Source organism: Pseudoalteromonas sp. DY56-GL22, from assembly GCF_041414715.1.
Taxonomy (GTDB): Bacteria; Pseudomonadota; Gammaproteobacteria; order Enterobacterales; family Alteromonadaceae; genus Pseudoalteromonas; species Pseudoalteromonas simplex.
The window spans coordinates 288,358-403,700 of record NZ_JANHZR010000001.1 but is presented as its reverse complement, the minus strand read 5'-3'; the positions used below and the strand labels follow the sequence as shown (position 1 = coordinate 403,700).

Below are 115,343 nucleotides of genomic sequence, written 5' to 3'. Positions count from 1 at the left end.
ATGGGCACCTCGCGATGTTGTCGGTGTAACAGTGGATTATGCACTAACAGATGCAGTGGTGGTTGGTTTAAATGGCCGTTGGCAATCTAAAATCGAAAGTACTGATTACAATGTTAAGCAAGGTAGTTACGCGCTGCTAAACGCCTTCGCGCGTTGGAATATTAATGACCAAGTAGCAATACAAGCTAACGTTAATAATATTACTGATGAGCAGTACATCAATAGCTTGCAAACTGTAGGTTATTATGGCGCACCAACAAACGGTAGCCTCACCCTGACTTATAAGTTTTAAACCTTATTTAGAACAGTGTCGTCTTCGTAGGCGACACTTATCTATCTGTCAGTCAAACTATAGTTGTTAAAGCTATCAATACACGGGACTAACTCCACAAGATTATGCTTTTGATTATAGTTGTGCAGAAAGCCTATTACTTCACAGCCACTTGCTTGTGCTGCAATTACTCCAGACCTAGAATCTTCAAAAATAATGGCTTGTTTACTGGTTATAGCTAATTTTTTTAATGCGAGTTGATACGCTTCTGGGTGAGGCTTTAAATTTGTCACTTGTTCATTAGTAATTATCACATCAAAAACATCCTCTAAATTTATTAATGATAAAACAGTATCGACCATCCACTGCGACGCTGAGGTTACTAAGGCACATTTTTTTTCATTTTTCTTAACATCGTTTAAGAGCTTTTTAGCTCCATTATTTAATTTTAGCTCTGCTCTCAATAACGTTTTGTAGTTTTTTTCAAAGCACGGGTTGAAGCTTTCTGGTACTTTGCTAATTTTTGCGTGGCTAAAAATATATTCAAGTACAGCTTGCCAACTTTGCCCCATTACTTCTTTATATATTTCAGCTTTGATTTTTACGTTAAATTCTAAGCATGTCATTGCTAAAGCTTTTGCTTTAAGCGGCTCAGAATTAACCAATGTGCCATCCATATCAAAAAGATATCCTTCATAGTTTTGCATTGATTGCTCCGGTTTTATTATTGCCAATTACTAAAATTTAGAATCAGTTTGTGTATTGAAAAGTCCACTACCTATCAGCACTTTCAGTTATTTATAAAAGCAAATTGACAAGATTAGCTTAGGTATGTAATTTACCAATTATAATTATTGTTTTACCAGAAAACTTACCAATTAATAAGCGTTCTTCGCATTAGTTATCTAAGACTCAAAATCGTTTTTATAGATATGACTAATTTGAAGATCGGGAGAGATATAATGAAAAGACGGAGACGTTTTTGGACCGTTGTTGATAAATTAGAGTCTCAGATAGATCGTGGGATCTACCCTGTAGGGAGTCGCTTACCTGCAGAACGCGAATTAGCCGACACTCATCAAGTAAGCCGACCAACAATACGTGAAGCAATTATCGCGTTAGAAGTTCGTGGCCGTGTAGAAGTTAAAACTGGCTCTGGTGTATTTGTTACCGATAACTGCAAAGTAGAGACTGTAGATCAACCAATCAGTGCATTTGAGCTAACCCAAGCTCGTGCTTTGGTTGAAGCTGAAGCAGCAGCATTAGCAGCTGCGACAATTCAAGAACCAGAACTTGCTGCGCTAAAGCAAAGTTTAGAAGATATGAAAGTGCCCGATATGGCAATTGAAGCTGATCAGCGTTTTCATGAAATTATTGCTAAATCGACTCGAAATAATGCCATTGTGATGTCTATTCAGAACTTATGGAAATTAAGGCGTTCTGAGCCGCAAATAATCGCTGCCTATGAAGATGTTTGTTCGCAAAGTGATGAGCAACGCCTTCAAGAGCACACAAGTATTTACGAGGCAATTGCGAATAAGGATTCATCTGCGGCTCGTAAAGCAATGCACAACCACTTTAACCGTTTAATTAACTCACTATTTGCGGCAAGTGAAAAGAAAGCACTTGAAGAGATCAGAAGAAAAACGAATGAGACTCGTGGTTTGTATTCGATCTCACATTTAACTCAATAAAGATAAGCAGAACTTTAAGGCGGATTCTTTAGAAGTTTCAAGCACCCCTAATTAAATATAAAAAAAGCAAGCTACTCAGCTTGCTTTTTTTCTAAATAGAACTGTTAGAATTTATAACTTACCCCAAATGTAATACGACGGTCAGTTAAACCTTGATAACAAAGTAAAGCCCCTTCATTGACACATGACTGGCTAACTTCTGACTCAGTTAAATTCACCGCTTCAACAGCTAAATTAAGTTGTTCTGTCACATCATAGCTAACACTCGCATTTAATTGTCCACGATCTTCTTGAACAACCGGGAAACCCCATGGATAGCTTGATGTACTACCAAAGTCTTCTGAACGATAACCTTCACGCCACGTGTAGCGGGCACGAGCTGAAAACCCATATTTTTCATAATATAAAGTAAAATTATACGCGTTTTCAGAAAGGTCAATTAATGGCTGCTTAGCAGAAACGGTAATATCTTCAATACCCGTTGTTAATGCGAAAATGGCATTAGCTCTACTCGTAGCCGTATCTATAGCCTCTCCTCCAGAAGACTTTTGATAGGTATAGTTAGCCATGACGCCAAAGCCTGAAGCCCAACCTAAATCATTCTCAAACTCTGACAAGTCATATTGAAATGCCAGTTCTACACCTTGCTGAGTTCGCGTATCTGAATCATTAATCGTAGTTTGTGTTGGCACACAAAGCCCAACCCCTGGTTCCGGGCCAAATACATTAATATCGGCGATCGGATTAAAAGTACCACCTTCTTCACAAACAGGTCCTGTGGTATCACGGTAGCCTGTAGCTGGGTCTTCATAAGGGTCAACTTGTCGAGTTACATGTAAATCTTTTCGTTTTTTATGAAAGTAGCCAACACTCACTAATGCTGAAGGGGCAAAATACCACTCAGTAGAGATGTCAAACGAAGTTACTTCCTCTGGCTCAAGACCTGGGTTGCCAATTGACACCGCGCTGTTCGGACTTGTGCTATATGAAACTGAAGTCGATAGGTCATCGTAATCTGGACGACGAATATCCTTTGACCACCCTAAACGAACAATCACATCCTCAGAGACATTCGCGCTTAGGTTAAGACGCGGTAAAATAAAATCATAATCTGCTTCAGAAACAATTTGCGATACTACTTGGTTCCCTTCATCATCGACAGTGACAGAATTACCTACAGAGGTAATATCTGTCTGTAAATATCGAACACCGATATTACCTCTAAACATTTCATACTCAAAATTAGCTTGTGCATACAAAGCATGAGTAACTTCTTCAATATCAAAAAACGCACTTACTTGTGAAGTTGGCGAGCTGATTGGTGCGCGATCAGAACCGGTAATGGCATTATTAGCCGCAATTGCATCATTTAAAACGCTTAATACGTAGTCTGGATTTGAACCTGCTAATTCAGGGTTAATAAGTAAAAAATCTTTAATGTATAGCTTGCGGCCATCTGCAGCATTAAAATTATCTGGGCCAGCAACTAAAAGTTCTGCGAATAGGTCACCCGATGGGCTGTCAGCCATTTTACGAAGACCAACATTGTTGCGAATTTGGTCTGAAGTACTTGTAGATTTGTTGTAACGATAACCAAAATCAACTGATGTAACGATACCGTCGAGGTAATAAACAAAATCAGTGCGAAATGCATCTTCTTGATTTTCAGTTGTGTCACGACCTTGGTTTACATCGCGTAAGACGACATTTGCAGGGTCGAGTAACTGTGAGCTGGTTGGCGCATTTGCTTCACTTTGGGCAATACCAAAGGATAAAGCACCACCACTTAAGTCATACTCAAAGGGGGTTCCATTTTCATTAGAGTCATTTGTAGCAACATTCGGGTTAATAAAATTCAATGTTGTATTGAAACTTGGAGTCGTTGAATCTGAACGAGATGTAGATGCTTCAACGCTAACAAATAGATCATCTCCTTGCCACTGACCGCCTAAACGGAAAATCTGACTATCAGTTTGACGTGAGTTTGTATCACTTGAGAATCGAAGATTTGGATCTGCTCCGCCATCTTCTACTGGAATAACGCCCTTTAGAGCAGCCTCAATACTACCAAGGTCTTGACCGTCTAAGGTGCCAAAATGAATCGTTTCAAATTCCGTTGGAGCAGATACATTCCTAAGATCACTCACACCAGAGGCCTGAACACGAGAGCTTTCTTGACGGCGATCTTGATCATTTACAACAGCATCAAAGAAAAATTTTGTACTATCATTTGGCGCCCATTCGAGTGTACCTGCAAAGTTTACGGTTTCGGACTCGTAATTATCGTAATCTTGGATCAAGAACTGAATTGGTAGAAAGTCAAATGATTGAGCGCTTTGAGCTCCACTCTCGGCAGCTACAGAGTTATCTCTATCTGCACGAGGTCTAAAAGCCGTGACATCCTGCTCCGCATAACTTGCACTAAAAACAGCACCAAACTCACCACCAGAAGATAGTTCCCAATTATCGCCCCATGATGCTGAGACTCTAGGCTTCATACCATCGGTAGATAAACTACTATCTTCACCTTGAACACGAATTGCAGCAAGTGTTTCATTGAGTTGTAGAGGGCGAATTGTACGTAGATTAATTGTTCCACCTACCGAGCCTTCGATGGTCTTCGCCTCCGGTGACTTAATAACTTCAACAGCAGAAATCATTGAGGCAGACACATCTTCAAAGCTAATGCCCGTGCGACCTGAACCTGAGCCAACAGTAGAGACACCATTTATCTCTGTTCTATTAGCATTAGTTCCCCTAATTTGAACACCTGTACCAACACCTGCTTGGCGAGTAATTTGAACACCAGTAACATTTTCTAGTACTTCAGCTAAGTTCTGATCTGGTAATTTACCTATGTCTACGGCTTGAATAACTTCAACTAAACTGTCCGCTGAGCGCTTTTCCGCTAGTGCGTTAGTAAGTGACTGTCTAATACCTGAGACTTCAATCACTTCAAATTCTTCTTCCGTTTTTGTTTGACTTGGTTCTTGCTGCGCAAATGCAACATTGAGTGTACTTGCTGAGAGTATCGCTAACGTAATACTAGAGAGTGTGTGTTTCATAGTGTTTCCTGTGTATTCAAACGCATGATGTAAATAATTGTTGTTGTAAAATTGCTAACTACCCCACAAAAGGTTAACCAAATAATTACACTCACCACAAAAAAGATCAACCTTTTGGTAATAACTTTATTTAAAAAATATTCAATAAAAATTATTACCAATATTTTTTACAACTAACAAAAACAAACAAGCAGATAAAAAACATAAACTTAAATGGTTTAGGTGTACGTAAAAACACATATCAATAACAATTCACATGTGATCTTCGTGTAAAAACACCTAAAAATTGGTTAACCAATAAGTTAAAACAAAAAAAGAGCGAATATACGCTCTTTTTATACCTATGCGGTCGTAAATAGTATTTTTAACGCAAGAAGCGACTAGTTTTATACCTCAAAATAACATGTCTTAGTGTAGGCTGGTATTATCCTTAAATAATAGGTTAATACTTAAATGTCACTCCAGTAAATAAGTGAGGACCATATTTATTTACGACACCATGGTTGCCTTAGTTAATTGTGTCTCCATTCTCATCGGTATTATAAGTATAAATACAAGTGCTACCTTCAAACTCAATGTTTGCATCAGCGTAAAAGTAGCCTAAGTTAATTCCACTTCAGTTATCCCAACGATAAATAATGAATGTTTCCAAAAAATACAAAGCGCTTTTATCATTTGGTGGTTTAGTCAGTTCGAATAGACTAACAAGCCCCTAATGCTAATCCGCGAATGAGTCCTAACATAACCTACTCTCTAAATTAGTTTATTCAAAAACAGTCTGATTAAACCCTTTTACTTGCTCAGGTGAGCCAATAATTACGGGTACTCGTTGATGTAAATTAGTTGGCATTATCGACATAATTCTCTGCCCTTGAGTAGTGGCTTGTCCCTGTGCATTTTCAATTAACATTGCCAATGGGTTTGCCTCATAAAGTAACCGTATTTTACCATTCTCATTACCCACTCGGCGATCTGCTGGGTACATAAAAACGCCACCTCGCGTTAAAATCCGGTGTACATCTCCTACCATGGCTGCATTCCAACGCATAGCGCTTTTGTCAAATTGCTCATCAGCGTATAGAAGCTGGTCAAAGTAATGCTGTACCGTAGCATGCCAATAGCGATAATTAGCCATGTTTACAGCAAACTCATTACGTGTATTTGCAACCTGCATCTGCTGTTTTGTTAGCAAAAAGCCTCCATGGGTTAAATCCAAGGTATAGCAGCGAGTTGGTCCGCCCGTACTCATAACCAATAACGTCGATGCTCCATATAAAACATAACCTGCGCATACCTGACTTTCACCAGCCTGTAAGAATTGTTCATCGCTATCAAAGGGAACATCATCACGTTTGCGATAAATAGTAAAAATAGTGCCAATTTGGCCATTAACATCAATATTTGAAGAGCCATCAAGGGGGTCAAAAGCAACGATATATTGGCCTTTAGCGTTACCAGCTACGGCATGATCTTCTTCTTCAGATGCAATAGCCGCAACCGATGCTTCTTCAAGTAACATGTCTTTAAGTAATTGGTTTGCGATTACATCGAGCTTCTTTTGCACCTCACCTTGGATATTTTCATCCAAGGTGGAGCCAAGTACCCCTGCCAACTCTCCCTGACTCACGCGAAAAGCAATTTCTTTACATGCCGCTAAAATAGTTCTGATCAGCATGATCAGCTCAGTCTCGACAGCATCTTCTTTTAATACAGGGATCAATCGTTGCATGGTAAGTACCTATTGATACAATTTAAATCACTAAAACACTGCAATAACCGCGTTGTCATTGCTTGCTCGCCTTGGTACAACCAAACTCTTGGATCATAATACTTTTTGTTTGGTTTATCGTCGCCGTCTGGATTGCCAATTTGACCTTGCAGATAGGCACTATGTTGGCGGTAATAATTTAACACCCCATCCCAACATGCCCATTGTGTATCAGTATCGATATTCATCTTTACCACACCATAGCCTAGCGACTCAGTAATTTTTGCTGGTTCTGAACCGCTACCGCCATGAAAAACAAAGTTCAAACTGTTATGTGGCAAATTAAATTTCTTGGCTACAAACTGCTGAGATTGTTTTAAAATAAGCGGGGTCAATACTACATTACCCGGTTTATACACGCCGTGCACATTGCCAAACGAGGCGGCAATTATAAAATTAGGACTAATTTTACTGAGTCTTTCATAGGCATAAGCAACATCTTCTGGTTGGGTGTAAAGCGCTGAACTATCAAGGTGACTATTATCAACCCCATCTTCTTCGCCCCCAGTACAGCCCAGCTCGATTTCAAGTGTCATTCCTATTTTTGCCATACGAACTAAGTAACGTTCACATGTTTCGATATTTTCCTCTAAGGACTGTTCAGATAAATCAATCATATGAGAGCTAAACAAAGGTTTGCCCGTTTTTGCAAAGTAACGTTCTCCCTCATCTAGTAAGCCATCTATCCAAGGTAGTAATGATTTTGCGGCATGATCTGTGTGCAACATAACTGGCACACCATAATGCGCTGCAACACCATGCACATAGTGCGCGGCACTGACAGCACCTACAACCGCAGCATGTTGCGGTTCCAAGCCACAGTCTTTACCACAGAAAAATTGTGCGCCCCCATTTGATAACTGAATAATAACCGGAGACTGCACCTTTTTTGCAGCTGCCAGTGTTGCATTGATTGATGATGTCCCCACCACATTCACTGCCGGTAAGGCATAGTGGTTCTCTCTAGCATCATCGTATAGTTTTGCAACATCCCTACCAACAACCACCCCTGCTTTAACAGCTGTATCTAACAACGACATTTCAGCCTCCGTTATGCTTTATTCGCTGCAATACATGCATCGGTAATCGCTTGCCAGTTTTGTTGCTCAACCCATTGTTGTTTAGCGACCCACGTGCCTCCTACTGCAATTACATTATCTAATGCTAAATATTCATCTTTATTATGCTCATTCACGCCACCTGTTGGGCAAAAGCGAACATCTTGGAACACACTCGACACAGCTTTTAAAAACGCCGGCCCTCCTGATAAAGAAGCTGGAAATAGCTTTTGCTCAGTAAAGCCGGCCTCTAATGCCAGTAAAATGTCTGCAGTATTAGACACACCGGGAACAACCGGTAAACCACAGTTTTTTAGCGCTTGAAGTAAGTTTGCTGACACAGCAGGTGTAACAATAAAATCTGCACCTGCTTTAATTGCTTGCTGTAGGATACCTTCGTTGATAACCGTCCCTGCACCAACCGTGAGTTGGGGCAATTGTTGTTTTATCGCTGAAATAGTCGCTAATGAAGCCTTCGTTCTAAGTACAACTTCAACCAGCCCTAGCCCTGCATCAGCCATTGCTTTGGCTATTTTTACCCCTTGTTCAGGTGTCTCAGCTTGAATAAGAGGCAGCAGTGTTTGCCCTGACATCAGTTCAGAAAAGCGGATCATGTTCGTTCTCTCTTTAAATTAATTGGTAAAGATCAAGTTGCTGCTAACGAGCAGTTAAAAGGTAGTTTTGAAATTAAGTACTCTGCATGGCTTTCACAAAGTGTTCTTTTGGTGTAATTGCTCCTGGCTGCTGGATCACCACAGCAGCGGCTTTTGCAGCAAGCTGTACAGCTTTATGTTCATCCATACCTGCCATTCTGGCACCTAGGTAAGCACCATTAAATGCATCGCCTGCTGATGTGGTGTCGACAACATGTGTAACTGGTGTAATTTGATGCTCAAACAATTGACCATTTATTTTTGTAAAGACAGAGCTTGGGCCATTTTTAACAACGACTTCTGAGATATTAAATTGCGCTAAATAGTCCATAACGGCTTGTGCGCTATGAAGCTCATAAAGTGTCGTTAAATCTTCAATACCTGGTAGACAAATATCAGCTAGTTCGAATGCAATAGTGTATTGCCCTTTAGTTTCTTGCTCACTCTGCCACAACCGGGCTCGATAATTGGGATCAAAAACGATTTTAACGCCCGCTTTTTTTATCCGCTGCACGATTTGCCAAAATAAATCTCGGCTTGCTGGTTCAATGACAGCCAATGAAATACCCGAGATAAACAGCATATCTGCACTGGCTAATTCTTCTTCAACACTTGGGTTAAAAAAATCCACCACTTTACGGGCTGCTGAGTCATGTCGCCAGTAGGTAAAACTGCGCTCCCCTTGCTCATCAGTTTCAATGTAGTAAATACCGGGTACTTTATTAGCATGTGTGAAGACAAGCTGTGTCGCTAGGCCTTCTTCGACAAATCGCTGCCGCATTTTAATACTGAGCGCATCCGTACCGATAGCACTTACAACCCCACATTCAAGTGAGCTAAAACAACGCTTTAAATACACCGCTGAATTATAAACATCGCCAGCAAATGATTGATTTAGCGTGCTATCTGAAATAGCTTTTAACTCAACCATGCATTCACCCAGAAAGAAGATTTTTTTCATTATTTTATCCTGTAATTAAAAAGGCTTTTTAGAGAATCTAAAAAGCCTTTATTTGGGTTACTTTTTACTGCTTAGTGGTTCAATTTTTGGGATCAATAGCCAAACAGCCAACATCGCAATAATCGCAAGCGATGCGCCAATCACAAATGCAGGTGTGTAATTACCGCCGGCAGTTAAGTAAGGCACCAATGACGTTAGACCTACAGCACCTAGTTTTGCAGCCATACCAGAAATACCCGATAAGGTGCCGACTGCTTTTTTCCCTAATAAGTCACTCGGTAGCGTTTGCACATTACCAATCGCTGTTTGAAAACCGAATAAAATCACAGCCATAATCAATACAGCTACTACGGGCGCGCCTGGGTTTGCCATGGCAATTAAGGCTGGCAACATAATTAAGCAGCCTAATGTAATGGTGAGCTTACGTGTTTTATCCGTGCTCCATCCGGCTTTTAAACGGTTTTGCGCAAGTAAACCACCAAACCATGCACCAAACATAGCGCCTACATAAGGCACCCAACCATAAATTCCAATTGACTTAACATCCATGCCATAGACTTCATTGAGGTAAATTGGGATCCAAAAAACAAACAACCACCAAATAGGGTCAATTGCTGCTGATGCAATGATAACGCCCCAGCTTTGTTTACGACTTAAAAGCTCAGTCGTGCTTGGGTTGTATTCTTCATCATTGGTGTTATCGGCTGTAGACTGACGTTGGCCGGTTAAGATGTATTGCTTTTCTTCTTCGCTGATCCATGGATGAGAGCCTGGTGGAGCTTTCACTAGAATAAGCCAAGGCACTAGCCATAAGAAGCCCATAACACCTACCACAACAAACACCATTTGCCAGCTAAAGTAGACAGTTAAATAAGCAATAAGAGGGATTGCAATAATGCCGCCAATTGCAGCACCAGAGTTAAAAATTCCTTGTGCTAAGGCACGCTCTTTAGTTGGAAACCATTCAGCATTGCCTTTTGCAGCTCCCGGCCAATTCCCAGCTTCTGCAACGCCTAAAATAGCGCGAAAAAGACTTAAGCTCATTACTCCTTGGGCAAATGCATGAGCCACGGTTGCTAGCGACCACACACCTATTGATAAAACAAAACCAAAGCGCGTACCAACCCAATCAAAAATTTTGCCAAAAATTGCTTGCCCAAATGCATAAGCAAATACAAAAACAATCGAAATATTGGCATAAATTTGCTTTCGCTCTAAAGCTGATTCATCAGGAAACAGTTCTTCAACAATATCAGGCCATAGCACACTAAGCGCTTGTCTATCGATATAATTGATAATAGTTGCCAGTGCTATTAGAGCAATTACCCACCAGCGTAAACCTTGAAGTTTCATATTATTCATCCTCTAAAAAGTCTTCACGAGCTGGGCTAAAGGTATCAATTAAAATACCGCCCGTTGGGCAAGTTGCACCGTGATCTGCAAAAGGAGGAATAAAACAGCTATCACCTGCTTTTAATACTTTGGTAACACCATCAATATTAAAATGAAATTCACCTTCAACAACATAAGTAACTTGTGAATGACGGTGAGCATGGTTATAGCCAATAGCACCTTGTGCAAACCAAATTTTAACGGCCATTAGTTCTTCGTTATAACCAAGCATTTGACGTTTTAGGCCATTCCCTAGGTCTTCAACTTCAGCGTCGCTTGCAAATGTAAAATGTTCACTTTGTTTAGTCATGGCAACTATTCCTAAATGTTGGTCATCAAATAAACGCCTAAGTGGCCGTCCAATGAATATGATTGATTTTTATATTTAAATGATCTTTTACTAGCGCCTTTGTTGTTATTAATGGCAATTAAATAAGGCTTATCTGCCACAGTTAACTCAATAAGCGTAAGCTCCCCCAGTTGTGTGTGTGACAAGGCAGATAATCGGCTTTGTGCAACGAGGGTATATTCTTTGCTCGGGTTATATTCACCATGAGGCTCTAGTATTGAAATAAATTGATGCCTATTTACACCTTTCACTCGGCGGATAAAACCATGTTCATTGCGTAGATTGAAATTAGGATCGTTTGCACCAACTTGCGTGAATAAAAACGACTCTTCGCCATTCACTAAGCTTGATAAAGTATAAAAGCGGCCATTTTCATTTAACCATGTGACCTTAGCTAACCCCTTCTCAGGACGAGCTTGGGCTCTTAACCAAAGATGTTGATAACCATTCTTTTTACCCAGCGCCGTCATCTGTTGACTCTGCGTATTTAAATCAAAATTACTATCGATAAATTGCCCTTTATAATGCAAAGGCAAATCTAGTTGGTGAGGTTGTGATGCGTTGACACTGTATAAATCAATAGCAATAGTACTACCTAGTTCTTTAAGTTCGACCAAAGCAAGCGTTCTCTCAAGCTCAACCCCTTCGTAAGCTGTATTTATTTGACCACTCGATACACTGCCGTATTCCGAGGTTTCAAAGAAATTTAGCGTTGGAGCATGTTTGTTTCCTTGCTTTACATCTGAATTAAAATGACTGATTTCGTCCACAACGACTGTATTATGCGCTACGGTTTGTTTTGCATAGGTGTTATTTTCCGGTAAGTAACGACCCCCAAATTTGGCTTCAACATTTAAAAAACGCGCAGCACCATAATCAGAAACAATTTCTTGTCCCTTGTCGTAAAACTGCCAGGTTAACTTATCGAAGTGGCCATGCCCTAATCCCTGAGAAGCAGGTTTAAAGAGTAATGCCTGTTCGCCATTGGGTTTGCTGCGCATGATCACAAGCGCCCCTTCATCTCCTTGGCTGCCATCTCCAAATGCGACGGACCTGAACTGATAGGGTGTTGCTAATCCTTCATCTAACGCATTTGCAACCTCTAAACCATCTCCCGAAAGAATAATTTGCCCTTGTTGTTGAGCAATATCTAAGTAGCCTGTATCACCCGTTAAACCGTAAGCAACCGTCACACCATGCACAAGTTCAATGGTGTCGATCCCTTTACTCTTAATTGCATCATTAATCGGAAAAAACAAACCGTTATAGCTTAGTTGAATTGTAGTATCTATGGCTTTTAGCAAAATGCCATCACGATAGTGTGCAATTTTTCGCTCAGGTTCGTTATGTGCAATAGCTTGGGCAAACGTAACAAAAGGGAGTAACGCAAAGCGCTGGTAATAGGGGCCTTCGTTGTAATACCCCTGAGGTGAAAAAAGCATATCAAGCTGCTTTAAGAAGCCACCTTTACCAGATTTATCTAAATCATACAGCGCCTTTTCAACCCACTGTGGCTCATCTAACACGTAGCCTGCCATGCCAACTCCAGCTGTAGCCCAAGTGCCGTGATTATGTACTTTATTAAAAGTAGAAGGCTGTCCTTGTGATAAAAAGAGTGCCACAGGTCTTAATAGCTTATGCTCAATGTCATTAATGTCTTGATCTGTTAGTGTCTCAATGATCAAATCATAAGCTTGAATTGTGTATACCAACCACATAGCTTCATTTAAGCTTTGCCAAAATAATTTTCCTGGGTTTTGCGACTTAACTTTACGTTTGGGGTGCACATCTAACGTTGGATAGAGTGCGGCATATTCAAGTAACATATCGCGCACAAAATCGGCATATTTTTGCTCTTGGCTTAACTGGTAAATTATGCCAGCGCCATACATCAGCTGATAATTCTTTTTATGACGCTCATGGCTATAACCACCGCCACCATCTTTAGGTAACGGCACAACAACCCCAAAAGCAAGTTGCTGATCTACTTGGTGCTTTAGCTCAAGATACCGATCATTAAAGCGACCCGATTGGTTAAGCGCACTGCGCATCTTCTCAACATCAGATTGGGTGATTACTAAATTTGGGTGCGTCGCAAAAGCACTGCATGTGGTAATAGCCAGAGCAGTTACCACTATTTTTAAGCCTGTGTAAAATTTAAATATTTTCATGCTTGCTCCCTACTTCTGAATCACTTGGTTATTTTTTAAAATAGCCGTATGCGAGCCTGCAATATTTAGCTCTTTAATGTGTGGTTTTGCTGTATTAGTGAACGTGTTTGAGATAATACGCGTTTGCGGTTCACCAACGGTATGTTCAACGACAATCGGCGCAGAATTGGTAAACGCGTTCTCGGCGATTTCGGTAACTTGCACACCATGTAAGTAAACACTGGCATTAGTTTGATTTCGCTTCCCTAAACCCACTGAGTTCAGTGTATTATTATTTAACAAAAAGTGTGGACCAAACGTACTTTCATCAGTGCCGCCACGATAAAGCTTAACTAGCGCACCGCTAACATTATCAAAATGGTTATTTGTTAAGGTGACATACTCTGCGTTATACACACCTAAGTTTTCAATCTCGCTGTCAAGGCGCAAGATATCACCAGTAACCTGACTAAACTGGTTATTAATTAAAGTGATTTCATCCGCTAGTGCACCTTTACCCGTTTTAAAAAAATCAAAGGTATGATTAATATCTAAATTAATTAATTGGCAACGCTCCATAATCAAACGGTAGTTTTCAACCATGCCCCATTTTTTAGTACGAATAACCGAATTACCCGCTGAGTCTGGGCTGTTTTTACCAGATATAACTAACCCTTCTAATTTTAAACTGCCGCCATCATGAATTTCGAACAAACTAGAGCGCTCAAAGGTCAAATTCACAGCGCCATCTTGAGCCGCCTTAAAAGAAAGGGTTTTATCAATCACGACCAGTTTTGCGAGGTCATAGTCTCCTGCTGATAGTTCAAGTACATCACCAGAGTGCGCTTGTTCAATTTTAAGCAGGAGATCCTTCTCAGAATTTTCCACTCGATGGGTTTTTCCCGAATCAAAAGCCACAATTGCAGGGCTTTTAGGGTACCAGCTCACTCCTGTGTCTGCTTTTTTCAGTACAGTTAAATCAGCCTTAGCCCCCGCAAAAACTGACTCTGAAACAGGGTAAAGTAAGCCCGCTTTATTACGCTTTAACTTAACTTGCTGTTGCTTAACTCCCTTGCTAAGCGATGGTAATACGGCTGTATTGGCAATGTTGTTACTAAACTTAATGCCACTAATATCATCAAAAGCTGTGAACGGTTGCTGCGAGTCGTTAATGATCAAGTTATTGTTCATCACACTATCAATTGGTACAGCACTGCGCTCAGCATCACTGCCAGCAGCAAGCTGAATATGTTCAACATTTATAAAGGTATTGTTTTCAATTTGCGCATTTTCAACTTGGTGATAGCGGTTAATGGGCGAATTAGGCACACCATTCATCACCGTAAAGCCACTGCCAAAACGAAATCCCGTTAATCGCTCGAGATAATTATTACGAATAATGTGATCTTTGTTGATAACGCGAATGCCGCCAGTATGCTCTACACCATTACCGAAAAAAATATTTTCTTCGATGATATTTCCATTCCCATGACGCAGTGTAAGTGTGCCGCGAGCTTCATAAAAAACGTTATTTCGAATATGGTTCTTCCCTGATTTAATCGAAATGATTTCGACCTCACCATTGGTTTGTTCAAAATAGTTGTTCTCAACTAATGTGTGCGAATCGGACAACGAGTAGTGGCTCGTCCCGATACGTAACGTTTCTCCACCGTTAGAGCCAAATACAGGACGATAGCCAAAATAGTTATGGTCAATTTGATGGTAATTCTGCTGACTTTGTTCAGAGTTCAACCGAACCGCAACTGTTACTCCTTTATTTCGTTTACCTTCCAAGTGGTTGTGATCAAAACGGTTATGCTGACCATAAAGCGCTACCCAATAATCAGATTCGCGCTTATCTGGGTTGTTATAATTATCGATTACCATTTCAGAGACACGCGAATTAAATGCGAGTTCTTTACCATTACGAAACTCAATAACCGCGGATGTCGGGGTATAACCATTTTTAAAAACAAGGCCGCTGGCATGCAAATACTGCCCTGCTAAACGAAGGTTTGACTGCCCAGATAAAATAACCTTACCTTTAGTTTGCGGCTTTAATCTAATCGGTAATTGTTTAGAGCCTTGACCAGATAAAACAATTTCGAAGTCATGCCACACCCCATTTTGTAAAATTACGGTATCACCTGCTTGTAACGTGTTGGCTATTTTTGCGTAAGCTTGTTTGTTGTCTATTAAGTAGTCTTTGGCTGCAATCGTTGTCGAAAAACAACCAAGAATAACTAGGCTAAGCTTTATTATATTTAGTTTAATCAATCGCATAGTTAACTCATTTTTACTGATATTTCGACGAAAAACGCCATCAGCTTTATTATGTGTGTTCAGACGCTTCACGATGTGAAGCGCTTTGGCAAATGGCTTTACTTAACTAAGCTTTTGAAATAATCAAAAATCTCAGGCACATTGCCTTGACCCATTCCCGCATCAAATGCAGCTTGCAAGTTCGCCGATGAGCCTTCAGCAATTTTTGACACAGTGCCAAGATCCTCTACCATCTGTAAAAAGTAACCTAAGTCCTTATTTGCATTTGCAATTGAAAACCCAAGATCACTCACTCCATCCACCGCATAGTTTTTACAAAAATGCATAAAAGGTGAATTTGATGGTCCCGTAGACATAATGTCGAAAAGTTGTTGGCGATTTACGCCGGCATGATCAGCAACAGCAAATGCTTGAGACATCGCACATACCGTTGTCATACCCATAAAGTTATTAATTAACTTTGTTGTATGACCTGCGCCAAGCTCCCCTAAATGGAACACATTTTCACCTTGATCATCTAATACAGGCTTCACTTTATTAAACGTCTCTAAGTCACCTGCAGCCATAATATTTAATAAGCCATCTTTTGCATGCGCTGGAGTACGCCCTAAAGGTGCATCAATCATACCTACGCCTTTTGCAGCAAGGTCTTTACCAATTTTCTTAGTTGAGGCAGGAATTGATGTACCAAAATCGATTAAAACAGACCCTTCTTTTAGTCCATCCAATAAACCTTCATCTGAATAAACTACTTTTTCCACGATATCTGATGTTGTTAAGCAAAGCATAACAATGTCTGAAGCAGCGGCTAACTCTTTACCTGTCGATACTGTTTGAGCACCTCGCTCTACACATTTTGTAACGGCTTCTTTATTAAGATCCATCACAATCAACTGATAGCCTTTGTTTTGTAGATTCTCGACCATATTGCCACCCATTAGGCCAAGGCCGATAAAACCGATCGTTGGTTTTGACATGTAGAACTCCTAAATAAATTGACACTTTTGAATGAAGTTAACCATTTCGAAAAGTGCGCCTAGTTAAATTTTTTAAATCTCACAGCACTACATCTTAATAGCAGCACTTACACAAACTGGCACAACAAGGTTACCAATAACAACATAAGTTATTACCAATAAATTACATTGTCAACCAATTGGCGTTACAAAAAAAAGAAAAGAATATTGACCAATATTCAAAAAAGTCTGTCGCGATAAAAATAAAAGCTATCAAGTAAAATTATTTACTAACTTAATTAGTTAATTTTATTAGATTATTTGATTATTTACGGGAATTGATAAGTTTGAGAAAATTTTGAGATGAGGGTGCAACATAAAAACATAAAATTGGTAAGAACACTAAAATCATCTTTATGACCAATCATGCCAACCAGCTTAAATTAGTAAACAAATTTGAAGCATTTAAATATTGTTGAAAACAGCAAAAAGCGTCGTGACTAGTTGTTTCAACAATTCCACTAGTAATCCTGTAATCATTTTTAACGTAGGCGGTAATGGTTTAAATATAAGAGTAACTAAAGCTATGTCGCCCGTTTGGGCGACACACATTTATTAATTAGGGCAATTACCTAATTCATAATATCCAGCACTAGTTTGCGCTAAGGTACTGGTATAAAAAGTGTTATAAAGACCTAGGTTATCACCTGAGCCTACCGCATAGGCGTAAGAGCCATTCGTGGTTGCGCGATTTGCTTGCACATGTGCATAGTTGCTAGAGGTGGTTTCAGTGCATTGGTAATCACCATTCGGGGTTGAGTCACACGCATCACCCACACCATCTGCATCACTATCCAGTTGATCACTATTGGCCACCAGCGGGCAGTTATCTAGGCTATCACTAACACCATCGCTGTCAGAGTCACTCGTTTCACCATCAGGAGTGCTGTCACACACATTACCAATCCCGTCATTATCGTTATCAGCTTGATCAGCATTCGCTACATTCGGGCAATTATCTGCGCCGTCGAGCACACCGTCGTTGTCTGCGTCATTAGTCGGTTCGGTGGTGGTTTTGCATGCCTGTAATGGCCCTGCACAACTTGAATCATCATCAGCGATCCACTGACATTGATTGGTACCCGCTGAATACTCGCGCATAGTAAAGGCAGCGGTTCCAAACGCTAAATAACAGGCAGAGTAACCTTCGCCCCAGCTAATATGGCCTTCGTTGATATGAAGATTGTAATCGCCTGTCACGCCAGCATCGATGACAAAACTAATGCTATCTGTTGATGTCAGCGCAGTATCATCTGTTGCGGTGATCACTACGGTATTATTGCCACCAGCCAGATTGCATTGCTCAGCAAAGTACGCAAGCCCATTCACTGTAGCTGTCACATCACCATTGCTAAAACTGACCACGACAGTACTTAAGTTTTGATTATCATCAATCACCGTTCCCGTCACTGTAGCGCACTGCCCGTTTACACTTGCCGCAGTATCACTCAGTAGTGGTGCTGTAGCCGCAGGCTCTGGCCCGACACGTACCGTAAGATTAGCTTCATCCCCCTGTTTCGCTTCGTTATCTGTGGCACTGACACGCACTTCATAAAGTCCATCGCTGAGTACGCTTGTCACCCCGCTAAAGCTATTATTCGCATCGACTTGTACGTTCAGTGATTCAATTAAGCTTGCCGCGCCACCTGCTAGGCTATACACATTAATATCAACATTGGTTACAGTGCCTTCAGGGTCGACTGCACTGCCTGTAATGGTGAGCTGATTATTACTGTCTGTGGCAGTTAAATTACTAATTTCAGGGCCTGCATTACGATCAACTCGTTTATTATTAGCCGCAAAATACTCACCGAGATAGGTTGCAAAATTAATACTGTTTGCTGCGACATAATCGCCAGACGCACCTTGTCCGCCCGACCACGAGTGATTCAAATTATTAAACCACAGCATAGCAACCCGATTGTCTTGCCAAAGTGACTGCTCAGCAGTGCGTGTTGCATCATCACTTATGGTCGTTGTGCCTGAAAGTTGATTAACCTCATAAAGGGCAGCAAAGCCATCTGCGTTTTGCTGGTTATAACAAGTATTCACTGTGGTATCGGCAGTGCCGTGACCAATCACCGCGATTTGTGTGGCAAAATGATCTTTATAACTGCCAGCATAGCTTTCACAGCGGGATACAAAGGTGTTTTCAGACACTGTTTCACAGGTCGAAATTGCCCCACTTGAACTTGTGCCGATGGTCGGCCCAGCGCTTGGTGCAACCCCAGCAAATACATCAGGCGCTACACAAGCCGTTTGTGCAGCCATTGCAGCCCCAGATGATAAACCTGCAATATACACTTGTTTAGGGTCAATATTACGCGTTGCATCAGCGCTCAATGCATTGGCTAAATTAATTAAATTTTTATAATCACCAGAACTTCTATTGATTGCTCCTTGCCAATATGACCAGCAGCTATAGCCTGCTTTATTCATCGCATCAGGAACGGCTATTACCATGCCATGGGCTTCGGCTGCATCTTCAAGATTCGCAGTTAAGTAGTTATTAATGGGTTGCACGCAGCCATGCAGTACTAGCATCAAAGAATGGCCATTGCCTATGCTTGATTGCGTATCAGGAGTGTAAATGTGAACATTATTAAAACCGCCAATGCTGACATTTTGCTGCCAACTCCCTGCAAAACTTGGCTGTGAGAAAATAGCAGCACAGAGCACTGCGAGCGGAGTAAACGACGCTGATTTTCGTTTACATAATTGTGTTACTTTTTGCATATATCGCCTTTATAGTCGTTATCATTGTTGTCTGTCAGTTGATGACTAACCCAATGTAGTAGAACTATTTAAAAAGCGAACTATAACTATAGTGCTATACAGGCATTAAAAAAACAACCCAAAGGTAGCATCATCGGGTTTGTTGTTATTTTCAAAACTAAAACCAATTTCATTAACAAAGCCAACGTAACTCGTTGGCTTTGCTTTTGCTAAGGTATGGGCTTAAAAATTAAACCCGACTGATAGCCAATAACGGCGACCATCTTCAACATATCCGTATTCAGCTTCGGTGATTTCTTTATCAAATAAATTATAAACACCAAACCCTAACTTAATGCTGCGGCTTAAATCATAGTTACCACCAATATCAGCCAAGGTGTAATCTGGCGCAATTAAGCTGTCTTGTGACGGACCTGTTGTCGGCTGACTTTCTTCACCACGGTAATGTACACGCAGCCACGTACCTAGCTTATCAACCGGGCGCCAATTAACTGAAGTTTGTAAAATATGCTTTGGTAATTGGTTAAGTGGGCTGCCTTTGTATTCACCGGTTTTTTGCTCAGAATCGGTGTAGGTGTAGTTGGCACTAACATCAAGCTCACTGGTAATGTCGTAAGATACTGATAACTCAAAACCTTGTGTAACGGCCTCATCCACATTGACATAGGTCGTTGGCATCGAACCAAACTGGTTTGGTCCATCAGTACACTGGGTGAGTGGGCACGAAATACGGGTAATTTTGTCTTCAAATTCGTTGTAAAATACGGTGCTTGAAAGCGATAAATCACGGTTTGCATCGTAATAGATACCCATTTCGTAGTTTACAGATTTTTCAGGGCTTAAATCTGGGTTACCGTAAATATTACCACCTCGGCTCACTTGCCCCCAGGCCTCGGTAGATTGACGAATATTCGGCGCTCTAAAGCCTGTAGAGATACCGCCTTTTACCGTCAACGATTTAGTTGCTGTATACACACCATACAAACGTGGGCTGAAATGGCCTGAAAAATTGCCATCATGGTCATAACGAAGACCTGTTGTGAGTTTAAACTGCTTGGTTGCTGCCCACTCATCTTCGGCAAACACCGACCACTGCTCGTTTTCAACATGCGTTAGATCACTAATTTTGTTACTTGTGTAATCATCAAGCTCTTCTTTTAAATAAGCTGCACCAAGTGTTGCGTTGTGATCAGTAAATGGCAGCGTCCAGCTGGTTTGCGCATCGGTATTCTCGACGTACATTTCGCGCGAAGTATTATCAAATTTATCGTACTTTAGGTAACTGCGTGATGAACCAAAATCATAAAAACCGTTATGGCTTAGTGAATACGTTTCTTGGTCGTACTCTGTGGTTGATGACTCTGGGCAACCATTTCGGCCACAGCTTTCACCTTCAGCTAAAGGAGCAACTGTTTTGCCTAATGTTTCGTCAAGTTTTTGGTTTGCAGAGCCTACTTCAAGCATGATTTCGTGGTTATCAGAAGGCGTTAAGATGAACTTAGCTTTGATATTACTTTGCTCTTTGCCACGAAAACCTGCTTCAAAATCGTCTTCGTCACGCTTTGAGAATTGACCAGATAACTGCATACCTAATAACTCAGGAATTAAGCCACCCGCTGTGAAAAAGCTACCTTGATTGATATTGCCCGATTCACTTGATTCTTGAATGGTGCTATCTAGGCGCAATTCGCCATACCATTTTTCTGGTGTTTTACGGGTAATAATATTGATAACCCCACCGATTGCATCTGAGCCATATAATGACGACATAGGACCACGGATAACCTCGATGCGTTCAATCGCTGAGATAGGCGGAGTCCATGCTCCTTCAACACCAGGGCCATCACTATTTGGGCGGGTTTCACGAGAGGTTTGACGCTGGCCATCAATTAAAATCAAAGTATATTGACTTGCCATACCACGAAGACTGATATCTTTTCTGTCGCCACCACCTGTGACAACCACACCAGGAACATCTGTCATTGCATCGGTTAGATCACGATAAAAACGCTTTTCGAGTTGCTCACGATCAATAACACTGATGCTGGCTGGTGCCTCTTTAAGCATCTGCTCATAACCTGAAGCAGAAACTACAATCACTTCCATGTCTTGCTTTTTATCATCTGCATTTGCAGAATAAGACAAACTAGCTAGTATAGCTGCCGTTAATGGTAAAATGTTCGTAACAACCCTCGTCATAATAATACTCCGTGACATTTTGTTTATTAATGATAATAATTAGCGTTTGCATACTAATGAGAAGTCCCGATTTTCACAATTTACGATTTCTTAAAACTGAATTAAGAAGGCCTGAACTATGAATTCCAAGCTGATAAAAACACTACGCGTTTTTTCTCGTACTGTAGAGACAGGCAATATGAGCGGTGCAGCTGCAGAGTTATCGATGACCACATCGGCTGTGAGTCAACACATTAAGCAATTAGAACAAGAAATCGGATTAAGCCTATTTAACCGCAGCCCACGCGAACTTACCTTAACCGAAGCCGGCCACCTGTATTATCAAAGCTGTTTAAAAATGCTGGCACTAGCTGATCAAGCCAGTACGCAATTACAACATTTGCAAAATAAGCCCAGTGGCGAGCTTAAATTAGTGGCGCCAGTGGGTTTTGGTGGAGGATTATTAAGCGAGCCGTTGGAGCGCTTAATTAACGAATTTGATGATTTACGTATTCAGTTAATTTTGACTGACGAGCCAATTGATATGATTAAATGCGGCGCTGACTTAGCAATCGCTATTGGCCCATTAACAGATTCCAACCTAGTAGCAAGGCAATTAGCAACGTGGCCACTAAAGTTATGCGCCCATAAAGATCATCCAATTAGTCAAATAAAACAGGCTCGCTGGCAAGATCTCAACCAGTTTGCCAGAATTGGACACAGTAATGCTGACAGCAACGCATTTAACCCTTCTACATTAGAAAGCAAGCCACTGCCAAAGGCTAAAATTACAGTGAACAACATGCAAAGTTTAATCAAACTTGTGATTGATGGTGTTGGCTATGGCGTGTTACCCGAACCAGAAGTTAGGCATTTACTAAAATCGAAAGAACTGGTTGAAATAGCACCTGAATGGGCAATGCCAAACTATACTGTTTATGCTGTAACACCAGCCCGAGACAGTTTAGCGGCAAAAACAAGGACTGCCATTGACACTTTAAAACTATGCTTTAACCATGTGTCTAAGCAAGTTGAATTAGTTGATTAAGACTCATAAAGGATAATAGCCATTTGCAATATGCAGATGGGTATTATCCAACTTAGCGTTAACCTAGCGCCAGCCAAACGCCTACACCCATCATAAGCCCGCCAGCAATACGGTTTAACCACTTCACATTATCGCCTTTATCTAAAAACAGCCTTAAGCTTTTACCGCCTGTTGCGTAAATCAACATACAGATAAATTCGCTCAGCATAATAATGCTCACTAATACCGCAAGCTGAGGAGCAACCGCTAAATCAACATTAATAAACGGAGGGAGTAAAGAAATCATAAATGCCCACCCTTTTGGGTTTGCAATGGCAGTGATATAACCCTGCGAAAATAATTGCCCACGACCAATTTGTTGCTGTGTAGCATCGTTAGGTTTAAAGCTGGTTTTAGCGCGCCACATATTAACACCTAAGTATATTAAGTACGCGCCACCTAGGTATTTTAAAAAGACAAATAAGTCAGGGTAATTAAGCATAATACTAGCAACCCCAATCACCGCAGCAATGGCTACCGTGGCAACCCCTAACACCTCACCGACCATCATCCACAGCGTACGTCTAACGCCTACACTCATGCCTAACGTCATGGCGAGCGTCATACACATACCAGGTGTAATAGAAACAAAGAAAAAGGTCGGAATAAAAACCGCGAGTACTGCTAAATCGAGCATAAATGCAATCACATGTTTATTGCTTAAAAAGAGAAAGCGATTAAATCACATTCACTTAAATAAGCAAACAAACACGCGATTGCTAACAGGCTTATAAAAACATACCGCCTGATGCTTCAATGCGTTGTCCGGTCACCCAACGGTTTTCATCACCGAGTAGCTGCGCAATCATAGGACCAATATCATCAGCTTGGCCAACGCGTCCCATGGCTGTAAATGAACTCACTAATTGCGCAACATGCTCATTATCACGGACAGCACCGCCACCAAAATCAGTGGCAATTGCGCCAGGCGCGACGACATTCACGGCAATATTGCGACCAGCAAGTTCCTTTGCCATGTATTTGGTTAATACTTCAACGGCTCCTTTCACGGTGGCGTAGGCCGCTTTTCCTGGTAATGCAAAGCGTGTCAGCCCTGAAGATAAGTTAATAATACGCCCGCCATCATTGATCATCTCATGCAGTGTTTGTGTTAAGAAAAACACCCCTTTTACATGTACATTCATCAAATTATCAAACATAGCTTCGCTGGTATCAGCAAATGCACTATCACTGCCATGGCCTGCGTTATTAATTAAATAATCAAATCGAGATGTTTGCCATTGTGTTGCCAAGGTACTCTCAAGTGTTTGTTTAAATTCAGCAAAACCTAAAGTATCGCTCACATCAAGTTGAATGTCGACGGCTTTTGCCCCTAGCGCTGCAACTTCTTCTACAACGTGCTGCGCTTCATTTTTATGGCTTCTGTAAGTAAATACGCAATCAATGTTCTTACGTGCCAAACTTAAAATTGTATTTTTACCTAAACCGCGATTACCACCTGTGATCACTGCAATTTTGTTGCTCATCGTGCTTACCCTTTTGCTTTGAAGTAATTGTGAGCAACCAGTATATTTACACTGCAAAACCAGATAAACCATGTAAAATTGAATTAACTGTTCGCAAATAACAAACAATCATGAATGAACTAAATGCCATGAAAACCTTTGTTCAGGTTGCAGAGCTAAAAAGCTTTTCGGCTACAGCACTTGCACTGAGCATGCCTAAATCATCTGTCTCGCAGTTGGTCAAACAACTCGAAGATACGTTAGGTGCTCGGCTTCTAAACCGCACAACAAGACGGGTTACGCTGACCAACGAAGGTACGGTTTTTTATCAGCGCTGCAAAGATATGCTTGCTGATATAGACGAACTACAAACCCTATTTCATAAAAAAGACGAAGCGTTATCAGGGCGTCTTAGAGTAGATATGCCACAGCCAATTAGCAGACGTTTAGTGCTGCCGAATCTAGACAGCTTTTTATCTGCACACCCGCAATTAGAGATTGAACTGAGTAGTTCTGACAGACGAGTTAACCTAATTGAAGAAGGCTTTGATTGTGTAGTGCGAGTCGGTAATTTAGAAGACTCATCGCTGATTGCGAAAAAAATTGGCCACTGCCCTACGATTAACTGTGTAAGCCCAGGTTATATTAAAAACTATGGCAACATCACTGAACTTAGCGATTTAGCCGAGCATTACATTGTTCGCTATAGCCAAACGCTCGGCCAACTTGACCCTGGCTTTGAATACCAAGATACGCAAGGCGATTGGCAAACCCTGACCATGAAATCACAGCTCACAGTCAACAATACGGATGCCTATAAAGCAGCGTGTTTAGCTGGGCTTGGCCTTATTCAAGTGCCTCGTCATGGAGTTCTTGACGAGCTTAGTTGTGGTGAACTTATCCAAGTTTTGCCTGACTATAATTTGCCGCCCATGCCTATGAATATCGTCTACCCAAATCGACGCCATTTACCAAGGCGTACCCGAGTGTTTATTGATTGGTTAAGCGAGCAATTAAAACCGATTACCCATAGCTAAGATACTTGCTATGTGCGCTTCAGTTTAACTACCTTTAATTACAGACAGCAGGAGTTGATCAATTTCATTATTCACTCCACCAACGCTACTATTGTTTAATATTACATAACCAATATTTTTATCTGTCACAGAGCGAGTTAAGGATGTCCAGCCTCTATTAAACCCTGCAAAACCTAGACTGTTATTCTCAGAGTCTACGACATAACTCATACTCCATCGCCCTCCTGTGTGAGGCTGAGCTTGAATCATATTTGCAATAAGCTGATTTGATAAAATATTTGAACCAATGTAATTACCTTGCTCATTTTTTAGCACTGCCTGATTAAACTTAGCTAAATCATCTGCCGTTGTTATAAAGCCAGCGGCAGCTGTTTCTGTAAAGTACACCATAGCTGTTTTGTTGCCATTCTCATCGTAAGGACTAGCCAGCTTTGCTGGAGAAATACGGTTGATATCAAACGAAGAATTTGTCATTCCGAGGGGTAAAAGAACGTTTTTAGTCATAAAATTACTGAAAGATTGATTAGTCAGGTCTTCAATTAACAGCTGAACTATCGTGTAACCACCACCTGAGTATGACCATTTAGTGTCAGGTTCATGAATAATTTTAACGGCTCCATCACCCGTATTATTGCCTTCTAATGACTCTACAAGAGTAGGTAATGGATCTTCAGCACTCCATCCATTGTAGCCACTTAATGAAAGCCCTGCAGTATGAGAGAGAATATTACGTAAAGTTACTTTGTTAGCATCAAACTGAGAATTCGGTATTTTCCAGCTTTTTAAGTAATCATTAATTGGTTTATCAAGTTCAACTTTACCTTGTTCAACTAGTATCATTGCGCCCCAAGCTGTAATCACTTTAGAAATGGAGCCAACATTGAATAAAGTTTTGTGTGTGATTGGGGTTCTATTTTCAGCGTCAGCATGGCCATAAGAATATGAACCAAGCACCTCATTCCCTTGAACAATCGATATAGCAATACCACGCGCTTTGCTTTTTTCAAGAATTAACGGGATCTCCTTATCTAGCACTTTAGAAAATTCTAAACTTTTGGTTTGTTTTGCATGTAATGAGCAAGACGATATTAAAAATAATATAAGAATTATAAACTTATTCATGAGCATCCTTGTTTTATAACGACCGCATCAAAGGCCTAATTTAATTGACTAAAATAGCATTCAAAGCAGAAACCAAGCACTTAGGACTTTCCCTTAAGCTATTGCCTGCTAAACTTTTAGAGCTGATAGTAACTTCTCAGCTTCATCAGATAGCTTAACGCGTTCATCCATTTCTGAAACATGCTTTAAGCGCGTGTAGATTTCAATATAACGTGTTCTTGCTTTTACAAAAGCCCCTGAATGATAGCAGCTGTAAATCCACTCCAGCTCTTGCTCTGATATGCTTTCGAGAACTCTGTGTGGTACTTCCTCACAATACTCTAACAGTGAGAAGTTTGTTAGATGGCGCATATCAATAGGTTCTACTTTTTCATCAAGTAGCCATGGCAATAAATATACATTCGAAAACATAGTTTCAGCTAGTTCGTAAGACGCCTTATTAATATCACCAATACGAAACGTTAGTATCGAACGACACAACATTTGCACTGGCTCACCCATATCATCAGGAAAGTGTGAATCATGCCACTGTATATGTTGCTCAGCTTTTTTCATATCATTGAGTACGAGCAACAAAGGAAATATTAAATATCGCTTACCATAACCATCTGAGATACAGCCATAATCTCTAATCTCTCGGTTAAAAGCAGATTTATAGCTAGATATCTTTGCTCGAATTTTCTTGTCGGTATCTGGAATTATAAACATGAACAACATTTCCTCTTATTTGCTAACCGCTTATCTACGAATAAGAATATGCAAATAGGCAATACAAAAATCCCCGCTTTATGGGCGGGGATTCCTAATATAACCATTTAACTAACTACTGAGTGACACCGTCAGCGGCAACTGGCTCTGCGGGTTTTTCGTCACTTAATAAGTATTTTTCTAACCACTGCTCTTGCTCCCAAAGTACATGCAGCAAGCTCTTACGAGCGCGATAGCCATGCGCCTCATAAGGTAACATCACTAAGCGGGCTTCTTTACCTAGGCCTTTTAATGCAGCGTACATACGCTCACTTTGCATTGGGAAGGTACCCGAGTTTGGATCTTCTTGACCGTGGATCATCAGCATAGGCTCATTGATTTTCTCAGCATGGAAAAACGGTGACATCGCCGCGTACACATCTTGCGCTTGCCAAAAGTCACGCTCTTCACCTTGGAAACCAAATGGCGTTAGGGTGCGGTTGTAAGCACCACTGCGGGCAATACCGGTTTTAAATAAATCGCTGTGCGCTAATAAATTCGCCACCATAAAGGCACCATAAGAGTGACCAGCAATGGCAATGTTATCTTTATCTGCCACACCTTTTTCAACAAGCACATCTACCGCAGCCTTAGCACTTGCCACCAGCTGCTTACGGAATAAGTCGTTTGGCTCTTTACCATCAACACCCACAATTGGCATTTTCGGGTCGTCAAATACGGCAATACCTTTTGCAAGATAAGGCATTGGTCCCCAATAACCGATATAAGTAAACTCATAAGGCGACTCGCGCATTTGTGACGCAACGGCTTTATCTTTATATTCAAGCGGATAAGCCCACATTAGAACCGGTAACGGGCCTTGAGTTGAATCATAACCAGGCGGTAAATAAAGCGTACCACTAAGCTCAACGCCATCATCACGCTTGTATCGAATTAGCTCTTTAGTCACCCCTTTAAATTCTGGGTAAGGGTGCTCAAAAGTCGTAAGTTGAGTCAGGGTTTTATCGTCTAGGTCGCGAATAAAAAAGTTAGGTTGCTCAGTTTTAGATTCGCGAATCGTAATTAAACGCTCGCCTTCATCATCAAGCATTGCACGCACACGCTCATAGTATGGCGCTTCTGATTGCCAAACACGTGTTGTGGAATTGGTTTTTACATCATATCGGTCTAAAAACGGAATATTACCTTGTTCAGAGGCACCGTTACCGCGTAAGAAAAGATAACGCCCACCAACAACTTTTAATACGTCAGCGCCTAAATCATTCTTTTCATAAATTGGGTAACCTGGATCTTTATACGCATCGTTATAGCTGCGCTCAGAAAATAGCACGCGGTTTTTATCTGCATTACGAGGTTGAATAACAAATGTGCGAACTTGTCGGTCGCTAAAGCGCCATTCAGATAACAGAGCAATATTACCGTTGCCCCAAGTAATTGAGTCAAAACGGCGTTCAACTTTCGCAAATAACTTCGCATCACGTTTAAATGGTGCTCTTAGGCTATAAAGGTGATCGTGATAAGGCACGTCGGTTTTCATATCACCGCCGTCTTGTGCTTCTGCCCAAATGACTTCAGCGCCTTGATCTGCACGCCATTGAAATTCGCGGCGACCAGTACGCACACTGTCATAACCTTGTGGAATGTTATCTGCTAAAGGCTGCTTCGCAAGCTCTGCTAACGTATAGCCACGCATGCCCCAAATTTGCCAAGTCGCAGCAAATCGGCTGTAAGGTACTTGATACGAAAAAGGCTCATCAATCATGCCAACCAAAATATTGGTTGAATCAGGCGAGACCGAAAACGATTTAATTAAGCCCGGTTGACCAATCGGTTGGCCTTGACCACTGAGCGGAATATAAGTCAGCTGGCTTTGGGCAAAGAACTTAAATTGTGCTTCATCGTATGGGCTAGTTAGCAGGTTTTGATAAGTACGCGCAGGCGCTTTTTCACCACTACTTTGCTGAATAACAGGCACAACCTGCGAGCTGTCATTGCTGATACGTGCTTTACCAATATTGACCGCTGCATTTGCGACAATAGCGCTGCTATCTGGCAACCACGTATAAGGCGTGCGCGTTAGCACAGAATTAAGAGGCGTATCACTTAACTGGCGGGCTTGCTTAGTACTTACATTATAGACCCATAGGTTAGCACTCGATGCTTGCTCTACCACAAATGCCAAATATTGACTGTCGCTTGACCAACTTGGTGAGCGTAAAATTCCATTTGGCAAACCAGATACAACAATTTCAGAGCCTGTTTCAACATGCTTAAGCACTAAAGATGTAAATTTATTACGCACTCGTGAGCGCGAAAAATTAGCAGGATTAAGCTTAATACCCGCAAGTTTCAACTCTTCTTTGGCTAAGTCTTGTAAGGTATCGATGCGTTTTCTATCAAATAACGCCAGCCACTGGCCATCATTCGATAAATAACTACTCGGTGCAAGCTTAGCGTCAACCACAGCAGCCAGTGCCGGCGATGGAGTTTGATAACCTTGATTAGCAAAACTGGGTGTGCAAACAGCTGCGCCAATGACTAGCGCAAAAAGCAGTTTAAATGCTTTCATGTTCGTTCCTTTTTCGTTTTTATTTTCGATTCTGTAAACAAGTAGAACATGTTTGCAGCATTTCATAAAGAGTTTCGACCCTTTTGGCAGCCAATCAGTGACTTAAACAGCTAAATTACGCTAAAATAAGAGCACTCTATTCGCCACTTTTTGCTAATAAAAATGAAAAAATCGACAGGCAAAGTCACAATTTGGGATGTGGCTGAACAAGCACAGGTTTCAAAGTCAACCGTGTCTTTGGTCCTTACCAACAGTGATAAGGTCAGTAAAAAAAGTAAAGAAAAAGTACTGGCTGCCATTGATAAGCTTGGCTATGTGTATAACCGCGATGCTGCAGCCCTACGCAGCAAGCGATCAAACCTAGTCGCGTTGGTTATAAATGACTTAACCAACCCGTATTCAGCTCAGCTTGCTGTTGGTCTCGAAAAACACATCTTTGAGCTTGGCATGCTGCCAATGCTGGTGAATATTGCAGAGTGTGTCGAAAGGCAAACTCAAGTGGTGAAAACCCTAAAAGAATACAACGTATCGGCGTTTATTATGTGTCCAGCACCGGGGACAGAGCAGCAGTGGCAAGATGATTTAATAAATAGTGGTTTTCCGGTTATTAATATCATGCGTGAAATTCCGTTTTCAGCTGCGCCGTGTATTTTGCCTGATAACAAAAAAGGCACACATATTTCGACTAGCCATATTTTATCGCAAGGCATAGAAGAAGTTGCATTTTTAGGCGGCACGGCAGAAATATCTGACTACCATGAACGTTTAAGTGGTTTTTTAGCTGCGCTTGAGCAATTTAATATCACTGACGAAAAACCCGTTATTCAAGCGCCGACAAACCGCCAAGGTGGCCGAGAAGCCTTTAATACCCTTATAAAACAAGCGCCAAATACCAAGGCCATTGTCTGTTTTAATGATGTGATTGCTTACGGCGCGATTGAAGCTATGCGCCAACACGGCCTTGAGCCGGGTAAAGACATTAAAGTTATTGGCTTTGATGACCTAGAAGATTCACGCTTAATGCTGCCCTCTCTTTCAACCATCGCCATTAATGCCGATGAAATCGGTAAACGCACTTGCCAGGTGTTAAAAGAACTATTAGATAAATCAACGCCACCCGTTCGCACCTTGGTGGATGTTAACTTAAAAATACGAGATTCAAGTCAATGAAAAAAGTGTTAGTGATCGGTTATGTATGGCCTGAGCCTAATTCGTCGGCAGCCGGCACCCACATGATGTCACTCTTGCGCGCCTTTCGTGCAGAAAACTGGCAAGTTGAATTTGCAAGCCCAGCGCAAAAAACCGAACACATGGTGGATCTCAGCGAAGATGGCATTACCACACAGGTCATTGCATTAAACTGCTCAAGCTTTGATGAGTACGTGCAAGCGTATAACCCTGATATTGTGATGTTTGATCGCTTTATGATGGAAGAACAGTTTGGTTGGCGAGTCGATAAATACTGCCCTAAAGCACTTAAAATTCTTGATACCGAAGATTTACAGTGCCTAAGAAATGCCCGTCACGAAGCTCACAAAGCAGGCCGAGAATTCAGCCATAGTGATTTACACAGCGATATTGCAAAGCGAGAAATCGCGGCAATTTTACGCTCAGACATCAGCTTAATTATCTCGCATTACGAGATGCAGCTACTCAATGACGTTTTCAAAGTTGATAGCGCCCTACTTCACCATTTACCATTTTTGGTTGATTTACAGCATATTCCTACTAGCACCAAAGCATTTGCTGAGCGTAAGCACTTTATGACCATTGGTAATTTTCGTCATGCGCCAAACTGGGATGCTGTGTTGTACTTGCAACAGATTTGGCCGCTGATCCGCAAACAATTACCCGATGCTGAACTCCATATTTATGGCTCCTACCCGCCACCTAAGGCGACAGCGCTTAACAATCCAAAAACCGGCTTCTTAATCAAAGGCTGGGCAGATGATGCTTATCAAGTTATGGAAGATGCCCGAGTATGTTTATCGCCACTGCGTTTTGGGGCTGGTATCAAGGGTAAGTTACTCGAAGCGATGATCATGCAAACGCCGAGCGTAACAACCCCTATTGGTAGTGAAGGCATGCATCAAGATGAGCCATGGTCAGGCGCAATCTGTGAAGATGCACAGCAATTTGCTGATGCAGCAGTGGCACTTTATCAAGATGAAGCTCTGTTTACCCAAGCACAGCAAAATGGCCAGCTGTTATTGCAAAAATATTATGATAAATCAAAACTTCAGTCGCAGTTAATCGCTAAAATCACCACCATTAGTGAGTCATTAGCGCAGCATAGACAGCAAAATTTTACCGGCCAAATGCTCAAACATCACACCATGCGTTCGACCCAATACATGGCGCAGTGGATTGAAGCAAAAAATAAGTAATTTTGCCGTAAATAACACTAGACATAGCGGCTTTTGTCGCTAAAATCGCGCTGGTCAATTTAAGCGATATAGTCTAGCTATTAGACTATATCTTATTGAATTTTGGTCTATCCTTAACTGAACAATTTAACCTTTGGTTCAAAACGCCTTTGAAAACCGCAACGTTTACTGAAAAACGAAAATTTATCGTGAAGCTTGGCAAAATGCTTCATAAATACGGTACACCTGCATACCGACTAGAAGCGCACTTAATGGAAGTTGCGACTTACCTCGGTTTAAAATCATCTTTTGTTATGTCGCCAACATCCGTGACTTTTGTGATCTGGACAGATGGTCACGAAGAAGAGTATACCCATGTGGCGCGTGTTGATCCGGGCGATCATGACTTAGGCTCGCTGGCAGATACCGATGACTTAGTAAACAAAATGCTTAATGGCGAGCTGACGCTACAAGAAGTCGATAAACAGCTCGATATTATTTACACCATGCCAAACCCATATAATAAATTTATGACTGGCGTTGCATTTGCGACCTCAGGTGGGGCATTTGCCATGTTGATGGGGACTAGCTGGAATGATGTATTTTGGTCAGCACTGATCACCTTAGTGGTGTATTTATTTGTACTTTGGTCAACACGCTCTAAGCGTGTTGCGCATATGCTTGAACCATTAGTTGCCATTGTTTCTGCGATGATTGCCTGCGCTGTAAGCGTATACCTTGATGCCCAAATAAACATACGACTGGTGGTACTTTCAGCCATCATTGTATTTATACCCGGCTTAGCATTAGCCCTCGGTTTAGCAGAGTTAGCGGCAAGGCATTTAGTATCTGGTACAGCTCGGGTGATGGACTCATTCATGCTGCTGTTTAAACTGTATTTTGGTGCTTTTATTGGTATCGGTATTGGTTTTGCTATTTTTGGACAAAGTGATTTTGTGCAACCGGAACCATTACCAAAGTGGACAGCCTGGCTTGCTATCTTCATGTTATGTAGCAGCCTAATCGTTATTTTTAGAACAAAATTAAAGCATGCAGTTTGGTCAATCGCTTCTGGCTTTATCGCGTATGGTACAAGTATTGGTTCGGCCATGTATCTAGATTACACTTTAGGTACTTTTGTTGGTGCTTTATCTGTTGGGGTATTCAGTAACTTGTTTAACCGTGTTGCTAATGCACCCGCCTCTATTGTAGCCATGCAAGGTTTAATTGTTTTAGTACCTGGAAGTAAAACCTATATCGGTTTGAACTCGTTAATTGAAGGTCAAGATTTCGTTTATGCGGAGCATATAGGCCAACAAACCTTCTTGATATTTATGTCATTAGTGGCGGGGCTTATCTTCGCTAACGTTGCGCTGCCACCGAAGAAAAGTCTATAACTTACTAAGCCCGAGCTTCTCGGGCTTTTTTATATCCCCGTTTTAACAAGCCGACTTTGCTTATCTGTAACAAACTGATATAACTCATAAGTGCATGTGGTAAAAATAAAAAGGATTTATTCTGTGATGAGATTGGCTTGGCTGTTATGTAGCTTTTTCGCATTTAGTGTGTTTGCAGAGTCCCAGTGTGTTAACTGTCATCAAAGCCAAGTTGCAGACTGGCAAACCTCCCATCATTTTCATGCTATGGAAAAAGCCACTCCCGCTTCAGTGCTTGGCAATTTCAACGAACAAACCCTCGACTATCAAGGCCAGCAAGCGCGCTTTTTTCAAAAAGACCAACAACTTTTTATAAGCATGCCAAACCTTGATGGCAAGTTGACTGACTACCCTGTTTTATACACATTTGGCTATGAGCCATTGCAGCAATACATGTTTGAAATGGGCAAAGGCCACATACAACTGTTTCCATTTGCGTGGGACTCACGCAGTAAAACAGAAGGCGGTCAGCGCTGGTTTGTACTGCATCCTGAGCAGAAACAACACGACCTTTTTCATTGGTCGCAAAAAGGCCAAAACTGGAATCATATGTGTGCCGATTGCCACTCAACTGATTTCAAAAAGCAATTTGACCTTAAAACGAATAGCTTTGATTCAACTTATTCAAGCATTAACGTGAGCTGTAAAGCGTGTCATGGCGACACACAAGCGCATTTAAAATGGGCTGATGGCGATAGTAGTATTGCTGATAAGGGCTTTACGCATAATATTAAAAAGCAAACCCCGCTGTTTACCCAAGAAATCGATGGCAGTATGCAAAGCGTGCAGCCTCTGGTAAAAAGCGAGCAAGTGCAAGTGTGTGCAACATGCCATGCTCGCCGCTCACAGCTTGATGACCGCAAAGACCCACATAGCTTTTTACAACACTTTCAAGGCTCATTACTCACTCCAGAGCTTTATCACGTTGATGGTCAAGTGTGGGACGAAGACTATGTTTGGGGTTCATTTTTACAAAGTAAAATGTTCAATGCCGGGGTAACATGTAGTAACTGCCATAACCCTCATTCGGGTAAATTAAAGCTACCGGGTAATCAAACCTGTACGCAATGTCATAGCCAAGAGGTGTTCGACACGCCAAAACATCACGGTCATAAAGTGGCAAGTACTGGTAGCCAATGTGTTGATTGTCATATGCCTGCCACCACCTATATGCAAGTGGATGCAAGGCGCGACCACAGCTTTCGGGTACCTCGTCCAGACTTAACATTAAAAACCAATGCCCCAAATGCCTGTAATAGCTGCCATGAAGACAAGACGCCACAATGGGCGGTTGCTAAAATAAAAGGCTGGCATCCACATTCAAAGCACCTTGGCACTGCGCATTTTTCTGAGGCGTTTTATGCCGCGGATAACCGTTTGCCTAATGCATCAACCATGCTGACCAAAATCGTGCAAGATAAAGGCTTTCCTGAGATCATCCGTGCATCAGCATTAAGCCGCTTAGCCGCAAGCCCAGATAACAATGCTGTCGTCGCGATTGCTCGTTCAGTAAAAGACAGCGAACCATTAAAACGCCAAGCAGCCATTGAGGCGGCGATGCCGTTTGATATCAACCAGCGCTGGCGCCTGTTGAACCCGCTTTTAGATGATGAAAATTTGCCTATCAGAGCCGAAGCTGCACGAGCACTGGCGGCCATGTTAATTCAACCCTTCCCTACGGGGCTCAATGAGCAAGACAGCAAACGTTTAAATGCAGCCCTTGATGAATACAAAGGCATTCAAGAGTACCAAGCAGAGCGTGGCTATTCACACACCAATTTAGGCAATTTGGCGCTCACATTACAAAAGCCTGAGCAAGCCAAAGCACATTACCTGCAAGCAATCAGTGTTGAGCCTATTTTTGCTCCCGCTTATGTCAATTTAGCAGATTTATACCGTAATCAAGGCGATGAAAAAGCAGCGCAAGCCATCTTAAAACAAGGCTTAGACGTTAACCTAGAAAGCGCCGACATACATTATGCCCTGGCAATGAGCCTTATTCGCGCAAAACAAAAAAACACCGCTCTTAACCATTTACAAAAAGCAGCGCAGTTTGCACAAGAAAATGCAAACTATCAGTTTACCTACGCCCTGCTATTACAAGATTTAGGCAACATGCCAGCGGCCATCTCAGCCCTTGAGCGCGCATTTAATTTAACACCGAATAACCCAGATATCAGCTACAGTTTGGCACAGTGGTATGTGGCAGAAGAGAACTACAGCCAAGCGCTGTTTTATGCCAGAAACCTAGCCCGCTTGGTACCGGGTAACCAGCAAGTTGAGCAGTTTGTGAAACAGCTCGAAATGATGAATAGCATTAATCATTAAAAAAGGGCCTAATCGGCCCTTTTCAACTTATGGTTAATAATTAATGCCCATAGTTTAGTGATTTTGCTTTTTCGATTGCTTCATTCACGTTAAGTGACGCCGCTTCTTGACGTGGAGGGAATTCAACAAAGGTTTGAACATGTTCATTTAACTTAGCAATAATCGGCTGCATCAACCAACTCTTACGCATGATTTGATGAAAACCAGTTACCCCATCATAGTGTTCTAATGGATCTTTACGTAAATTAAATAATTTAGGCATACTGTGAGTTACCATATCTTCGTAATATAAGCCATTTGGTTTGGTCGCGAAGTGCATTTTCCATGGACCAAAACGTACCGCCGTAAGTTGTGACTCATAGTAATAAAAGAAATAGTTACGTGCAGATTTATCAGCTTTACCAGTCCAATAAGCTAGGTTGTTTTCACCATCAATATACACTTTGTCTGACTTTTTAAGCTTTTCACGTAAGTTCTTTTCACCTAATGCAGCAGCAACTGTAGGGAAAACATCTTCATGTGATGAAATGCCATTGAGCTTTAAGCCTTTTGGTATTTCATCAGGCCAGCGTACCAAGAAAGGCACGCGCACGCCCCCTTCCCAGGTTGTCATTTTTTCACCACGGAACTCAGTGGTTCCTGCATCAGGCCAGCTTGATTGCTCAGGACCATTATCGCTGGTGTAAATAACAATGGTGTTATCGGCAATTTTTAGCTCATCAAGTTTATCTAGTAGCTTGCCAACATGACCATCATGCTCCATCAAGCCACTACCAAAAATATCTTCTTCAGAACTAATGCCTGTCGCTAAATTTCGGCTTTCAGGTTTTAGGTGTGTGTAAACATGCATACGACTTGTGGCATGCCAAATAAAGAATGGTTTTTTCGCTTTTACTGCGCGTTCCATAAAGTTTAGTGAGCGCTCTAACACTTCTTCATCAAACGTTTCCATTCGTTTGCGAGTAAGTGGGCCAGTATCAGTGATTTTGCCATTGGCGTAAGATTCAATCACACCACGCGGGCCAAACTTTTTAACAAACTTAGGATCTTTAGGGTAATCAGCCTGCTCTGGTTCTTCAGACACATTTAAGTGGTACAAATTTCCGTAAAATTCATCAAAGCCATGCTTTGTTGGTAAGTGCTCATCTAAATCACCTAAGTGATTTTTACCATATTGAGCCGTCATATAACCGCGAGCTTTTAAAAATTCGGCTAAGGTAGGATCGGCTTCTTTTATACCAAGAGGATTACCAGGTTGACCTACCGTGGTTAAGCCTGTCCGCACAGGCAACTGCCCCATTAAAAATGCAGCACGACCCGCTGTACAACTAGGCTGTGCATAATGATCAGTAAACAATGCACCTTCGTTAGCAATGCGATCAATATTAGGGGTTGGGTAGGTCATACCGTGTGAGTATGCACTGAGTGAGATTGGCGCAACGTCATCAACCATTATGGCCAATACGTTTGGCTTATCAGCTGCAAGGCTTACCGTTGAAACCAAACCGCAAATAGCTGCCGCTATTAGTTTTTTCATAAATCATCCTTTATTAGTTAAAGCAATACCTTTCACTCACAATGAGCTTTCATCAGTATAGATGAAAAAACGGTCGATTCTAGCACTTACCTTTATATACATTGGCCTCTATCAATAAAACCACCTATTTTCTATAAACCGCTTTTGAAATTAATAATTAATACCTAACAACAAATACTTAGTGAACTTTTTAGCTATACTAAAAAACTAATACCCCATAAATTTTAACTACTGGATCCCCATATTTTCGCCCTCAATTAGGATTGAACAAGAACAAAAAATAGACTATAACTAACTAATGAAACAGCCTTTTTATCTCTGTGTAAGGACAACACATGACTTCATATCACCTCATCACACTAATTAGTATTGGGGTTTCATTTTCCAGTTATGCGGATAATCAAAAAGAAGTACAAGACATGTCAGATCCTCTGGCTGTTTATACTCAAATAGGCTTTGGTACCACTAACAAAGGGCTAAACTTAAAAGTAGGCCAAGCATACGACACAGGTATCGCAACAACTGCCGGAATGAATGTTATTGAAGTAAAAGGCATATATGGCGATGCACTAGGCTGGGAAAGCGACAGCAAAACAACAGATTCTATCGACTCGTTTCGCTTTCGAAACTTCTCTGTTGATTTGAGCTCTATGAGTGCAACGCAAATTGATGCTAACTATAACCTTAATGCCAATCTTGTTGCTGACGAAAGTATGGATGTTTCGTACAGCTTTATTAAAGCTTTAAAACCTATGGGACGTTTCACGTTCTATCCGTTAGCTGGTGTGGGTGCATCGCTTGGTGAAAATACCCTAGAAGATGACGGCAGTCGTGACAGTGGTTATTCCATTATGGGTGCTTATGGTTTAGTGGGTATGTACGCTAAAGTGACAATTAACGATAAAATATGGCTTAACTACAATCCATTTTGGCTAACCACTATCGGCGGTAGTGATAACTACAAAGACCATTACTATGGGTTAAACCAAAGCCATATTTTAACTCATGAATTCGCCGCAAGTTACCAAATAAACCCGCGAATGAATCTCCGCTATTTTGCAAATTGGAATGAAAACCTTGACTTTGTGGATGGCGACCACCGTCTCGAGTTTAATTATCAACTATAAATTAAGATTTGAAGAAAAATAAACTACAGGGTAAGGGATTAAGTGAAAAAAGTAGTACTAATAAATATGTTGGCGGTAAGTTTACTAAGCACTGAAAGCTTTGCATCAAGTTACGATGAATATGCAATAAAACCTGCCGAGCAACAATTAAGCAATCAACAACAAAAAGTTGATGAACCTATTTCATTTTTGCCCATCCCGACGTTTATTACAGAACCAGCTGTAGGGCCTGGCCTTGGTGTTGTTGGCCTTTTTTTTCATGACAACGAGAAAAAGGCTAAAAAGAAGAAAAAAGAGGGCTCTACCCTACCACAAAGCATTAGTTTAGTGGGCCTAGTGGGCACTAAAAATGGGACCAAAGGCGGCGCTGTTGGTCACATTACGTTTTGGGATGAAGACCGTATTCGCTATCAAGGGATTGTTGGCTGGGCGAGTATCAATCTTGATTTTTATACCTTCGATGAAATAAAGCTTCTCACGCCATTATCGTTAAATATTGAAGGTCCTGCTGTGTTCCAAAATCTTAAGTTACGCTATGACGATAGTAACTTCTTTTACGGTTTTAAACAGATTTATCGCCAAGTTGATATTAGCTTAGCCGATAACCCTATCGAAGATTTTTTACTTGAAAACGACATTATCAAGGAGCACCTTTCACTTGATGTAAATACGTCAGGTATCGGTCCGCTACTGGAATACGATAGCCGAGATAACCCGCTTAACCCTGAACGTGGCTTTAATTACAAGGCCGAATATTTATATTTTGATGAGGCTATTGGCAGTAAAGTTGATTACACCAGTCTAAAGCTAACCGCCTTAAACTATTGGCGTTACACCGATAAGTTTAATTTTGCTTTACGTATGCAGTATGACTCGGTTAATAATCGAGGTGAGAAACGCTTACCGGTTTACATTCCGCCAAGTATTAGCTTGCGTGGGGTGTCAGCAACGCGTTATCAAGGCCTAGATGTATTTGTTACTGAAGCTGAAGCAAGCTATAAAGTCACACATAAAATAAAACTCAATGTGTTTACTGGTATGGGCTGGGCAGCCGATAGCTTTTCTGACTTATCAAAGGCTGAAACCATTGATACTGTGGGTGCAGGGTTTCGCTATTTGATTGATGAACATTACGGTATCAGCATTGGTTTAGATGTAGCCCATGGTCCTGAACAAAATGCTATATACATTCAAGCAGGTTCTACCTGGTAGCAAAACCAGTGCTTTTTCACTAGTTTTTAAGAAAACCCAAACCAAAAGATTGAATTCGTTGATTTCACTGCTATTATCAAAAGCTCAATAAACATTCAGGGATTGAACGGATGCATAAAAAAGTATCAACAAACCATTATCCATTCAAAAACTTTAAACCTCACGGCCTTGTTGAGTTTTATCAACGTGAAAATACACTTTTAACAACCGCAACAGGTCCTTTCAATGAAGAGATTATTGACGCGCACTCTTTTATGCAAAAGGATTACATCAATAAGCTCAACGCTGATTACGGCCAGTGGTTTGAATTAGTTGAATTTAAAAATTCGTGTATGGCAACCCCTGATGCACTTGAAAAGTTAATGGTGTATTTTGTTGAACTCAAGCGTAAGGGCATTGCACCGGCCAAAACAGCCTTAGTCATAAAAGATGGGCTTGAAGGCGGTAGCTTGCTGAGTGATACCTACTGCAATTTGTATAAACGTGCAGGCTTGATAATGAATGTCTTTAAATCAAGAACTGCGGCCCTTAACTGGCTAGCAGAAGAGCCCGTTGCTGAATTAGCCTGTTAACACAATTTATTTTAAAAAGTGTTGCTCTTCTTCGCGTAAGGTCAACACTTCAACTCCCTCAGCCGTTACTGCTAAAGTGTGCTCCCATTGCGCAGAAAGCTTTTTATCTCTTGTAACCACAGTCCAGCCATCAGGCTTGGTTTTTACTTTAGCAGCCCCTTGATTGATCATTGGCTCAATTGTAAAGGTCATCCCCTCTTTTAATACCAGCCCGGTATTTTTCTTGCCATAATGTAATACCTGTGGCTCTTCGTGCATTTGCTGGCCGATACCATGACCACAGTATTCTTTAACCACACTATAACCATGTTGATGAGCAAAGTTTGCAATCGCATTACCAATATCCCCCAGCCTCACGCCTGGTTTTACCATTTTAATCGCGTGCCACAGGGCTTGCTGGGTACTATCTACCAAACGCTTTGCTAAAGGCGATACATCTCCAATTAAGTACATTTTGCTCGAGTCAGCTAAATAGCCATTTTTCTCAAGAGTGATATCAATATTCACAATATCGCCTGCTTTTAAAATACCCTTCTCGCTTGGAAAACCATGACATACCACCTCGTTCACAGAGGCATTTAGTACATAAGGGTAGCCGTACTGCCCTTTACTTGATGGCCTTGCTTGTAACTGCTCAACAATGTAGCGCTCAACGAGATCGTTTATTTCCATTGTAGTCACTCCCTCTTTTACAAAAGGCTCGAGATAAGCAAATACATCAGCAAGTAATCGACCAGACTCTCGCATCAAAGCAATTTCGTCTGCATTTTTAATTACAACTTTACTCATCACTCACATCCTTAGCCTTCACATCAGCTTGACGAAGTTGCTCTTTGATAATATCGCTGTAAGTCATGGTGGGGTTAAGCTCTGCAAGCATCCCTATTTTAATCCAATACTCAGATTGTGAGTTGATTGAGCGTACCATCGCTGTGCTTGCTTTACGGATTTCTTCGTGTAGCTCATCGCTTATTTTAACAATACCCATCATGCGACCTATATATGAAACGTATATAGATCGTATTCATATAATATAAAAAAGCAAGAAGAACTTGTTTAATTACAACTCAGCAATCATTTTAACAAGCGCTTGCGTTGTCCATTCAAGTTCATTGAATTGAATATCAGGTTGATAATAAAAGCCTTTTTCTCGGGGTCTGTTCACATAGACCTTTATCGGCAAAATGACTTTAGCAAAACCTGAAGGTAGGGTTTCGAGCCTCACTTCCATATAGGTAGAATCGGTACTACTTGGTGCGCCAACTAACTGTGTGTTTGCAAATAATTTAAAACTATCAAGTGCGTCTAAACAGGCGCTGGCACATTGCCCTGGCACAATCACATAAACCGGTGTAGTAAACTTGCTGGCGTTTTTTGGCAATGCTGGCTGCTCTGCTGCAGGTATCTCAACATAAAAATGTTCACCTTTTTCATAAGCCGCCTGCATACTTTCGTGAGTCGTCTTTAACCATTGATACCAAGGGCTAGCTTTATCATAGCTTGCGACTACATCGCCAAAATAGTCAGTATTGCCTTTAGAAGCACGCCACCACACTTGGGTATTTTTGTCTAACTCATAGCGGCCATATTTAAACTGTTCGCTACCCCAAAGTGCTGAGGCTATTTGCTCACTCCACATCGATGAGCCACCTTGATTATGGCGAAGATCAAGCACCACAGCTTTAGCTTGCATTAACTTATCATGTTGCTGTTCAATGGCGCTCAGCATCGTTTGGTAATCTGCTTGCTGCTGCTCATTGGGTGCATACGTTGGCATACTGATCCACGCAATATCCTTTAAAGGCCAATTAAGCTCAATTGGTAACTTGTCGCCGTTGTAAGCATGTTTAAGTTTACCACTGACATCATCAGGCCTAATACGCCAATTTAACTTTAAGCTGTAAACAGAGCCGTCGGCTTTTTCAAATGTGCAGCTTTCAAGTGGCGATAAAAACGGGTTTCCGTCATCAATAGTTAGTCGCCAGCCATGATTCCACCAACTACCAGGTTGCTCAACTTCGCCGTAATAGCGAAAAACACGTTCAACGAGCAAAGTATTAATTGCTGTATTATCACAGCTTACGAGCTTATCGCCCTTGGCAACTGTATCTAATTCGCTGTAATACACTTTTAACGCATCACCGCGCCATACAGTTGAAAAGCCCGGCCAACTTCTTTGGGGTTTTAATTCACTTGGTAAGGTATCAATCGCTCCCGCATGACCATCTTGTAGTACAGTTCTAAAACGTGCAATAGCCGCAGCAAAACCTTGTGAACTATGCGCTTTTACAGCCAGCTTTAAGCCTTCTTGCTTTGCTTTTTCAAGCTGTTTAGCAAAACCAGGGTAACGTGCATCATGCATCCCTGGGTGATTGATAACCGATAATTGATAAGCCGCTTCAACATCTTTTATAGCAAGTTCAGACCAATTAATTTCAGAGTGAGTGACTGTACGCCCCTCATCGGCGCGACATAGATTAACACCAAAAGGGCTAAAGTTTAGAGCTGTAAAGATGAGTGATAAGTAAAGCGTCAAACGTTTCATAAAAATCCATTTTAAATAATTATTATGTTTAAAAAACACCCTATTTAATCACTAAGGCATTGTTGTGGCAATAAAAAGTACTTCACATGCTAATAGATTAAAAAAATTCATCTATCAGGTTTATTTTAATCGTTTGTCGAATTAGAAGGATTACTCTAAAGTTAACTCATCAGCGCTTTTAAGCTAAACAGCTTCACACCATTGAGCGTGTTTGCGCTAACCGAATTGTTGTCACAAAAAGTCTAGCTTGTGTGTTCTCTGGGCTTTTTTATATACCGAGTCACTGCATACGTGGTGACTCAACCAAATTGTTGTCAAAAGCTTAGTTTGTGTGTTCTCTAAGCTTTTTTATTCCGAGTCATTGCACACGCGGTGACTCACCAAATTGTTGTCAAAAGCTTAGTTTGTGTGTTCTCTAAGCTTTTTTATTCCGAGTCACTGCACACGCGGTGACTCCACCAAATTGTTGTCGAAAAGCCTGGCTTGTGTGTTCGCCGGGCTTTTTTATGCCCGTTATAAAATAAAAACGCCACTAGATGTGGCGTTTGGGTAGTTTCGACAACAATAAGAAATTGCTTTTAAAAGAAGCCCAGTGGATTCTCACTGTAACTGACTAATAGGTTTTTAGTTTGTTGGTAATGATCAAGGGCGAGTTTATGAGTTTCGCGGCCTATGCCTGACTTTTTATAGCCGCCAAACGCAGCGTGTGCTGGGTACATATGATAGCAGTTGGTCCAAACACGGCCCGCTTCAATCTTACGACCAAAGTGATAAGCACGGTTCATGTTTCGACTCCATACACCAGCACCTAAGCCAAACTCAGAACTATTAGCAAGGGCTAACGCTTCGTCTTCATCTTTAAAAGTCGACATTGAAATAACCGGGCCAAAAATCTCTTCTTGGAATACACGCATGTCGTTAGTGCCTTTTAATAGCGTTGGTTGAATGTAGTAACCGCCATTAAACTCATCAGACAGTTGTTCGACTTCGCCGCCCGCAAGCACTTCGGCCCCTTCTTGTTTACCAATTTCGATGTAGCTTAGGATCTTATCAAACTGAGCTTGTGATGCTTGAGCACCCACCATGGTTTCGGTATCAAGTGGATTACCCCGTTTAATTTGTAGAGTTCGGGCAAGAACACGCTCAATAAATTGCTCGTAAATATCTTCTTGAATAAATAAACGCGATGGGCACGTACACACTTCACCTTGGTTAAAGTACGCAAGTACAGCCCCTTCAATCGCCTTACTCAAAAACTCATCGTCTTTTTCCATGACATCGTTAAAGAAGATATTTGGCGATTTACCACCTAGCTCAACCGTCGAAGGAATAATGTTATCAGCAGCGCATTTTAAGATATGTGAACCCACTGGCGTTGAACCTGTAAAGGCAATCTTCGCAATTCGAGTACTGGTTGCCAGTGCTTCGCCCGCTTCTTTACCATAGCCGTTTACCACATTTAGAACACCTGCAGGTAATAAGTCACCAATCACTTCAAGCAGCACTAAGATAGATGCAGGGGTTTGTTCAGCTGGTTTTATTACAATACAGTTACCCGCAGCAAGGGCTGGTGCAAGTTTCCACGCTGCCATTAACAATGGGAAGTTCCAAGGAATAATTTGCCCTACTACACCCAGTGGCTCATGAAAATGATAAGCAACGGTGGTTTCGTCTATCTCACCGATTGAACCTTCTTGCGCACGCACACAACCTGCGAAATAGCGAAAGTGATCAGCCGCGAGTGGCACGTCTGCCGCAAGTGTTTCACGGATTGCTTTACCGTTATCCCAGGTTTCGGCCACTGCCAGCATTTCTAGGTTTTGTTCAATGCGATCAGCAATTTTTAATAAGATATTGCTACGCTCGGTAACCGACGTTGTTCCCCATGCCGCTTTTGCATCGTGGGCTTTATCAAGTGCCAGCTCGATATCTTCTTTTGATGAACGAGGTACTTTACAAAACACTTTGCCATTTACTGGACTAATGTTTTCAAAGTATTCTCCTTTTACAGGGGCAACCCACTGGCCACCAATATAATTCTCATACTGCGCTTTAAAGTTAACTTTTGCGCCTTCACTGCCTGGATTTGCATAAATCATAATGTGTTCTCTCTTCAAATTGTTGTGTTTTATTTAGCATTGACTAAATTATGCGGTAGGTTATTGTTTAATGAACCGCTAACAATTGAAGTTAGCTCAGTTACTGAAAACACACTTGATTCCTAGTCCAGACTTTTTGACTATTTGTCCAGAATTTAGGGCGACAGCGAGGCAACTATGAACACATCAGTCAGCAATAGAAGTTTAGATAAAAAACGACAACGTATTGATGTGCTTATTGAAAATAAAGTCAGTTTTGCGGGCGAACATGCTGAATTAAGTATTTACGACACTTACTTAGATGCCCAAAAAGTGGCGTTACATTCCACTGAATTATTATTTTGTGGCATGATCAGCGGTAAAAAAATCATGCATGTTGCCGACAGTGATTATCATGAAGAGTTTTTACCAAACCAATCATTTGTACTTGCCCCAGAGCAAGGGGTGCTAATAGACTTTCCCAATGCATCTCTCAATCAGCCAACAACCTGTTTAGCGATTGAAATCAGTACCGATAAAATAAGCCAAGTAGTTGATGCTCTTAATTTTAACCAGCAAATTACCCAGGATGACTTTTTTCAATATCAAACCAAGTTAGTGCACGCCCAGCATAACCCGCAAACTCAGCAACTGCTTGAGCGCATGATCACCCTATTTAGCGAAAATGAACAACACCGCGATTACTTAATTGATTTATCACTTAATGAACTCATAACCCGCCTGTTACAGCAGCAAAGCCGAGATTTAATGATTGCAAGTTGTAAGCAAGGCAAGCTCGCAACCCCGTTAAGTGATGTAATTAGTTATATAGAACAGCACCTTGCTGAGAATATTGATATTGATGTGTTATGTAAAATAGCCTGTATGAGCCGCAGTAAATTTTATCAGCAATTTAAACTAGCCTTTGGTGTTACGCCCGCTCTTTGGCAACAACAATTACGCTTACAAAAAGCGTATAAATTGCTCGAGAAAGGCGAGGCGATTAGCCAAGTTTGTTACCAATTAGGCTTTAATAACCCAAGCCATTTTAGCCGTGTATTTAAACAGGCCTTTGGCGCAACCCCTAAGAGTATTGCTAATCATTAAGTTCTGGATTGCGATGAGAATAAACGCGATAGGTTAAGGCGAGTAAAATACAAATGGCACTTGGTACATAAAGCGCCGCAAAGGTCATTTTTGCAAATAACCACGCCCCTGCTAAGCCACCAAATATAAAGCCAATAATGATTAGGCCGAACAGCTTAGCCTTACGTTTATCAAGCGCCTCGCCACGAAAAACCCGACCAAACATAATACCTAAATCAGTAAAAATACCCGTAACATGGGTAGTACGCACAATTGCACCACTGTAAGTTGTTGCCAAGGCGTTTTGTAACCCACATGCCGCAGACGCTAAAAAATGTCCATAGCCCGAGCCATTAAATAATAACCAAAGTGCGCCCAGTAAAAGCCCTGCTTCGATCAGCAATGCCGTGTCGTAATGACGACCTAGTTTAAGTGCTGAACTATGTAGCAAAAAACCAGCAATACCAGACCCAACTAAAAATGACAGTAATACGCCTAATAAATGTAACGCATCAAGGCTATTGCCATGCATGAGATCTGTGCCAAGCAAGGTGGCGGTTCCCGATAAATGCGATACCGCTTGATGCTCAAAGCTAAGTAAACCAACTGCATTCACACACCCAGCCACCAGCGCCAAAATAAATGCGCCAATCTCAACCCATTTTGGTAACTTAGAAATCACTCGCTACTCGCCTTTTTCTCACCCTCGTACTCATTCTTTTATGGTACGCCTATTTTTATGACTAAAAACACTTTTTTTCGACTCTTTATATGGTAATTTACAATTAAGTAAATCGATTAAGAAGCTACAATGACAAAGCCAAAAAGTTGGACGCTGAAAAGTATTGCCCAAGAGTTAGGTGTTTCAAATGCCACTGTATCAAATGCGTTTAACCGCCCTGATCAATTATCGAAAGCACGCCGCGAAGAGATTTTGGCTGCCTGTAAAAAGCTTGGCTATTTTGGCCCTAACAAGGCGGCACAATCATTGCGCCGAGGCACCTTTAATATTGTTGCGTTAGTATTACCAGACAGCGTTGAATATATGATATCTGACCCGGTTGCTAGCAGCTTTATGCGCGGTGTGTCAGCGGTGCTCGAAAAAAATGGTATTAACCTTTTATTATTTTCAGGCAACAGCGATAACCTAAATAGCGTTGTCGACTTTGTAGATGGTTTTATTTGCTACGGCCGCCCACGTAATAAGCAACTTGTTGAGCAATTAAAACAGGTTGCCAAACATGTGGTAACGGTTGATTTTAATATCGGTCGCGATGCCTCAGTAAACGTAAACAACCAACAAGCCAGCTTTGATATTGCAAAACACGCACTTCACAAAAATGATGATCGGGTTGCTATTTTAGGCCTGCGTTTACTCGATAACGACGTATTATGCCGAGTATACGAACATCATGAGTTTGAAGCAGGTCAGTCGATTGCTCATCAACGACTGCGCGGTTATCACCAAGCAATCAGCGATGCTGGCATCACCCTGGGTGATGATAGAACATGGAATATTCCAGAAAGCAGCGAGCGCTTTGCCAGCATTGCCGCCAAAGAAGCACTTAGCAGTACACCAAGGCCAAACGTATTGTTATGTATGAGTGATTTGATCGCCCTTGCCGCCATGCGCGAAGCATTAAAAATGGGCTTATCGGTTCCTGAAGATGTCAGAATTGTTGGCTTTGATGGCATCGATGAAGGCCAACGATTTGTGCCAAAACTCACCACTGTTCATCAAAATAGCGAAGAAAAAGGCCGTATTGCTGCGACCTTGTTTCTATCGAAAGAGCAGCAAACAGCCGAAATCGACTATCAACTGCAATTGGGTCAAAGTAGTTAAGCTAAAAAGTCAGCCAAATCAACAATACTTTGTTCGCCTTCACGGTGATCAACAATGATCACTTCACGGCTAGCAAAGTCAACTTTTAACTCGATTGAGCTGGTATCATCATGCCAGCTTAAACGGCACACACTGCCTTCACCTTTAGCAATAAACTCACCGTTAAAAGCTGGATGCTCATTACGTAATTGAATCAGCTTGATTAAACCTTTCACCACAGGTTTAGCAAGCGCAGCATCAATGTCTTGCGCATTTAAGTAAGGGCGATTGATATCACGACCAACATTGGTACGAGCCAATAATTCCATATCGTTCTCACAAGCGAACAGGCCACCATAATAAACTTGTGGAATACCTGGTGCGAAGAACTGAATCGCACGCGCTAATAAGTAATCAAAGTCATCTGCGCCCAAGGCATTGTAATATGTGCAGTTTACTTGATATAAATCGACATTACTTGCTGCTGCACCAGTCGCTAGGCGGCTTTGCCCTTCGCTCTTTTCATGAATGGTTTCAACCAAGTTATCAATTTGCGCAGCGTCTAATAAGCCCGGTTTATCACCCATCGGGCCTGCGTCAATGATGCCAATGCCATCATGAGTATCAAGTACCGTTAAACAGTTACGCGGCGAAATAGTTAGCCAATTCAGTAATGCTTGCGCATCATTGCTAAACAAGCTGTGTAAAATAAGGGGTGGTAAAGCAAAGTCGTAAACCATATTTACACGCTTTGCGACTTCAACCTGAGTTTGGAAATGGCTATGGATCTCGGCAATGGTTTCCATACCCGCTTCATTAGCTTGCGCCGAAAGCTTATTTAAATATTCAAAGGTTTCATCCAACATAAAGCAGTTTGTGCCAGCTTCTTTAATCGCATAGCCTGCCGCATCTAAACGAATAATATTAACATTATTATCAGCAAATTTGCCAAGCACCGTATCTAAATACTCGATACCCGCCGTTGATTTCACATTGATATCAATTTGGTTATCGGTAAAAGTGGTCCAAAAATCATAGGTTTGGCCGTCACCACATGTAATTGGTGTAAAACAACTACCCGGACGCGGACGATAAATCGCTTGTTGTTCAGCCTCAGACATGCCATTTGGGAATACATCATCTTTGGTTAGAAATAAATCCCAAAATTCAGATTGCTTGCCTTTAGCGAGTACATCTTTAAATTGGAAAGATTGTGCTGAAACATGGTTAACAATTAAGTCAGCCATTAAGTCATAGTTTGCACCAAGGACTTTTATATCGTCCCAGCTACCAAGGCGCGAGTCTACTTCACTATGATCAATAGGATCAAAGCCAGCATCACTGCCATCAATCGGATTATAAAATGGCAACAAATGTACACCTGCAAACACATTGTTAAGTGGGCCATTTAATAAATTACTTAATTCATCAATACCTTGACCAGTAATACGGTCTGCGTAGGTGATTAATTGCACTTTATTGTTGATCATAATTGTTAATACCAAGTTGAAACTTAATCGATTAAGATATATCTTTAACCACGACAGCAAATTATTCAAGCAGTTTTTATAGTTTTTATACACTAATATACATAGTAAAGGCGCAGACCTTTCGGTGGGGATACAACAATGAATAGAACACACGATCCTTTGCAAACCATTAGATGGCTGACATACATGATGTTTTTTATGTTTGCGATGACCTCTGATGCGGTTGGTATGATCATACCTGAGCTTATCGAAGAATTTAATTTAAGCATGACCCAAGCCAGTGCTTTCCATTATGCACCGATGGCACTTATTGCTTTTAGTGGCCTGTTTTTAGGCTTTTTGGCCGACAGCTTTGGCCGCAAACAAACCATCATGCTAGGACTCGGCATCTTCACCATTTGTTGTTTTCTATTTGCTGTAAGCAGTAGTTTTAGCGTATTTGTAGTGCTGCTTAGCTGTATTGGTCTTGCTATTGGCCTATTTAAAACCGGTGCTTTGGCACTGTTAGGTGATATTTCTACAAACAATTTAGAGCACACAAAAACCATGAATTTGGTCGAAGGTTTCTTTGGTGTTGGCGCCATTGTAGGCCCTGCCCTTGTCAGCTTTTTAATCACCCAACAGGTTAGCTGGACCTACCTTTATGTTATCGCTGGGGTTTTATGTTTGATTTTAACCATAATTGCTTGGCGTGCAGATTACCCTAAACCTAAAAAGCTAGAAGAACACGCAAAACCGGCCTCTCTTGCAACCACCATGAGCATGATGAAAAACCCTTATGCACTGGGCTTTTCATTAGCAATTGCCCTTTATGTTGCAACCGAAGTAGCAATATACGTTTGGATGCCTACTCTACTTGGCGATTACGACGGCCCGTGGCAATTACTGGCAACCTATGCACTGACCTTATTTTTCATTTTACGCGCTGCGGGGCGTTTCTTAGCGGTGTGGCTATTAAATCACTTAAGCTGGCAAGCGGCGATGCTGTATTTAAGCTTAGGAATTGCATTGTGTTATTTAGGCTTAATCTTCGGTGGTGTTGATTGGGCGGTATTCTTACTCCCTTTATCTGGGCTATTCATGTCGATGATCTACCCAACTTTAAACTCAAAAGGTATTTCTTGCTTTGCGGTGCAACAGCACGGTGCGGTAGCTGGGGTTATTTTGTTTTTTACTGCCCTCTCTGCTGCAGCAGGCCCATTATTAATGGGTGTGATCAGTGACTACTTTGGCCACATTCGTTACGGCTTTTATCTCGCAACAGGTTTCGCATGTTTACTGTTTTTAGCCATGCTATATAACTACTTACGTAACCCTGCTGAGCAAGCGTTAGCGCAGCACAGTGCATTAAGCCACTAAATAAAAATCGTTAAAAATCAATTATCGAACATAAATCGTGCAAGTTTTTCACTAAAAAGACTTGCACTGTGTAAAATTATTGTTATCTTTACTTAATCGATTAAGATAGCAATTTAGACAACAAACCATCTGGGATTGAGACGAGGCACATTATGACAACACACAAACATGCCCTTTATACATTAAGCGCGCTTGCATTAGCAGTAAGCCAAAACTTACACGCCGAAGAGCAAGCACAACCTGAGGCTAAAAAAAGCGGTCTTGAAACTATCGTTGTAACCGGTGTACCACGCCGTACAACCATCATGGCATCAAGCTCATCGGTTAGCAGTGTGACATTAGCTGAAATTGAAGTATCAACACCACGCTCTACTGCAGAAGCCTTCAGAACAATTCCGGGTGTACGTTCAGAATCAACAGGCGGTGAAGGTAACGCAAATATCGCGGTACGTGGTTTACCGGTTGCATCGGGCGGTGCTAAATTCTTGCAACTACAAGAAGATGGCTTACCTGTTATGCAGTTTGGCGATATTGCCTTTGGTAACGCAGATATCTTCATGCGCTTAGATTCAACAGTACAAAGTGTTGAATCAATCCGTGGTGGCTCAGCATCAACAGCAGCAAGTGATGCCCCAGGTGGTATCATCAACTTTATTTCAAAAACAGGTGAGAACGAATCAGGCAGTGTATCAACCACTGTTGGCCTTGATTATGACTCAATTCGTACGGATTTTGAGTATGGTACTTACCTAAACGACAGTGTGCGCTATCACATTGGTGGCTTTGTTCGCCAAGGCGAAGGCCCGCGTGAAACCGGTTATACATCTAATAAAGGTGGCCAAATTAAGGCAAACCTAACGAAAGAATTTGATGCCGGTTATGTACGTGTGTACTTTAAACACCTCGATGATAAAAGCGTAGGTTACCTACCTATGCCTATGTACTCAGATGGCGATTCAATCCCAGGTTTCGATGCGCAATCAGATACGCCGCATTCTGCTCTTTTCACACAAACGCTGCGTTTAAATGGTGATAACCAAATCAGCACGGGCGATATGACCGACGGTATGAACCCAGTTGTTACCTCAGTAGGTTTTGAAGCAGCATTTGATTTAGAAAACGACTGGCGCATCGAAAATCGTTTTAGAACGTCATCAGTAAGCGGTAACTTTATTTCTCTTATTCCAGCTGAAGTTGCAAGTGCAAGCTCTATTGCTTCTAGTATTGCTGGTGATGGTGCATCGCTGGTTTATGCAAATGGTGGTTCAGCAGGCGAAGCCTATGGCGATGACGATTTAGCAATGCGTATTCATACATTCGATGTAACGCTCAACGACATGGGCTCAATTGTTAATGATCTTAAGTTAACTAAGTCGTTCTCTGATGACACCAGTGTTACGTTTGGTTACTTTGCATCAAGCCAATCGATTGATATGTCGTGGCTTTGGAACTCATATGTTATGGAGCTAAAAGGCGACAACGCTGCATTACTTGACGTTTACGCTGCAAATGGCGACAGCTACTCAGATAATGGCTTGTACGCTTATGGTACACCTTACTGGGGTAACTGCTGTCAACGTAACTACGACACAGAATACGAAACACGCGCACCTTACATTAACTTAGCCACTAAGTTTGGCGATTTAAGCATTGATGCAAGTGCTCGCTATGATTCAGGTGAAGCACGCGGTAACTACGCAGGTGCCGTAACATCAACAATTGATATGAATGGCGACGGTACCATCTCAATTCCTGAGCAAAGTGTTGCTGGTATTGATAATGCAAATCCTAGCATTGTTAACTACGACTGGCACTACAGCTCATACTCAATTGGTGCGAACTACCAAATTGATCCAAGCTTTGCGACATTTGCCCGTTTAAGTAAAGGCGGCCGCGCAAATGCAGACCGCTTACTATTCGGTAAAGTAGAAGCAGACGGTTCGGTTGCTGAAGCCGATGCAATTGATGAAGTAAATCAATACGAAATCGGTGTGAAAAAACGTTTTGATTCACTATCAGTATTTGCAACTGCATTCTATGCAGAAACTGAAGAGCAAAACTTCGAAGCAACATCACAAAAGTTCTTTGACCGCGAGTACGAAGCAAAAGGTATTGAGGTTGAATCAACCTACTACATAGGTGATTGGGATTTCCGTGGTAACTTTACTTGGACAGACGCAGAAATTGCTAAAGATGCGTTATCGCCAGAGTTAGTCGGTAATACACCACGTCGTCAAGCTGACCTTATTTACTCATTAATGGCAACTTACAACTTTGACAAAGGTGCTGCTGGCCTAAGCTTTATTGGTACAACAGATGCTTACGCACAAGACAGTAACGACCTTGAATTCGATGGTTACACACAAGTGAATGGCTTTGTAAGTTACAATCTATCAGAAAACTTAAGTCTATCGCTTAACGTGAACAACCTGTTCGACACCGTAGGTATCACAGAAGCAGAAGAAGGCTCAGTACCAGATAACGACATTATTCGTGCCCGTACTATCAACGGCCGTACAACGTCGCTTACTTTAAAATACTCTTTCTATTAATTACTCTCCTCCCTCGTTTTAGCCCAGTGTTTACTGGGCTTTTTGCGTTTATGTGTTCTTACCAACAGTAACAAAAGGGTGCTGTATTTGACTAGGTTGCTGCTCATTTCGTTTTACATAACTAAATAGTATTAAGCACCCAAGGGCTAAACTTGCTGCTAGCATTGAGCCAAGTGTTGCAAACCTAAAACTATAAAACTGTGCAACAACCCCAGTTGCCCCTGCCCCGCACATAACACCCAGTTTAATGGCGTTCGTGTAAAACGCTGAGATAAACCCTATTCGTTCGGGGAGCTGATCTTGTAATACGGTTAAGCCAATGCCCGCAAAAATACCGTAAAACAACCCATTCAATACTTGCAACGCGATCAAATGCCAAACTTGAGTGGCAAAAAACACTCCTAAATAAAATACAATGGCACAACAAAATGCCACCGCAAGCATCGCGACTTTACTGTATTTTTTAGCAAGCTTAGCCCCATACAGCATGATAGGAATTTCTAACAGCGCCACTACACCCATAAACAGCCCAGGCGTATGTTCAGCGAATCCTAGTTCAGTAATGCTATAAAGCGGCAGTGCCGATGAATACATAATATTGCCCGTTGAACCAAGCATAATAGCTAAGCCCAACAACCAAAATGATAAACTCGCTCCGGCTGCAGGCTCTGAGCCATTTTGTGATTTCTTAGCGCTGTAGTCAGGAATAAACTTAAATGCAAAAATAAGAGCAACCAAGGCACACACCGCAGCAAAGTAAAACGAGCGGCTAAACTCGCCTCCAGCGGCTAACAAATAACCAAGTGGCGGACCGCCCACCCAAGCAAAGGAAATAGCAGCACGTAAACGGGAATTAAAACTGGTGATGTCGATGTTCTGTTGACGCCCAGCCCATTGTCTTGCCACGGTCATCATTTGCGGAATTGCCGCATTACCCATTGCAAGAAACAACACGCCTGCGAGCAAGACTTGCCAAAATGCAGTAGCATTCGCAAAGGCCACTAACGCACACACCATACCCGATACAGCCACCATAAATAACTTTCGCGCACTGGTGCCTTTATCAGCCATGCTACCTAGCCACTGACTGATAACTAACCCCATAATGGTGACCGCCACCACATAAACACCTAAGTACATAGGGGGTGCTCGCAACCCTTCTACAATAAATAAGCTCATCAATGGGTTAACGAATGCCCCCATTAACCCGGTTAGCATACTTAGAAGAATAAAAATTACACCATGCTGTTTCAGCAATGCTTTCACTCACAACCCCACATCAATACGACAAGTCAACATTTAACGGGCGCATATTATACATTGTTGTAGTAGAAAACTCATTTTGTAATACAAATAAAAAAGCCCAGCGGGGAAACTGGGCTTTGTCGTGTGGAACAATGTTAGTCGAAGGACACTGTTACTGGGTTAGAACAAGTCGTTTCAGTTACACATACTTGATACTCATAGCTTGGCAACTCAGCCTTACGCTGTACATCGCGGTAGAAACCACGATCAGCGACTGTTTCAAGTAGTTCACCGTTACGATAAATGCTTACTTGATCGGCCACTGTTTGCCAACCTAAATCAACACGCATCGTACCTAATCGTGTTTTACTTGCACGTTTAACAGATAGCTCAATTTCGACATCAGATACCACAACCGTTTGTGTAAACGTATCTGTTTGACCTTCGCTATCGGTCGCAGTTAGCGTTACTTCATAGCTACCCGCTTGTGCGTAACTATGCATAGGGTCAGCATCTGTTGAAGAAGCACCGTCACCAAAGTCCCACGCCCAAGCAACAATATCATCGTTACTATCAGTGCTGGTGTTAGTGAAAGTGACATTTAAGCCTGATGTTTCAAATGCAAAGCCAGCTTGTGGTGGCTGCGGGCTTACTTCACCAATAGCGCTAAACGTCAGTGACCAGCTGTTTAAAGTACCCGTATCAGCTGACAGTACGTCTTTCACATTAAGTACCCAATCACCTGTCGCAACTTCACCATTAAAGTTTGCTAGCGAATAGCTTTGTACTAGGTCGTCAGCACCACCACCTGATTGGCTGTGTAGTGTAGCTGTTGTACCTTGCGGCGACGTTAAGGTAACGATTAAATCACCAATATAAGTATGAGCAATATCAATACTTGCATCCGTTGAGAAAACCGACAGTTCATCTGCAACTGTAATGATTGAATCAACACCCGTGTCATTGTTATCTGGAATAGACGCAGGTGTTTCATTTGAGTAAGTAAAGTCATTTAAGCCAACAGGATTAACAAACAATGACGCACTGCTTTGTTTAGCTAGCTCGCCCGATGTTGCATCAACAACAAAACTATAGCTACCCCACGCTGTTGCCTCTTCTGTTGGTACAGTTAAAGTAACTACATCACCCGGTACCGCCTCAGTTTGCGATAGCGTTGCGCCCGCTAAGTCAGCTTGAAGTGCTAGGCTAACAACACCTTCCCACTGGGCGATTGAGCCAATTTCAAAGGTATAAGTTGCCGTTTCACCAGCAGTAATCTGCTGTGAACTTGGCGAAACCGAGATTTTGAAGCTTGGAGTCGGATCAGCTTGTTCTAGTGCCTGATTCACATTTAAACGATTGCCAGACACTGTTTTACCTTGTAGTGCTTCATTCTGGTCACCGCTATTCATTAGCAACTCTTTGAGTTCAAGCGCTGTTAAATCAGGATTAATCGATAGCACTAATGCTGCGGCACCCGCAACATGTGGTGTTGCCATTGAAGTACCCGAATAACTAGCATAACCATTGCCCGGTACCGTTGATAAAATAGCACTACCCGGTGCACCTAAATCAACACTGGTTAAACCCCATTGTGAAAAGCTAGACATGTTATCTCTGCTATCAGTGCTGGCAACAGATAATACGCTGTCGTGCTCGTAGTTTGACGGATAGTGAGGGTTTTGGTCATTATCAACCGCATCGTTACCCGCAGCAGCAACGAATAAGATATCAGCTTGTTCACTCGCTGTGATAGCATCCGCTAGAGCTTGGCTAAAGCCACCACCGCCCCAACTGTTATTTAGAACACGTAAATTTACGCCTTGATTCTTAAGATCAACCATGTAATCAATACATTTAATAGCGTCAGAAGTGGAACCGGTACCATCTGCACTTAAAAATTTACAACCTACAATCGATACTTCGTGGTTAACACCTACAATACCCGTGCTGTTATTACCTGACGCGCCAATTGTACCCGATACGTGAGTACCATGGCCTTGGTCATCCATTGGATCACCAGAGTCAGTGATAGCATTAATACCGTGAACGTCATCAACATAACCATTACCGTCGTTATCGATGCCATCTCCTGGAATTTCGCCTGGGTTGATCCATGCATTATCAGCTAAGTCTTCATGGCTGTAATCAACACCCGTGTCAATCACACCAACAACAACATCGCGACTACCTGTTGAGATAGACCATGCTTCAAGCGCATCGATGTCAGCATCATCTACACCACCTGTCTGACCTTCATTGTGTAACCCCCACAATGATGAAAAATCTGGATCATTAGGCGCACTTGCAATTGAGACTCGATAATCTGGTTCTACATATTCTATGGCGGCATGAGTTTGTAGACGCTTGATAGCTTCTTTTGTACTCATTCCTGCAATTTTAAACTTAGCTAAACGGCCAGATAAAATCGCTGAGTAATTATCATCAACACCATCTTTATTCATATCGCTGATTGTGGCTCTGACTAAGCTACGAGCATGAGCACGCATTGCTGCAGAAGTGCCCTTTTTATACATAACGAGTACAGAATCTTCACTTGCACCGACGAGAGTTGTTTTTGCTGGTGTGCTGATTTGCGCAGCACCTATACAAGGTAATAAGGCGAGGCTTAATACAGATAATTTAGTTTTCATATTTACTATCCATAATTAGTAATACTGACCGAATCAACATGATTCGACCACCAAAGCTCATTACTTCTGAAAATGATTATCACGCGGCATACCCCATAAATGGCGAATTGCAGATAACAGGCAAGGAAAAAAATTAAACAGGCAGCAAATCCATTCTTTTTTACCAATTTAGATTCTAAATTCAGATAAAAATCAGCCTTTTTCGTGACAAATGGAACGTCAATTACCCGAGGTTATTTATCAAACTTTTTTACTGCTTTGTAATAATTCCTCATATCAAAACCTGATTAGATAATTATAAGATCATGAAAATAAAGAATTAATTAAAACCACAAAAACTGCTGATTTTATATTATTCCATATCTGTCTAAAGTGATTTTCTGTTAATTGCTTTATCTTTTCAGTGCATTTAACAATTTTGCTTCATTCACTTCTGATTGTTAGCGAACACTTGAATATCACGCAATTTAATCCGGCAAGGCATGCCGGTACATGGCCCTAAAAGCAAAAATAATATTTTAGGGCTTTGATTAATAATAATTTAAAGGAAATAATCATGAAGTTAAGAAAGTCTCTTATTACCTGTGCAATCACCTTTGCACTCGGTTCAAGCTTTGCTGCTAACGCAAATACTGATGACAAAGCGCAGTCTAGCTCTGAGCTTGCTACTCAGGTAACAACTTTAGGTGTTAGCAACTCAATTATTCTAGATCAAGTATCTGTAACAGGTGTGGGTAATGAAGCAGTTATTACCCAGCAAGGCACTGGACAACGTGCAGAAACCGTCAGTATTGGTGACGGCAATATAGTTCAAGTTAACCAAGCACAAACATCTAACTTATCACTTATTTATAATACAGGTGATTTCAATGATGTTGCTCATACTCAGAATGGCACAATGAATGGCGCACTGTCTGAAACAGTAGGTAACGACAACGCTATTCGTGTTGAACAACAAGGTGCTGGCTTCTTTGGTATTAATAATGAAGCTATTAACACAGTTACAGGTGATGAAAATACAATTAATGTAACCCAAGGTGATGGGGGCCACTGGTTCTACAACTTCGATTTAGAAGGCAATAGCAACACAGTAAGCTCTGAGCAAGTTGGTTTATTAAATGAAGCTACATTTAATACTGTCATTGGTGATGACAACACGATTGAAGTAGCTCAAGAAGGCTTATTCAACGCCTTTACGTCAGATGAAATTGTCGGCAATGGCAACGACATTACAATTGACCAGACCGGTGCCTTTAACAGTGCAACATTAACTTCTGTTCGTGGTGATTACAACGAAGTTGAACTTGAGCAAGATGGCGACTCAAACACTGCGTTAATTGCTGAAGTTACAGGTAATGATAACGAAGTTAAATCAGACCAAGAAGGCAACAGCAATAGCTTTGAATCAGCGGTATTAATTGGTGACGGCAATACGTTACTTGTTAATCAAAAGCAAGATGGGAATACTGCAGGCTTAGATGCAATTGGCAATGATAACGAGCTAACGGCATTCCAAAATGGTAACGGCAATGATGTATACCTTGGTGCAATTGGCAATGATAATGAATTTGTTGCAAACCAAATTGGTGATGCAAACAGTGCACATATTGCTAACTTCAATGGCAACGATAATAACGTTGATATTGCACAAGCAGGTGATGAAAACACGGTACTGGTTCAGTCTTCTTATCCAGATACATCGCTATCTTCAAATGATAATGATATTGCGATTAACCAAGAAGGTAATCTAAATGAAGCCGCACTAACGTTTGCAAGTGTGCTTGATAGCAACAATAACCAGGTTGCTTTCACACAAGTTGGTGAACTAAATGCGATTGACCTTATCATGGAAGGAAGTAGCAATTCAGTTGATATTAGCCAAACTGGTTCTGAAAACTTTGTTGCAGGCATTGGTGAAGGCGCATTCTTGTTAGGTGGTGAAGGTAATTCACTGGTCGTTGTCCAAGAAGGTAATGCTAACCTTGTAGAAGGCTCAATGATTGGCTCTAACAGCACGGTCGTTATCACTCAGCTAGGTGATGGCAATATCGCGACTGTAACCCAAGAATAATCATATTTAGGGGGGAGCCTTGCTCCCTCATTTCGCTATGAAATTAAATAACTTTCTCCGCATATGTTGTATCTTGCTTGCAGCTCAAAGCGCTGCTAGTTATGGCGAAGATCTCGAAATTGATGGTTTAGTACTCGATAGAAGCATTAGCCGATTTGGCCATCAATTTTATTTTGAGTTTGCCAATCTTTGGCGCGACTTACCTTCAACAGCTGGCTTTAATATCGAAATAAAAGAAACGGTATTACCTCGAGCGGGTACTCGCCTTGTTTTAAGAATGAACAACCAAATTGTGTACGTTACCTACCTAGGGCGTCGTTTAGAGCCATTAGATGAGCGTGTTAAACAAGCCATGTATAGCGTAATGGATGCAATGGCACGCAGTCAAATGCAGCAATCATCACCTGATATGGCAAAAAATGGATGGTAAAATGAAATACTTAACAACACTAATAATAATACTCTGCCCCCTCTACAGTTGGGCAACTGAACTCGTTTATACCCCTATAAATCCAAGTTTTGGTGGCAGTCCACTCAATGGCAGCATGCTGCTTAATAAAGCGCAATCCCAGAATAAACATAAAGCGCCAACAATCGAACAAACTTATGGTGAAAAATTTCAAGACTCATTAGAGCGTACCTATTTAAATCGCATGGTTCGTGAGATCACCGATATGGCGTTTGGTGATGAAATCGACGACAGTATTTTTAACGGTGACTCTATCTTCATGACAGGTGATTATGAAATTCAGATCATTACCAGTACTAGCGATTCTATTACTGTAAGAATAACAAATACTTCTGATGGAACAATTACAGTTATTGAAGTACCGAGGTTTGGATAATGAGAAGTTTAATCTTAACCACACTAATCGTAATTTTGTCGGGTTGTTCATCAATGGGCAATTTAATTCCACCGACAAAGCAACTCGCAAGTACACTAGAGCCAACAGAAACCTTTAAGGCATTGCAAGCACTTCCACAACCAGTGGGCAGCATTCCTGTTTCTGTGTATTCATTTCGCGACCAAACTGGGCAATACAAACCTCAAGCTAATGTCAGTTCGTTTTCTACCGCAGTGACCCAAGGCGCAAACTCTATTTTAGTGCAAGCATTACATGAATCAGATTGGTTTATTCCGGTAGAACGTGAAGGTCTACAAAATATTTTGACTGAGCGTAAAATTATTCGTGCCGCGCAAGCCGAAAACGACAAACTGCCTGAACTGCCACCGCTTACGACTGCAAAAATAATCTTAGAAGGCGGTATCATCAGCTACGATACTAATATTAAAACGGGCGGTATTGGGATGGAATACTTCGGGATTGGCGCATCAGAGTTATACCGTGAGGATGCAATCTCAATTTATTTACGCGCTGTCGATGTTCGCACAGGCCAAGTTTTGCTATCCGTTGCGACAAGCAAAAAAGTGCTCAGTCAAGAAATGCGCGCAGGGTTCTTTCGCTATGTCAGTTACAAGCGTTTAGCTGAAGCAGAAGCCGGTTTTACCGACAACGAGCCTATGAGCATCTGCGTAACTCAAGCAATAGAAAAAGCATTAAGTGATCTTGTACTAAAAGGTATTAACAAAGGTATTTGGGCTGCAAAAGCGGTCTAATTGAATTGTGGCGCTGAACATCACAGCGTCACACACTTAAAATGAACTGCCGACTTTCGTCACCAAGAACTACTACTAACCATGCTAGAGCTAAGCACTGGGTAAAATCACTCTCCTTTAAACGCAATACTTACACCTTTGGATTATAATCACTGTGTATTTTGTAAAGACAAACTCACTGCCATGTAGCTTTGTGCCCAGTTAGCTAGTTCTACGCGATTACGTGATGATGTTTTCTTAAATGCGCTGTAAAGATGGGTTTTAACCGTATGATCGCTGATGTTTAAACGCTCTGCGATATCTCGATTACTCGCGCCTTGTGCAAGTAGATGAATCACTGATTTCTCGCGTTTAGTTAGTAAGCTGAGATCAATATCGTTATTTACCGAATCATTACTGGCACTAAATTGACTACGAGACATAGCATAAAGCATGTGATTAAAGGTTGTAGAAATACTTTTACGACTAAAAAATAACTCACCATTGATCACTCTCACAAGCCCTGAAAAAATATCTTCAGGTGATTGCTCGGCAAAAAACACGCCTTTAATGCCATTTAAAAGTAGGTTCTTTTCACAGATGGCGTCAGCATCTGCATTAAAAATAACCACTGAGTTTTGCTTAGCAAGTTGTACTAATTCTGCTGGTAATAGGTCTTTCCAATCGGTGTTAGTGCTATCTATCAGATAAAGATCAAATTCGTCGCGCATCGCATCTTGGGGTAAGCTTGTATCTACTTTGACGCGGACAAAGAATGCATCAAGCATCTTGATTAAATATTGATAGCTTTGACTACGGTTTTGCAGTTTTGGTTGTGCTTTTAGAAAAACAGAAGTTGGTTGAATCATCTCATTTCTTCCTTGAAACATTTTATTCACAATACCCAATTTGGATACATGATTCAACCATTTATAACCCTTTATTTTAGTAATTTACAACATCACCAATCCATTTGGATGATTAGGCGCGCGAGTTAACAAATTGTAAATGACCATACTCGCATCTCCCCTTTTACAGTGAGTCATTGAGTAGTTTGTAAAAACGTGATGTTACGCCGTTCGTCCAACCAAACCCTTGTTGTACTGTGTATTCACCGCCACCAGCACGACTTACCAATTCACATACATTGTATTTTTCAAGAAGACACTTATCCTCAGCAAAACGCATTTCGATCATACTCAACCAATTTTTCATGACAGCTTCAGCTTCGCTGATAAAGCCATAGTCAAGCAAACCCTTAACAGCAAACCATTGCAGAGGTGCCCAGCCATTAGGGCTATCCCACTGCTGAGGAGTATTAGATAATGTTGTAACTAACCCTCCAGGTTTTAAAAAGTCACTCATTAGTTTCGTTTTTACTTGCTGAGCTTGCTGCTCAGATGCAGCACCGACAAATAAAGGTACAGCCATTGCCATAGAATCAATGGGACTTTGCTTATTTAAACGAATATTAAAGTCTCTATAAACGCCTTTATCATTGTCCCAACAATATTGATTAATTGCTTCTAGTCTAAATAATGCCAGTTCAGCAATTGCTCGACTTTTATGCTCTTTGTTAATTAAGCTGTAAAACCTTTCTAAGGTCTTTTCGAGGTTATAAACTAAACAATTTAAATCAATAGGTACTATATTTGTTGTTTCAATACTCTTCAAATCACTTGGCTCACTGAGCCAGCGACTGCTGAAATCCCACCCTGATTCACAGGCAGCACGAATATTCTGAAAGTAACTCAACTGCTGATCAGCTGAAAGATTTTGCGCATCATGCAAATCTTCTTTCAACGACTCTGGTCGTGGCGAGCGGGCGCTATCCCAATATCGATTTAAAATAGCCCCATCAGACATTTTAACGACACGCTTAGTAGCTTGTTTATCGTCAACTAACTCTTCACACCCTTTCATCCAAAACTGATATTCAGCTTCTAATGCCGCTATCGCATTTTCTAGCCAAGAAAAATCTTTGCGTTGCTCATATTTAGCCTCCCATAATAGCGTGACCATCAAAGCTAAAACGGGCGGCTGAGACCGAGAGCTGTAATAAACTCTATTTCCATTTGGAATGCAGCCATTGCGCTTTTGCAAGTCAATAAAATTATTAACCATTGCTTCAATGGTTGCCAGGTCGCCTATGTCCTCAAGGCCTAATGCTGTAAAGTAACTATCCCAGTAGTAAATTTCTTGAAAACGTCCACCAGGAACAATGTAGTCAAACTGTAGAGGCATCAAAGAGCTTGATAAATCACTATCGGCACTGCGATGCAGGTGCGGCCATAGATCGAGTATATACTGGTTTACCGATGTCGTATTGAGTTTCGCCATTGGTATAGCTTGGTTGGCGAATGAAAAGTGCGACATAACAAACTCACGAAGCTTTTCACCTTGCAGAGGACCTACTAATTGGTATAACTCACTCGCACTCTGCCAAGATAAATTGGGGACTGCATCTGCAAATGTTTTAGAATCAGCAAAAATTTCTGCCATTTGCACATCTTTAAATAGCTGGCTATTAACAAAGTTCATAATCATTCCTTAATTGCCTGACGTGTCAGACCATTTTCTAAAACAAGCGTCGCTTTTTTAAACGCCGAAACACTTACTAACAACAGGACTATTGGCAGCAAAGTTAAATAAAAGGCGTGCTGGCCACTAAACTTATCGAACACAAAGCCCGTAATTATTGAACCCGTGGTGCCCCCTAAAGCCGAGAAAACAACGATTAAGCCAGTCATCGCAGCATGTTTATGCTTTTCTAAAGAACTCAGCATGACTGAGTTGAGTAAAGGGTAAATAGGTGCCATAAAAAAACCGACTAGAGGCAACATATATGCCGCAAAAGGCACATCAAAAATATTTTTTACTTGGCTGCCATCAACATCATGAGTAAGAGGTAAAACAAGTAAAATCAACAGCCCCATTGTAATCAGGCAAGTCAATAACATCTTGAACCAACTAATAAACCTAAGTACTTGCCCAGCAACCAAACGGCCAAGCGCTAACGCTGCAGCAAATAAACTAGCGAGCTGAATACTGACATCAACGGGGAGTTTTAAAACTTGATTGTTAAAGGTAGGCAGCCAGGTACCCACTCCTTGTTCAATTAAAACGTATAAAAAAGCACTAACTACAAAAATAAGCACTAAGGGTTGGTATGTTAATTTCAGCATATCTAAGAAAGCGTCTACTTGTGACTGTTTCTGGTTATGTAACTCAGGAGATTTAATTGGCGCTGTTAAAACAGTAAAGGTAGTCACTAAGACGATCGCTGCTAGCATGTAATAAACATTCAACCATTCGTTACTTTGGGGGTTATTAGCATCGATGAATAATGCAAAGATCCAGTAACCCGATAACACCCCAAGCATAAACACCCCTTCAATAGTGTTTAGCAAAGACGAATGTTTGTTCGCGTTATCAGAAAGTTGACCAATAATTGAGTAAACAGAGATTTTCACTACAGCGAAGCTACAACCAATTGCAGCAAATAATGCTTTTAGCACCCAAAATTCAGCAATGCTTGGCACCAATAAACAAAGAGCCGACACTAACAATAATGCACAGAGCATCGCGATTTTGTAGCCTATCCTTGGAATGAATGAAGCGACTAAAAAAGACATAATGGCAATGCTCAAATCCTTAAATCCCTCTAAAACAGAGGCATCCGTCTTGCTAACGTCCAGGCTATTAATTGCTTGTAAAATAACAGTGCCTACACTATTGAGCATAATTGCAAATACAAAATAGCTGCTTGCTAACGCTATGGTAATTCTTAATGAAGCCATTTAACTATACCGAAAGTAATTTTTACTCAGTCTAGTTGAGTGGAATTTCTTTTGCAAACGTTTGCAATAACAAAATACACAATTTATTCACAAAAAACCGAGCTCTATTTGCTAGATTGTCGATTTATCATTTCAATTTCAACAACTTGGGAGTTAACTTTTTGGCCTGCGAGTTGTGCAAGTAGTTTTTCAACCAAAATAATAGAGGCGCGCTGGGTATTTTGCTTAATAGTTGAAAGTGATGGATGACTAATATCAGCCATAGAAATGTCATCAAATCCGATAAGACCAACATCATTTGGTATGCTGATGTAGCGTTCTTTAAGGGCCTTCATAGCGCCAAGAGCGACCATATCACTACATGCCATAATCCCATCGAAACAAAGCCCCTTATCTACCAGTAACTGATTTATACCCTGATAGGCAGCTTTACTCGTGATATCGATAGACAGTACATTTGGTGTGGCTTTTGCCTTTGAAACTGCATCTAAGTAGCCTCTGTAGCGTTCACCAATTTCAGCGTGAGCAGGATCGCCCAAAAACAACACATTTTTTGCACCGTGCTCAAGTAAGCGTTCAGTGGCTAGACGGCCTCCCAAGTAATTATCACTACCAACTATAGGGTAATTACTTTCTGTTTTTGGATCGCCCCAAACAACCAATGGAACACCCGCATTTGCAGCTGCCTCAATATTCGCCTGGCTTTTACCTTGTCCGACAACAATCAAACCATCAGCCCGACGGCTGTTGATGAAATAATTGACCCAATCATCACTTGCCATAAATGAATTAGAAAGTAAAAGTTCGAGGCCATGCTTATTCAGTGCAAGGTTAATTTCGCCAACAAGTTTCAGTAAAAAAGGGTCATTAATTGATTGTTCTGTGTCACCATCAAGATTGATCATCACAGCAATCACATTGGTTTTTTGCGTTCGAAGACGGCTTGCAGCAGTATTCAGACTAAAGTTGTGTTTCTTCGCTAAACGCTGAAGCTTCTGCCTAGTTTCTAGTTTAATCAAAGGGTTATCATTAAGTGCTCTTGACACTGTCGAGGTAGATACACCTGCTAATTTAGCAAGATCAACTAATTTTAATTTTTTATCGTTCATGGCAGTAACACAGTAATCCTTAAACTGGGATAACAATATAGCATTTTTTTAAACAAACAACTGCTTAAAATTTTTTATTAAAAATCAATAACAAAACCAAGTTAACTGGAAGAAACCAAGAAAATTGTGAAAAACAGTTACAAAATTGTTTGCAAACGTTTGCATAAACTTCTATGGTTTAAATAGGCAAAGCATTAACAATTTTTTAAAATCTTGTTATGCAGTGTACTTAACAACAGATTAGTGGGAAAAAACTATGGCAACAAAACACACACGAACTGCAATTGCATCCGCAATTCTTTTAGCAATGTCAGGCCAAACTGCTTTTGCTGAAGAGCAGACACAACAGGCAGCAGAAGAAAAAGTAGAACGCATTATTGTATCTGGTACACCAGGTGGTGTAGGTGTTCGCAAAATTGACGCCGGTTATGCCGTGACGAATATTGATGCTGACCAAATTGTTAAACTTTCACCTAAAAGCACCGCGGACTTGTTTAAAGCTGTACCTGGTGTTTGGGTAGAAAGCTCTGGTGGTGAATCAGGCGCGAACGTATTTGTACGTGGCTTTCCGGGTGGTGGTGATGCACCATTTTTAACAATTAGCATTGATGGCTCTCCTATCTACCCTGCTCCGACGCTCTCATTTTTAGAAAACTCTTCTATTTTCCGCCTTGATGAAACAATTGAGACAATGGAAGCACTTCGCGGTGGCCCTAACCCAGTTGTTTCAAACGGTCAGCCCGGTTTAACAACAAACTTCCGCTTAAAGCGCGGTAGCGAAGATACCGAAGCTATTTTTAAGTACACAACATCTGATTATGACCTACAACGTATTGATGCGATGGTAAGTGGTGAAATTTCTGAAGATTTTTACTACATGGTAGGTGGTTACGTTAAGAGTTCACCTGGTATTCGTGACGCAGGTTTTACCTCAGAAAAAGGCAATCAATTTACGATTAACCTTACAAAGGTGCTAGACAATGGCACCATCAACTTATACAGCCGTCATACCGATGATCACGGTGCGTGGTACTTACCTACGCCTTTAAATGTTGAAGGTATTGATGCTGGCTACACACAACTTGGCACTCTAAATCGTCAAGCAACTATATATACTGGCCCTAACAATGATGAACATCAAATTGACTTAGGTGAAGGGCGCGGTTGGAAAGGTCATGTGTCTGGCGGTAGCATCAAGCTTGAATTTGATAATGGCTGGCAGTTTGTAGATCGCTTTAACTTTACTAAAGGTGATGCAAATACCTACGGCCTTGTTCCAGCAGGCTCTGCAACAACATTGGGTGAAGTAGCAACAAATGGTGAAACCGCAGCAGGTGCAGCAACAGGCACTGTCTATGATGCGGATACACCAGTACAACAACTTGGCCGTTGGGTTGTATTAAAAGAAATTAGTTCATTCACTAATGATCTTGCCTTTTCTAAAGACTTTGGTGACCTGTCTGCCGCATTCGGTTATTACACAGCAAGCACATCTGCAAACGACTGGTGGAGCTTAGGAAACGCTGCTTATCATGTACTTGAAGCTGGCGGTGAGATGTTAAATGACATTGAGTGTAATGCAAGTACTGAAGGTTGTGCATGGAACTACGATATTAACTCGACAGGTGATGCACGCACCAATGCGTTTTACTCAACAGCTCAGTATAAAATCAATGATGCATTCACACTTGATGCAGGTATTCGTTTTGAAAATCACGAAGTAGAATACACTGTAGATGAAGGCCTAGATGGTGTTATTACTAAATCTATCCAGTACGATGAAAGCAAAACATCATGGACAACAGGTATTAACTACTCAATTAATGATGATATGGGTGTATTTGCACGTGTTAACCGTGGTTATAAAATGCCTTATTTCGATGATTTTCGTGATAACTACGGCGCTTACCAAGGCGGCGAAAAGTTAATCAAAGAAGTGACACAGGCTGAATTCGGTTACAAGCTTTTGACTGATAGCACTGATTTTTATGCCACTTTATTCACGAATGAAGTAAAAGGTGACACTTTTGTTCGTCGTCCAGGCGCCCCTGCTGAAATTTTAACAAATGAAGCATACGGTATTGAGCTTGATTATAACTATAACCACGAATCTGGTTTCTCAGTTAACTTAAACTCAACACTGCAAGAAACTGAGATCACAGAAAGCCCGACCAACGAAGGCAACGAAAGCCAACGTCAGCCAAAATGGCAAGTACGTGTTACACCGAGCTATGACTTTGAAGTCAGCGGCATGTATGCAACTCTATACGGCACAATTTCAGCAGTTGATGATCGTTGGGGCGACAACGAAAATACTGTTACATTAGAAGGCTATGAAAAAGTTGACCTAGGTTTAATTGTTGAGCCTATGGAAGGTATTAAAATACAGTTAGCTATTGATAACTTAACTGATGAACAAGGCATTACCGAAGGTGATCCTCGTAATGCTGATGCACCAAATGGCCGTTATATTATGCCTCGCACCACGCGTTTAAGCGTAAGTTATGAGTTTTAAACTCTCCTAAAATCCCTTGGTTGTAAGTCAATCAATACCCAAGCCACAGTGTTTTACAACCTGTGGCTTTTTTGTATTTATACTTCCAAAAAAAGCTTATTAATTAAGTCTTTCTCTTGTTCATTAAGTTGTTCTTGCAACGCTCTAATAAAATCCATTGACGTTGCTGGTCGGTTAGGAAATGCATATTTTTGCCATACTGATTTTAAAGCAGCCACAATCACAGCATCGCCAATTTCATTTCTAAGTTTTGCAAATACAAGAGTAGCTTTGGAATACTGATCGTAACTTTTTGATGAGTCTACCAACGCTTGCTTTGTCGAAATATCTAGCCGAGAAGCTTGTTGATATCGCTGAGTTTCATATTTGACTAATGCATTGACAGCCTTTTTTCCGTATCGTTTTTCAATCACCACAAGCTCTACATATTTAGCTAATGATTCAATCAAAAAAGCGCTATCTTCAGGAACACTATTGCCAATATCATGACCAAACCATTGATGAGCCGTTTCATGTACTGCACGGCGGTAGCGTTGATCAAAACCTGCGCCTTCACTTGGTTTAGCTCTAAAACCGACCTTATTATCAATCAACATGATTTCAGGTAATGCATACCCTGTCCCACCAAATCCTGTTGCGTCGATCAAACTGAGATTTGAACCTTTGTACGCATTAAGATTATTATTAAACCAAAAAAGCGTGTCACTCATAGCTTGTAAGTTAACTTTTACGGCATCTTTATTAGCTTCTGTTGCACTTGATTTAGTAAAAACCTGTAACTTCACACCCTCATAAATTAACTCAGTTGCTGCAAATGGAAATGACAACCAAGCAGGTAAGTTGTTAATTGGCACTGTCGTCTGAAATTTAAAAACGGCTCTTTGCCCTTCAACAATATGCGCTATTTTCTTCCCCTGTGAAACGACCTGATAACCTACGGCGGTGGTAACTTTGCTTTTCATGGTGATGCGTTCATAGTTATATGGTACTTGGTATGTTGCATTAAAACGCTTTGAAGGCGGTGTTTTAACATAGAGTGGAAGCCCATAATCTAACCTTAATTGCTCGTCATCTAATTCATAGTTTCTTTGATAACCAAGCGTCGGTAATAGCGGAACTGAACGAATATAACTAAATTCAGGCGTTATGATTTGATGCCCTTGTGTAGGCCATAACTTGGCTTGCTTTACTACAAATTGCGTTTTAAGTTGCCTTGTTTCGAATGGCTGAAGTGCGGATTTAAACTCGTAAATAGCTTGGTTCATTGATGGATAAAATGCGACTTCCTCAGCTCCTTCTATTTTAATATCTGCCCATTGATAGAAGCCTGCACGACCTATCAATACCTGTTTTATTGGTTTTTTGTGAGGGTTAGTAAATGAGTAGGTTAAGTTAAATTGGGCTGACTGCTTATAAGGATAGAAATCTATTTCTGCATCGATATGACTCACTTTTGGCTGAGCTTTATGTTTCCAATCAGCAAACATTTTTTCATAATTTGCTTTAAATGTTTCTCGTTTATAAGAGTTACTTAATGGCTTTTCTGAAATTAAATTAGTATGTAGCTGCCAAAATAAATTGATAGCCAAAACTGCAGGTATTAACAGCCAAGCATCTTTATTTTTAAGTGCCCTACTGCCCATTCCTGTCCCGCGGTGATTAAAAGCCTGACTAACAAGCACAACACTAAGTAATAATACTAGCCACGCGCGGACATAAGGCCAGTAACTACTTAAACTTGCTCGATATCCCCAAAATTCATTCGCCGGCTGCAATGGTGTCCAAGCTACACTCCAAAACGTGTGTGTTAGCCCCAAATAAGTCATTACTGGGGTAAATTTAAGTAACAAAATGGCAAACACCACTAAAGAAGCAACAAGCTCTGAGCGCAATAAATTAAAAATACATACAAATATCGAAGCAATGATAGCTAGCGGCAGTCCCATTAAAGCTAAGGTATAAATAGGGTGATAAGCGTCAAAGTCACTGCCAATAAAAAGTTCAGCTAACGATGCACCAACAAAACCTTTTAACGAAAAAACAATCACCAAACTCACTATTGCCAATAATTGGCTATGCAAAATAGAAGCAGTCTTAATAGGCGCTGCCGCAATTATCTCTGCTATTTTGTAGTGCCTAGCATGACAACTAAGTTGCCAACTCCATAGAGCCATCAGTAAACAACCGAGCAATATATACATATCAAAGGCATATTGATTAACAGCATCAATGCTAGTTGCTTTAATAACACTCATTGGTTCTGCATACTGAGAAGAAGATGCAACACTATTAAACACTAACCCTAGCCATAAAAGTAACAGAATAAGAGTTATAGCTTGTTTTAATATATTTAAAATTGCAGCTTTGTATAGCTCGAATAGAATCGAGCTTTGACGAAATGTAGGCTTTACCGTTTGAAATTGAGTGTAAGGCCTAAGGTCAGACTCAATACATTGTTGTTTGGGTTGCTTTGTCCTTGCATATACTTGGGGGTGCGAGCCAACAGCATGAGTAAAAATAACAATTGCTAGAGTAAAACAAATAAAGCGATTAGTATAAAAAGGCGTATTTTGTGACTCGCTAAAACTTGCTATTACCGTTGTATAAGCAAATGGGTCTAACCAAATAAATAGCTGATAAAACGTTTCGTTTAGTACACTACTTCCTGCCAAAATTGGATTACCCGTTATACTCGCAGTGAACAAATAAGCAATCCAAACACTTGCAAAAGCGGCGTAGATAATCATTGAGCTTCGAAACCTTTGACAAAGCCAAAATGCCAAAGCAATAAGTAAAAAACAGTTTATGAGTAGAACAAAACCACTATAAAAAACTGTATAACCAAGTATTTGCCAACTAAATCCATTATTTTGAAAATGTACGTAACTCATAACCAACGTACTGCTTAATGAAACCATCATTAATAGACTTACAAAACCACCTATTCGAATATAGTTTTTTTGTTTTGAACTTACTGATGCAACAGCAATAATTTCGTCCATATGAAAGAGGTGGTCACGTAAGAAAATTGCTGGCGATAATGCTCCAACCAATAAAGCCAATTGCATCATGTGTAATGACACTAAATGCAATTGATACTGCTGTAATGGGTCAACATTACTTGTTGCAAGCCCTGAAGAAAGTGAAAATGCAAAACTTGGCGCAATAAGCAAGCATACCCAAACTATTGGTTGACGAAAAAGATACTTTAACTCATTGATTATTAGCATAATTCACCTCTTCGAGATTTTAGTTCAAAGAAGTACTTATCTTGTAATGATTCTGCCGCCAAAACAGCCCCTGTAGTTGGGCGCTCTGCGGCATAAACTCGAAAGACGGGCTCACCATATCGATAACTTTGGCTCAGTACTAAAGCATCTTTGGGCAGTGCGCGTGGCAAAGTTTTTAATACCCATACTTTACCTTTGAGTTGGTTTACTAAGGTATCGATATGGCCACTTTGGATCAGTTGACCACCTTTAATCATCGCCACAAAGTGACATTGGTTTTCTATGTCTTCCACAATGTGTGTTGAAAGCAAAATCAGTCGATTCTTACTCATTGAAACTAATAAGTTATTGAGACTCTCTCGCTCTGCCGAGTCAAGCCCAGCAGTAGGCTCATCTAAAATGATTAATTTAGGATCACCCAACAATGCTTGAGCAATACCAAAGCGTTGTTTCATTCCCCCAGAAAAGTGACTGACTCTTTTATTTGCATGCTGAGTTAAATTTAATGCAGTAAGCAGGTCATCAATCTGTTGCTTTGTCTTTTTAGATTCAAGCCCTTTTAATATGGCGATGTGTTCAAGTAAAGCTCTACATCCCATATGTGGGTAAACACCAAATTGTTGTGGTAGATAACCAAGTTGCTTACGTAACTTGTCAGGGTCTTTTAATATATCTAAGCCACTAAACTGTATACGGCCAGAATTAATAGTTTGCAGGCATGCAAGAGTTCTCATCAAACTAGACTTGCCAGCGCCATTTGGCCCCAGCAACCCTACCATGCCGCTGGGTAACTCAATGGTTATATCGTTAAGTGCTTGAGTTCCATCAGGGTATGTTTTCGAAATATGCTCAAGTGTTAGCATTTATTGGCTCCTTAATTAGCACAAATCTAGATTAAGGAATGGCAAAGCTCGCTGCTACGAAGTAATGATCAATGAGTCAAGTTTGATGATGAAAGCAAAAACTCTTATTTCGTCATCAAAAAAAGAACTTTCATCAAGATGTGGATGAATAAAGAAATAAAAACGTTAAGCTAAATCCATTATAACGCTTAATCAGAGTATTACTCCCTCAGTTTCCACATTATTTAGAAATTAGGGTAATATATAAATGTTCGAAAAAACAACAGTGTACGTTGCAAAAATAAAAACTGAACGGAGTAGATTTTGCTGGCAGCTATTAGCTATTTATCATCACCTAAAAACACAAAAAACATGGTTGCTCTACTACCATTAATCGCTGCGATACTACTTGAAAGTCATATTCGCTATCTTTCGCTGAGAATTGATTCACCCAGTACTTATCTAACAGTAAATTTACAGCTAATATTTGAGTGTATCCCTTTCTTAATCGCTCACTGGATGGCATCACAGCATTCTTCAAAGCAGGATTCAATATGGTGGTTATCTGGGTTTATTGGTTACCCAATACTCATTTATCTGTTAAGCAACAGCTTGCCACTTTATGATAAATGGCACTACTTACAAGAGCAATGTTGGTTACTGTGCAGTCTAGCAAGTTTACTTTGGCTTTCATCCCAACGCTTTAAGAAGAACCAAAAATCCAAATTAACCAGTTGGATGAGCTCTTTGTTTACATTAAATAAAGTTGTTTTTGTTATATGTTTTGGCTGGGCCTTTGTCATGGCTGGCATACTCAACAGCCATAACGAACCTTTGCTAAATCAACCCTTTGCATTGATATTTGATACTCAAAAGCTACTTACAAACTATAATCAATTTATTTGGTATTTTTCTCAGCTTTTGGTCTACGCAATTATTGTACACGGCACTTTTTTATTTAATCGTTACATTTTAATACGTCAATTCTTAGCCAAGCATGGAGTGCTCATTTTTGTATCTGCATGCTTAATTAGCATGGTTGTTTTAACACCATTACTTGCCGCTATTGTGCTTACATTGCCTGTTAATGACTTACCCTCAAATGTTGCCAATCTAACTCCGGGAGGCAACCTAGACATTATCAATAAGTACAATTATCAGTTTATGTTTTTATTTTTAAGTATCTCTACACCCATTATCTTGGCGTTTGAACGCCAGCAGCACCATCATAAATTAGAAGAAATTGCCAAACAGCAAATAAAAACAGAACTAAAGCTACTGCAGCAGCAAATTAATCCGCACTTTTTATTTAATACTTTAAATAACTTATATGCACTTGCATTAACAAAATCAGAAAAGACACCTGAATTGGTATTACAGCTGGCTGACTTACTGAGATACACCGTCTATGAAGGGCAAAAACCATTTGTTCTACTCGAAAAAGAGCTAAATTACATTAAAAACTTTCTTGAACTGCACAAGATAAGGCATGCAAATAACTGTAGATTTAACCTAGCATGGCCTGAAACTAGTCACCCTCTTTATATAGCGCCACTGCTTCTTATTATTTTAATCGAAAACACCATAAAGTACGGTGTTGAACACGCACAAGAAAACGCTGAAGTAACGATAAAACTATCCTTAAATGGCAACGCTTTAACGTTATATTGCGAAAATAGCATTCCTCGCAAAAACAATAATGATAATTCAGGCATGGGGCTAAACAATTTAAGGCGCCGTTTAGAGCTTCTATATCCAGAAAAACATACTTTATTGGTGCATAATCACAATGGACTTTGGCAAACCACCCTCTCTTTGGAATTATCAAATGATTAAAGCAATTATTGTTGATGATGAACCACTTGCTCATCAAGTAATTCTTCATCATTTAGAGTCGTATTCAGATATCAAAGTATTTTCTCAGCATTTCAGCGCAAAAGATGCTTTGTACCAATTAGCAAAATCAACTATTGATGTCGTTTTTTTAGATATAAACATGCCAGAGTTGTCAGGGTTAGAACTCATTCAATCACTCGCTAACCCGCCTCAAATTATCATTGTGAGTGCTTATGAAGAATATGCACTCGCAGGTTACGAGCTAAATGTTACTGATTATTTACTCAAACCTGTATCTGCACAACGTTTACAGCAAGCAATAAATAAAGTCCGTGAACGTATTTCCCAAACGCCGAAAAGTAAAACAATCACCCTAAAAGTAGATCGCAAAAAACGCAAGCTTAGCTTAGATACAATTGAATACATTGAAGCGTATGGAAATTATGTAAAAGTGCACCAAGAAGACCAAACGATCCTCGCAACAACAACCCTAAAACAGATCTTAGAGCAGCTATTAGGCTCATTCACTCAAATCCATAAATCATACATAGTGAATAACAGCAGAGTCATAGCTGTTACGAACGAACATGTAGAGCTAGATACTGGTGATAAGATAAAAATTGGTAAATCATTTAAAGAACACAGCAAAGTATTACTTTAGAGACAACTTCTCAAGTGATCTACAAGTGTCTTATGCTGTGAGCTTGGCCAATGAACGCCTTCTGAAGAACATGGTGTTATTAATTCAAAGCAGTTAACGAAACAGCAGTTGTTGCTGTCAGCAACATTTTTAAACTCTTCCACTAACCGTTTTGCTTTTAGCTCTGCTCCTGCATAAATAGATTTATACGCGCCAACCTCATACACCGCTGGCGGGCTCAAAATTATTATTTTGGGTAATTCACGGTGCCGATAATAGTTTTTTATATCTAAAATAAGTGCTTCTAGTGCGTTGGCAATATCAACAACCGACAGCGCAAAACGGCGCTTTAAATCATTCGTGCCGAGCTGAATAACAATCACATCTAAATGATAAGCCGCTAGATATGGCTCTAGGTATTTAATGCCCAGTTTATCACCACTAAAAGGTGGGTCGTTCACCAGTGTACGATTGGGCTGGCCAGCTTCAATCACTTGGTAGCCGGCACCTAATTTAATACCCAGTAAACTAGGCCAGCGCTCATCGGCTGCAAAGCGTTTACCATCGACGGGCGAAATGCCATAAGTGTTTGAATCACCGAAACATAAGATATTCATTAGAATGGATTCAGTGTGTAACCTTGTTGCTGCAACTGTGCATGAGCGGTCATCGCCGATAACGCCATTTGCACACCAGGAATAAGCTGTTGCTGTTTTACCTTCATGTGCGTTGCAGACTGCCCACACACATAAACAACGGTATTATGCGCTAACAATTGAGAGATCAATTGCTGATTTTTATTGTCACTGGCAAAGCGCTGTATATAAAAACTGTTTTCCAGTACATCAACACTTGCGCCACCATGCACAACCAAAGCAAGTTGAATGTTCTCAGGCTTCACACCATGGGCTATGTGCATATTAATGAACCGTGCTAATGAGTTCATATTGTTGTTCTGCGCCCCTTTTTCTGCCGCATCTGCCACATCAAATGCCACTTTGAAAACCGTTTGTTCAGAGATTTCTGCATGGTTTGGCACGTCATAATAATAACCAAAACCTTTGATCGCGGGCTCAGCTTGCTCTGCATGACTAAACGAAGATAACAAGGCTAAAGATAAGCCTAACAGTGTTGATTTCATAAAAGTTCCTGTTACTTTTTACTCTAGCCTACCTTGTTTAAACGCGTTTAACTAGCATCAATATGTTGATGTGCTTTGAAGGTCATGCCTAAGTAATTAAAGGTGTTTTTAAACATCTCGATAAACGCGTTAGGTGCGTGAGCAGACCCTGCATTTGAGAGCAATGAAAACTGCTTTTCACGCAGTGTTCTCAGTTTTGGCCTGAGTGCGTCATCATCCATGTAGTCAGTGATCCTGTCTAAAAATGCTTTAAACTGCGGTGTGGTGTTATACCAATACACTGGCGATGCCAGTACCCAGTGTTGATAATTCAACAGCGCTTCAAATACCGCATAAAAATCATCATTTTTATATTGCTTATCGTAGCAATAAGGCGAGATAACATAGTCATCTAGACATACTACATCGCCGCCATATTGGGTTTTATAATCATTAACTTGTAAGCTCGTGTTACCCGTTTTTCGTGCACTTGAATAAATAATTACCGTGTTTGTTGTTGGTTTTTGTTGCATGACTATCACTCCTTTTTTATGATGTGTGCAGCGTAAAACCTCAAGCTAACTTTAGGTCAACACCTTGGAGCAAATTATGTCAGATAAAAAACTTATTGATGCAAACCTAGCGGTTGGCTTTGTGGCAAAACGCAGTGGTGTAAAAGTTTCGACCTTGCATTTTTATGAGTCAAAAGGGCTTATTCGCAGCTGGCGTAATAACGGCAATCAGCGCCGCTATAAACCCGATGTATTGCGCCGAATTGCCGTAATAAAAGCTGCGCAAACCATGGGCATAACCCTTGAAGACATTAAACAAACGTTAAGCACCCTACCCGAGCAACGCACACCCACTAAACAAGATTGGGCTGCCCTTTCTAAAGTCTGGCAAACGCAATTAGATGAACGCATTCAATACATGCAGCGATTGCGCGAGCGCGTTAACGGTTGCATTGGCTGCGGCTGTTTATCAATGGCTAAATGCCCAATATACAATAAAGACGATTATTTAGGTGAAGATCACAGTGGCGCTGTGCTATTAGAAAGAGATTAAATACACAAATCAAATAATTGTGAGATACTAAATCAAAATAGTAAAAGGAATTTAATAATGGATAAAGGAAACAACCCAAAGATCACCACTGCATTTAAAACCGTTGATAATAAAGAACTAAAAAGTACTGGCTTTTGGCTAAACCAATTATTCCTCGTTTTTTCAACTATTTTTGGAGTTTATCTTGCAGCTCAAAGTGGCTTAGAACAAGCTTTAAAATTCGACTCATTCAGTAAAATGGAAGATAATTATTATCTTAGAACATCTCTATATGATGAAGTTAAAGATAATGCTGAACATCTCAAAGAATTTGCTATCTTATTAGCAAAAAGCCCACCTAAGTCCGAACTTGAATATAACAAGCCAACCATCGAAAAGTATATTTGGCAGACCATGCAGTATTCCCCCACAACCTTAGAAACGCCCAGTGAGTTTTTAACTGAAATTCGTCGTTTTTACAGCAAAAGTCAATTTATTATTGATGCAGCAATCAGTAGAAAAATGTCGGCCAAACATGCTTCAGATCAGTTAAGTGAAGCGGTCGAAATCATAAATAACAAGACGTTACCAAATTTAAAAAGCAGTGCATTAAAACTAAAAAGTGAGCTGAGTAAGAATGGAATACAAATAAGCTCATTAAAAGAAAACGAACAACAATAAGAAATGGGCATGCTAATCAGCATGCCCAATTTGTTATTAATCTAAACCATTTAGGCCATCTTTTGCGGCGCGATAAAGAGCACCAAGAGTCGAGTCAAAAGCCCACTTAATAACACTGTATGTTAGTTCTACGGCTTTGCTAACAACTTTGCCAGCAAACACCAACATATGACCAATAAGACCCAGTGTTTGTGCAGCAAATGAGGCTGATGCTTTCGCAATTTTATCTAAAGTTCGAGCAAGCATATCGTAAAATGTCAGGCCTGTTCCAATTGCTGCTTGTGCAGCAACAGCGCTGTAATAACCAGCGTCTTTTAATAAGGTAACAAGCGCCGCACCTAATTTATCAGCCCAGTGTGAATTGAAAGATGCTTGATTACGATCTTCAAAGTTTAAGCGCACAGGTGTATTTAAATAATGATTTGCACGGATTGTCAGATTGCCCCAATCATTACTATTTGCGGTATTGATGTAGCCAGGTGTACCACTGAGTTTGTGGGCAGCACCTTTTAAACCTTGCCCGCTGTCTAAACGAATTTCTTGGCCCTGATAAGGAGCATGAGAAAATGGCCATAACGGCACTTTAGTGACAGGATCGGCACCATGAGTACAACGATAAATCTTATCGATTCTGCCTGTTGCGGCTCTTGAAAAGTTATCTAGACCAACACGAGGAGAGCCAAATGTATACAGCTTTACAGGTAACGAATATTCAGCTTTGATCCAATCTGCCGCTAACGTTGCAAGTGCACCACCTAAGCTATGGCCAACTAAATGTACGCACCCTGTTACTTTGTCACGTATATTTGCTGTAACAAACTCTTGCAGTCCCGGCTTCATGGTGTAAAACGTTTTATTAAACCCCGCATGAACCATACTACCGTTTGAACCACCACTTAAACCGAAGTTTGCATCTGTTAAACCATCTCTTAAAGAGGCTGTTCCACGAATGGTGATAACAGAATCACCTTGAAACTCATTTTTTCCGTGTGCAACTAAACCAAAACCTGTACTTAAACCAAATAAATGAGAGAAAAAACCACCCGACACACCTTGTACAGCACTTGGGTTAATTGAGAAATTAAAGCTATTTCGCAAAGAAGCGTGCAATGAGTGATTAAGTAAATTAGTTGTTTTAATACTTTTTGCTTTATAAGCAAGCTCAGCGAGTTGCACCGCTTGAGTAGGCGTCAAGGTATTCATATAAGTTCCCTTTGTATGAGATGTTTTAGGTTAAAGTTTACATGATGTATAAATCGCAAAAGTATGGCTTGTATCTTCTTCGATAGGAATATCGTATGTTTCTGGCTCTTTAGAAATATCGCATTCTAAATCAGCAAGTAATCGTTTGAGGGTTTGACTATTTTCATGCAGTGACACAAGTGTATACCACAATACTATTCCCTCTGGCGTGCCATTTTCTAAATAAATGTGCTGTACCAATGAGTCATTATCGAACATGTTAGCTGGTTTACTGGTTTTAATTGTTTTTTCTGAAAACGTAAAATAGCCCTGTTCATCAGTTACTGTTTCGTCGATATATTCATCACCGTAAGTAAGTGAACGCATCACTTTGGTATTTGCAACAGGCTTCCCATCATCAAATAGCTGCCCTTTAACAGGGGCAGACAAAATAAAATCACTTTTATTAAAAAAACCAAACATATTCGCAAATACCTGTGTCGTAGTGAATAAAACAAATAATGTAGCAATTAATATAGCTAACTGCCTAACCCTTGATGAGAACACACCAAGCCTCCTTGCAATGCAATTTATGGCAACAAAAACCTTATTATGCTGATTTATACATTATTCATTTACGCAGAATAAAAACAACAAAACAGGTACAAATAATAACTAAAAAACAACCTCCCTTGCAAGGTTAAAAATCAAACTTCAGAAGTAAAAAATATTACATGTATAATTTTTACGATAATAGCCACCCCAACTCCCATTGATAATATATATGCATATAAAAAAGCAATCGCTCCGCCAGAGGGGTCATTTATTTTATTAATTTCCATATACATAGAGCAAAAAATAAAAAATATGACGATATTTATAAACAAGCCAAGAATAAAACTGCCATCAACGAGTGGTGATATACCGATTAACGCTGCCGCAAGTATCAAAAAAGTACCAGATAATGCTGGCTTTAATTGAAAGCGAAACTCGAGTACTTTAAGTAAAAATGTAAAAACCATTAAACCTAAATAGTAAAATGAAGGCCAAAATAGCTGATAAAATGGCTCAACTTGCTGATCAGCATCAGCAATTGTTGGCTGAACTTCTGGTGAGCCTGTAAATAATGAAATTAACCAATATATAACGCCAAAAATAAGCAGCCACGACGTCAAAAAACGCAAAGTTAGGATGAGATCCAATGGCCTTTTGCCCTTTGATTCTAAAGTTTTAGCAAGTGTTAAACCTAATAGTGTGACGCCACTTAACATACCAACTGCGAACCAAAACTGCTCCATGTAAAAATAAGCAACACTAGGCGTGATACCCAAAAGACCAAAGTTAAATAGCATGACAGTCGAATCTTGCGAGTCTTCATTAAGATCAACTTCTTTTGCAAATAACGCAAAGTAAACAAACAATGGCTGTAATAGCAGCATTAAAATGCACGCATTCATTAATGACATAAACCATCCTTGTACTTTGTTTACCTAAACTAAGATTTTGTAGCTTACTGATTAATTCGTTGAAAATAAGGCTTAAGCTTTAAAAGCCCTGACTCAAGTTCAAACTTTTGAATATTTGGATTGGTAGATTTAAGTCCATTGACAAAATGGCTGTGGATCATCGTAGCCATCCCCTCAAAACCCGCTGGCGCACAGGCCACCAAGTCTTTTAATAAGGGTTGAATAAGAACCTGATGTTCTTCAATTAAGTCCGGTTTGTTATAAACATCGTTGACTAGTTGAGTGAGTGTTTGTTGATGTTGTTGTTCCATACTGTTCCTATAGCGCATTTAATAGCGTTTATAGCTCCTTGCTGTGAGATTAAACTTCTTGATTTAAAATAGGTGAATAAAGCCCATGAGTTTAAAATTAGCGTATATGGGCTTCATACAGTATGACCTTGTTTAACTAATTCCAATATAAGGCGATACTTTTACTGCTGCTATTACTAACTGATTGAGTTTCTCTAGCATCCAATAAAGTATTTTCTTCACTTTGGAATAGGTAATATCAACCAAAGTAACGCCAGACTTACCAACAAAGTTAAGTATATGGCCTAGCACCCCTTTACAATCTTCTGCATATTTCGAGGACATTTTTGATATTTCAACCAAGCTACGCGCTAAAGCATCATATATAGTCAAAGTACCAGCAACGACACCTTGCGCTAATATGCTTGTTATTTTGCCACTCTCTCGTAAGAGCGTTAATAGTGCGCTCGTGATTTTATCTGCCCAGTGAGCATTAAATGATGCATGATGGCGATTAACATACTTTAAACGTGTCATCGTCAAATTAGATAATGAGCCTCTTTCCATACTTTTATAGTCTGGGTAACGAGATGCGGTATTAATATAACCTGGTGCATTCCCTGCCATTTTGTGAGCAGCCCCCGTTAAAGAAACACAAGTACTAAGCCTATACTCGCTCCCAGCATGTACAAATGGCCAAACAGGTACCATAGGGACAGGATCACTCCTGTGTACTGCACGGTAAATACCATTTAAATTTGTTTCAGTTTGAATTGCAAATGGGTTGCAGCCGACTCTTGGAGCACCGAATGTGTATAACTTTACCGGCACCTTAAATTGCGCCTTAATCCAATTAGCAGCCAATGTTGCAATTGCTCCGCCTAAACTATGACCGACACAATGAACTGGTCTGCTACCTAATTTACTGAGTATTTTTGATAATTGTGGTTTAATAGATTCAAAAGTACGATTAAAACCTGCATGTACGGCTTTATAGTTTGGCCCCACCGTCATTCCACAATGTAAATCTGTTAGTGTGTCAGCAATGCCTGCAGTACCACGGAAAGTGATGACAATTTCTTTTTCATAAATACCACCGTTTCTTCCTTCACCAATATACCCAAAGCCACTACTATGATTTAAAACATGCTCCAAACAGGTTCCTGTAACCCCTTTTAGTGATGACTTACTGTTAAAAAGAAACTGCTTTGCCAGAACTATAGGTACATCTAACTTACCTGTAAGACTTTCATAAGCAAATTCGGCAAGGTTAACTGCCAATGTTGGGCTCAACGTTTTCATATTCATCCTTAATTAGAAAAGTTAACTACTAAAAAATTGTGTTCCATCATCCTCAAGTTCAAAAACTTCAAAATCATTTTCCCACCTGCAAATACTTAACCCATCGAATTCCAAACTCGGGTTTTTCTTATTGGGAAAAGTGAATCGCACTTCTTGTGAACTTAAATCACCATTCAGAGTAAGTAATTTTTCTTCTATCTCTTTGAATGGTTCAATACCTAGTTGTTTTGTGTTCCATAAAACATACGTTTCTTCATTACTTAAAATTGTAATGCGTTGTAATACAACATCGTGAACAAACATATCACCAGGCTTTTTTGACGTTATTAAAATTTCAGGCATTGAGAAATAGCCATTAGCATCTGTTACGGTTTCATCAATTTCAACAACTGAGTGAGCATAAGTTAACTCACGACGTATCCTTGCTCCATTTACCGGCTCTCCATTATTCAAAATACAACCCTTGACCTCAGAGCACATATGAACATCGTATTTTTTTATTAAGCCAAACATATGCTTAAACCTCCCTTTAATTCACGACTAAAAATTGTATAGCCGTAATTTCGAATCTAATTTCTATTTCTAGATACTGCTTTTTCAATGACTTCTAAAGTGGAAATATCGACCACCTATCATTTTCTAGAGCAAGTTACTTTCAGAGTTCTCGCCTAATGTATCTCCATAACCCATAACGGAAATACCTTATTTCTTAAAATCATCTACAGAAGGTAACTGACTAGAACTCAAATCATCACAAAGCCAATACTCTTTCTTACCGCCTTGGACTAACGTGACCGATTTTTCTTTTATATTCATACCTAGTTCTTCACTGTGATAATCACTCAGTGTTAATTTATTTTCACCGACTTTAAACTCCATACTATGTTCTGTAACCAACGGGCGGTGATAGCTAAATTTACCGATAGCAATTACTTTTTCAGGCATTGAGTGCTTAAATTGAAAATGACTAAATTGCTCTAGTTCAAAAAGGCCTTTATGCTCCTTAACTACCACACTGATCTTGGTTGGCGTATCTGAATGGCACTTAAAAATAACAACAAAGTCACTTGGATTCGCTTGGCACGCATTAATACACAATAGCGGCAAAGTGAGCAAAACAGAAAAAAGCTTATTTTTTATCATATTTGTCAAAGGCCTTTTTTAATTTAATATCATAATTATTTTGGGCGTACTGTGAGCCATTGTAACCTTGGGCAAATGCAGCCCAATTCAATGTTCTGAGATACTCTTCTAAACCTTTACTTTTAACAAAGTTCACAAATGCATCCAACTGCTTCCTTTGCGAAGTAAACATTGTTTTAACAAAAGCCTCTACACTCGCAAATCCTGCAGCTCTAAAATTAAAACCCATAATCTGAAAACGCCCCCATGAAGTTGATTTTAAAGCTTCTGTTGCATCCAACTCCATAGCCTTTTCGAGCCTTTTATATTCTAGAGCACCTCCAACATATAAGCTTCGATTCCAACTCCTACTAGAAACAGACGGGTGACTCGAATCATACTGATGGTTTGTGAATCGCGAGAAAATATGCGCTTCATATAAAATCTTTGGTTTTCCGTTAGGTAAAAAGGCATCACCAGAAGATTCAACCTCAGCTACAGCTTTAATCGCAGCAACTTTACAATTCAATGCCTTAGCAACACTCAAAAAGTCAGATTCAGTTAACTCTTGAACATTCGATGATGCCAATGGTAATTTAAAACGTAATTGATGGCTTTTAATTATTAGTTTCTCGTTAATCTTTTTGTGAGTTCGGCCATTTGGGTCTATTTTCCCATCTGGCCGCACCATACCTACAACTTTGCTTTGAAACTGTTTAATTGCAGCAACTGTTTTAGAGTTTTCTGGGCGGGAACCTAAACGCCCGTCCACGACCAATGCGTTTATAGAAGGGAGCAATTTAAGTAATTTATTTAATGCTGTTTGAATTGCTTTTACATCAGCTGGATTATTAACACCACACAGACCAACTGACTGAGTTATTCTTATTGCTGACATATGAAAGTCCTTTTCATGTATTTATTTTCAAAGCCATTTCATATTAACGTTCAACAAAATGGCTTATTTAGTACCCGATGGATACCCAATTTAATATTACTTAGTTGAAATGATTAACCGCTACAGCGTTACTTCTTATGTAGTTCATTAGACATAGCGACAATATCAGCCATTATGCGTTTTTCGCCCAATTCAGCTAGAAAATTCAAATGCTCAATCGCTTTTACTTTCTGCAAATTTTCAAGCTTATTTACACCACCAAGAGCCAACGCAGGAACGAACGCATACATTTCATCGGCTTCTAATGGGCCTAGGTTTTTTAGTGCATGCTCAAACAAAGGTTTTTCGTTAATGTCTTTTTGATCAAATGACTCTTTTCTTCGAACTGCAAAAAATAAGTCAATTGAACGTTCCTCTCCTCGCTCCTTTAATTTTTCAGAGTAATCTGTTGGAAAAATCATTCCAAAGTTTGAATTAACATCTATACTCTGACCTGATGTTTTCCCCCAAATAAGTAAATTTCCAAAAGCACCGCGACCAATTACATAATATTTATCAACTCCATTGTTTTCGCGTTCAGCGAATTCGGTGCCCTCAAGCCATGTTTGTAAAATATCATGGTAATCTTGTGGGTTTACTAACCAAAAAATGCCATCACCCCATCCACAAAATCCATACTTTTGCCAGTATTCAAGCAAACGGTCAGGAAGTTTGCCTTTAAAAAATTCAAGCGTTTCATTGGTTGGCATTGTCGCTTTTATCGCGGGACCAAATCCCGCATAATTATAAAAATTATCAAAAAACTTATTCATTTATTTACACCTATGTAAATCTACATTCATCTTAGCATCTGGTCCTATCTCTTCGAGTGCTTTTTGAGCCTGTTCGTCCATTACCTCTACACGGCTTGCAGCAAGCTTATTGCCCGCATCATCTCTACCATTATTCTTCCACTGTGAACCAATTGACTTGTTGACACTTGCATCACCTAAGTCCACTACACTATCATAACCGCCAGCTATCATATCAGGGTTGTGAAGAGCATTAAGGGTTTTCATGTCTACTTCAGCTAACTCTTTAGCCTTGTGAGCAGCTTCATCACCAAAAAATTCTCCACTAGCAATAAGTTCATCCGTATATTTATTTATCAAGTTATCTCGGAACTTTTCTCGTGCCTCTTGTTGCGCAGCCCCTGTCCCTTTGCGACCAATTTTTTTGTATGCCTCACGATTATCTAAGTACTCTTTAACCGTCATATCATTAATACCATCTTGCTGGCCTTTCAATTGACGATCATACTCAGCATCTGTGCCTTTTTTATTCTTTTTGAAACAGGCAACTTTATGTAAATCCATTTCTCTAGCCGCTTTTTTAGCAGCTTGAGTTAGGGTTGTTTGTGCAGCATCTGCAATGTCGTCTAACTTTTTAACCGCAGGCTCGAGTGCTTTATCTGCCACTTTACCTGGTATAAGTGCAATACCCGCAGTCGCAACCCCAGCAGCTGTTACGCCTGTATCTACCATTTGGCTTATTGCCTCGGCAGCATCTGCAAGCCCTTCAACGAACCATTCAACTGGTGTAATAGCAACAGGGGTTATTGCATCAGCCATAGGATCGTTATGATCATACGCAGGCACTTCAATTGCTTTAGTTTCTTTACAACTAAGTCCTAACGGATCCACCCAATTCACTGGATTCGGCGCATATTGGTAATGGTTTATGCCGCCTACTAAGCCAATGGGGTCTTGGTTTATAAAGCGTTGTTGTTTGGGGCTGTAATAGCGGTAGCGGTTGTAGTGTAGGCCGCTTTCTTCATCAAAATATTGCCCTTGAAAACGTATTGGCTGAGTGAAGCTGTTTTCTTTATTAAAGCCAGCATGGGTTTCTGGTTCTTCATAGCCGTACACATCAGCATGGTTTTGCCATACAACTTCTGCATTATTGTTGGTAACAAAACGTGGGGTGTTTAGTTGGTCTAGGTGGTAATAATACAGCTCACCTTGCTTAATCAGTGCGACCGGGTGAAATTGATTGGGTAAGTTGATGTACCAGGTATACTCGCCGTGCTGGTATTCACCTATTAGTTGGTCGTTATCCCAAATATAATCAATCTTGCCATGCTCAGTCTGCTTAGCGATACGACGACCTAGTGGGTCATAGTCGTAATGTGTTAGCGTGCCATTGTTGTTAAAGCTGCTTAATTGGTTGAATGCATTGTATTCACGGTGCGTTTTTATGCCTTTGCCCGTTTCGCGTACTTGGTTACCACAGTCATCGTATTCAAAATCGCTATCGCCAAAATGCGTTAACCTGTCGGCATCGACTTGGCTATGTGTAACAGCATCATTAGCTTCTTGTTTATTGACTGCTTCATCATGCTGCACTTGAGTTTGGCTAATCGGGTTGCCAAAACTGTCCCACTGAAATTGTTTGGCGGTTTCTGGTGCTTGTGTATCCGACTTTGCATCAGCTAGATTTTGCTGAATTAATTGGCCAAGGCTATTGTATTCAAACTGTGTATTTTGGCAGCTAGTGCCTTGTTCTTCACGCGTAATGAGTTGATTAACCGCATCATATTGATAATTACAGCTATCAAATAGTGTGTGCTCTGGATGCGATAGTTGCTGCTGCGTTAAACGCCCAAAAACATCAAACGCCTGATTAAGGGTAACCTTATTACCGAAACGTTGGGTTTTGATATTATTTTGGCTGTCGTAGCCAAGCTCGACGAGTTTTGCTAACTCACCATCCGCTCGCTTTACCTGTATAGCACTTAACTGACCAAAACTATTATAGTTGTAATAAAGGATTGTTGAGTCTGGCAAGGTAAGAGACTGTCGTCTGCCATAGTCATCGTAGCTGTATGCGAGTTTATGGGTTTGAGACTGGTTGTGAATTTGCTCAACATTGAGTAGTCGTCCACCTTTATCAAACGACTGTTTAATCGTTGATTGCTCATTGTGAGCACGTGCTATTTTGCCCTCTGCCGTATAACTGTAATGGTTAGCGTTATTAACTATGTGTTTATTTGTGGCTAGACTTGCGTGCTGCGAAATAACGCGGCCTAGCTTATCACGCTTAATATTTACATGGCGTTTGTCGCTTTGCGTGACAGCAACTAAGCGATTACATGCGTCGTACTTAAATTGCTGCTCAGTACCATCAAAACCCGTGATTTGTGTTGGGTTTTCGTTTGCATCGTAATTAATGCGATAAATATGGCCGTCACTACGCTCGATTGCGGTTAAATTTCGCTCTTTATCATACGTTAAATGCAGTGCACTGCCATCTGGCTGGATCACGCAATGGGGTTGGCTTAGCCCCTCAAAGTGCTGCTCTGTGGTATCACCATTACCGTTTTTCGAACTAACTAATCGACCAGCATCATCATAGGAAAAAAGCTGTTGTTGTTTGTTATCAGGGTTACTTTGCTCAAACGCGGTTGTTTCAACTAGTTGCCCTTGCTCATTATATTTATATTGAGTAAGCAGACCGGCTTGGTTGATGGTAGCGTTTACACGACCGAGGTTATCGTAGCTGTAACGAATGAGCTCATCATTGTGCTGCTTTGCGAGTAGCTCACCTTGTTCATTCCATGTGTATTTTAATACATGACCGTTTGGCGTGACATGCTGGGTCAAATTACCTTGTTTGTCGTAACTGTAAAGTGCTATTCGCCCATCTGCTTGGGTTTCACTTTGTAGTAACCCTGAGGCACTGTATTGGCGTTTAATCTTCTCGCCATTTGGCAAAATAACAACGACTTGTTGACCAAGTTGGTTATAGCCAAATTGAGTGCGGTTACCATCAGCTTGGGTGACTGATTCAAGTTGGCCGTATTCCGTATAGGTATAAAGCGTTTGATGACCTAAGGCGTCTGTTTGCGCTACTTTTTGCCCAAGAGAATTGTAATCATAGCGTGTGATATTACCGTTGGCATCAGTGTGCTCAATCAGCTTACCTTGCTCATTGTGCACAAAGTGCTCTTGGTTGCCGCGTGAATCTATACTGGTTGTTTTATTGCCTTGATACTCGAACCGATAACAATAGGTGTTGTCATCCCCCCACTGTTTAATACATTTGGCATCATAACCATACGAGTCCCACTCAAAGTGATGACTAAAACCGCTTGCTCTGGTTCGCTTTATTAGTAAATTTGCAGCGTTATATTTATAACGCTCTTGTTCAGCAAATTGGTTTGTTGCCGCCACTAAGTTTGACTGTTCATCATACTCATAACTGGCTAATGGCTGATCTAAAAGAACTAATTTTCCTTGTTCATTAGTACGATAAGCGTGCACCGTTTTGAGCAAACCATGCTTATTATATTTCAGTACACAGCCGCGTACTTTGTTTACTTCAATACGTTGTAAACGCTCCATCGAATCATAATAAAAACGGGTGCTTTGACCTTTTTCATTGATGATTTTTTCGAGCAACCATGCTGATCCACCCGGCATAAACGTCAGGTGTTTATCATCTGGTGTTACTAATACTTGCTTGCCATTTTCTTTGTAATGAAGCACCAAGTTACTACTTAACTGATAACTCGATTGCCCCGGCTTCACTTTTTCAAACTTATGAGTCGCACCATGTTCGTCATGATACTCAAGCCAGTAGGTGCCCTTTTTCTTTGGGCCCACTTTCGGCGGTGGTAGGTAATGCTCGGTTAATTGCACTAAATAATCGTGACGCCAGCCATTACCCAGTATTGTTTTTTGATTACAGTGAGACGAGCGATATAACCGACGCCACGTTAAAGGCCTATTTGCGGCTAATGAGAAGTCAGTTAAAGGAAGAATTTCTTCCCCTGTTAGCATCGAAACCGGGTCTGAACGGCATTCTTGTTCTGTTATAGGCGTTTCACTTGCGGTTGTGTTACTGGCACTGCCCTTATTGCTAGCAGGAGCTTGTGTTGCTTTTTTGGCATTACTTGGCACAGCCGAAGACGCTGAACTGCTACTTTGCGATGAGCGAGTATTATCACTGACTTGAATGGTGCTTTTTACTTGCTGCTGGTAGCACGTAATGGCACCTGAGGTTAAGGCTTTTATCAAAGCCGATGCAGTTTCGCGCGCTGTTGCTTGCCTTGGACAATTAATACCAGCAACATTTAACAATTGAATAAGATCTAATCGTTTAGCAGCATCGCCACTTAATACCGCACCAACCTCAGCTACAAATTTGTAGGCACTATCCGGCGTATTCGTTGCGACAGCAATAAAACCACTGGGGGCTGGCTGTTTAGCTAACACGAGGCAGATGGGATAACGTGTTCCCTGTAACACAACTGCTTTACTATCCATTAGTTGCACATTTCCTTACTTATCCATAAGTATGACGCGACGGCTTGGTACTTGTTGTACTCTTGCGAAATTATTAACGCCTGCCCAAAACGCTCAGCATAAAGGGCGCTATTGGTCAGGCTTGCGAGGTTTACAACCCCTTCTATTGCTCCCATTTTGCCTAATTTATAATTAGGAAGCTGGAACATCGTTTGTTCATTAATTTTTTTACTTAAAACTGGTAAATAACTTACCCAATCATCACTTTCTAGGCCATTACCTGGGGCAAACACTAAATCTATTTTTTGTTCATTTAGCGATAAAACTCGTTCAAGCTCTGCATGTAAAGGCTGATGTTTTGCTATATCTACAGAAGAACACATGTTCGTAGATTGCAACGTCCAGCCTACCTGCGTAAATTCAACACATGCCTTACAAGCCGCTATACCTAAATATTCAAAGCCGTTATGCTTTGAGGCTTTAAACACACCATCAATTGCTACCACATCAAAAGCACTAAAATTTTGCTCTTTGGCTAATGCAATCGCACTGTGCATAGCGTTTGCGCCTTCAAAAATCATCTGTTCGACAGCAATGCCATAACGCTGCTGAAGGCTATTTATAAACAGTGCCTTGTGCTCAGTTTGAAAAGGCAGTGCCGGTAATAACCAAATTAAGGGTTGCTGCACGTCTGACTCTTTCAATACTGACTTTGCTTTTAAAATACAGTCATAAATAAAGGCATCAAATGAATGCCAATTTTGCACTTGCTCATGACCCGAGCTCCCCTCTAGTATTAATACTTCTGGGGCTACTTCATAAGGTGTATCAAACTGCTGTATTGAAATTTTAAATGCACTCAATGCTAACTCGCTTGACTATTTCGACAGTCATATTTAAGCGCATTTAAAATTGTAATCACCTGCCAACTAAAAAAATCAACACCTTGCAGGCTTGCAACACTAACAGGTCTATTCATCGCAAAGCCATAAACCAGGGTTTGATCATTAAATTTGATCTTTTGCTCTGGCCAACTCAATGCAAATTGGCGCTGAAAATCAACAGCGGCTTGCTTACAATCGCCAGCCTGAATTTGAGTATCAAATGCAACTAATTCATCGAGCTGACTACCTAAGCAGCGTTTAATACCAGCAACAAGATTCTTGGCCGACCTCACTTCGGTCAACAGCGCAACAGCCATAGGGACATATTTTGTTGCCCCAGTTTGCAATAGCACCGCAATAGCTTGCTCTCGAGTAAACTGCTGGCTCACATAGTTGCAAACAAAATTCATCCTTTGTGGGTCTAACAATAATAGGTACACAGACATTAACGGTGAATTAATCATCGCAGCCTTTTCAAATGCGTTTACTGTTTCTTGCATTTCAGGCATATCTGGCAGCTGTTTTACAGCACGTTTTATCGCTTTATAAATAATCGCCTGTGTCTCTGATTTACCGTACACATTTGCCCAATTCAAAAGATCGCTATTGGCTGGCCCACTTATTGTTAAGCTTTTCTGCAAAAGCTTATGTTTTAAAAGCGTAAACTCATGTCGGTTTAATAACCCCAAAAACCTCTGCTTTTGAGAGTTAGACATTAATTGCAGCGCAACCAAGCATGCTTCTGCAACGTCATCTAATGACGTTTCTTGCTGTTTTAACGTCTCGAGCTCTTCAATAATGCACTGCACCATTTCAAACTGTACATTGCTAGCGCTCTGAGATGCTTGTACTTTTAAAATTAACTGCTGACGAACTTGAGCAATAAACCCAATGCTATAAAAAGCACTTTGCTGCATCATATTTAAATTTAAAAGAGCTGCTTTATGCTCATTTAGAATGAGTGATAACACCTTATCCACCAATTAAAACTGTTGGGTTACCTAAAACAAGTTTACCGCCATGAGAAGTACTGTCTCCCATTCTAGCCGCAGGTTTCCCATTTATTTTAACTGTGCCAGAACCGCTATTAATGCTATCTGGTGGGCCAACACATACAAGCATGTCGCCTTTTCTTGCGGCAGGCATATTACCAATCAACACATTGGCCGAACCCACTACAATTGGCCCTCCAACATGAGGTACTGTACCTGTTACTTTTGGGCAAACATGCATGTGCCCTAACGTTGAAGCGGGTTTTCCCATATTACCTTCCTTGTTATTAGCTATTCGTTTAAAGGAATAACTTGTAACTTATTTGTGCTCACGAGTTTTGCCAACTCTTGCGCTATTTCTGCATACGAGAGATCGTTTATTATTGAGCTTGTTTGTGTAGCGTATTGGTAAATATGCGACAACACATTGCTACTATTGAGTACAGGGTGAAGGTTTATAAAAAATTGCTCTGCAAAATAACCATCTAGGCCCTTAAAATAATCTATTGGCAAGTTTAAAAACGGATCATCTGGGCGATTTACACAAAGACACACCAAATGAGGAAGCCCATAACGGCAATAAACGGTAAAGCCATTACTTGCTGCGCCATGCACGACACCTGGTTGAAACGTATTAAGTAATTCCATGCTAGTTCAACTTGATCATGCCAGCAGAAAGGGTAATTGCACTCCCATCAACCTTTACGTTACTGCCTTTAATATTAATATTTGTGCCTTCAATAGAAATATTCCCGCTACTGCTCATAGTAATTTTTGCCGATCCGGTCTTAATAACGATTTCTTTTCCTGCTTCGATATTGAGTGATTTACCCACTTTCAATGTGTCATTTTCACCGATATCGACGGTGCGATTCACTTTTACTTTGGCATCATCATTGTTGCCCACTTCAAGGAATCGATCATTATCAATTTTTTCTTTTTGATCATTTTTTACATACAGCTGCTTATCTTTTTCAGCTTGCATGTATACAAGCTCACTGCCTTTTTTATCTTCAAAACGCAGTTCATTAAAATTATCGGCACCGCCCTCTTTTGTTGAGCGTGTTTTAATACCGCTTTGTGTTTTATCTGCAGGTAATGCATAAGGAGGCATTAAGTCAGCGTTGTATACTGCACCGCTAATGATTGGCTGATCAGGATCCCCATTAATAAAGTCGACTAATACCTCTTGCCCGACACGAGGAAAGAAAAATGCCCCCCATTTTTTACCGGCCCAGTTTTGCGCAACCCTGATCCAACATGAACTTTGCGAGTCTTTTTTACCTTCTCGGTCCCAATCGAACTGCACTTTCACACGTCCGTATTGATCAACCATAATTTCATCTGCGCTGTCGCCCGTCACTATGGCTGTTTGCACACCATGAATAACAGGTTTGCGCATGCTGTGAGCTGCACGATATGGCACATCTTTTGGCACACATTCAAAGTGGTTGGTAAATACTTCTTGCGCGCCAGATTGCTGAGTACCTGACTGATTTGGCACCGTTATAGACGTTAGTAACGAGGTGATAGCAAACGTTTTACCTTCTAGGCGCGGGTCTTCATGTTTTTTAAAGCTAAATAATTTACCTACCGAGAATGAACGGCAATCACTTCTACCGCTACTTAACTTCATATTACGCTGTAATGATTCAAGTTGAACGGCTGCCAAACCTGCAGCTCTTGGATGGGTTTCGGCTTCTGCGGTATATTCAAAAATTTCAGCGACTGACTGGGTTGGTAAATCAGCTTTTTTGTGATCGCCATCAGGGTAACGTGGTGGTTGCTTAAAATCATAGCCAATACGCTTGTAGCTGCCAGGCGCAATACTTAAACCACCTTGCCATTTATTTATGTGTGACTCACTGAGGTGACCAGAGGTAAACTCTACTTTTGCTTCAGCGCATTCTTCGTAAGCTGTTATATCATCAGCAAGTACGAGCGTATGTGCACTGTTACTATGCTCGAAAAAATAAAAAATACCTTCTTGCTGAAACAAGCGTTGAATAAAGTCAAAATCTGACTCTTGGTATTGAACACAATACTCGTACTTAGGATACGTTTTAGTTGTATTATCTTTAAAAGCGACACTGTGTTGACCAAACAAATCGGCAAAAATGTCTTTTATAGTTTTCTTTTGAAAGATCCGACTGTTTTTTCGGTTTCGCATTGATGCTGCGAAAGGCACAATTGTAGCGTGGTAATCTATATAATTTTTTTGCTCATCAATATCAGCGGTGCGGCTACCATTAGATACTAATTGGCTAACTATGCCATGAAAATAACGCTCACCTGCGCTATCGGCATTCTTTACTTTAATAGAAACAGGTTTTCCCACCAGATCTTCATGCGCTATTTGTGTACCAATAGTGAACATATTCACTGACATCACAAACAAATCAGACATAGACTCTTGCACCACCAGCCGAGTTAAGTAAAGTGCATCTTTACCTGCTGGGGTGTTAATCTGAATTACATTATTATCTTGTGTCGCTTTTTGCATTCCATGCTTCCTATTTCCTAAAGATCAAAAAAGCTCTGAGTAAAACTCAGAGCTATTAGGTACTGCAAAAAATTACATTTGCTGACCTTTAACACCGCTGTAACCATAAACAAGTGGTGCAGTGATGTTATTTTTGTCGTCTGTAGGAGTAACAGTCATCATCATTTCTGTGTAGCTGATAGTGATTGTTTCAACTGGACGGTCGTTTTGAACTGATACAGAGTAGCTAGAGATCATTGCATCTGTAAGTTCGATTTTCATGATTTCTTCAACTTTATCACCTTGCTTAGTGATGTGGAAAACAGCCGGAAGGCCTTTACCAATTGTCGCTTCTTTGAAAAGGTCTGGAGACGCTTTATCTTGAAGTTTAGTGATAGTTACATCACCTAAGCGAGTTGAGCTAGATTCACGGTCCATTGCTGTACCAGTGTGTGCTGAAATTTCACGGCTTACGTTCCAATCTAATGATAAAACTGTGATTAAATCTTTAAAAGACTCAGCAGTAGTTTCGCCTTTAATTGAACCGTATTTTAAATATGTATTTGATTGCATTTGATAATGCTCCTTTTAATTTATAAATAACATCCATTACATTGGATCATTTACTTTTGGTTTCCCAAAATTCCTTTGAAATCATTATCTCTAACTGCGCAACGAAAAGGTCTTCAATATCCTTTCCCTAGACGAAGACAATGTCTCAATGTTCCATCAATTAATGAAGACGGACAAATTATAATCCGACTCCAAAAAAGAAACAAGAAACTAATTTAAATATATCAATTTATATTAACAACAAAAGAACCATCATTTATATCTAATGATATACCATTGATTTTGTTACCACTAACAAGACTATCAAGTAAAGATTCAGATAATAAAGGCAAGACATTATTTTGCAATAATGCATGAATATTTCTTGCACCTGAACCAGAGTCATTACAATTGTTAACTATATAATCTACAACAAGATCTGAATATAAAAAATCAGATTTGTAATTTTTGTTAACTCTATTTTTTATTTTACATAATTGCAGTTTTGTAATTTCTGCAAGAGTTTCTTTATTAAGTGGCAAATAGGGTATGACGTTGATACGACCAAGAAATGCAGCTTTAAATACTTCAAGTAAATCATTTTGAATAGCCTTTTGCAGACCCTGAACGCTTGGCGCAGTTTCTTCATCTTCAAAAAGACTCATTGTTGTATCAGTACCCACATTTGAGGTCATGATAATAATTGTGTTTTTAAAGTCGATATCTCTACCTTCACCATCTTTAATGGTGCCTTTGTCAAACACTTGATAAAAAATGTCATGTACACCAGGGTGCGCTTTTTCAATTTCATCTAATAAAATAACACTGTATGGCTTACGTCTGATCGCTTCTGTTAATACGCCACCTTCACCATAACCTACATAACCTGGAGGTGAGCCAAGGAGTAACGAAACTTTATGCTCTTCTTTGTATTCTGACATATTGATGACAGTGATGTTTTCTTCACTACCATACACTTCATTCGCTAACGCAAGTGCCGTCTCAGTTTTACCCACACCACTTGGACCCGCTAGCATAAAAATTCCATTCGGGCGGCTTTCGTCAGCTAAGTGCGCTTTAGATGTCTGTACAACTTTTGCAATTAGCTCCAACGCATGATCTTGACCCACAACACGCTCTTTCATTGTGCTGGCTAAATTAAGAACACTCTTCACATCATCTTCATGCATCTTGCCAACTGGAATGCCCGTCCAGTCAGAAATAACTTGAGCAATTAACTCATCATCAACCTGCCAATGCACCATGTTTGAATCATATTTAGCTAAGTTTTCTTTGCATTGTTGTAGCTTTCCAATTTCTTCACTTGGCTGTTCTATTTCATCATTCAGGCCACTAATGACTTCTTTTACATCTTTAATAAGCAACATTTCATTTTCGAACTGCGACTTTAATGGTGCAAGCTGCTCAGTAATTTGCTGGCACTTATTTGTTAAACTCTCAAGCACCTCACTGTGATTTAATCCTGTGCGTTGCTCACGGGTTAACATATTGATTTGCGACTCTATTTCTGAGCGTTCATTTTCAAGCGTTTCAATTGAATTAGGTGTTGATGCTTGGCTCATTGCAACCCGAGCGCAGGCTGTATCAAGTAAACCAACCGCTTTATCAGGAAGTTGTCTGCCGGTAATGTAGCGGTGTGATAAATGCACTGCACTTTCTAGTGCTTGCTCAGAAATGAACACATTATGATGCTTTTCCATAACAGGTACTAAACCACGTAACATCGCAATCGCTTTTTCTGGTGTAGGCTCTTCCACTTTAACGACTTGGAATCGACGCGCCAGTGCTGCGTCTTTTTCAAAGAATTTTTTATATTCAGCCCATGTTGTGGCTGCAATTGTTCTGAGTTCACCGCGCGCTAGTGCCGGTTTTAATAGATTTGCAGCATCATTTTGACCAGCTTGACCACCACTACCGATCATAGTGTGCGCTTCATCGATAAATAAAATAACAGGATTTGGGGTATTTTTAATTTCCGATATTAAAGACTTAAGTCTATTTTCGAACTCACCTTTCATACCAGCACCTGCTTGTAATAAAGCAAGGTCTAGAGTGTGAATTTTTACATTTTTTAGAACATCTGGTACACTGCCTTGTGCAATCCTAAGCGCTAACCCTTCAACAACGGCCGTTTTACCAACTCCAGCTTCACCAGTTAGAATGGGGTTATTTTGTCTACGTCGAGTAAGAATATCGACCATTTGTCTAATTTCAAAATCACGCCCCAAAATTGGATCTATTTTTCCTGCTTTTGCTTGAGCTGTTAGATCAACTGTAAATTGATCTAAACTCGGCGTTTTAGAACTTGTAGATACCGATGTTTCAGCCTGACGATTTACCACAGGACTTTGTTCTTGAGACTTAGAGACCATTTCAGGCCAAGCATGCAATAATTGCCCTGCTTCTATCTTATTGAACTCTTTACTACAACGACTCACTAAACTTGCTAAAGTGTCATCTTTTACCAGCGTGTAAATTAAGTAAGCACTACGGATTTGTGTATCTGTAAAATCAATGCTCGTACTAAGCCACGTTTGCTTAAGCAAACTGGTAACATGCATCGATAAGCTCGGTGATGAGTTACAACCCGTTTTGTGCATTTCTAAAGACTTATTCAAATCATTTTTTAACGAGTCGCTGTCAATATCGTAAGCGCTCAAAATAATTCTAAAGTCATCAAGTTGTTGTTCAAGCATTGCTAATAACCAGTGCTCTAATTCAACAGTGAAGTGACTTCTGCTATTACAAATTGCAACAGCTTGTTCAAGACTCTTTTTGCACTCAGGGCTTAATTTTTCAACGAGTGTATTTAGCGTCATTGTAGACATAATATTTCCTTGTATTTATTTATCCTTTGAACGAAAGCTCAGAGACTTTGCCGTCTATAGTTGCTTTTTCTGAAAACAGAAAACTATTACAGCCTAATTGAAGTCGCTCTTTTAATAGTTGCTTTGCACCAAGTTTGTAGAAGTTTGCTTTTACTATTAGTGCATGCTGAATTTGATTACCAACAAAATCATTCACTATTTGATGGGCTAAATTCCAAAGCTCTTGCTGTGGTAGAAGACGGGCTGTTTGGTGCTCATTTTTGGGCTCAATAGTAACTTCTATCTTTGTTGAGATGTCCCAAACTTGCTTACCTGCTATTGCGTCAATACCAAGCCTTGCATGTTGTCCTGCAAAGCCCCCGCTGTTAATGCGGGTTTGCTCTGATTTTTTTAGTGGCTGCCACTGACCCACAAACTGATTTATGCTGACGTCACAACCTAAATAGAAAGTTAAAATATTTCGCAGATCAGCAATATTTCGCGTTTTTCGACTGAAAAGACCACTGAAATAAAGCTGATGAGGGGCATTGCCCCCACTCAAAAGTGCCAAAATTTTCGTGTGATTATCTTGATTGCTGTTAGCAAAATTAAGCGCGGGTTTATACTTTTTCCAAGCTCGGTAGTACAACGAAATCAAACGATGATTAAACATATCGTAAAAATCTCTCATTGTGCTGTCTTTGTAGCGCAATCTTTGCATCACCAATTCACTATAAAAGTGTGGCAATGCGCCTGAGCAACCGGTCATCCCCATAAATGATATTTCCATATCAAACTGAGTGATCCCTGCAACGCTTTTAGCAGGTTTTAATTTAGTTATCGCATTACCCGCAAAGCCAAACTTTTGTGTTGAACTAAACTTAATCAGCTCTAGTTTTGGCTGACAATCATAGCCAACTTTCCGGTAGTGCTGAGCCGTACTCGATAACTGCGACTCGATCACAAACACGGCTTTGTAAAAATCTATTTCTGTCGCGTTCTCGAGCAATTGAGCAATCATAGTAGCACCTCTGAACCGACTCTAGCTGGCCACTGATGATAAACTCGGTCTTGTTCTTTTAACTTTAGACTTAAGCGTGTAAAGCTATTAATTGATGCAAATTGCGAGAAGAAACAATCAAGAACTGAAGCAAAAAAGAACACCCCACTGCCAGCGTAATCATCATTTGCAAACGTAATTTCAATATCGGTACCTGTTGCAAATGCAACCCGCCCATTTTGCACAACTCGTGCAGTTGCGGGTTCAATTTTGACGCTATAGATATTATCAATCATCCCTTTTGATTGGGGTGTTGCTTTAAAATCATATAGTCTCAATGTTTCTTTCAATTTCTCTACGCTGTGCTCACCACTGAATGAATCAAGAGTCAGATGATTAATCAGTTGCCAACGAGTATTGCTACCCAACACAGGTCTTACCGCATGAGTAGGTGCAACTAGGCACCTGATTTTTTTGATGACATCGCCACGCTTTGGTAATGTAAAACCAAGTTCATCATCACCAAATGGTAAACTAGCTGGTAGATTACGGTTACTACACTGCGCCCGTACTGTTACGACCGTATTTCCCTCACTGAGTGCTTGCGCACTATTTTCAAAGCCACCATTTACTAATGACAAATAAGTTTCGGTGCCCGCTTCTGCATAACCACCGGCCCAAAGGGCTGTTTCTCGTCGAGTATGCCAATAGAGATCTTTATGCTCTTGATATTTAGGGTGTGTTTGCGCATAAAAAGGCGTCACCAGCTGTTTATTCCCCTTGTGGTCAAATGCAACTACTTCTTCAAGACTAATAACTTCTGATATTTCAGAGTCGATATAACGTGGTGCAAGCTTATACTCATATTCGCTTAGCTCTGGGCGGATCGGTTCAAGTTCTTGTTCATATAAATTTATGATTGGCGTGCAGCCCAGCAAGAACATGTCTTTATCTACTTGCTTCTCCAACTCGCTCGACTCAACATCTAAATAAAAATAAAGCGTTGTAGTGCTTGCATTGCGTGGTAGTACAGAACGAATATTTTGTAACTCAAAAAACTTAAATTTTTCAGGAAAAATAAAGTTCTCGACTAATAGCCTATATGCTGATGATGAACGCATTGAATAAGGTACTACAGCCTCATGCTCCTCAAAACCAACTGATTTTAAATGAGTTTTCGAGAGGTAATGCACTCCCTCATCGCCATTGTCTACTGCTATTCCGATACAATGTTTAAACAATAGCTCGTAAACTTTGAGTGCATAATGCCATTGTCCATGAATATAAATTTTTAGATCATTTAGCTCTGTTTCATGCAATGAAACGCCATCATACTCACCTGTCAGTTGTAACTTAAAAATCGCTTTAGCTGGTTCATTAAACTTTGGTTTAGGCGCAATAAAAGGACTGTTATCAAACTGGGCAGCGGTTATCTCTACAGGCCACAAATTGGTATCAAAACAGCTTTGAAATTTACACTGTTTCATTCCTTCTACATTAGTTTCAAGCTCACTCCCACGCGGAATGATGACCCCAGTCGTTGATAGGTTTTCTGACTCTAACTTTACAATTGATAATGAAGGGATCGGTGCTTGGTAGTCAGGATAAAGCTGACCTAATAGCGCATCCGTTAACTCAGGAAAGCTATCATCAAGTTTTTGCCTAATGTTGGCAGTTAAAAATGCAAATGATTCGACTAACCTTGAAACATGAGGATCTTCTATCACTTCGTCTGTAAGTTTTAACCTGCCTGCCACTTTTGGGTATTTTTCTGCAAAGTCTTTCCCAAGGTGGCGCACATAAGCTAATTCACGATTGTAATACTTTAATAATTCATCATTCATAGTGAAGACTCATAGATTTTCATACCTAAACTAACTGGCTCAACTTCAGAGTTAAAACTGATGTATTCAGGCTCAGGATCGGCATATAACAAGGCATTAATTCTTAGGTTTAAAATGCGGTTAAGGGGTAGCTCTTCATCAACTAGCACTTCAACTTCAATAAACCTAGGCTCAAATCGCAAAATTGCATCTCGAACTTTTTCACATAACGCTGCTCGCCCCTCATGGGAACTTACAACCATGCTTGAAAAGTCTGGCAATCCATATGATAAACACGATGTTGCAAGCTCACTGTATTGACTTGGCCATGTATGCCACTGGATCCGAGCATTTAACAGTGCTTCGATATCTCGCCTAACGTAACTTTTTAAAAGTGATAAGCTGATACCATCCGTTCGCTGTGGCGAATCCTGTACTTCAGGCTCGTCATCTATCAAGCGGTCTAAAATTGATGCTTTGAGCGGCTGTTTGCTTGCAATCATGAAAATTTCACGCTCAATTAATGAAAGAGCCAAGTTCAGACAATAAAACCGCTTCATCATTTATGAACAGCATTTTCATCCCGCGGCCAAAATACATTTCTTCACTTATTTCATGCCATTCAGTCACTTGACCTAATTTTTCAATTTCGCTCTTTGAGTGTGGGTAAACAACTGGGATATGAGCAGTACCGACAGGTCCATCTTTGATAGTTACTTCAACGCGTAGCCAAATTTGCTCAACGATTGATTCTATTGGCTGAACTTCAAACTTTTCGATTTCATCGAAACGAGCTAAATAAAACTCGCCATTGGTACCCAAAAGTTCCAAATATGGGTTTAATGAATCATCAATATCTCTTATTGCAGTAAGTTGCTCATTTACTGTACTTATCCTGAGAGACTCAACTTTAGCTGCCTTTTCAGTCGCTGATTTAAAATCATCTTCGCGTAAATCGATATGCATCTGAAGAAATACTTCATCTAGCTCATCTGCTTCATGAAATAGCTTAGGGGCCGCTTTACCTTCGTAAAAATCCTGTCTTGCTTGCTCAGCTCTAATTAGGTGCCTTAAATTAACAGCGCCCACCGCTAGCTCAGGCGACTTTGTCACCATAAAATCTAATTGTTTATCAGCTTTTTCAAGCTCACCGTTCACACACAATAGTTCCGTGTAAGCACTGCGAATATCAAAGTTAAGTGGATCATCTTTTAGTTTCTGTGCGCAATACTCTAATGCATCAGCTAATTTTCCATTGCGAATACACTCATGGATCTTCTTCATTTCTATTCCTTTATTTGGTGATGAGGACTTAGTTCAGTCACTAATTTGATACTTGATATCATTTGATCAAGCTGAAAATGGGGTTGTAATTGTAAAACAGAAAAATAATGGCCTGGCCTCGATTTATTTTCAGTCACTTTTACTTTTGCATTCGCCAAAGGATACTTACTTCTTATTTGCTCTGAGGCAGAATCCGATGCTGTAGTGTAGTTGTTAACCCATGCTTGCAAACCTTGTTCACAGGCTTGGGCTGTACTATAAGAGCCAACTCGATCACGCGCTAACAGCTTTAAATAATGAGCAAAGCGTGAAACACATAAAATATATTGCAGCATAGACGATAAGCGAGCGTTTACAGTAGAAGCCTCACTATCGTAGTGTTTGGCTTGCTGAGCTGATGCATTACTATAAAAAACGAGATGCTCAGTATTTGTCACTGACGATGCTGGGATAAACCCAAGTTCAGAGAACTGCTTTTCTAATTTACTAGTCACAATCAAGTCTATTGGTGGCTTAGCTTCTTTTCTGTAAACATCGGTTGAAAAGTAATTTTTCGTCAATCCGGTAACGATGCCTTTAGATATTTTGCCAGGCTCAATGCCTCTTATTTGACCAAACCAACCACTTTCTGCATAAGCTCGCACTAATGTCGACACAAATTGGTAAGCGGCGTTTCCCCATAACATTTCTGTTTCAGGCGTGGTTATTTTTTCTGTATATAAAAAATCTAAGTGACGTGTGCCGTCGTTTTTATAGGGTGCTCTAACTAATACATGCGGCAATACAAGACCAACAAAACGCGCATCTTCCATGTTCCTAAAGCTACGCCATTTCGTATATTCGACCTGTTCAAACTGAGTATACAAATCAAATTGATAGCCTAAATCAGTAAAACTATTTGCACCAAATAAGCTTGCAGACACAGCAGTAATAAATGGCGAAAAAGAGGCTGCGGCTACTTTCGAAATTTCTTTTAAGGTGTCTATATCGTTGTAAATTGTACCCGGTGCATTGCCATTGGTAATTTCGTAATCACCAATCAATACACCAAAAGGCTCACCGCCTGGACGATCGAACTCATTTTGATAAATTAATTGAAAGAAGCTACTTTGATCAAAGTCGATTGCTTTATTAACATCTCTCGATAACGTATTCCAATCACAATCTAACAGCCGTAACTTTACTTTTTTTTCTTTATCATTAAGTTCTGTTTGTAAAGTTAACCACCACAAATTGCGCCAGCTGGCTTCTAATTGTTGTAACTTGGGGTGATGTAATATTTGATCTAATTGCTTAGAAATAATCGAATCTATTTTGACAATGGTCAGTTGCAAATATGAACTAATTGACTCTTTATCCCACTGTAAGGGGGAATCTGAAGAGCCTTCAAGCCATAATAACAACGCTTTAAATGTTTCTTTCTCATTAAGAAAGCGTTCCAATAAAGCGCTATTTTCGAAGATATCAGACGCTGTATTATTTGAAATTACAGCGTCTTCTCCTATGAATGAAAACTCTTCACAGTTCATTTTGCATCATCCTTAATGCAGAAAGGGTTAGCCAATCTCAGGGATTTTGGCAACCAATCTAAGCGATGACGTAAGCTCTTCCATTTGTAACCATGGTCTTAACCATGCAACGGCATTGTAGGCTCCCGGTTGACCAGAGATTTCCTTCACAGAAACTTTTGCATCGGCTAGAGGGTAACGGGCTCTAATATCTTGACCACCGCCCTCTGTTGCATTGACATATGATAGTATCCAACGATTTAACCATGATTCAACATCTTCAGCTTCCATGTAGCTACCAATTTTATCGCGCGCCATTACTTTTAAATAATGAGCAAAACGTGATGTAGCCATTATATATGGCAAACGCGCAGAAATTGCAGCATTTGCAGTCGCATCAGGCGTTGAATAAACTTCTGGTTTCTGGCAAGTTTGACCACCAAAGAACACAGCGTAATCAGTATTTTTATAATGGCACAGTGGTAAGAAACCAAGTTTACTTAATTCTGCTTCACGTCGATCAGTAATACCAATCTCTGTTGGGCATTTAAGATCAGGATCACCATCATCACTAGTGAATATATGCGTCGGCAAACCTTCTACTTTACCGCCGCCTTCAGCGCCGCGAATAGCTGTACAAAAACCATATTGAGAGAATGCTTTTGTCATATTCGTTGCCATTGCGTAGGCAGCATTACTCCAACAATAATCAGCGTTATCGGTACTTACAGAGCGACCGGCAAGTTCATCAACTTCAAACTCTTCATAGTTGAATTCTTCAACCGGTTTAGATGCTGCACCGTAAGGTAAACGAGATAAAAATCTTGGCATTGTGAGTGAAACAAAGCGTGAATCATCGCTATCTCTAAATGAGCGCCATTTAGTGTATTCAAGAGATTCAAAAACTTTTTCAAGATCTCTTGGTTTAGTAAGCTCTTCCCAACTATCAAAACCAAAGAGTGAAGGTGATGATGCTGAAATGAACGGACAGAAACCCGCTGCAGCAACGTTTGACATTAAGCCAAGAGTTTCCACGTCTTCAGGGTGATTAGTAAATTCAAAATCACCTACAATAGTGCCGTAAGGTTCACCACCCGGTGTACCAAATTCTGACTCGTAGATTTTTTTGAATGTTTGGCTTTGATCAAACTCAACCGCTTTACTTAAATCTTTATGAAGTTCTTTCTTCTTCATATTAAGTACGCGAATTTTTAGAGTTGAGCCAGTATCTGAATTCATCACTAAATGATTTAGGCCACGCCATGAACCTTCTAATTTTTGAAAGTCTTCATGGTGCATAATAACACTGAGTTGTTTCGATATTTTTTGATCGATCATCTGAATCGCTTCATTGAAAGTCACTGTCATGTTTTTATTCCATTGAACAGTGCCTTTTAAAGCTTCTTCAGTTAATGTGCGTAGCAGCTCTTCAGCTCGACTTGCATCTGTTTGCTTAGTTGCGCCTATAGCTTGAGTCAATAACGATGCTGATTCAGTCGCTGTTGCTGTGTCTAATTCTTGGGCTAGTGTTTCGGTACTCATTTTTCAGACTCCTCTAACTTTAGCTCTTTAGCAATTGAGTCAAGACTCGCCGTGTTGCTTAACACTTCTTCTAAAACATTCTCAAGCTCTTCTGAGCGGTCAATCTTAGTCATTAAGTCACGAAGTTTATTACGTGTCTCCATTAGGTTACGCAATGGTTCAACTTGATTTACGACAGCTGCTGGCTCAAAGTCATCAATACTTTTAAAGTTGAGATCAACGCTAAATTTAGTGCCATCATCAGTTAAAGTATTATCAACATCTAACTTCAAAGAAGGGCTCATTTTCTTTAAAACATCGTTAAAGTTTTCTCTATCAATTTGGATAAAACGTCGGTCTTTTAAAGGTTTTAATACTTCTTGGTTATGGCCTGAAAAATCCCCCATTACCCCAACCACAAAAGGCAGCTCTTTTTTTACAATTGCACCTTCAGTTTCAACGTCATAGGTAATGTGTACTCTTGGTTTACGTACACGTTTTAATTTGTCATGGATACTCATTCAAAACTCCTTTTACTCGGTTTCTGTTTCGCTAACTTTGATGCCAGACAGCTTAAAGTATCCGGTCCTAGCATCACTATCGGTTATTAATTCATTTAATAATTCTGGTAGCGATAATTCGCTCCATCGAATAACTTGTTCAATGGTGTAAGACATAGGTGAATGTGGCTCTGTCTTTCTAAAAAACTGCGCAATTTCTTGCAATTTGTTTATCGCATTTTCTCGGCTATTGATTTGGGTATCATTTCGAGAGGGATTCTCATCGACAGGTGTTTCGCCTTCAACTTGCTCATTTTCTTGCGGTTCTTGTATCGACTTCGCTTCAAGGGATTTAAGTTTGTCTTCACCTAAATGCAAAACTGCATTCAAACACTCTTCAAGTGCTTGTTTAATATAAGAGGTAGGCTGTGATTGCTCTGTAGCAGTATCAAGCGCACTGCTTAATGCACTAAATTCAGTAAGCGCCTCTTCGATATCATTTTTTAATGCTAGGAAAAGTTCAGCGGGAGTCTCTTGTGCACTTTTTACTATTAATTCAAAGTCAATTGCGCCCTGGGCTATTTTTTTTTCTCTCTTTTCTTCACTGAGTCGTGAGACGTCATAGGCCTGCTGGTATTCCCAGTAAGTAAAAGCTTCGTAGTTTTGGCTATCTGTTAATGCGATACTTTTAATAGGGATGATCAGTGCCCCTTCACTTGCGACACCATTTAAACCAACTAATGCAGAGACCTTATCAGATATCTCATCACCATCATCAAGCATTGGATAAAGTGCATCAAAGTGGTTACTAACTAGCTCTTTTGCAACTTTGAAACCAAAAGCCAGTCCTTTAAAGCCGTGGATTCGACACAATGCCTCAGTAAACCACGCCAAATACTCAATATCTTTACTTTCTGTTTTTAATGCAGTGCTACACAATTCTAATAATGGTTGCCAATCACGTGCCAAAGACGCGATCCCTTCATCATCAACAAGCGCAAGTCTTTCAGCAGCACGTAGCTGATTGCGCATATCTTTTAAGGAATAGTACGTTGAGGTAGGAGATACATCTGATCTAGGCTCAATGCCTGCGAATGCATCTTCACTAATCGGAGCTAAATATTCATCAAAAACAAACATTCCATCGCCTTAAAAATTCCTTTTACACCCAAAATAGAGACGTAAAATAATACATCTCTTATTTATAATTTCAAGCCACAAAAGCATTAATTAAAATTAAATTACAAAAAATAAAATAATTAAACAATAATTATCCACCTTATTAAAATAATATATTAGCTATTTAATAATAAGGGCACAGTCAAGTCATCATTAATCAATGTTTTATCATTAGAATTATCCAGCTTTTCATTTTTCACTAAAATAAAAGTAACATTATCTCTTGCACCACGCACAAGAGTGGAGTGAATTAATGCCATTCCTGAATCAATGATATTTTTAGGCGCTAAAGCAATACTAATTTCTGAATCACTTAACTCACCTGTTAAACCATCCGAGCAAAGTAAGAAAATATCATCAGTTAATAAGTCACCTTCAACAAAGTCGACAGACAGCTCATTTTGCACTCCCACCGCACGCGTAATTACGTTAGCTAAAGGATGGTTTATTGCCTCTTGCTCTGTTAGTAATCCTTCATCGATTAAATCATTAATCTGACTATGGTCCCGTGATAACTGCAACAAAGAGTTAGACCTGTATCTATATATTCTGCTATCACCTACCCACAGAGCAGAATATTTATTGTCTTTAAAAAACAGTACAGTAACGGTTGTACCGGCCGTTTTATTACTTAAAAAGTCACTGCTATATTCAAGCAGTTTCGTATTTGCACTTTGTATTGCTTTAATCAACATCTCGGTTGAAATTGATGAAACGGGTAACTCTTCAACTTCAGCCTTAATAACGTCAACTACTAGCTGACTTGCAAAATCGCCGGCTTCATGCCCACCCATGCCATCCGCTACAATCCAAAGGTTGTATTTATTAAGTTCAACATAAGCATCTTCGTTTAGCTCGCGAATAACTCCACGGTGAGACACGGCATAACTGATAAAATTTTTATTCACACTCACTTACCTGGGTATAATTCCATTCCCAATGCTGCCAACGTCCATCTAGCATTGCAGCCACTTGATTTACTGGTGGTAAACCTGCTGTAACAAAAACAACAGGCTTGATATCTATAGAACCGTGGGTCCACCAAACACTATAATCCCCATATTTATTGAGTAAGAGTGAATGCAATACATCATCGACAGTTCCACCACCTAACTCATCTCCTTGAAACTCAAAAACTACAGCAGATTTATTTTCATCTGGAGAAAGGCTTTTACTGAATATTTTAGCGGGTGAACGGCTCTCCTTAAGCGTACTCATCACCTTCTTCTGCCATAAACTTAAGTCTACACTGTCATCAAGTACAGATAACACAGCGTCTTCATAATCAAGAGACAGTTGATTCGAATTTAATGTCGCAATGGGAGTGCTATCGCTATCAACGAGGACCGTAAAAGGATAATGGCGCCCTACAGCATCAACACTTGGCAAAAGCGTTCCTTTTTTAGCACTACTCGTTATTAAATTTTCTGACAATGCAAAATGCCAAACTGGACTTGTTAAATAACGCTCTTGCCATTGAGCACCCAGTTGCTCTTTGCTGACTGCGATAGCAGCTTGTAACCAATGCTCCCAGTGCTCTGAAAACTGCTGACAAACTCCTTCTTGGACAAAGTCACCCAAAAATGGAACCTTGCCCAAATAGCCAATCCCTATAGCCTTGTCGGACATGAAAAACTCTCTATACTTGCGTTCCAAAATGGATGTCTAATTGAATTTGGCAACAATTCAACCATTGCATTATTACCTTGCAGCGAAAAGTGTAGCTCTAAGTCATTTTGTGTTTCGGCTCGCTGGGCCTTTAAATCATCTAACATTCGATAAAAAGACCATTCGCCACTGTAACTAGTATTGATTGTTCTGCCCCCATACGGTGGTGTAAACACAATTCTGGTTTTACTTTGGGCAACGTCTCCTGGCCAAACAATGCTCTTAACTTTCGGCGGACCATGCCTATAAATCATTGACTGACCATCTATTTCTATCATGAAACTGGAAATCGTTTGGTCTAATTTAATTGGCTTTAAACCAAACTCTATTCGCGGTGTATTGCTATTCCCATCAAAGAATACTTCGCGAATTCTGGCCGCTTGCTCAAACATTCTAAGTGCAGACTCGCTTACTCCTATATTTTTTTCAAAACGCCATGGGCTCTTACTCGTATCGACACTTGGTGCGATATAGGTCGTGAAGAAGTTATCAATAGTGCCTTCAGGCCCAAAGAAATCCGAAAAATCTTTAAGATTAATTTCTTTATCCGAGTGAGGTACTAGCGGGTAACGCCCTACAATTGCTGCGTTGTACTCTCGTAAAACACTGCTTCTCCAGATTTCGTTAAGGTGTTGATTGGCACTTTTTCTAGTGATGTTTGACGTATCTTGGCTTATGTTCAACAACCAATGACTGGCAGGATAAGGCAGCCCTTTACTTTGAAACTCAAGCTGGCTTAGAAACTCTGGTTTATTTTTGCCACTTAATTGGTTCTTCACAGAAGACTTAAGTAAGCCACCACGATCAAGTTGATTTAAGTAAATATTTAGCTCTCTTAAACTTGCTTGTATTGTTTCAAGTTGCTGTGGTTCGATTTCTAAAATATCACTAAATGCTTCTTCTACTTGATGACCAGGAAGCTTGACCTCAAACTTTGGAGTTTCATTTGGTAAGTAGCGCTTAAGTCTATTAGCCTTAGTATGCATAGCGACTTCAGCTGCATTTGCAGCCACTTTACCGGCAGCCTTTTGATTTTCAGAAATAGGCAACTTAGTCAATTGAACATTTTTTTGAACCGTTGTAATAATATTTTTTATTGGCGCTTCAGGTCCCGCTAAAACATTAGTAACGCGAACACCTTCTGTTGGTGAATTGAACTCTTTTAAAGTCAGCTCATCGACAAACGAACGCCAGTAATAAATATAATCTTGAAAATACTTTTGCTCTAATTTCTTTTCGATCTCCGCTTTAGAAATATCGTATGTGTTTGCAGCTTCTTCACCGTAAACCCAACTACTTGCCATCAGATTACCCAGCATCTTGCTTTTCTCGACATTGAAGATGCCATGGTAACCATTATAAGTATAAAGGCCCGGAATACTTTTCATCGTAGCTTCAGGATTTTGAAAACTAAATTCTCTCGCGCTTTCGTAGCTTATAATGTCCGTTAGTTTTATTGGTGGAATGCTACTTTCCATAAAATCAGCTTGTAATCTTTGGTAAGCTCTTTCTGCGATTGGCAATTTTGTTAGTTCAGCTCTAGCAAGACGAACAGCTTGATGATCTATTTCTTGCCCAGAAATACCATAATCGAGGAGTGCTCGTGTATGAGCCATTAAATCAGCACGATTGGTTACGTTAACATCACCCGGAAGAGCTCTTTCGTAGTAGGCGCTAAACCATGCAAGTAAATCATCTTGGTTATAATGCTCAGGTTCAAATAACATCAGATAGCTACGCAAAGTCTCATATAAATAACTCAAATAGTCTGCTTGTTGTTCCATCTCAGATGTTAGCGCATTGAGTAGAAATGGTTCTAAGTATGTTTTTAAAGAACGTAAGTAGGCGCTTTTCGAAGCTTCTGTTAGCTCTTCAACTTTACTAAAACCATACGCTTCAAAGTCTTCTGCATTAATTTTATTAACAGGGAAGTTCTTTAGCGCATTAAAACGCTGATTCAAAATAATTAGATTACTTTTATCGACCGTATTTTGATCTAATACTTGATATTCAGCTAAAGCTTGATTCGTTTCATCTATTAGATCACTATTCCATGAAAAGCTAATAAACCAAGAAACACTTAATGTAATCAGTGTTATACATGTTACGGCTAGGCATGAAACGCGTAACCACTTACTTTGCTTTTCATGATGTTTGTTAGTACTTGCTAGATTCTGTTCAGGAAAAATAACACTTTCTAATAAACGCTTGATAAAAAAGCTTCTAGTTTGGTTAATATAATCTTTTTTTGCTGAGCTTTGATCACTCAACAAATTAGAAGGTGTTCCCTCTTGCGTTGCACTCGTAAGATAGACACCTCGAAATATTGGCAAGCTTTCATACGCATTTGGTGTAAATATTTCTTTCAAAAAAGAGTAACCAACACTCTGAAGAGCACGAAGTTGCTTCGGAAATTCAAACACTTTAGAGCGGTTCACTAAATCATGCTCGTTAATCAAACGTCGATTTAATAACGAAGTAAGGTTTGAAATTAATCCATGAAATTCTTTGTTAAACACTTCAATTTGATTGTCAGAATCAGTATCTAGTTCAAAAGTTACCCCCCAAACTTGCTCCGTTTCTTCATCACTGAGCTCACTAAAAAACTCTCTAAAGCCTTCAACCAAGTCGACTTTTGAAAAAATAACATACACAGGAAAGGTCATGCCAAGCTGCCCTTGAAGCTCCTGTAATCGTTGCTTTATCGCACGGGCATGTAAGTTACGCTCAGTTTTAGTTTGATTCATCAGTTCGGATATCCCCATACTGATGATCACACCATTTACAGGCCGCTTGGGTCTGTATTTTCTAAGTAGACCTAAAAAACCTTGCCATGCCTTTGAGTCATGTAAAGCATGGCTATTTTGTGTTGTGTAACGACCTGCGGTATCGATAATCACTGCTTTATTAGTAAACCACCAATCACAATTACGCGTACCACCAACACCGTGAATTAGGTCTGTGCCTAGCTTTTCCTTTAAAGGAAAATCAAGACCTGAGTTATTAATGAAGTTTGTTTTACCTGAACCAGGAGGGCCAATCATGATATACCATGGTAGCTGATAGATATTACGACCATTAAAAAGCTTAGCATCCTTCAATAACTCGATCGCCTCAACCATACGAGTTTTTAAGGTTTTAATTTCTTCTTGGACTTCATCTGCAGAATTAGCATCAACCTCAATCAGTTCTTCTGTCATGCTGGTATTTCGTTTGCTTTGATTTCTGAACTCAATCAATTTAACAACGGTATATACCAATAAAATTGCTAAAATTGTGATAGCACGTGCTGCAACACTTTCAAACGGTTTATAATCGGCGATCGCAATCAGTGGACCACCAAACCAGATAAGTAGGAAGAGAGCTAAAAAGCCAACAACAATCATTACCTTACGAGAAGTAGCAGCGTACATAGCGCGCTTGCACTTTTGAATAAAACTCATCACAACTCCATTAAAAAAGTAAGTCGATTTCAATTCGGCGGTTTAATGCCTTATCTGAATTCGTATTGCTCACTAAAGGCTCTGCTGAACCTTTTCCTTCTGGCCATAACCTTCCCATTAAGCCTGTATTCTTAGCCATTGAGTTTGCTACTTGTGTAGCCCTAGCTAATGATAAATGCCAATTCGAAGGATACTGACTGGTACTTATTGGGCTATCGTCGGTGTGACCTGTGATTAAGATTTTGCCTTTTGTTCCTTCAAGGCTTAGCGCTAACTTCTCTAAAATTGGTTGGAAAGACGGCAAAAGTATCGCTTCGCCTGAGTTAAACAAACTCTCATTATTTATTGTTATTCTAATTCTATCTGTTTGTTGCTCAACACTGACTATACCGCGTTGTATTTCAGTGTGTAATAACTGGGTTAACAAATCCAATTGCTTACTTTTATTGCCTTCAACTTGTGAAGATGACAAAGGATGAACTAACTTCAAATTTTCAGCTGTTGCGTCAACTTGCTCATTAAGGCGCATGTTGAAAAACAAATAAACCACAAGCGCAATTAAAGCAAGCACCGAAATTACAACCCAAAGTGGAATTTGATTTCTTAGCTCCATACCTGCTGCAACACGGCTTTTCCAGCTAGGTGCTAAAAATTGGCTATGTGGTCCATCTATTTGATTAAGAATGTGGTAAATTCTATTACGGTAATCTTCTAGCTTACTTTCCCCGCTGGCTTCAACTCGAAACTTACCTTTAAAACCTAAATTTAAGCAGTGGTACTGTAGCTCTAAGAAGTTTCTGTTCATTTCTGGGTGTACTAAAGCATCATCAAGCAAAGTAAAAAAGTACTCACCACCAAATGTTTCTTTATGAAAAGTAGATAGCAAGCTCTCTTCAGCCCATTCCAGCGAACTCCATTTAGCATTTAATACAGCTTCATCAATAACAGCACATAGGCAATAACGTGCATTATTAATGACCGTAAGTTCAATAGACTTTGCACGTAGATTGGTTTCAAATCGCTTAATTGATTCAATAGCCCGATGCTTTAAAGCTGCTAGACTGTCAATTTGTGATGACTGATTAATAAAAATAATCAATGAAAAGCTGTCATTAGCTGCATCGAGTAATTCATTTTTAAAAATTGATACAGAACTAACATTCGCCTTTTCAGGTGAAGAGTGACTAAAAGAGACAACGGTTTTGTCACTCGAACCTTGTGATGCATCAGCATTTGATTTATCTCGGCTTAAACGGCCGGGACGTGGTTTGATTATTGTTTCATCCATTGAAACGCTTCCTTTTTAGCTTCTAATTGCCCAAAGAATTAAGTTTAAATCAGGGTAGTTGCCCGACAAATGAATAGCGATACCACCGCTTGATTTGAGTTTGCTCCAATGTTCACTGTTTTTATTGAGCTCAAAATAATGATACCCCGCATGGTAAGGCACTTGACGTGGAGCCGTAGGTAAGCCATTAATTGAGATCCCTGGCAATTGGTTATTTACTAAATCTCGGATCGACTCAACGCTACCAATCTTAATTTGCGAAGGTAATAGTTTTCTTAACTCTTCATGCGGAATACTCGCTTTAACTGCGAGTACAAATTGAGCAGAGTCAAGTATCGACTTATCTCTTAATGCACCAAATGAGATACCAAATTTGCTTTGTTCTAATTTAATTTCAGTGGCTGTTTGTTCAATCACCTGACTTAATGATTGATAAAGGAAGTTCACAACTTCTGCAAAAACAAACTGTAAATTTGTATGGTCATATTTAGGAAGTTGCGGTACCCGCTTGTTAACAGCACTAAAAGTTGCAAGTTCTCCTGCAAGCTCAATTAGTCGCGTGTAAAGCTCTCGCGGATGAACACGTGAATGCGTTAATAAGCTTTGAAAAACTGCATCATATTTATTAAGAGTTTGTAGCATCAGAAAATCGGCCACTGATGTACTACCTGCATACCCTTGGCACAGCCTCACTGCAATACTTTCAGCACGTTGCTTAATTAAGCCTGATACTTCTCTAACAAGCGCTGTTAAAGGCTTATTACTGCTAACATAGAGGCTTGGCGGAACATACTTAGAGTCAAGTTTAATTGCCCCTTCACTAGTCACTTCTGTAATTCTTGCAAGCGGCAGCAAGACATAACCTGATGTATCATCAGACATTAACATCAGTCTACTATGAAGCTTAGCAACTTGAATCATTTCTTGAGCTTGAGAGCCTAAACTGTCATCACTTACTGATAAATCTGCAACTCGGTAACGTGTCACCAATTCGTCGTCTTTAGAAGATAGATTAATGCCACTTCCTTTCAGAGCCGGTATTGCAAGGCATACTATTTCATCATAGGCACTTTTAGCTACAATCAAAGGTTCAGGAAGGTATTCATCGCCGGGCATCTGAATTGGGCATAAGTCTGCTGAAATAGCAGACAACTTATCAATGGCAAATTGGCCTGTTACAAGTAGTTCACTATTAATCTCAAGCTCTATAACTCCCCATGAATCAGGAACAGTGCCCTCTATAACTCTTCTAATTACACTAGAAACATGCTTATCTGCCTGTTGAAAGTGCTGAGGTCTTAAGAACATTCCTTCTGTCCATGCGACCCGCGTGTAATCACTCATGTTTATTCCTTTAATCTTTCATATATACAGCTAACGACTCAACATTTACGTCAATGTCATCATAGCCTGTTGGATCAACCTCTATTACCGCGCGCCAACGGGCTTTTTCAATATCTCTATAAGCGACTACAACACCAACAAAGCGAGTGTTTCTATTTAAATTCATTTTATATTCAATTGTTGAACCAGGCTGTAGCTCTAGCTCATCTTTTTTTAGAAGATCAGGCCCAAGTACTGCTTCAGGATTTTCATACAAACTAAAAAAATCTTGCGTATCGAAAATGGTGCGAGAGCTCAGTTCAAACACTTTGTAAACAACAGGTGAAGGACGATCAGAGATATCTGGATTCACATCTGAGGCCACTGAAATATTTAAATCAGTAGATGGGGGCACAAACTTATTTACTGTTGTACAGGCTGTTAAAAATACCCATAAAGCACCTACAAAGGTAAGCTTGAACTTCAACATTGCATTATTCCTTCATTGTAATACAGCTAATTTCCACCATTGTACGCCTTCAGAAAATCATCAGAAAACGCTAAAACGCCTTTAGCTTTAACATCATCTGTAATATCAGCATACAATTCGTTATATATACGCCAGCTAGAAGCACCACCATAAGCAGGCAATGAACTAAGCAACCCACCATTATTGCTTTGTGCTTTTATGCCATCGGGTGATAATTGTTCTAAAAGACCATTAAGTGCCCCTGTTGCACCTGCTAATAACCCTTGCTCGTGAAGTTTTGTATCAACAAAGCTTTCTTTAACTGCTTCATTCGCTGGCAAAAAACTTGCACTATTGCGAACAAAAAGATTCTGCATTACATCATCAATGGTTGCTGAAAACTTAAGTGGATTATTCTGTTCAACTTTAAACGTTGTGTGATTCAATTTCAGTTGATTCTTAATATTTGTTCGCTGGCGAATCAAATCCATCGAGCCTTCAAGGAAAAGCTTAAAGCACTCCCCCATACGTTGCCATGTGTCTTCATTTTGCAGCTCAGCTGATAGCTTTTCATTGACACTTAAGCCATTTAAAAATGAAGAGATTAACTTCGATGAGTTAGGAATTTGATTATCTTTTACAGGTGCGCTAACAGAGGCGTTATTTGCAGCAATTGCACTATTGCCATTATTAAACGGCTTACTATCGTTAACAGCTGGAGTGCTAATTACAGGCTCTTCTGCCGGTAATACAGGCACGCTATTTTCTTTTTCTTCTGCCGTAGCTGAAAGTTGTGCGAGTTCATCCCAATCCTCTGGAATGGGTTGACTCAGGCTTTGTTGTGAAAATATGTCGATATTATCACTCGGTGCTTCCGTAAAAGTAGGCGCTACTATTGCCTCTTCCAGCACATTTGAACTGTCATGAGCTACTTGTCGCTCAGCAGAGCCACTAAAATCTTCAGTTGAGCTCTTTAATTCATGCTGTAATGGGTTAAATGAGTTGATTTGCGGCTCAAAACCTTGTGGTTGATTAGCTTGCTGGATTGTAGATTCAATTTGATAGTCACCAATAGTGAAAACATCACCATCACTAAGGCGGTGCTTATTTTCTTTACCTAAAGGAGATACAGAAAAGTTTACAAATAGTCCATTGGTTGAGTAGTCATATACATAAAAGCCATCAGTTTCTTTTACGATTTTGCCATGACGGCCAGATATTACTTTTTCAGGATCAGGTAAATACCAATCACACTGTTCTGAACGACCAAAAGTTAATTCATTTTTTACTACTTTTTTCGCATCTATCTCAGGAGACAGCCTGTGATAACTGGTAACATTTAGAATCACTTCCATTTGATTGTTAGTCCCATAAATACAAACATTCTAATAGGATAAAATACTTCACGGAATAAAGTCAACGCGCAAAAATACCCAAATTTGAAATTTAAAATAATTTTAAAAAACAAAATAAACGAACATAAAGTAGTACCCACTTAAAAACCAAACCTTAAGTACTATTTCATTAATATAAACTGAATGATTGCTTATTGGTGTATTTTTTGTAAAATATGCACCAGTCAAAAGGAGATTGATTT

General features: G+C 40.3%; 92 protein-coding genes (1 of these 92 running past the window's edge). 24 read left to right on the top strand and 68 right to left on the bottom strand.

Features of this window, described 5'->3' with window-relative positions; all coding sequences use genetic code 11:
- Positions 1–292, top strand: partial view of a TonB-dependent siderophore receptor gene (locus NO991_RS01700; RefSeq protein ID WP_371351610.1) — the final stretch only. It extends 1,787 nt beyond the left edge of the window; only the last 292 of its 2,079 coding nucleotides appear in the window; its start codon lies beyond the left edge, outside the window; its stop codon occupies positions 290–292.
- Between the two features lie 41 nt (positions 293–333).
- On the opposite strand, the gene NO991_RS01695 is transcribed toward NO991_RS01700, so the two are convergent.
- On the bottom strand, positions 334–978 hold the full coding sequence (locus NO991_RS01695) for an HAD family phosphatase (protein WP_166340730.1): 645 nt from the start codon (positions 976–978) through the stop codon (positions 334–336).
- A gap of 255 nt (positions 979–1,233) precedes the next feature.
- Here NO991_RS01695 and NO991_RS01690 point away from each other — a divergent pair, with 255 nt between their 5' ends.
- Positions 1,234–1,965, top strand: a complete 732-nt coding sequence (locus NO991_RS01690; RefSeq protein WP_054553975.1) for a FadR/GntR family transcriptional regulator — start codon at positions 1,234–1,236, stop codon at positions 1,963–1,965.
- Positions 1,966–2,069: 104 nt separating this feature from the next.
- Here NO991_RS01690 and NO991_RS01685 read toward each other — a convergent pair whose 3' ends face one another.
- The 12 genes from NO991_RS01685 to NO991_RS01630 form a co-directional block, all read right to left on the bottom strand.
- A complete protein-coding gene (locus tag NO991_RS01685) occupies positions 2,070–5,030 on the bottom strand; it encodes a TonB-dependent receptor (protein ID WP_166338630.1) in 2,961 nt (986 codons plus the stop codon).
- A gap of 763 nt (positions 5,031–5,793) precedes the next feature.
- Complete coding sequence (locus NO991_RS01680) at positions 5,794–6,759, bottom strand: class 1 fructose-bisphosphatase (protein WP_235373178.1); 966 nt, start codon at positions 6,757–6,759, stop codon at positions 5,794–5,796.
- Complete coding sequence (fbaA, locus tag NO991_RS01675; protein ID WP_138618292.1) at positions 6,747–7,838, bottom strand: class II fructose-bisphosphate aldolase; 1,092 nt, start codon at positions 7,836–7,838, stop codon at positions 6,747–6,749. The genes NO991_RS01680 and fbaA overlap by 13 nt, the downstream gene beginning before the upstream one ends.
- An 11-nt stretch (positions 7,839–7,849) precedes the next feature.
- Positions 7,850–8,470 (bottom strand): bifunctional 4-hydroxy-2-oxoglutarate aldolase/2-dehydro-3-deoxy-phosphogluconate aldolase, encoded by a 621-nt coding sequence (gene eda / locus NO991_RS01670; RefSeq protein WP_138618290.1) that lies wholly within the window; start codon positions 8,468–8,470, stop codon positions 7,850–7,852.
- Between the two features lie 73 nt (positions 8,471–8,543).
- Positions 8,544–9,470, bottom strand: a complete 927-nt coding sequence (locus NO991_RS01665; RefSeq protein ID WP_166338618.1) for a sugar kinase — start codon at positions 9,468–9,470, stop codon at positions 8,544–8,546.
- Positions 9,471–9,527: 57 nt separating this feature from the next.
- Positions 9,528–10,823 (bottom strand): MFS transporter, encoded by a 1,296-nt coding sequence (locus NO991_RS01660; RefSeq protein WP_138618286.1) that lies wholly within the window; start codon positions 10,821–10,823, stop codon positions 9,528–9,530.
- Between the two features lies 1 nt (position 10,824).
- Entirely contained in the window at positions 10,825–11,172 is a 348-nt protein-coding gene (locus NO991_RS01655) for a cupin domain-containing protein (RefSeq protein WP_054553983.1), read from the bottom strand.
- Positions 11,173–11,183: 11 nt separating this feature from the next.
- On the bottom strand, positions 11,184–13,382 hold the full coding sequence (locus tag NO991_RS01650) for a heparinase II/III family protein (RefSeq protein WP_371351608.1): 2,199 nt from the start codon (positions 13,380–13,382) through the stop codon (positions 11,184–11,186).
- Between the two features lie 9 nt (positions 13,383–13,391).
- Positions 13,392–15,644, bottom strand: a complete 2,253-nt coding sequence (locus NO991_RS01645; protein ID WP_371351606.1) for a polysaccharide lyase 6 family protein — start codon at positions 15,642–15,644, stop codon at positions 13,392–13,394.
- A 98-nt stretch (positions 15,645–15,742) separates the two neighbouring features.
- On the bottom strand, positions 15,743–16,621 hold the full coding sequence (locus NO991_RS01640; RefSeq protein ID WP_371351605.1) for an NAD(P)-dependent oxidoreductase: 879 nt from the start codon (positions 16,619–16,621) through the stop codon (positions 15,743–15,745).
- Positions 16,622–17,215: 594 nt separating this feature from the next.
- Positions 17,216–19,396 (bottom strand): PHB depolymerase family esterase, encoded by a 2,181-nt coding sequence (locus NO991_RS01635; protein ID WP_371351604.1) that lies wholly within the window; start codon positions 19,394–19,396, stop codon positions 17,216–17,218.
- Between the two features lie 222 nt (positions 19,397–19,618).
- The gene (locus NO991_RS01630; RefSeq protein WP_371351603.1) at positions 19,619–21,595 is read right to left on the bottom strand and encodes a ligand-gated channel protein; all 1,977 of its coding nucleotides are present in this window, start codon (positions 21,593–21,595) and stop codon (positions 19,619–19,621) included.
- 118 nt (positions 21,596–21,713) lie between these two features.
- Here NO991_RS01630 and NO991_RS01625 point away from each other — a divergent pair, with 118 nt between their 5' ends.
- Positions 21,714–22,622: a LysR family transcriptional regulator gene (locus NO991_RS01625; protein WP_138599394.1), complete on the top strand. Its 909-nt coding sequence runs from the start codon at positions 21,714–21,716 to the stop codon at positions 22,620–22,622.
- A gap of 58 nt (positions 22,623–22,680) precedes the next feature.
- On the opposite strand, the gene NO991_RS01620 is transcribed toward NO991_RS01625, so the two are convergent.
- Both NO991_RS01620 and NO991_RS01615 read right to left on the bottom strand, forming a co-directional pair.
- Entirely contained in the window at positions 22,681–23,298 is a 618-nt protein-coding gene (locus NO991_RS01620) for a LysE family translocator (RefSeq protein ID WP_371351705.1), read from the bottom strand.
- Between the two features lie 91 nt (positions 23,299–23,389).
- Positions 23,390–24,148, bottom strand: a complete 759-nt coding sequence (locus NO991_RS01615; RefSeq protein ID WP_371351602.1) for an SDR family NAD(P)-dependent oxidoreductase — start codon at positions 24,146–24,148, stop codon at positions 23,390–23,392.
- A gap of 110 nt (positions 24,149–24,258) precedes the next feature.
- Between NO991_RS01615 and NO991_RS01610 the strand changes: the two genes are divergently transcribed.
- Positions 24,259–25,164: a LysR family transcriptional regulator gene (locus NO991_RS01610; RefSeq protein WP_371351601.1), complete on the top strand. Its 906-nt coding sequence runs from the start codon at positions 24,259–24,261 to the stop codon at positions 25,162–25,164.
- A 24-nt stretch (positions 25,165–25,188) separates the two neighbouring features.
- Here the strand turns inward: NO991_RS01610 and NO991_RS01605 are convergent, their stop codons facing one another.
- The 3 genes from NO991_RS01605 to NO991_RS01595 all read right to left on the bottom strand — a co-directional run bounded on the left by NO991_RS01605 (position 25,189) and on the right by NO991_RS01595 (position 29,563).
- Positions 25,189–26,286, bottom strand: coding sequence for a serine hydrolase domain-containing protein (locus tag NO991_RS01605; protein WP_371351600.1), 1,098 nt, complete (start codon positions 26,284–26,286; stop codon positions 25,189–25,191).
- A gap of 108 nt (positions 26,287–26,394) precedes the next feature.
- Entirely contained in the window at positions 26,395–26,994 is a 600-nt protein-coding gene (locus NO991_RS01600; RefSeq protein WP_187489427.1) for a hypothetical protein, read from the bottom strand.
- 115 nt (positions 26,995–27,109) lie between these two features.
- Positions 27,110–29,563 (bottom strand): prolyl oligopeptidase family serine peptidase, encoded by a 2,454-nt coding sequence (locus tag NO991_RS01595; protein ID WP_304636380.1) that lies wholly within the window; start codon positions 29,561–29,563, stop codon positions 27,110–27,112.
- A gap of 162 nt (positions 29,564–29,725) precedes the next feature.
- Here NO991_RS01595 and NO991_RS01590 point away from each other — a divergent pair, with 162 nt between their 5' ends.
- The 4 genes from NO991_RS01590 to NO991_RS01575 all read left to right on the top strand — a co-directional run bounded on the left by NO991_RS01590 (position 29,726) and on the right by NO991_RS01575 (position 35,693).
- A complete protein-coding gene (locus NO991_RS01590) occupies positions 29,726–30,733 on the top strand; it encodes a LacI family DNA-binding transcriptional regulator (protein WP_054553993.1) in 1,008 nt (335 codons plus the stop codon).
- Complete coding sequence (locus NO991_RS01585; protein ID WP_235373691.1) at positions 30,730–31,950, top strand: glycosyltransferase; 1,221 nt, start codon at positions 30,730–30,732, stop codon at positions 31,948–31,950. The genes NO991_RS01590 and NO991_RS01585 overlap by 4 nt, the downstream gene beginning before the upstream one ends.
- Before the next feature lie 149 nt (positions 31,951–32,099).
- Positions 32,100–33,326 carry a threonine/serine exporter ThrE family protein gene (locus NO991_RS01580; protein ID WP_082389304.1) on the top strand — a complete coding sequence of 409 codons (1,227 nt, stop codon included), beginning with the start codon at positions 32,100–32,102 and terminating at the stop codon, positions 33,324–33,326.
- Between the two features lie 126 nt (positions 33,327–33,452).
- Entirely contained in the window at positions 33,453–35,693 is a 2,241-nt protein-coding gene (locus NO991_RS01575; protein WP_199529071.1) for a tetratricopeptide repeat protein, read from the top strand.
- A 40-nt stretch (positions 35,694–35,733) separates the two neighbouring features.
- Here the strand turns inward: NO991_RS01575 and NO991_RS01570 are convergent, their stop codons facing one another.
- Positions 35,734–37,230 (bottom strand): arylsulfatase, encoded by a 1,497-nt coding sequence (locus tag NO991_RS01570; RefSeq protein ID WP_054553996.1) that lies wholly within the window; start codon positions 37,228–37,230, stop codon positions 35,734–35,736.
- A gap of 335 nt (positions 37,231–37,565) precedes the next feature.
- Between NO991_RS01570 and NO991_RS01565 the strand changes: the two genes are divergently transcribed.
- The 3 genes from NO991_RS01565 (at position 37,566) to NO991_RS01555 (ending at position 40,141) form a co-directional block, all read left to right on the top strand.
- A complete protein-coding gene (locus NO991_RS01565) occupies positions 37,566–38,357 on the top strand; it encodes a hypothetical protein (RefSeq protein ID WP_199529053.1) in 792 nt (263 codons plus the stop codon).
- 42 nt (positions 38,358–38,399) lie between these two features.
- Positions 38,400–39,569 (top strand): BamA/TamA family outer membrane protein, encoded by a 1,170-nt coding sequence (locus tag NO991_RS01560; protein ID WP_235523708.1) that lies wholly within the window; start codon positions 38,400–38,402, stop codon positions 39,567–39,569.
- A 110-nt stretch (positions 39,570–39,679) separates the two neighbouring features.
- Positions 39,680–40,141, top strand: coding sequence for a hypothetical protein (locus tag NO991_RS01555; RefSeq protein WP_371351599.1), 462 nt, complete (start codon positions 39,680–39,682; stop codon positions 40,139–40,141).
- Positions 40,142–40,147: 6 nt separating this feature from the next.
- Here the strand turns inward: NO991_RS01555 and map are convergent, their stop codons facing one another.
- From map to NO991_RS01535, 4 genes are all read right to left on the bottom strand, one after another.
- On the bottom strand, positions 40,148–40,930 hold the full coding sequence (gene map / locus NO991_RS01550) for a type I methionyl aminopeptidase (protein WP_371351598.1): 783 nt from the start codon (positions 40,928–40,930) through the stop codon (positions 40,148–40,150).
- The gene (locus NO991_RS01545) at positions 40,923–41,129 is read right to left on the bottom strand and encodes a ParD-like family protein (RefSeq protein WP_119853080.1); all 207 of its coding nucleotides are present in this window, start codon (positions 41,127–41,129) and stop codon (positions 40,923–40,925) included. The genes map and NO991_RS01545 overlap by 8 nt, the downstream gene beginning before the upstream one ends.
- Before the next feature lie 72 nt (positions 41,130–41,201).
- On the bottom strand, positions 41,202–42,686 hold the full coding sequence (locus NO991_RS01540; RefSeq protein WP_371351597.1) for a S41 family peptidase: 1,485 nt from the start codon (positions 42,684–42,686) through the stop codon (positions 41,202–41,204).
- 578 nt (positions 42,687–43,264) lie between these two features.
- Complete coding sequence (locus NO991_RS01535; protein WP_371351596.1) at positions 43,265–44,785, bottom strand: aldehyde dehydrogenase family protein; 1,521 nt, start codon at positions 44,783–44,785, stop codon at positions 43,265–43,267.
- 177 nt (positions 44,786–44,962) lie between these two features.
- Here NO991_RS01535 and NO991_RS01530 point away from each other — a divergent pair, with 177 nt between their 5' ends.
- The gene (locus tag NO991_RS01530) at positions 44,963–45,871 is read left to right on the top strand and encodes a helix-turn-helix domain-containing protein (protein ID WP_371351595.1); all 909 of its coding nucleotides are present in this window, start codon (positions 44,963–44,965) and stop codon (positions 45,869–45,871) included.
- Here the strand turns inward: NO991_RS01530 and NO991_RS01525 are convergent.
- Positions 45,861–46,532, bottom strand: coding sequence for a YoaK family protein (locus NO991_RS01525; protein WP_294410299.1), 672 nt, complete (start codon positions 46,530–46,532; stop codon positions 45,861–45,863). The genes NO991_RS01530 and NO991_RS01525 overlap by 11 nt on opposite strands.
- A 129-nt stretch (positions 46,533–46,661) precedes the next feature.
- On the opposite strand from NO991_RS01525, the gene NO991_RS01520 reads away from it, so the two are divergent.
- The gene (locus NO991_RS01520; protein ID WP_138599246.1) at positions 46,662–47,693 is read left to right on the top strand and encodes a LacI family DNA-binding transcriptional regulator; all 1,032 of its coding nucleotides are present in this window, start codon (positions 46,662–46,664) and stop codon (positions 47,691–47,693) included.
- Here the strand turns inward: NO991_RS01520 and gtfA are convergent.
- Positions 47,690–49,162 (bottom strand): sucrose phosphorylase, encoded by a 1,473-nt coding sequence (gene gtfA, locus NO991_RS01515; RefSeq protein WP_300360952.1) that lies wholly within the window; start codon positions 49,160–49,162, stop codon positions 47,690–47,692. The two genes, NO991_RS01520 and gtfA, sit on opposite strands and share 4 nt — an antisense overlap.
- Before the next feature lie 138 nt (positions 49,163–49,300).
- Between gtfA and NO991_RS01510 the strand changes: the two genes are divergently transcribed.
- A complete protein-coding gene (locus NO991_RS01510; RefSeq protein WP_054554008.1) occupies positions 49,301–50,521 on the top strand; it encodes a sugar MFS transporter in 1,221 nt (406 codons plus the stop codon).
- A 152-nt stretch (positions 50,522–50,673) separates the two neighbouring features.
- Complete coding sequence (locus NO991_RS01505; RefSeq protein WP_371351594.1) at positions 50,674–53,073, top strand: TonB-dependent siderophore receptor; 2,400 nt, start codon at positions 50,674–50,676, stop codon at positions 53,071–53,073.
- Between the two features lie 48 nt (positions 53,074–53,121).
- Here the strand turns inward: NO991_RS01505 and NO991_RS01500 are convergent, their stop codons facing one another.
- Positions 53,122–54,339, bottom strand: a complete 1,218-nt coding sequence (locus NO991_RS01500) for a sugar efflux transporter (RefSeq protein ID WP_371351593.1) — start codon at positions 54,337–54,339, stop codon at positions 53,122–53,124.
- Positions 54,340–54,473: 134 nt separating this feature from the next.
- Entirely contained in the window at positions 54,474–56,972 is a 2,499-nt protein-coding gene (locus NO991_RS01495) for a S8 family serine peptidase (protein ID WP_371351592.1), read from the bottom strand.
- Positions 56,973–57,528: 556 nt separating this feature from the next.
- Between NO991_RS01495 and NO991_RS01490 the strand changes: the two genes are divergently transcribed.
- From NO991_RS01490 to NO991_RS01475, 4 genes are read left to right on the top strand one after another with little or no spacing between them, the layout of a single operon-like run.
- Complete coding sequence (locus NO991_RS01490; RefSeq protein WP_371351591.1) at positions 57,529–59,043, top strand: curlin; 1,515 nt, start codon at positions 57,529–57,531, stop codon at positions 59,041–59,043.
- A 37-nt stretch (positions 59,044–59,080) separates the two neighbouring features.
- Positions 59,081–59,473 (top strand): curli production assembly/transport protein CsgE, encoded by a 393-nt coding sequence (locus NO991_RS01485; protein WP_371351704.1) that lies wholly within the window; start codon positions 59,081–59,083, stop codon positions 59,471–59,473.
- Positions 59,463–59,888, top strand: a complete 426-nt coding sequence (locus NO991_RS01480) for a curli assembly protein CsgF (protein ID WP_054554013.1) — start codon at positions 59,463–59,465, stop codon at positions 59,886–59,888. The genes NO991_RS01485 and NO991_RS01480 overlap by 11 nt, the downstream gene beginning before the upstream one ends.
- Positions 59,888–60,661: a CsgG/HfaB family protein gene (locus tag NO991_RS01475; protein WP_054554014.1), complete on the top strand. Its 774-nt coding sequence runs from the start codon at positions 59,888–59,890 to the stop codon at positions 60,659–60,661. The genes NO991_RS01480 and NO991_RS01475 overlap by 1 nt, the downstream gene beginning before the upstream one ends.
- Positions 60,662–60,810: 149 nt before the next feature.
- On the opposite strand, the gene NO991_RS01470 is transcribed toward NO991_RS01475, so the two are convergent.
- The 4 genes from NO991_RS01470 to NO991_RS01455 form a co-directional block, all read right to left on the bottom strand.
- Positions 60,811–61,509: a helix-turn-helix transcriptional regulator gene (locus NO991_RS01470; RefSeq protein WP_054554015.1), complete on the bottom strand. Its 699-nt coding sequence runs from the start codon at positions 61,507–61,509 to the stop codon at positions 60,811–60,813.
- 163 nt (positions 61,510–61,672) lie between these two features.
- Positions 61,673–63,181 (bottom strand): trehalase family glycosidase, encoded by a 1,509-nt coding sequence (locus NO991_RS01465; RefSeq protein WP_138599239.1) that lies wholly within the window; start codon positions 63,179–63,181, stop codon positions 61,673–61,675.
- A gap of 2 nt (positions 63,182–63,183) precedes the next feature.
- Positions 63,184–64,440, bottom strand: coding sequence for a sugar MFS transporter (locus NO991_RS01460; RefSeq protein WP_054554017.1), 1,257 nt, complete (start codon positions 64,438–64,440; stop codon positions 63,184–63,186).
- Between the two features lie 104 nt (positions 64,441–64,544).
- Positions 64,545–65,549, bottom strand: a complete 1,005-nt coding sequence (locus NO991_RS01455) for a LacI family DNA-binding transcriptional regulator (protein WP_054554018.1) — start codon at positions 65,547–65,549, stop codon at positions 64,545–64,547.
- A gap of 256 nt (positions 65,550–65,805) precedes the next feature.
- Here NO991_RS01455 and NO991_RS01450 point away from each other — a divergent pair, with 256 nt between their 5' ends.
- A complete protein-coding gene (locus NO991_RS01450; RefSeq protein WP_138599237.1) occupies positions 65,806–68,064 on the top strand; it encodes a TonB-dependent receptor in 2,259 nt (752 codons plus the stop codon).
- A 77-nt stretch (positions 68,065–68,141) separates the two neighbouring features.
- On the opposite strand, the gene NO991_RS01445 is transcribed toward NO991_RS01450, so the two are convergent.
- Both NO991_RS01445 and NO991_RS01440 read right to left on the bottom strand, forming a co-directional pair.
- Positions 68,142–71,294, bottom strand: a complete 3,153-nt coding sequence (locus NO991_RS01445; RefSeq protein ID WP_371351590.1) for a M1 family aminopeptidase — start codon at positions 71,292–71,294, stop codon at positions 68,142–68,144.
- Positions 71,288–72,157, bottom strand: coding sequence for an ABC transporter ATP-binding protein (locus tag NO991_RS01440; protein ID WP_371351589.1), 870 nt, complete (start codon positions 72,155–72,157; stop codon positions 71,288–71,290). Before NO991_RS01440 ends, NO991_RS01445 begins: the two co-directional genes overlap by 7 nt.
- Before the next feature lie 303 nt (positions 72,158–72,460).
- Here NO991_RS01440 and NO991_RS01435 point away from each other — a divergent pair, with 303 nt between their 5' ends.
- Together NO991_RS01435 and NO991_RS01430 are read left to right on the top strand one after the other, a co-directional pair.
- Positions 72,461–73,972 carry a sensor histidine kinase gene (locus NO991_RS01435; RefSeq protein ID WP_249362614.1) on the top strand — a complete coding sequence of 504 codons (1,512 nt, stop codon included), beginning with the start codon at positions 72,461–72,463 and terminating at the stop codon, positions 73,970–73,972.
- Positions 73,965–74,633, top strand: a complete 669-nt coding sequence (locus NO991_RS01430; RefSeq protein WP_371351587.1) for a LytR/AlgR family response regulator transcription factor — start codon at positions 73,965–73,967, stop codon at positions 74,631–74,633. Before NO991_RS01435 ends, NO991_RS01430 begins: the two co-directional genes overlap by 8 nt.
- Here NO991_RS01430 and NO991_RS01425 read toward each other — a convergent pair.
- Genes NO991_RS01425 through NO991_RS01415 form a run of 3 tightly spaced genes read right to left on the bottom strand, consistent with a single transcriptional unit; the run spans position 74,630 to position 76,265 of the window.
- Positions 74,630–75,229: an SGNH/GDSL hydrolase family protein gene (locus tag NO991_RS01425; RefSeq protein ID WP_138599233.1), complete on the bottom strand. Its 600-nt coding sequence runs from the start codon at positions 75,227–75,229 to the stop codon at positions 74,630–74,632. The two genes, NO991_RS01430 and NO991_RS01425, sit on opposite strands and share 4 nt — an antisense overlap.
- The gene (locus tag NO991_RS01420; protein WP_371351586.1) at positions 75,229–75,753 is read right to left on the bottom strand and encodes a DsrE family protein; all 525 of its coding nucleotides are present in this window, start codon (positions 75,751–75,753) and stop codon (positions 75,229–75,231) included. Before NO991_RS01420 ends, NO991_RS01425 begins: the two co-directional genes overlap by 1 nt.
- 47 nt (positions 75,754–75,800) lie before the next feature.
- The gene (locus NO991_RS01415; protein WP_054554022.1) at positions 75,801–76,265 is read right to left on the bottom strand and encodes a flavodoxin family protein; all 465 of its coding nucleotides are present in this window, start codon (positions 76,263–76,265) and stop codon (positions 75,801–75,803) included.
- 76 nt (positions 76,266–76,341) lie between these two features.
- Between NO991_RS01415 and soxR the strand changes: the two genes are divergently transcribed.
- Together soxR and NO991_RS01405 are read left to right on the top strand one after the other, a co-directional pair.
- A complete protein-coding gene (gene soxR / locus NO991_RS01410) occupies positions 76,342–76,797 on the top strand; it encodes a redox-sensitive transcriptional activator SoxR (RefSeq protein WP_166338572.1) in 456 nt (151 codons plus the stop codon).
- A 57-nt stretch (positions 76,798–76,854) separates the two neighbouring features.
- Positions 76,855–77,457: a hypothetical protein gene (locus NO991_RS01405; RefSeq protein ID WP_371351585.1), complete on the top strand. Its 603-nt coding sequence runs from the start codon at positions 76,855–76,857 to the stop codon at positions 77,455–77,457.
- Between the two features lie 36 nt (positions 77,458–77,493).
- Here NO991_RS01405 and NO991_RS01400 read toward each other — a convergent pair whose 3' ends face one another.
- The 32 genes from NO991_RS01400 to tagH form a co-directional block, all read right to left on the bottom strand.
- A complete protein-coding gene (locus tag NO991_RS01400; RefSeq protein ID WP_138618920.1) occupies positions 77,494–78,660 on the bottom strand; it encodes a lipase family protein in 1,167 nt (388 codons plus the stop codon).
- A 30-nt stretch (positions 78,661–78,690) separates the two neighbouring features.
- The gene (locus tag NO991_RS01395; protein WP_234003603.1) at positions 78,691–79,122 is read right to left on the bottom strand and encodes a DUF4198 domain-containing protein; all 432 of its coding nucleotides are present in this window, start codon (positions 79,120–79,122) and stop codon (positions 78,691–78,693) included.
- A 224-nt stretch (positions 79,123–79,346) separates the two neighbouring features.
- A complete protein-coding gene (locus tag NO991_RS01390) occupies positions 79,347–80,060 on the bottom strand; it encodes a hypothetical protein (protein ID WP_371351584.1) in 714 nt (237 codons plus the stop codon).
- A gap of 89 nt (positions 80,061–80,149) precedes the next feature.
- A complete protein-coding gene (locus tag NO991_RS01385) occupies positions 80,150–80,416 on the bottom strand; it encodes a hypothetical protein (RefSeq protein ID WP_371351583.1) in 267 nt (88 codons plus the stop codon).
- 132 nt (positions 80,417–80,548) lie between these two features.
- Positions 80,549–81,697 carry a lipase family protein gene (locus NO991_RS01380; RefSeq protein WP_300362720.1) on the bottom strand — a complete coding sequence of 383 codons (1,149 nt, stop codon included), beginning with the start codon at positions 81,695–81,697 and terminating at the stop codon, positions 80,549–80,551.
- A gap of 21 nt (positions 81,698–81,718) precedes the next feature.
- The gene (locus NO991_RS01375) at positions 81,719–82,210 is read right to left on the bottom strand and encodes a DUF6795 domain-containing protein (RefSeq protein WP_187489405.1); all 492 of its coding nucleotides are present in this window, start codon (positions 82,208–82,210) and stop codon (positions 81,719–81,721) included.
- A gap of 189 nt (positions 82,211–82,399) precedes the next feature.
- Positions 82,400–82,840: a hypothetical protein gene (locus NO991_RS01370; protein WP_371351582.1), complete on the bottom strand. Its 441-nt coding sequence runs from the start codon at positions 82,838–82,840 to the stop codon at positions 82,400–82,402.
- A complete protein-coding gene (locus NO991_RS01365) occupies positions 82,827–83,717 on the bottom strand; it encodes an N-acetylmuramidase domain-containing protein (RefSeq protein ID WP_187489403.1) in 891 nt (296 codons plus the stop codon). Before NO991_RS01365 ends, NO991_RS01370 begins: the two co-directional genes overlap by 14 nt.
- A gap of 128 nt (positions 83,718–83,845) precedes the next feature.
- Positions 83,846–84,529, bottom strand: a complete 684-nt coding sequence (locus NO991_RS01360; protein ID WP_371351581.1) for a GAD-like domain-containing protein — start codon at positions 84,527–84,529, stop codon at positions 83,846–83,848.
- Entirely contained in the window at positions 84,530–89,023 is a 4,494-nt protein-coding gene (locus tag NO991_RS01355) for a polymorphic toxin type 15 domain-containing protein (protein ID WP_371351580.1), read from the bottom strand. It lies immediately after the preceding gene.
- On the bottom strand, positions 89,023–89,865 hold the full coding sequence (locus tag NO991_RS01350; protein WP_371351579.1) for a hypothetical protein: 843 nt from the start codon (positions 89,863–89,865) through the stop codon (positions 89,023–89,025). The genes NO991_RS01355 and NO991_RS01350 overlap by 1 nt, the downstream gene beginning before the upstream one ends.
- A gap of 2 nt (positions 89,866–89,867) precedes the next feature.
- Positions 89,868–90,857 carry a hypothetical protein gene (locus NO991_RS01345; RefSeq protein ID WP_371351578.1) on the bottom strand — a complete coding sequence of 330 codons (990 nt, stop codon included), beginning with the start codon at positions 90,855–90,857 and terminating at the stop codon, positions 89,868–89,870.
- A gap of 1 nt (position 90,858) precedes the next feature.
- Positions 90,859–91,149: a PAAR domain-containing protein gene (locus tag NO991_RS01340; protein WP_371351577.1), complete on the bottom strand. Its 291-nt coding sequence runs from the start codon at positions 91,147–91,149 to the stop codon at positions 90,859–90,861.
- Positions 91,150–91,169: 20 nt separating this feature from the next.
- Positions 91,170–91,526 carry a hypothetical protein gene (locus tag NO991_RS01335; protein WP_138618898.1) on the bottom strand — a complete coding sequence of 119 codons (357 nt, stop codon included), beginning with the start codon at positions 91,524–91,526 and terminating at the stop codon, positions 91,170–91,172.
- Between the two features lies 1 nt (position 91,527).
- Positions 91,528–93,381, bottom strand: coding sequence for a type VI secretion system Vgr family protein (locus tag NO991_RS01330; RefSeq protein ID WP_371351576.1), 1,854 nt, complete (start codon positions 93,379–93,381; stop codon positions 91,528–91,530).
- Between the two features lie 72 nt (positions 93,382–93,453).
- Positions 93,454–93,933, bottom strand: coding sequence for a type VI secretion system tube protein Hcp (locus NO991_RS01325; RefSeq protein ID WP_105181734.1), 480 nt, complete (start codon positions 93,931–93,933; stop codon positions 93,454–93,456).
- Positions 93,934–94,157: 224 nt separating this feature from the next.
- On the bottom strand, positions 94,158–96,761 hold the full coding sequence (gene tssH, locus NO991_RS01320; RefSeq protein ID WP_371351575.1) for a type VI secretion system ATPase TssH: 2,604 nt from the start codon (positions 96,759–96,761) through the stop codon (positions 94,158–94,160).
- Between the two features lie 19 nt (positions 96,762–96,780).
- The gene (gene tssG, locus NO991_RS01315) at positions 96,781–97,761 is read right to left on the bottom strand and encodes a type VI secretion system baseplate subunit TssG (RefSeq protein ID WP_138618892.1); all 981 of its coding nucleotides are present in this window, start codon (positions 97,759–97,761) and stop codon (positions 96,781–96,783) included.
- The gene (gene tssF, locus NO991_RS01310) at positions 97,758–99,584 is read right to left on the bottom strand and encodes a type VI secretion system baseplate subunit TssF (RefSeq protein WP_371351574.1); all 1,827 of its coding nucleotides are present in this window, start codon (positions 99,582–99,584) and stop codon (positions 97,758–97,760) included. Before tssF ends, tssG begins: the two co-directional genes overlap by 4 nt.
- Positions 99,581–100,066 (bottom strand): type VI secretion system baseplate subunit TssE, encoded by a 486-nt coding sequence (tssE, locus tag NO991_RS01305; RefSeq protein ID WP_166338540.1) that lies wholly within the window; start codon positions 100,064–100,066, stop codon positions 99,581–99,583. Before tssE ends, tssF begins: the two co-directional genes overlap by 4 nt.
- A 13-nt stretch (positions 100,067–100,079) precedes the next feature.
- Positions 100,080–100,847, bottom strand: a complete 768-nt coding sequence (locus NO991_RS01300; protein WP_371351573.1) for a type VI secretion system accessory protein TagJ — start codon at positions 100,845–100,847, stop codon at positions 100,080–100,082.
- A 2-nt stretch (positions 100,848–100,849) separates the two neighbouring features.
- The gene (gene tssC / locus NO991_RS01295; RefSeq protein WP_235373661.1) at positions 100,850–102,376 is read right to left on the bottom strand and encodes a type VI secretion system contractile sheath large subunit; all 1,527 of its coding nucleotides are present in this window, start codon (positions 102,374–102,376) and stop codon (positions 100,850–100,852) included.
- Positions 102,377–102,403: 27 nt separating this feature from the next.
- Positions 102,404–103,897: a type VI secretion system contractile sheath large subunit gene (tssC, locus tag NO991_RS01290; protein WP_138618882.1), complete on the bottom strand. Its 1,494-nt coding sequence runs from the start codon at positions 103,895–103,897 to the stop codon at positions 102,404–102,406.
- On the bottom strand, positions 103,894–104,397 hold the full coding sequence (gene tssB / locus NO991_RS01285) for a type VI secretion system contractile sheath small subunit (protein WP_119853120.1): 504 nt from the start codon (positions 104,395–104,397) through the stop codon (positions 103,894–103,896). The genes tssC (NO991_RS01290) and tssB overlap by 4 nt, the downstream gene beginning before the upstream one ends.
- Before the next feature lie 12 nt (positions 104,398–104,409).
- Positions 104,410–105,516, bottom strand: a complete 1,107-nt coding sequence (gene tssA / locus NO991_RS01280) for a type VI secretion system protein TssA (protein ID WP_194441283.1) — start codon at positions 105,514–105,516, stop codon at positions 104,410–104,412.
- A gap of 155 nt (positions 105,517–105,671) precedes the next feature.
- Complete coding sequence (locus tag NO991_RS01275) at positions 105,672–106,463, bottom strand: PP2C family serine/threonine-protein phosphatase (protein ID WP_138618878.1); 792 nt, start codon at positions 106,461–106,463, stop codon at positions 105,672–105,674.
- On the bottom strand, positions 106,456–107,184 hold the full coding sequence (gene tagF / locus NO991_RS01270) for a type VI secretion system-associated protein TagF (protein ID WP_138618876.1): 729 nt from the start codon (positions 107,182–107,184) through the stop codon (positions 106,456–106,458). The genes NO991_RS01275 and tagF overlap by 8 nt, the downstream gene beginning before the upstream one ends.
- Positions 107,166–110,666 (bottom strand): type VI secretion system membrane subunit TssM, encoded by a 3,501-nt coding sequence (gene tssM / locus NO991_RS01265; RefSeq protein WP_138618874.1) that lies wholly within the window; start codon positions 110,664–110,666, stop codon positions 107,166–107,168. Before tssM ends, tagF begins: the two co-directional genes overlap by 19 nt.
- A gap of 10 nt (positions 110,667–110,676) precedes the next feature.
- The gene (gene tssL, locus NO991_RS01260) at positions 110,677–111,954 is read right to left on the bottom strand and encodes a type VI secretion system protein TssL, long form (RefSeq protein WP_138618872.1); all 1,278 of its coding nucleotides are present in this window, start codon (positions 111,952–111,954) and stop codon (positions 110,677–110,679) included.
- Between the two features lie 15 nt (positions 111,955–111,969).
- Positions 111,970–113,298: a type VI secretion system baseplate subunit TssK gene (gene tssK, locus NO991_RS01255; protein WP_187489391.1), complete on the bottom strand. Its 1,329-nt coding sequence runs from the start codon at positions 113,296–113,298 to the stop codon at positions 111,970–111,972.
- Between the two features lie 10 nt (positions 113,299–113,308).
- A complete protein-coding gene (gene tssJ, locus NO991_RS01250) occupies positions 113,309–113,767 on the bottom strand; it encodes a type VI secretion system lipoprotein TssJ (RefSeq protein ID WP_138618868.1) in 459 nt (152 codons plus the stop codon).
- Between the two features lie 26 nt (positions 113,768–113,793).
- Positions 113,794–115,101, bottom strand: a complete 1,308-nt coding sequence (gene tagH / locus NO991_RS01245) for a type VI secretion system-associated FHA domain protein TagH (protein WP_371351572.1) — start codon at positions 115,099–115,101, stop codon at positions 113,794–113,796.
- Positions 115,102–115,343 lie beyond the last annotated feature (242 nt).

Coding starts and splice junctions, on each gene's coding strand:
- NO991_RS01695 (WP_166340730.1), bottom strand. CDS start 978: ATGCAAAACTATGAAGGATATCTTTTTGATATGGATGGCACATTGGTT.
- NO991_RS01690 (WP_054553975.1), top strand. CDS start 1,234: ATGAAAAGACGGAGACGTTTTTGGACCGTTGTTGATAAATTAGAGTCT.
- NO991_RS01685 (WP_166338630.1), bottom strand. CDS start 5,030: ATGAAACACACACTCTCTAGTATTACGTTAGCGATACTCTCAGCAAGT.
- NO991_RS01680 (WP_235373178.1), bottom strand. CDS start 6,759: ATGCAACGATTGATCCCTGTATTAAAAGAAGATGCTGTCGAGACTGAG.
- fbaA (WP_138618292.1), bottom strand. CDS start 7,838: ATGTCGTTGTTAGATACAGCTGTTAAAGCAGGGGTGGTTGTTGGTAGG.
- eda (WP_138618290.1), bottom strand. CDS start 8,470: ATGATCCGCTTTTCTGAACTGATGTCAGGGCAAACACTGCTGCCTCTT.
- NO991_RS01665 (WP_166338618.1), bottom strand. CDS start 9,470: ATGAAAAAAATCTTCTTTCTGGGTGAATGCATGGTTGAGTTAAAAGCT.
- NO991_RS01660 (WP_138618286.1), bottom strand. CDS start 10,823: ATGAAACTTCAAGGTTTACGCTGGTGGGTAATTGCTCTAATAGCACTG.
- NO991_RS01655 (WP_054553983.1), bottom strand. CDS start 11,172: ATGACTAAACAAAGTGAACATTTTACATTTGCAAGCGACGCTGAAGTT.
- NO991_RS01650 (WP_371351608.1), bottom strand. CDS start 13,382: ATGAAAATATTTAAATTTTACACAGGCTTAAAAATAGTGGTAACTGCT.
- NO991_RS01645 (WP_371351606.1), bottom strand. CDS start 15,644: ATGCGATTGATTAAACTAAATATAATAAAGCTTAGCCTAGTTATTCTT.
- NO991_RS01640 (WP_371351605.1), bottom strand. CDS start 16,621: ATGTCAAAACCAACGATCGGTTTTATCGGCCTTGGCCTAATGGGTGGC.
- NO991_RS01635 (WP_371351604.1), bottom strand. CDS start 19,396: ATGCAAAAAGTAACACAATTATGTAAACGAAAATCAGCGTCGTTTACT.
- NO991_RS01630 (WP_371351603.1), bottom strand. CDS start 21,595: ATGACGAGGGTTGTTACGAACATTTTACCATTAACGGCAGCTATACTA.
- NO991_RS01625 (WP_138599394.1), top strand. CDS start 21,714: ATGAATTCCAAGCTGATAAAAACACTACGCGTTTTTTCTCGTACTGTA.
- NO991_RS01620 (WP_371351705.1), bottom strand. CDS start 23,298: ATGCTCGATTTAGCAGTACTCGCGGTTTTTATTCCGACCTTTTTCTTT.
- NO991_RS01615 (WP_371351602.1), bottom strand. CDS start 24,148: ATGAGCAACAAAATTGCAGTGATCACAGGTGGTAATCGCGGTTTAGGT.
- NO991_RS01610 (WP_371351601.1), top strand. CDS start 24,259: ATGAATGAACTAAATGCCATGAAAACCTTTGTTCAGGTTGCAGAGCTA.
- NO991_RS01605 (WP_371351600.1), bottom strand. CDS start 26,286: ATGAATAAGTTTATAATTCTTATATTATTTTTAATATCGTCTTGCTCA.
- NO991_RS01600 (WP_187489427.1), bottom strand. CDS start 26,994: ATGTTTATAATTCCAGATACCGACAAGAAAATTCGAGCAAAGATATCT.
- NO991_RS01595 (WP_304636380.1), bottom strand. CDS start 29,563: ATGAAAGCATTTAAACTGCTTTTTGCGCTAGTCATTGGCGCAGCTGTT.
- NO991_RS01590 (WP_054553993.1), top strand. CDS start 29,726: ATGAAAAAATCGACAGGCAAAGTCACAATTTGGGATGTGGCTGAACAA.
- NO991_RS01585 (WP_235373691.1), top strand. CDS start 30,730: ATGAAAAAAGTGTTAGTGATCGGTTATGTATGGCCTGAGCCTAATTCG.
- NO991_RS01575 (WP_199529071.1), top strand. CDS start 33,453: ATGAGATTGGCTTGGCTGTTATGTAGCTTTTTCGCATTTAGTGTGTTT.
- NO991_RS01570 (WP_054553996.1), bottom strand. CDS start 37,230: ATGAAAAAACTAATAGCGGCAGCTATTTGCGGTTTGGTTTCAACGGTA.
- NO991_RS01565 (WP_199529053.1), top strand. CDS start 37,566: ATGACTTCATATCACCTCATCACACTAATTAGTATTGGGGTTTCATTT.
- NO991_RS01555 (WP_371351599.1), top strand. CDS start 39,680: ATGCATAAAAAAGTATCAACAAACCATTATCCATTCAAAAACTTTAAA.
- map (WP_371351598.1), bottom strand. CDS start 40,930: ATGAGTAAAGTTGTAATTAAAAATGCAGACGAAATTGCTTTGATGCGA.
- NO991_RS01545 (WP_119853080.1), bottom strand. CDS start 41,129: ATGGGTATTGTTAAAATAAGCGATGAGCTACACGAAGAAATCCGTAAA.
- NO991_RS01540 (WP_371351597.1), bottom strand. CDS start 42,686: ATGAAACGTTTGACGCTTTACTTATCACTCATCTTTACAGCTCTAAAC.
- NO991_RS01535 (WP_371351596.1), bottom strand. CDS start 44,785: ATGATTTATGCAAATCCAGGCAGTGAAGGCGCAAAAGTTAACTTTAAA.
- NO991_RS01530 (WP_371351595.1), top strand. CDS start 44,963: ATGAACACATCAGTCAGCAATAGAAGTTTAGATAAAAAACGACAACGT.
- NO991_RS01520 (WP_138599246.1), top strand. CDS start 46,662: ATGACAAAGCCAAAAAGTTGGACGCTGAAAAGTATTGCCCAAGAGTTA.
- gtfA (WP_300360952.1), bottom strand. CDS start 49,162: ATGATCAACAATAAAGTGCAATTAATCACCTACGCAGACCGTATTACT.
- NO991_RS01510 (WP_054554008.1), top strand. CDS start 49,301: ATGAATAGAACACACGATCCTTTGCAAACCATTAGATGGCTGACATAC.
- NO991_RS01505 (WP_371351594.1), top strand. CDS start 50,674: ATGACAACACACAAACATGCCCTTTATACATTAAGCGCGCTTGCATTA.
- NO991_RS01495 (WP_371351592.1), bottom strand. CDS start 56,972: ATGAAAACTAAATTATCTGTATTAAGCCTCGCCTTATTACCTTGTATA.
- NO991_RS01490 (WP_371351591.1), top strand. CDS start 57,529: ATGAAGTTAAGAAAGTCTCTTATTACCTGTGCAATCACCTTTGCACTC.
- NO991_RS01485 (WP_371351704.1), top strand. CDS start 59,081: ATGAAATTAAATAACTTTCTCCGCATATGTTGTATCTTGCTTGCAGCT.
- NO991_RS01480 (WP_054554013.1), top strand. CDS start 59,463: ATGGATGGTAAAATGAAATACTTAACAACACTAATAATAATACTCTGC.
- NO991_RS01475 (WP_054554014.1), top strand. CDS start 59,888: ATGAGAAGTTTAATCTTAACCACACTAATCGTAATTTTGTCGGGTTGT.
- NO991_RS01470 (WP_054554015.1), bottom strand. CDS start 61,509: ATGATTCAACCAACTTCTGTTTTTCTAAAAGCACAACCAAAACTGCAA.
- NO991_RS01465 (WP_138599239.1), bottom strand. CDS start 63,181: ATGAACTTTGTTAATAGCCAGCTATTTAAAGATGTGCAAATGGCAGAA.
- NO991_RS01460 (WP_054554017.1), bottom strand. CDS start 64,440: ATGGCTTCATTAAGAATTACCATAGCGTTAGCAAGCAGCTATTTTGTA.
- NO991_RS01455 (WP_054554018.1), bottom strand. CDS start 65,549: ATGAACGATAAAAAATTAAAATTAGTTGATCTTGCTAAATTAGCAGGT.
- NO991_RS01450 (WP_138599237.1), top strand. CDS start 65,806: ATGGCAACAAAACACACACGAACTGCAATTGCATCCGCAATTCTTTTA.
- NO991_RS01445 (WP_371351590.1), bottom strand. CDS start 71,294: ATGCTAATAATCAATGAGTTAAAGTATCTTTTTCGTCAACCAATAGTT.
- NO991_RS01440 (WP_371351589.1), bottom strand. CDS start 72,157: ATGCTAACACTTGAGCATATTTCGAAAACATACCCTGATGGAACTCAA.
- NO991_RS01430 (WP_371351587.1), top strand. CDS start 73,965: ATGATTAAAGCAATTATTGTTGATGATGAACCACTTGCTCATCAAGTA.
- NO991_RS01425 (WP_138599233.1), bottom strand. CDS start 75,229: ATGAATATCTTATGTTTCGGTGATTCAAACACTTATGGCATTTCGCCC.
- NO991_RS01420 (WP_371351586.1), bottom strand. CDS start 75,753: ATGAAATCAACACTGTTAGGCTTATCTTTAGCCTTGTTATCTTCGTTT.
- NO991_RS01415 (WP_054554022.1), bottom strand. CDS start 76,265: ATGCAACAAAAACCAACAACAAACACGGTAATTATTTATTCAAGTGCA.
- soxR (WP_166338572.1), top strand. CDS start 76,342: ATGTCAGATAAAAAACTTATTGATGCAAACCTAGCGGTTGGCTTTGTG.
- NO991_RS01405 (WP_371351585.1), top strand. CDS start 76,855: ATGGATAAAGGAAACAACCCAAAGATCACCACTGCATTTAAAACCGTT.
- NO991_RS01400 (WP_138618920.1), bottom strand. CDS start 78,660: ATGAATACCTTGACGCCTACTCAAGCGGTGCAACTCGCTGAGCTTGCT.
- NO991_RS01395 (WP_234003603.1), bottom strand. CDS start 79,122: ATGTTTGGTTTTTTTAATAAAAGTGATTTTATTTTGTCTGCCCCTGTT.
- NO991_RS01385 (WP_371351583.1), bottom strand. CDS start 80,416: ATGGAACAACAACATCAACAAACACTCACTCAACTAGTCAACGATGTT.
- NO991_RS01380 (WP_300362720.1), bottom strand. CDS start 81,697: ATGAAAACGTTGAGCCCAACATTGGCAGTTAACCTTGCCGAATTTGCT.
- NO991_RS01375 (WP_187489405.1), bottom strand. CDS start 82,210: ATGTTTGGCTTAATAAAAAAATACGATGTTCATATGTGCTCTGAGGTC.
- NO991_RS01370 (WP_371351582.1), bottom strand. CDS start 82,840: ATGATAAAAAATAAGCTTTTTTCTGTTTTGCTCACTTTGCCGCTATTG.
- NO991_RS01365 (WP_187489403.1), bottom strand. CDS start 83,717: ATGTCAGCAATAAGAATAACTCAGTCAGTTGGTCTGTGTGGTGTTAAT.
- NO991_RS01360 (WP_371351581.1), bottom strand. CDS start 84,529: ATGAATAAGTTTTTTGATAATTTTTATAATTATGCGGGATTTGGTCCC.
- NO991_RS01355 (WP_371351580.1), bottom strand. CDS start 89,023: ATGGATAGTAAAGCAGTTGTGTTACAGGGAACACGTTATCCCATCTGC.
- NO991_RS01340 (WP_371351577.1), bottom strand. CDS start 91,149: ATGGGAAAACCCGCTTCAACGTTAGGGCACATGCATGTTTGCCCAAAA.
- NO991_RS01335 (WP_138618898.1), bottom strand. CDS start 91,526: ATGGAATTACTTAATACGTTTCAACCAGGTGTCGTGCATGGCGCAGCA.
- NO991_RS01330 (WP_371351576.1), bottom strand. CDS start 93,381: ATGCAAAAAGCGACACAAGATAATAATGTAATTCAGATTAACACCCCA.
- NO991_RS01325 (WP_105181734.1), bottom strand. CDS start 93,933: ATGCAATCAAATACATATTTAAAATACGGTTCAATTAAAGGCGAAACT.
- tssH (WP_371351575.1), bottom strand. CDS start 96,761: ATGTCTACAATGACGCTAAATACACTCGTTGAAAAATTAAGCCCTGAG.
- tssG (WP_138618892.1), bottom strand. CDS start 97,761: ATGATTGCTCAATTGCTCGAGAACGCGACAGAAATAGATTTTTACAAA.
- tssF (WP_371351574.1), bottom strand. CDS start 99,584: ATGAATGATGAATTATTAAAGTATTACAATCGTGAATTAGCTTATGTG.
- tssE (WP_166338540.1), bottom strand. CDS start 100,066: ATGATTGCAAGCAAACAGCCGCTCAAAGCATCAATTTTAGACCGCTTG.
- NO991_RS01300 (WP_371351573.1), bottom strand. CDS start 100,847: ATGAAGAAGATCCATGAGTGTATTCGCAATGGAAAATTAGCTGATGCA.
- tssC (WP_235373661.1), bottom strand. CDS start 102,376: ATGAACTGTGAAGAGTTTTCATTCATAGGAGAAGACGCTGTAATTTCA.
- tssC (WP_138618882.1), bottom strand. CDS start 103,897: ATGAGTACCGAAACACTAGCCCAAGAATTAGACACAGCAACAGCGACT.
- tssB (WP_119853120.1), bottom strand. CDS start 104,397: ATGAGTATCCATGACAAATTAAAACGTGTACGTAAACCAAGAGTACAC.
- tssA (WP_194441283.1), bottom strand. CDS start 105,516: ATGTTTGTTTTTGATGAATATTTAGCTCCGATTAGTGAAGATGCATTC.
- tagF (WP_138618876.1), bottom strand. CDS start 107,184: ATGTCCGACAAGGCTATAGGGATTGGCTATTTGGGCAAGGTTCCATTT.
- tssM (WP_138618874.1), bottom strand. CDS start 110,666: ATGAGTTTTATTCAAAAGTGCAAGCGCGCTATGTACGCTGCTACTTCT.
- tssL (WP_138618872.1), bottom strand. CDS start 111,954: ATGGATGAAACAATAATCAAACCACGTCCCGGCCGTTTAAGCCGAGAT.
- tssK (WP_187489391.1), bottom strand. CDS start 113,298: ATGAGTGATTACACGCGGGTCGCATGGACAGAAGGAATGTTCTTAAGA.
- tssJ (WP_138618868.1), bottom strand. CDS start 113,767: ATGTTGAAGTTCAAGCTTACCTTTGTAGGTGCTTTATGGGTATTTTTA.
- tagH (WP_371351572.1), bottom strand. CDS start 115,101: ATGGAAGTGATTCTAAATGTTACCAGTTATCACAGGCTGTCTCCTGAG.